Annotated in this window: 104 protein-coding genes, 1 tRNA gene and 1 other RNA gene (1 of these 106 cut by a window edge); 55 read left to right on the plus strand and 51 right to left on the minus strand. The window is 72.6% G+C overall.

Annotation, left to right across the window (positions count from 1 at the left end):
- The 7 genes from ASE15_RS11750 to ASE15_RS11780 form a co-directional block, all read right to left on the minus strand.
- Positions 1–1038, minus strand: the 5' portion of a protein-coding gene (locus ASE15_RS11750) for an HTTM domain-containing protein (protein WP_056763432.1). Its footprint begins 147 nt before the window's first position; the window shows 1038 of its 1185 coding nt (coding positions 1–1038); it begins with the start codon at positions 1036–1038; its stop codon lies off the left edge, out of view.
- On the minus strand, positions 1035–1796 hold the full coding sequence (locus ASE15_RS11755; protein WP_056763434.1) for a DUF5819 family protein: 762 nt from the start codon (positions 1794–1796) through the stop codon (positions 1035–1037). The genes ASE15_RS11750 and ASE15_RS11755 overlap by 4 nt, the downstream gene beginning before the upstream one ends.
- Positions 1797–1988: 192 nt before the next feature.
- Positions 1989–3233 carry a beta-ketoacyl synthase gene (locus tag ASE15_RS11760; protein ID WP_056651039.1) on the minus strand — a complete coding sequence of 415 codons (1245 nt, stop codon included), beginning with the start codon at positions 3231–3233 and terminating at the stop codon, positions 1989–1991.
- 118 nt (positions 3234–3351) lie between these two features.
- Positions 3352–3600: an acyl carrier protein gene (locus tag ASE15_RS11765; protein ID WP_056651042.1), complete on the minus strand. Its 249-nt coding sequence runs from the start codon at positions 3598–3600 to the stop codon at positions 3352–3354.
- A gap of 131 nt (positions 3601–3731) precedes the next feature.
- Positions 3732–4739, minus strand: a complete 1008-nt coding sequence (locus ASE15_RS11770) for a beta-ketoacyl-ACP synthase III (RefSeq protein WP_056651045.1) — start codon at positions 4737–4739, stop codon at positions 3732–3734.
- Positions 4736–5752, minus strand: coding sequence for an ACP S-malonyltransferase (locus tag ASE15_RS11775; RefSeq protein WP_056763435.1), 1017 nt, complete (start codon positions 5750–5752; stop codon positions 4736–4738). The genes ASE15_RS11770 and ASE15_RS11775 overlap by 4 nt, the downstream gene beginning before the upstream one ends.
- A 140-nt stretch (positions 5753–5892) precedes the next feature.
- Positions 5893–7059 carry a CdaR family transcriptional regulator gene (locus tag ASE15_RS11780; RefSeq protein ID WP_056651050.1) on the minus strand — a complete coding sequence of 389 codons (1167 nt, stop codon included), beginning with the start codon at positions 7057–7059 and terminating at the stop codon, positions 5893–5895.
- A 101-nt stretch (positions 7060–7160) separates the two neighbouring features.
- On the opposite strand from ASE15_RS11780, the gene ASE15_RS11785 reads away from it, so the two are divergent.
- Positions 7161–7847: a hypothetical protein gene (locus ASE15_RS11785; RefSeq protein WP_056651053.1), complete on the plus strand. Its 687-nt coding sequence runs from the start codon at positions 7161–7163 to the stop codon at positions 7845–7847.
- A 176-nt stretch (positions 7848–8023) separates the two neighbouring features.
- Here the strand turns inward: ASE15_RS11785 and aceE are convergent, their stop codons facing one another.
- A complete protein-coding gene (gene aceE, locus ASE15_RS11790) occupies positions 8024–10771 on the minus strand; it encodes a pyruvate dehydrogenase (acetyl-transferring), homodimeric type (RefSeq protein WP_056651055.1) in 2748 nt (915 codons plus the stop codon).
- Positions 10772–11276: 505 nt separating this feature from the next.
- On the opposite strand from aceE, the gene ASE15_RS11795 reads away from it, so the two are divergent.
- The 10 genes from ASE15_RS11795 to ASE15_RS11840 all read left to right on the plus strand — a co-directional run bounded on the left by ASE15_RS11795 (position 11277) and on the right by ASE15_RS11840 (position 26323).
- The gene (locus ASE15_RS11795) at positions 11277–11690 is read left to right on the plus strand and encodes a DUF3052 domain-containing protein (protein WP_056651057.1); all 414 of its coding nucleotides are present in this window, start codon (positions 11277–11279) and stop codon (positions 11688–11690) included.
- The gene (locus ASE15_RS11800; RefSeq protein WP_056763783.1) at positions 11680–12156 is read left to right on the plus strand and encodes a peroxiredoxin; all 477 of its coding nucleotides are present in this window, start codon (positions 11680–11682) and stop codon (positions 12154–12156) included. Before ASE15_RS11795 ends, ASE15_RS11800 begins: the two co-directional genes overlap by 11 nt.
- Before the next feature lie 257 nt (positions 12157–12413).
- Positions 12414–12490 (plus strand) — tRNA-Val (locus tag ASE15_RS11805).
- A 78-nt stretch (positions 12491–12568) separates the two neighbouring features.
- Positions 12569–13117: a putative immunity protein gene (locus ASE15_RS11810; RefSeq protein WP_056763437.1), complete on the plus strand. Its 549-nt coding sequence runs from the start codon at positions 12569–12571 to the stop codon at positions 13115–13117.
- Between the two features lie 248 nt (positions 13118–13365).
- Complete coding sequence (locus tag ASE15_RS11815) at positions 13366–17166, plus strand: DUF4132 domain-containing protein (RefSeq protein WP_056763439.1); 3801 nt, start codon at positions 13366–13368, stop codon at positions 17164–17166.
- The gene (locus ASE15_RS11820; protein WP_082618397.1) at positions 17160–18311 is read left to right on the plus strand and encodes an AAA family ATPase; all 1152 of its coding nucleotides are present in this window, start codon (positions 17160–17162) and stop codon (positions 18309–18311) included. The genes ASE15_RS11815 and ASE15_RS11820 overlap by 7 nt, the downstream gene beginning before the upstream one ends.
- A complete protein-coding gene (locus tag ASE15_RS11825; RefSeq protein ID WP_157277208.1) occupies positions 18302–21061 on the plus strand; it encodes a DUF5682 family protein in 2760 nt (919 codons plus the stop codon). The genes ASE15_RS11820 and ASE15_RS11825 overlap by 10 nt, the downstream gene beginning before the upstream one ends.
- A complete protein-coding gene (locus ASE15_RS11830; RefSeq protein WP_200960546.1) occupies positions 21058–22287 on the plus strand; it encodes a VWA domain-containing protein in 1230 nt (409 codons plus the stop codon). The genes ASE15_RS11825 and ASE15_RS11830 overlap by 4 nt, the downstream gene beginning before the upstream one ends.
- Positions 22284–24485 (plus strand): SWIM zinc finger family protein, encoded by a 2202-nt coding sequence (locus tag ASE15_RS11835; protein WP_056763443.1) that lies wholly within the window; start codon positions 22284–22286, stop codon positions 24483–24485. The genes ASE15_RS11830 and ASE15_RS11835 overlap by 4 nt, the downstream gene beginning before the upstream one ends.
- Positions 24486–24583: 98 nt before the next feature.
- Positions 24584–26323 carry a bifunctional 3'-5' exonuclease/DNA polymerase gene (locus ASE15_RS11840; RefSeq protein WP_235534385.1) on the plus strand — a complete coding sequence of 580 codons (1740 nt, stop codon included), beginning with the start codon at positions 24584–24586 and terminating at the stop codon, positions 26321–26323.
- A 44-nt stretch (positions 26324–26367) separates the two neighbouring features.
- Here the strand turns inward: ASE15_RS11840 and ASE15_RS11845 are convergent, their stop codons facing one another.
- The 3 genes from ASE15_RS11845 to ASE15_RS11855 form a co-directional block, all read right to left on the minus strand.
- Positions 26368–26799, minus strand: a complete 432-nt coding sequence (locus ASE15_RS11845; protein ID WP_056763791.1) for a VOC family protein — start codon at positions 26797–26799, stop codon at positions 26368–26370.
- 4 nt (positions 26800–26803) lie between these two features.
- Positions 26804–27658 (minus strand): helix-turn-helix domain-containing protein, encoded by an 855-nt coding sequence (locus ASE15_RS11850; RefSeq protein ID WP_068708740.1) that lies wholly within the window; start codon positions 27656–27658, stop codon positions 26804–26806.
- A gap of 142 nt (positions 27659–27800) precedes the next feature.
- Positions 27801–29111, minus strand: a complete 1311-nt coding sequence (locus tag ASE15_RS11855; protein WP_056763445.1) for a ScyD/ScyE family protein — start codon at positions 29109–29111, stop codon at positions 27801–27803.
- 287 nt (positions 29112–29398) lie between these two features.
- Here ASE15_RS11855 and ASE15_RS11860 point away from each other — a divergent pair, with 287 nt between their 5' ends.
- The 5 genes from ASE15_RS11860 (at position 29399) to ASE15_RS11880 (ending at position 34660) form a co-directional block, all read left to right on the plus strand.
- A complete protein-coding gene (locus tag ASE15_RS11860; RefSeq protein WP_056763794.1) occupies positions 29399–30280 on the plus strand; it encodes a Nif3-like dinuclear metal center hexameric protein in 882 nt (293 codons plus the stop codon).
- A 38-nt stretch (positions 30281–30318) separates the two neighbouring features.
- On the plus strand, positions 30319–31053 hold the full coding sequence (locus ASE15_RS11865) for a zinc ribbon domain-containing protein (RefSeq protein WP_056763448.1): 735 nt from the start codon (positions 30319–30321) through the stop codon (positions 31051–31053).
- Positions 31054–31771: 718 nt separating this feature from the next.
- Entirely contained in the window at positions 31772–32335 is a 564-nt protein-coding gene (locus ASE15_RS11870) for a DUF6318 family protein (RefSeq protein ID WP_157277210.1), read from the plus strand.
- Between the two features lie 194 nt (positions 32336–32529).
- Positions 32530–33207 (plus strand): hypothetical protein, encoded by a 678-nt coding sequence (locus ASE15_RS11875; RefSeq protein ID WP_157277211.1) that lies wholly within the window; start codon positions 32530–32532, stop codon positions 33205–33207.
- A gap of 217 nt (positions 33208–33424) precedes the next feature.
- Positions 33425–34660 (plus strand): bifunctional RNase H/acid phosphatase, encoded by a 1236-nt coding sequence (locus ASE15_RS11880; protein ID WP_056763454.1) that lies wholly within the window; start codon positions 33425–33427, stop codon positions 34658–34660.
- A gap of 264 nt (positions 34661–34924) precedes the next feature.
- On the opposite strand, the gene ASE15_RS11885 is transcribed toward ASE15_RS11880, so the two are convergent.
- A complete protein-coding gene (locus ASE15_RS11885; RefSeq protein ID WP_056763455.1) occupies positions 34925–35698 on the minus strand; it encodes a YaaA family protein in 774 nt (257 codons plus the stop codon).
- Positions 35699–35798: 100 nt separating this feature from the next.
- Here ASE15_RS11885 and ASE15_RS11890 point away from each other — a divergent pair, with 100 nt between their 5' ends.
- From ASE15_RS11890 to ASE15_RS11895, 3 genes are all read left to right on the plus strand, one after another.
- Positions 35799–36185 (plus strand): tautomerase family protein, encoded by a 387-nt coding sequence (locus tag ASE15_RS11890; protein ID WP_056763458.1) that lies wholly within the window; start codon positions 35799–35801, stop codon positions 36183–36185.
- 14 nt (positions 36186–36199) lie between these two features.
- Positions 36200–36585: RNase P RNA component class A (gene rnpB, locus ASE15_RS13850), an RNA gene on the plus strand.
- Positions 36586–36650: 65 nt separating this feature from the next.
- On the plus strand, positions 36651–37112 hold the full coding sequence (locus ASE15_RS11895; protein WP_056763459.1) for a DUF1579 family protein: 462 nt from the start codon (positions 36651–36653) through the stop codon (positions 37110–37112).
- A gap of 18 nt (positions 37113–37130) precedes the next feature.
- Here the strand turns inward: ASE15_RS11895 and ASE15_RS11900 are convergent, their stop codons facing one another.
- Positions 37131–37616 carry a DUF6328 family protein gene (locus tag ASE15_RS11900; protein ID WP_056763461.1) on the minus strand — a complete coding sequence of 162 codons (486 nt, stop codon included), beginning with the start codon at positions 37614–37616 and terminating at the stop codon, positions 37131–37133.
- A gap of 115 nt (positions 37617–37731) precedes the next feature.
- Complete coding sequence (locus ASE15_RS11905; protein WP_056651094.1) at positions 37732–38001, minus strand: Rho termination factor N-terminal domain-containing protein; 270 nt, start codon at positions 37999–38001, stop codon at positions 37732–37734.
- A 272-nt stretch (positions 38002–38273) separates the two neighbouring features.
- Between ASE15_RS11905 and ASE15_RS11910 the strand changes: the two genes are divergently transcribed.
- The gene (locus ASE15_RS11910) at positions 38274–38648 is read left to right on the plus strand and encodes an STAS domain-containing protein (RefSeq protein ID WP_056651097.1); all 375 of its coding nucleotides are present in this window, start codon (positions 38274–38276) and stop codon (positions 38646–38648) included.
- 145 nt (positions 38649–38793) lie between these two features.
- Here the strand turns inward: ASE15_RS11910 and ppgK are convergent, their stop codons facing one another.
- Both ppgK and map read right to left on the minus strand, forming a co-directional pair.
- Positions 38794–39573, minus strand: coding sequence for a polyphosphate--glucose phosphotransferase (ppgK, locus tag ASE15_RS11915; protein WP_056651100.1), 780 nt, complete (start codon positions 39571–39573; stop codon positions 38794–38796).
- Entirely contained in the window at positions 39570–40451 is an 882-nt protein-coding gene (map, locus tag ASE15_RS11920) for a type I methionyl aminopeptidase (RefSeq protein WP_056651102.1), read from the minus strand. The genes ppgK and map overlap by 4 nt, the downstream gene beginning before the upstream one ends.
- A 76-nt stretch (positions 40452–40527) precedes the next feature.
- Between map and ASE15_RS11925 the strand changes: the two genes are divergently transcribed.
- Together ASE15_RS11925 and ASE15_RS11930 are read left to right on the plus strand one after the other, a co-directional pair.
- Entirely contained in the window at positions 40528–40749 is a 222-nt protein-coding gene (locus ASE15_RS11925) for a hypothetical protein (RefSeq protein ID WP_056651104.1), read from the plus strand.
- Entirely contained in the window at positions 40746–41654 is a 909-nt protein-coding gene (locus ASE15_RS11930) for an N-acetylmuramoyl-L-alanine amidase (protein ID WP_082618401.1), read from the plus strand. Before ASE15_RS11925 ends, ASE15_RS11930 begins: the two co-directional genes overlap by 4 nt.
- Positions 41655–41796: 142 nt before the next feature.
- Here ASE15_RS11930 and panB read toward each other — a convergent pair whose 3' ends face one another.
- Together panB and ASE15_RS11940 are read right to left on the minus strand one after the other, a co-directional pair.
- Positions 41797–42639 (minus strand): 3-methyl-2-oxobutanoate hydroxymethyltransferase, encoded by an 843-nt coding sequence (gene panB, locus ASE15_RS11935; protein WP_056763464.1) that lies wholly within the window; start codon positions 42637–42639, stop codon positions 41797–41799.
- Positions 42640–42733: 94 nt separating this feature from the next.
- Positions 42734–44467 (minus strand): NAD+ synthase, encoded by a 1734-nt coding sequence (locus tag ASE15_RS11940; protein WP_056763466.1) that lies wholly within the window; start codon positions 44465–44467, stop codon positions 42734–42736.
- Between the two features lie 138 nt (positions 44468–44605).
- Between ASE15_RS11940 and ASE15_RS11945 the strand changes: the two genes are divergently transcribed.
- Together ASE15_RS11945 and ASE15_RS11950 are read left to right on the plus strand one after the other, a co-directional pair.
- Positions 44606–45943 (plus strand): glutamine synthetase family protein, encoded by a 1338-nt coding sequence (locus ASE15_RS11945; RefSeq protein ID WP_056651115.1) that lies wholly within the window; start codon positions 44606–44608, stop codon positions 45941–45943.
- Between the two features lie 40 nt (positions 45944–45983).
- Positions 45984–49205: a bifunctional [glutamine synthetase] adenylyltransferase/[glutamine synthetase]-adenylyl-L-tyrosine phosphorylase gene (locus ASE15_RS11950; protein ID WP_056763800.1), complete on the plus strand. Its 3222-nt coding sequence runs from the start codon at positions 45984–45986 to the stop codon at positions 49203–49205.
- Positions 49206–49301: 96 nt separating this feature from the next.
- Here the strand turns inward: ASE15_RS11950 and ASE15_RS11955 are convergent, their stop codons facing one another.
- The 5 genes from ASE15_RS11955 to ASE15_RS11975 are packed head-to-tail and all read right to left on the minus strand — an operon-like array spanning position 49302 to position 52100.
- Entirely contained in the window at positions 49302–50126 is an 825-nt protein-coding gene (locus ASE15_RS11955; protein ID WP_056763467.1) for a DUF4239 domain-containing protein, read from the minus strand.
- A 4-nt stretch (positions 50127–50130) separates the two neighbouring features.
- Complete coding sequence (locus ASE15_RS11960; RefSeq protein WP_056651121.1) at positions 50131–50889, minus strand: hypothetical protein; 759 nt, start codon at positions 50887–50889, stop codon at positions 50131–50133.
- Positions 50890–50914: 25 nt separating this feature from the next.
- A complete protein-coding gene (locus ASE15_RS11965) occupies positions 50915–51298 on the minus strand; it encodes an SHOCT domain-containing protein (RefSeq protein WP_056651125.1) in 384 nt (127 codons plus the stop codon).
- Between the two features lie 27 nt (positions 51299–51325).
- Entirely contained in the window at positions 51326–51622 is a 297-nt protein-coding gene (locus ASE15_RS11970; protein ID WP_056763469.1) for an SHOCT domain-containing protein, read from the minus strand.
- A 28-nt stretch (positions 51623–51650) separates the two neighbouring features.
- A complete protein-coding gene (locus ASE15_RS11975; RefSeq protein WP_056651130.1) occupies positions 51651–52100 on the minus strand; it encodes a DUF6325 family protein in 450 nt (149 codons plus the stop codon).
- 240 nt (positions 52101–52340) lie between these two features.
- Between ASE15_RS11975 and ASE15_RS11980 the strand changes: the two genes are divergently transcribed.
- Positions 52341–52661 (plus strand): carboxymuconolactone decarboxylase family protein, encoded by a 321-nt coding sequence (locus ASE15_RS11980; protein ID WP_056651132.1) that lies wholly within the window; start codon positions 52341–52343, stop codon positions 52659–52661.
- A gap of 4 nt (positions 52662–52665) precedes the next feature.
- Here the strand turns inward: ASE15_RS11980 and ASE15_RS11985 are convergent, their stop codons facing one another.
- Positions 52666–54915 (minus strand): LuxR C-terminal-related transcriptional regulator, encoded by a 2250-nt coding sequence (locus tag ASE15_RS11985; RefSeq protein ID WP_056763802.1) that lies wholly within the window; start codon positions 54913–54915, stop codon positions 52666–52668.
- Positions 54916–55122: 207 nt separating this feature from the next.
- On the opposite strand from ASE15_RS11985, the gene ASE15_RS11990 reads away from it, so the two are divergent.
- Positions 55123–57489: an arylsulfatase gene (locus tag ASE15_RS11990; RefSeq protein ID WP_056651135.1), complete on the plus strand. Its 2367-nt coding sequence runs from the start codon at positions 55123–55125 to the stop codon at positions 57487–57489.
- Between the two features lie 75 nt (positions 57490–57564).
- Here ASE15_RS11990 and ASE15_RS11995 read toward each other — a convergent pair whose 3' ends face one another.
- On the minus strand, positions 57565–59955 hold the full coding sequence (locus ASE15_RS11995) for an excinuclease ABC subunit UvrA (RefSeq protein WP_056763471.1): 2391 nt from the start codon (positions 59953–59955) through the stop codon (positions 57565–57567).
- 399 nt (positions 59956–60354) lie between these two features.
- Here ASE15_RS11995 and ASE15_RS12000 point away from each other — a divergent pair, with 399 nt between their 5' ends.
- The 7 genes from ASE15_RS12000 to ASE15_RS12030 all read left to right on the plus strand — a co-directional run bounded on the left by ASE15_RS12000 (position 60355) and on the right by ASE15_RS12030 (position 65738).
- On the plus strand, positions 60355–60690 hold the full coding sequence (locus ASE15_RS12000; protein ID WP_056651141.1) for a carboxymuconolactone decarboxylase family protein: 336 nt from the start codon (positions 60355–60357) through the stop codon (positions 60688–60690).
- A gap of 4 nt (positions 60691–60694) precedes the next feature.
- A complete protein-coding gene (locus ASE15_RS12005) occupies positions 60695–61837 on the plus strand; it encodes an AI-2E family transporter (protein WP_056763473.1) in 1143 nt (380 codons plus the stop codon).
- Between the two features lie 42 nt (positions 61838–61879).
- The gene (locus tag ASE15_RS12010) at positions 61880–62458 is read left to right on the plus strand and encodes a potassium channel family protein (RefSeq protein ID WP_235534387.1); all 579 of its coding nucleotides are present in this window, start codon (positions 61880–61882) and stop codon (positions 62456–62458) included.
- 127 nt (positions 62459–62585) lie between these two features.
- A complete protein-coding gene (locus ASE15_RS12015) occupies positions 62586–63098 on the plus strand; it encodes a ribbon-helix-helix protein, CopG family (RefSeq protein WP_056651146.1) in 513 nt (170 codons plus the stop codon).
- A 72-nt stretch (positions 63099–63170) separates the two neighbouring features.
- Positions 63171–64019: a DUF4097 family beta strand repeat-containing protein gene (locus tag ASE15_RS12020; protein WP_056763476.1), complete on the plus strand. Its 849-nt coding sequence runs from the start codon at positions 63171–63173 to the stop codon at positions 64017–64019.
- 82 nt (positions 64020–64101) lie between these two features.
- A complete protein-coding gene (locus ASE15_RS12025; protein ID WP_056763478.1) occupies positions 64102–64902 on the plus strand; it encodes an ABC transporter ATP-binding protein in 801 nt (266 codons plus the stop codon).
- Positions 64899–65738 carry an ABC transporter permease gene (locus ASE15_RS12030; RefSeq protein ID WP_082618403.1) on the plus strand — a complete coding sequence of 280 codons (840 nt, stop codon included), beginning with the start codon at positions 64899–64901 and terminating at the stop codon, positions 65736–65738. Before ASE15_RS12025 ends, ASE15_RS12030 begins: the two co-directional genes overlap by 4 nt.
- A 120-nt stretch (positions 65739–65858) precedes the next feature.
- Here the strand turns inward: ASE15_RS12030 and ASE15_RS12035 are convergent, their stop codons facing one another.
- From ASE15_RS12035 to glnA, 3 genes are all read right to left on the minus strand, one after another.
- Positions 65859–66629 (minus strand): thioesterase family protein, encoded by a 771-nt coding sequence (locus tag ASE15_RS12035; RefSeq protein ID WP_056763480.1) that lies wholly within the window; start codon positions 66627–66629, stop codon positions 65859–65861.
- A 123-nt stretch (positions 66630–66752) separates the two neighbouring features.
- On the minus strand, positions 66753–67253 hold the full coding sequence (locus tag ASE15_RS12040) for a hypothetical protein (protein ID WP_157277212.1): 501 nt from the start codon (positions 67251–67253) through the stop codon (positions 66753–66755).
- Positions 67254–67647: 394 nt separating this feature from the next.
- Positions 67648–69072, minus strand: coding sequence for a type I glutamate--ammonia ligase (gene glnA, locus ASE15_RS12045; protein ID WP_056651160.1), 1425 nt, complete (start codon positions 69070–69072; stop codon positions 67648–67650).
- A 215-nt stretch (positions 69073–69287) separates the two neighbouring features.
- On the opposite strand from glnA, the gene ASE15_RS12050 reads away from it, so the two are divergent.
- Complete coding sequence (locus ASE15_RS12050) at positions 69288–69728, plus strand: RDD family protein (RefSeq protein WP_056763483.1); 441 nt, start codon at positions 69288–69290, stop codon at positions 69726–69728.
- A 90-nt stretch (positions 69729–69818) separates the two neighbouring features.
- Here ASE15_RS12050 and ASE15_RS12055 read toward each other — a convergent pair whose 3' ends face one another.
- From ASE15_RS12055 to ASE15_RS12080, 6 genes are all read right to left on the minus strand, one after another.
- Positions 69819–70469 (minus strand): bifunctional 2-polyprenyl-6-hydroxyphenol methylase/3-demethylubiquinol 3-O-methyltransferase UbiG, encoded by a 651-nt coding sequence (locus tag ASE15_RS12055; protein WP_056763485.1) that lies wholly within the window; start codon positions 70467–70469, stop codon positions 69819–69821.
- A 111-nt stretch (positions 70470–70580) separates the two neighbouring features.
- Positions 70581–71312 (minus strand): DUF4191 domain-containing protein, encoded by a 732-nt coding sequence (locus ASE15_RS12060; RefSeq protein WP_056763487.1) that lies wholly within the window; start codon positions 71310–71312, stop codon positions 70581–70583.
- Positions 71313–71466: 154 nt separating this feature from the next.
- Positions 71467–72468: a lipoyl synthase gene (gene lipA, locus ASE15_RS12065; protein WP_056651175.1), complete on the minus strand. Its 1002-nt coding sequence runs from the start codon at positions 72466–72468 to the stop codon at positions 71467–71469.
- A gap of 64 nt (positions 72469–72532) precedes the next feature.
- The gene (locus tag ASE15_RS12070) at positions 72533–73900 is read right to left on the minus strand and encodes an MFS transporter (RefSeq protein ID WP_056763490.1); all 1368 of its coding nucleotides are present in this window, start codon (positions 73898–73900) and stop codon (positions 72533–72535) included.
- A gap of 100 nt (positions 73901–74000) precedes the next feature.
- Positions 74001–74663 carry a lipoyl(octanoyl) transferase LipB gene (gene lipB / locus ASE15_RS12075; RefSeq protein ID WP_056763492.1) on the minus strand — a complete coding sequence of 221 codons (663 nt, stop codon included), beginning with the start codon at positions 74661–74663 and terminating at the stop codon, positions 74001–74003.
- Between the two features lie 9 nt (positions 74664–74672).
- The gene (locus tag ASE15_RS12080) at positions 74673–75110 is read right to left on the minus strand and encodes a MarR family winged helix-turn-helix transcriptional regulator (protein WP_231907770.1); all 438 of its coding nucleotides are present in this window, start codon (positions 75108–75110) and stop codon (positions 74673–74675) included.
- 51 nt (positions 75111–75161) lie between these two features.
- Here ASE15_RS12080 and ASE15_RS12085 point away from each other — a divergent pair, with 51 nt between their 5' ends.
- On the plus strand, positions 75162–77459 hold the full coding sequence (locus ASE15_RS12085; protein WP_082608909.1) for an MMPL family transporter: 2298 nt from the start codon (positions 75162–75164) through the stop codon (positions 77457–77459).
- Positions 77460–77628: 169 nt separating this feature from the next.
- Here the strand turns inward: ASE15_RS12085 and ASE15_RS12090 are convergent, their stop codons facing one another.
- Positions 77629–78360 (minus strand): HNH endonuclease family protein, encoded by a 732-nt coding sequence (locus ASE15_RS12090; RefSeq protein ID WP_056651186.1) that lies wholly within the window; start codon positions 78358–78360, stop codon positions 77629–77631.
- Between the two features lie 111 nt (positions 78361–78471).
- On the opposite strand from ASE15_RS12090, the gene ASE15_RS12095 reads away from it, so the two are divergent.
- Positions 78472–79515: a Gfo/Idh/MocA family protein gene (locus ASE15_RS12095; protein ID WP_056763494.1), complete on the plus strand. Its 1044-nt coding sequence runs from the start codon at positions 78472–78474 to the stop codon at positions 79513–79515.
- Between the two features lie 174 nt (positions 79516–79689).
- Positions 79690–81291 (plus strand): hypothetical protein, encoded by a 1602-nt coding sequence (locus tag ASE15_RS12100; protein ID WP_056763496.1) that lies wholly within the window; start codon positions 79690–79692, stop codon positions 81289–81291.
- Between the two features lie 6 nt (positions 81292–81297).
- Here the strand turns inward: ASE15_RS12100 and ASE15_RS12105 are convergent, their stop codons facing one another.
- From ASE15_RS12105 to lpdA, 3 genes are all read right to left on the minus strand, one after another.
- The gene (locus ASE15_RS12105) at positions 81298–82188 is read right to left on the minus strand and encodes a TIGR01777 family oxidoreductase (protein WP_056763499.1); all 891 of its coding nucleotides are present in this window, start codon (positions 82186–82188) and stop codon (positions 81298–81300) included.
- A gap of 155 nt (positions 82189–82343) precedes the next feature.
- The gene (gene sucB / locus ASE15_RS12110) at positions 82344–84140 is read right to left on the minus strand and encodes a 2-oxoglutarate dehydrogenase, E2 component, dihydrolipoamide succinyltransferase (RefSeq protein ID WP_056763501.1); all 1797 of its coding nucleotides are present in this window, start codon (positions 84138–84140) and stop codon (positions 82344–82346) included.
- A gap of 29 nt (positions 84141–84169) precedes the next feature.
- Positions 84170–85552, minus strand: coding sequence for a dihydrolipoyl dehydrogenase (gene lpdA, locus ASE15_RS12115; RefSeq protein WP_056651204.1), 1383 nt, complete (start codon positions 85550–85552; stop codon positions 84170–84172).
- 295 nt (positions 85553–85847) lie between these two features.
- Between lpdA and ASE15_RS12120 the strand changes: the two genes are divergently transcribed.
- Complete coding sequence (locus tag ASE15_RS12120; RefSeq protein WP_056651207.1) at positions 85848–86198, plus strand: hypothetical protein; 351 nt, start codon at positions 85848–85850, stop codon at positions 86196–86198.
- Between the two features lie 64 nt (positions 86199–86262).
- Here ASE15_RS12120 and ASE15_RS12125 read toward each other — a convergent pair whose 3' ends face one another.
- Entirely contained in the window at positions 86263–87765 is a 1503-nt protein-coding gene (locus ASE15_RS12125; RefSeq protein ID WP_056763503.1) for a leucyl aminopeptidase, read from the minus strand.
- A gap of 141 nt (positions 87766–87906) precedes the next feature.
- Between ASE15_RS12125 and ASE15_RS12130 the strand changes: the two genes are divergently transcribed.
- Genes ASE15_RS12130 through ASE15_RS12150 form a run of 5 tightly spaced genes read left to right on the plus strand, consistent with a single transcriptional unit; the run spans position 87907 to position 90937 of the window.
- Positions 87907–88263: a hypothetical protein gene (locus ASE15_RS12130; RefSeq protein ID WP_056651213.1), complete on the plus strand. Its 357-nt coding sequence runs from the start codon at positions 87907–87909 to the stop codon at positions 88261–88263.
- An 11-nt stretch (positions 88264–88274) separates the two neighbouring features.
- The gene (locus tag ASE15_RS12135) at positions 88275–88796 is read left to right on the plus strand and encodes a hypothetical protein (RefSeq protein ID WP_369800593.1); all 522 of its coding nucleotides are present in this window, start codon (positions 88275–88277) and stop codon (positions 88794–88796) included.
- Positions 88793–89878, plus strand: a complete 1086-nt coding sequence (locus tag ASE15_RS12140) for a quinone-dependent dihydroorotate dehydrogenase (RefSeq protein WP_056651216.1) — start codon at positions 88793–88795, stop codon at positions 89876–89878. Before ASE15_RS12135 ends, ASE15_RS12140 begins: the two co-directional genes overlap by 4 nt.
- Complete coding sequence (locus ASE15_RS12145; RefSeq protein ID WP_056651218.1) at positions 89875–90084, plus strand: hypothetical protein; 210 nt, start codon at positions 89875–89877, stop codon at positions 90082–90084. The genes ASE15_RS12140 and ASE15_RS12145 overlap by 4 nt, the downstream gene beginning before the upstream one ends.
- 58 nt (positions 90085–90142) lie before the next feature.
- Positions 90143–90937 carry a 2-phosphosulfolactate phosphatase gene (locus ASE15_RS12150; RefSeq protein ID WP_056763504.1) on the plus strand — a complete coding sequence of 265 codons (795 nt, stop codon included), beginning with the start codon at positions 90143–90145 and terminating at the stop codon, positions 90935–90937.
- Positions 90938–90982: 45 nt separating this feature from the next.
- Here ASE15_RS12150 and ASE15_RS12155 read toward each other — a convergent pair whose 3' ends face one another.
- The gene (locus tag ASE15_RS12155; RefSeq protein WP_056763505.1) at positions 90983–91423 is read right to left on the minus strand and encodes a GNAT family N-acetyltransferase; all 441 of its coding nucleotides are present in this window, start codon (positions 91421–91423) and stop codon (positions 90983–90985) included.
- A gap of 181 nt (positions 91424–91604) precedes the next feature.
- Complete coding sequence (locus tag ASE15_RS12160) at positions 91605–93086, minus strand: PLP-dependent aminotransferase family protein (protein WP_056651224.1); 1482 nt, start codon at positions 93084–93086, stop codon at positions 91605–91607.
- 139 nt (positions 93087–93225) lie between these two features.
- On the opposite strand from ASE15_RS12160, the gene ASE15_RS12165 reads away from it, so the two are divergent.
- Complete coding sequence (locus ASE15_RS12165) at positions 93226–93858, plus strand: YitT family protein (protein WP_082618442.1); 633 nt, start codon at positions 93226–93228, stop codon at positions 93856–93858.
- Positions 93859–94041: 183 nt separating this feature from the next.
- Here ASE15_RS12165 and ASE15_RS12170 read toward each other — a convergent pair whose 3' ends face one another.
- The 3 genes from ASE15_RS12170 to ASE15_RS12180 all read right to left on the minus strand — a co-directional run bounded on the left by ASE15_RS12170 (position 94042) and on the right by ASE15_RS12180 (position 96779).
- Entirely contained in the window at positions 94042–94908 is an 867-nt protein-coding gene (locus ASE15_RS12170) for a siderophore-interacting protein (RefSeq protein WP_235534390.1), read from the minus strand.
- 193 nt (positions 94909–95101) lie between these two features.
- A complete protein-coding gene (locus ASE15_RS12175) occupies positions 95102–96106 on the minus strand; it encodes an aldo/keto reductase family protein (RefSeq protein ID WP_056651229.1) in 1005 nt (334 codons plus the stop codon).
- A gap of 67 nt (positions 96107–96173) precedes the next feature.
- On the minus strand, positions 96174–96779 hold the full coding sequence (locus ASE15_RS12180; protein ID WP_056763508.1) for a DUF3043 domain-containing protein: 606 nt from the start codon (positions 96777–96779) through the stop codon (positions 96174–96176).
- An 84-nt stretch (positions 96780–96863) separates the two neighbouring features.
- On the opposite strand from ASE15_RS12180, the gene ASE15_RS12185 reads away from it, so the two are divergent.
- The 4 genes from ASE15_RS12185 (at position 96864) to ASE15_RS12200 (ending at position 100383) form a co-directional block, all read left to right on the plus strand.
- A complete protein-coding gene (locus ASE15_RS12185; protein ID WP_056651234.1) occupies positions 96864–98267 on the plus strand; it encodes a dipeptidase in 1404 nt (467 codons plus the stop codon).
- A 185-nt stretch (positions 98268–98452) separates the two neighbouring features.
- Positions 98453–98923, plus strand: coding sequence for a helix-turn-helix transcriptional regulator (locus ASE15_RS12190; protein ID WP_056651237.1), 471 nt, complete (start codon positions 98453–98455; stop codon positions 98921–98923).
- 10 nt (positions 98924–98933) lie between these two features.
- A complete protein-coding gene (locus ASE15_RS12195; RefSeq protein WP_056651239.1) occupies positions 98934–99344 on the plus strand; it encodes a VOC family protein in 411 nt (136 codons plus the stop codon).
- A gap of 214 nt (positions 99345–99558) precedes the next feature.
- Positions 99559–100383 carry a hypothetical protein gene (locus tag ASE15_RS12200; protein WP_056651493.1) on the plus strand — a complete coding sequence of 275 codons (825 nt, stop codon included), beginning with the start codon at positions 99559–99561 and terminating at the stop codon, positions 100381–100383.
- A gap of 36 nt (positions 100384–100419) precedes the next feature.
- Here ASE15_RS12200 and ASE15_RS12205 read toward each other — a convergent pair whose 3' ends face one another.
- Entirely contained in the window at positions 100420–101079 is a 660-nt protein-coding gene (locus ASE15_RS12205; RefSeq protein ID WP_056651243.1) for a TetR/AcrR family transcriptional regulator, read from the minus strand.
- A 352-nt stretch (positions 101080–101431) separates the two neighbouring features.
- On the opposite strand from ASE15_RS12205, the gene ASE15_RS12210 reads away from it, so the two are divergent.
- A complete protein-coding gene (locus ASE15_RS12210) occupies positions 101432–103597 on the plus strand; it encodes an ABC transporter permease (protein WP_082618404.1) in 2166 nt (721 codons plus the stop codon).
- A gap of 130 nt (positions 103598–103727) precedes the next feature.
- Here ASE15_RS12210 and ASE15_RS12215 read toward each other — a convergent pair whose 3' ends face one another.
- On the minus strand, positions 103728–104060 hold the full coding sequence (locus tag ASE15_RS12215) for an antibiotic biosynthesis monooxygenase (protein ID WP_056763510.1): 333 nt from the start codon (positions 104058–104060) through the stop codon (positions 103728–103730).
- Positions 104061–104086: 26 nt separating this feature from the next.
- Positions 104087–104611, minus strand: coding sequence for a thioesterase family protein (locus ASE15_RS12220; protein ID WP_056651497.1), 525 nt, complete (start codon positions 104609–104611; stop codon positions 104087–104089).
- Positions 104612–104739: 128 nt separating this feature from the next.
- Here ASE15_RS12220 and ASE15_RS12225 point away from each other — a divergent pair, with 128 nt between their 5' ends.
- A complete protein-coding gene (locus ASE15_RS12225) occupies positions 104740–105126 on the plus strand; it encodes a DUF3817 domain-containing protein (protein WP_235534391.1) in 387 nt (128 codons plus the stop codon).
- 45 nt (positions 105127–105171) lie between these two features.
- Here the strand turns inward: ASE15_RS12225 and ASE15_RS12230 are convergent, their stop codons facing one another.
- Together ASE15_RS12230 and nadA are read right to left on the minus strand one after the other, a co-directional pair.
- Positions 105172–105762, minus strand: coding sequence for a DJ-1/PfpI family protein (locus tag ASE15_RS12230; protein WP_056763511.1), 591 nt, complete (start codon positions 105760–105762; stop codon positions 105172–105174).
- 84 nt (positions 105763–105846) lie between these two features.
- On the minus strand, positions 105847–107046 hold the full coding sequence (gene nadA, locus ASE15_RS12235) for a quinolinate synthase NadA (RefSeq protein ID WP_056763513.1): 1200 nt from the start codon (positions 107044–107046) through the stop codon (positions 105847–105849).
- Positions 107047–107222: 176 nt separating this feature from the next.
- Here nadA and ASE15_RS12240 point away from each other — a divergent pair, with 176 nt between their 5' ends.
- Together ASE15_RS12240 and ASE15_RS12245 are read left to right on the plus strand one after the other, a co-directional pair.
- Entirely contained in the window at positions 107223–108482 is a 1260-nt protein-coding gene (locus ASE15_RS12240; RefSeq protein WP_157277213.1) for a glycerate kinase, read from the plus strand.
- A 203-nt stretch (positions 108483–108685) separates the two neighbouring features.
- Positions 108686–109036 (plus strand): iron-sulfur cluster assembly accessory protein, encoded by a 351-nt coding sequence (locus ASE15_RS12245; RefSeq protein ID WP_056651260.1) that lies wholly within the window; start codon positions 108686–108688, stop codon positions 109034–109036.
- 97 nt (positions 109037–109133) lie between these two features.
- Here ASE15_RS12245 and ASE15_RS21855 read toward each other — a convergent pair whose 3' ends face one another.
- Together ASE15_RS21855 and ASE15_RS12255 are read right to left on the minus strand one after the other, a co-directional pair.
- Entirely contained in the window at positions 109134–109499 is a 366-nt protein-coding gene (locus tag ASE15_RS21855) for a sulfurtransferase TusA family protein (protein ID WP_369800595.1), read from the minus strand.
- A complete protein-coding gene (locus tag ASE15_RS12255) occupies positions 109496–110746 on the minus strand; it encodes a cysteine desulfurase family protein (protein WP_056763517.1) in 1251 nt (416 codons plus the stop codon). The genes ASE15_RS21855 and ASE15_RS12255 overlap by 4 nt, the downstream gene beginning before the upstream one ends.
- Before the next feature lie 341 nt (positions 110747–111087).
- Here ASE15_RS12255 and coxB point away from each other — a divergent pair, with 341 nt between their 5' ends.
- The 3 genes from coxB to ASE15_RS12270 are packed head-to-tail and all read left to right on the plus strand — an operon-like array spanning position 111088 to position 114211.
- Complete coding sequence (coxB, locus tag ASE15_RS12260; RefSeq protein ID WP_056651265.1) at positions 111088–111999, plus strand: cytochrome c oxidase subunit II; 912 nt, start codon at positions 111088–111090, stop codon at positions 111997–111999.
- A complete protein-coding gene (ctaD, locus tag ASE15_RS12265; protein ID WP_056651268.1) occupies positions 111999–113816 on the plus strand; it encodes a cytochrome c oxidase subunit I in 1818 nt (605 codons plus the stop codon). Before coxB ends, ctaD begins: the two co-directional genes overlap by 1 nt.
- Entirely contained in the window at positions 113813–114211 is a 399-nt protein-coding gene (locus ASE15_RS12270; protein WP_056651272.1) for a cytochrome c oxidase subunit 4, read from the plus strand. Before ctaD ends, ASE15_RS12270 begins: the two co-directional genes overlap by 4 nt.
- Positions 114212–114257 lie beyond the last annotated feature (46 nt).

Consider the following 114257-nt stretch of genomic DNA (forward strand, 5'->3'; position numbering starts at 1 on the left):
CTCGGCGTCCAGCTCCTCCGGGGCCGCGGGCGGGACGGTGGGACGTCGTCGGATGCGGTCCCACGTGCGTCGGAGGACCGGGGCCAGACGGCGCTGCACCCCCTCGTAGGTCACGTCACGGATGAAGATCGCGTCGATCGCGATCATGGTCATCGAGAAGTACATGAGCCCCATGAGCACCCCGATCCCCAGGTGCATGCCCGTGATGGCGATCAGGGCCAGGATGCGGGTGGGGCGCCGCAGCAGCAGGAACGGGAAGAAGAGCTGCACGAACACCGCGCTGTAGCTCAGGATCGCGACCAGCACCCCGGAGCGGCCGATCAGCTCGGTGACCTGCGGCCACGTCGAGAACTCGTCGAGCTGGAACACGTAGTAGATCGCCGTGCCGTGCTGCCACATGCCGCCCTGGATCTTGTACATCGCGGAGGCGACGTAGACGACGAAGATCTGGAAGGCGATGAGGAGGACCGCGCCGTTGTGCAGCAGGGTCCCCAGCCAGGCCCACGACGCGAACCGCGAGGGCGTGCCGGACGCCTGGGCCGCGCGGCGCCGTCGGGCATCGAGGGACCACCTGCCCGACGTGTCCGCGAAGAGCATGTACACGAGCACCATCCGCATGAGCTGGATGCCGCCGTCGCCGATGAACGGGTTGGTCCGGAACAGCGCGATGTACAGCACGAGCAGCACCGGGATCACGATCCGCGAGCGCCAGCCCAGGACCAGCAGCACCGAGAGCGCGACGAGCGCCAGGTACTGGAGGTCGAACGCCCACGCCGGCGCGGAACCGTTGAAGAACAGGTCGAGGAAGGCCGGGAACTCGTCGACGTCGACGCGCCCCTGGGCGAAGCTGCGCCCGGCTCCCCACGCCAGGCTCCGGTCGCCCCAGCCCGCCACGAGCTGGACGACCAGGATCAGGCCGAAGCCGATGCGCAGCACGGCCGTCCCGTAGGAGGCCTTGCGCGAGTCGAGCATCCAGGACTCACCGGCCGCGTACGTCGTGCGGAGCCAGGTGGTCGCGCTCGTCACCAGCCCGCTCATGAGACCCACCCTCCGAAGACGCTGCTGAAGCCTGCACGGGCCTCGGGGGTGACGGGCGACGGGTCGCGCCAGCCGAGCCGGGTGAACTGCTCCTCGGGTCGTTGCACACCCGGGACGAGGCGTTGCTCGAACGGGACGACGCCCTGCGTCGAGGTGCTCATCTGGATCGCGACGAGCTCGGTGTCCGGCCACAGGTCGAGTGCAGCCTGCGTGCCGAACAGGTACAGGGCGTCCTCGGCGAGCAGGTACGAGTCGATGCCGCTCACGCTCGCTCCTGTGCCCAAGAGGGCCTTGGTGAGGTCCTGGCGCCCCTGGCCGCCCTCCGTGGAGGCGACGTGGTCCGACTGGACCACGGCCTGCTGCTGCCCCACGAGCGCGCCGTAGGCCGAGGTGTAGAAGCGGTTGACGCTCACGGGGATGCGCCACGTGCGCGTGGGCAGGATCTGGTGCCGCACCTGCTCGTTGAAGACGTCGCCGAGGTTGACCCACTCGGTCACCGACTCGGTGCCCTCGGCGTCGCGGGTCGAGGCACGCACCCAGACGCGCAGGTCGACCGACTGCGGGTCGGGGGCGAAGATCTGCCAGTTCTGCCCGAACAGGGGCCGCATGTGCGCGGTCGTGACGGGCGCGGCCTCCTGGGAGAGGGACGAGCTGGGCGCGGCGTACAGGAACGTCGAGAGCATGTGGAACGAGACCACCGCCAGGACGACGACCATGGTCGCGCGCTGCACGACCGTGCGGGAGCGTGCGGTGCTCACCCGTGTACCTCCACGTCGAGGACGGCCCTGGCGACCGCGTTGCGCAGAATACTAACCAGTCCTAACGATTCAAGGAAGCCCTGCGCGCACGCCCCGGACGCACGGACGCCCGGTGGGGGCGAGGACGAAGGTCCTCGCCCCCACCGGGCGTCGATGCATCGCGGCGCAGGAGGACTGCGCCGACGACGTGGGTCAGGCGTTCGTCACCACGAGGGCGACGTTGTGGCCGCCGAACCCGAACGAGTTGTTGATCGCGGCGATGTCGCCTGCGGGCAGCTCGGCCGGGACGTCGCGCACCAGGGGGACCTGGAGCTCGGGGTCGGGCTGGGCGACGTTGATGGTCGGGGGAGCCAGGCGCTCGTGCACGGCCTTGACCGTGAAGATGGTCTCCAGGGCGCCCGCGCCGCCGAGCAGGTGCCCGGTCATCGACTTGGTGGCCGAGAGCAGGACGTGGTCCGCGTCGTCGCCCAGGACCGTACGGATCGAGCGCGTCTCGGTGAGGTCGCCGACCTTGGTCGAGGTCGCGTGGGCGTTGACGTGCACGACGTCGCGCGCCTGCGCACCGGCCTCCCCGAGGGCACGGGTCATCGCGGCGACCTGCCCGCGACCCTCCGGGTCCGGGGAGGTGATGTGGTACGCGTCCGAGGACAGGCCCACGCCGCCGATGCGGGCGTACACGCGCGCACCGCGGGCCGCTGCGTGCTCGGCGCTCTCGAGGACCACGATGCCCGCGCCCTCGCCGATCACGAACCCGTCGCGGTCGACGTCGTAGGGACGCGAGGCGCCCTGCGGGTCGTCGTTGCGCAGCGACAGGGTGCGCGAGGCCGCGAACGCGGCGATGGGCATGGGGTGGATCGTGGCCTCGGTGCCGCCGGCCACGACGATGTCCGCGCGACCGGCACGGATCATGTCGACGCCGTACCCGATGGCCTCGGCGCCCGAGGCGCAGGCCGAGACGAGCGCGTGCGCACCGGCACGGGCGCCGATCTCGAGCGAGACGTAGGCCACGGCCGAGTTCGGCATGAGCATGGGCACGGTCATGGGCAGCATGCGCCGCGCGCCGCGCTCCTTGAGCGTGTCCCAGCCGTCGAGCGTGGTCCAGATGCCGCCGATGCCCGACGAGACGACCGCGCCGAGGCGGTCGCCGTCGATCTCCGGGCTGCCGGCGTCGGCCCAGGCCTCGCGCGTCGCGATCATCGCGTACTGCGTGGACGGGTCCATGCGCTTGATCTCGGGTCGCGCGAGGACGTCCTCGGGCTTGACCTTGATCTGCGCGGCGAACGTGACGGGAATCTCGTAGCGCTCGGCCCAGTCGTTCTCGAGGGTGCGTGCGCCGGACTGCCCGGCGAGCGCCGCGGCCCAGGTGGAGGCCACGTCCCCGCCGAGCGGCGTGGTGGCACCGAGACCGGTGACGACGACTTCACGGACGGAGGTCATGGCAGCTCCAGGTGAGTGAGGGGGGAGGAAGGGGGCGGGCAGGCCGGCGGTCGTCGACCGCCGGCCCGCACCGGCTGGGCCGCGAGGGCCCGGCGCCGATCAGCTGTCGAGCAGCTGGTCAGGCCTGTGCGCCCGTGATGAAGGACACTGCGTCGCCGACGGTCGAGAGGTTCTTGACCTCCTCGTCGGGGATGCGGACGCCGAACTTGTCCTCGGCGTGCGTCACGATCGTCATCATCGACAGCGAGTCGATGTCGAGGTCGTCCGTGAAGGACTTCTCGGCGAGGACGGCGTCCGTGGGGAGGCCGGTCTCTTCGCTGACGATCTCCGCGAGACCAGCGAGGACTTCCTGCTCGGTGTAAGCCATGGGTTTCTCCTTGTGATGGGTGCCGGGGCCGTCCGGCACCGGGAACCTGCAGTGGAACAGTGGAAAGGTCGTACGTGCCCGTCCCGCGCCCCGCGCGGACGCGGACCGGGGACAGACAGGATGATTCTCCCCTACGGGAGGACGATCACCTGCGCCGCGTAGACGAGGCCCGCGCCGAAGCCGATCTGCAGCGCGAGGTCGCCCGACGTCGCCAGGCCCTCGGACAGGAGCCGGTCGGTCGCGAGCGGGATCGAGGCGGCCGACGTGTTGCCGGTCTCCGCGATGTCGCGCGCGACGGCCACCGACTCCGGCAGGCCGAGCTGCTTGATCATCTGGTCGATGATGCGCATGTTGGCCTGGTGAGGGATGAACGCCTGGACGTCCTGCGCGGTGACGCCTGCGGCGGCGAGCGCCTTCTCGGCGACCGGGGCCATCTGGAAGGCGGCCCACTTGAAGACCGTCTGCCCGTCCTGGCGCAGCGTCGGCCAGCCGAGCTCGGGGTTCTCGCGCAGGTCCGACCATGCGTGCGTCTGCCGGATCGCCGGGGCCTTGCCGCCGTCCGACCCCCAGATCGTGGGGCCGATGCCGGGGGTGTCGGACGGGCCGACCACCGCGGCGCCCGCGCCGTCACCGAGCAGGAACGAGATGGTGCGGTCGGTCGGGTCGACGAAGTCGCTCATCTTCTCCGCGCCGACCACGAGCACGTGCTGCGCCGCGCCCGACCGCACCAGGGCGTCCGCCTGGGCGATCCCGTACGTGTACCCGGCGCAGGCCGCCGAGAGGTCGTACGCGGCCGCCGGGGTGGCGCCGAGCCGGTCCGCGAGCACCGCGGCGGCCGAGGGCGTCTGGTGGAAGTAGGTCGTGGTCGCGAACAGCACCGCGTCGACGTCGCCGCCGGTCAGGCCCGCCGCGGCGAGCGCCTTGCGCGCAGCGCCCTCCGCGAGGTCGACGACGTCGACGTCGGCACCCGCACGTCGGCGCGTGACGATGCCCGTGCGCTGGCGGATCCACTCGTCCGAGGAGTCGATCGGTCCCGCGAGGTCGTCGTTCGTGACGACGTTCTCGCCGCGGACCCCGCCGATGCCCAGGACGCGCGAGTACTCGGCGCCCGCAGCCTGGCGGATCGTCAGCGCGCTCACGCGGTGGCCCCGCCGACGACCGGCGTGCCGCCGGAGGCCGAGGAGCCGGCCGCGTCGCTGTGGCGCGCGATCAGGTCGCGAGCCTTGTCGATGTCGGCGGTCGACTTGACCGCGACCGTCTCGACTCCCGGGAGCGTGCGGCGCGCGAGGCCCGTCAGGACACCGCCCGGCGCGAGCTCGAGGATCGCGGTGACGCCGAGCGACGCGAGCGTCTCCTGGCAGAGGTCCCAGCGGACCGGGGCGGCGATCTGCGCGGTCAGTCGTGCCAGCACGTCCTGCTCGAGGCCGAACAAGCCACCGGACTCCGCACCCGAGACGCTCGCGTACGAGGCGCCGTCGGCGTTCGAGAGGAAGGGCAGGCGCGGGTCCGTGGCGTCCCAGCCTGCGGCGACCGGGGCGAACGCGTCGAGCGCGGACTGCATGAAGGGCGTGTGGAACGCGCCCGCGACCTGGAGCGGGATGACCCGGGCCTTGACCGGCGGGTTGGCCCCGAGCGTCGTGATGCCCTCGAGCGAGCCCGCGGCCACGACCTGCCCGCCGCCGTTGACGTTCGCGGGCCACAGGCCCGCGGCCTCGATCGCGGCGAGGACCTCCTCGGCGTCGCCGCCCACGACCGCGGCCATGCCGGTGGGCGTCGCGGCGGCTGCCTCGGCCATGAAGCGGGCGCGGGCCGTCACGAGGCCCACCGCGGCGGCGTCCTCGAACACGCCCGCGACGGCTGCGGCCGCGAACTCGCCGACCGAGTGGCCCGCGGTCACGTCGACGACCTCGCACGTGTCGCGGCCGTCGAGGATCGCGCGCAGCGCGATCAGCGAGGCCGACACGATGAGCGGCTGGGCCACCGCGGTGTCGCGGATGGTGTCGGCGTCCGACTCGGTGCCGTGGGCACGCAGGTCGAGGCCGGACGCGGCGGAGAACGCGTCGAGCTGCGCGGGGACCCCGGGCAGCTCGAGCCAGGGGGCGAGCATTCCGGGGGACTGGGAGCCCTGTCCAGGGCACAAGACGGCTAGCACTCGTCAACTGTGCCAACCCGGCACGCCGCCGGGACGTCACGACCCGCACCAACCTTGTCCAGGCCGTTTGTGCCGAACCTACAAGAGGCGCGGGATGGCGGCGTCGCCGACGGCGCCGTCCCGCGCCAGAGGTGCGCGGTTCAGCGCCCCGCTGGGTCGCCCGAGAGCTGGCCGAGCGCGAGCGCGATCTGCAGCACGAACGACTCGCGCGCGTCGAGCGGGTCCCAGCCCGTGATCTCGGCGACCTTGCGCAGGCGGTAGCGGACGGTGTTGGGGTGCACGTACAGGCTGCGCGAGGCGGCCTCGAGCGAGCGTCCGGTGCCCAGGTAGGCGGACAGCGTCTCGAGGATCGCGCCCGTGCTCTCGAGCAGGGGGCGGTACGCCTGGACCACCAGGGTGCGGCGGGCCGTGGTGTCGCCCGTCAGGACGCGTTCGGGCAGCAGGTCGTCGGCGAGCACGGGCCGCGGGGCCTGGGGCCATGCGGGGGCCGCGGCCAGGCCCGCGAGCGCGGCCTGCGCCGAGCGCGCGGCGTCGTCGAGCGAGGGGACCGTGGGGCCGATCACCACGGGGCCCGGGCCGAAGCGGGGGAGCAGGGAGGCCGCCGCGGCCTGCAGGTCGCCCTCACCGCCCAGGACGAGGACCAGGCGGTCGCCGTGGATGCCCACGAGCGCGTCGCCCGCGGCACGGCGCGTCGCGCGCCGCAGCTCGGCCGTGCGCAGCTCGTCGAGCGGCGCGGTCGCGGTGCCCACCATGACCAGGACCGACCCGTGGCCGCCCCAGCCGAGCGCCGAGACGCGCGAGCGCAGCGAGTCGTCGCCGTCGCCGCGGATGAGCGCGTCGACGATGAGCGCCTCGAGGCGCGCGTCCCACGCGCCGCGCACCTCGGCGGCGCGCGCGTAGACCTCCGCGGCCGAGAACGCGACCTCGCGCGAGTAGCGCAGCACGGCCTCGCGCAGGTCACGCTCGCCGCCGGGGATCGCGAGCTGGTCGGAGTACGCCTCGACGACCTCGACCACGATCCGCACGAGCTGCAGCGTGTGCTGGAGCGAGATGGACCGGGTGAGCTCGGACGGGGCGGCCGCGAAGATCTCGCTCACGCCGTGCGGGGGAGAGGCCGGGTTGGCGTACCAGGTCACGAACGCCGTGATGCCCGACTGCGCGACCAGCCCCACGTACGAGCGGTCGTCGGCAGGCAGCGCGCGGTACCAGGGGAGGTCCTCGTCGAGTCGTCGGAGGGCGGCCGCGGCGAGCAGCCCGCTGCCGTCGCGAAGTCGCTGCAGGTTGTCGGAGTTCCCCGTGATCGGCACGCCCCGAGCATACGGCGTGGTTGTGGGGAGTCCACAAAACGGGGAACCATGACATGCGGTCCTCACGCGGCGAGGCGGACGGGAGCCGCTAGGGTCGATCCATGGCACTGATGCCCCGACTACGACAGCTCATGCGACGCCAGTCCTCGGCGTCGACCGTGGGTGCTCGTCGCCCCACCAGCGCCGACAGGCGAGGAGACACCGTGCACGAGGACGCGCTGCGCGCCATGCTCGTCGACGACCCCAACGACGAGCGGGCCTTCCAGGCGCTCGCCGAGATCGTCCGGCGGCGGGCGGCCGAGTCCCACGTGTCCGCGGACCCGCTCGCGGCCCCCGCGGACGAGAGCGAGAAGCAGCAGGCCGCGGACCTGGCGGTCTGGGCCCTCGCGGAGGAGCTCGCGGGGCACCCGCGCGGCTGGTACCCGCTCGTGGAGCTGGGCCGGCTCTCGCTCGAGGACGACCAGGAGGCGGCGCTGCGGCGGTTCGCGACCGCGGCCGAGCGCGACCCGTCGGGGCTCGCGCTCGCCGAGAGCATGCAGATCCTGCGCGAGGCGCACCTGCCGGTCGAGGCCCTGGGCCTGGGGGTGGGGCACTGGCGAGCGCGCGAGCACACGCCCGAGGCCGGGCGCCAGCTCGTCCTGGCCGCGATCGACGCGGACCGCATCTTCGAGGCCAAGCACCACCTCGAGGCCCTCGCGCTGTACCCGGACGCGGCGGTCGTCGCCCCGATCCGGCACGAGCTCACGCTCGCGATCGCGCACGCCGAGCAGCACCGCTCGGGCACCTAGGCCCGACGACGTCGCGTCGGCCGGGCCCCCCTGCGCCCCCGGCGTGAGGCGCGCCCAGGCGTCTCCCACCTCCGGACGCACCGACGGCGCCGCCACCTCTCGCGAGGTGAGCGGCGCCGTCGGGCACTGCGGTCCTGGTGCCGGTCAGACCGGCGCCGGGCGCGGGGCAGGAGCGATCAGGAGTCGCCGCCCGCGTTGCCGGACGTACCGGCCGTGACGTCCATCAGACGGTACTTCTCGATCGCCTGGGCCGAGGCCTCGGCCGGGACCTTGCCCTGCTTCGCGAGCTGCTGGAGCACGCGGACCACGACCGAGGGACCGTCGATCTTGAAGTGACGACGGGCCGCGGCGCGGGTGTCGGAGAAGCCGAAGCCGTCCGCACCGAGCACCGCGTAGTCGCCCGGGACCCACTGGCGCACCTGGTCGGGGACCAGGTGGTCGTAGTCGCTCGTCGCGACGAACGGGCCCTCGGCGCCCTGCAGCTTGGCCGTCAGGTACGGCACGCGCGGGGTGGCGGCCGGGTTGAGGAACGCGTCCTGCTCGGCGGCCAGGCCGTCGCGGCGGAGCTCGTTCCAGCTCGTGACGCTCCAGACGTCCGCGGAGACGCCCCAGTCCTGCTCGAGGAGCTCCTGCGCCTCCAGGGCCCACGGCACGCCCACGCCCGAGGCGAGGATCTGCGCCTTGGGTCCCGACGCCTCGGAGACCTTGATGCGGTGGATGCCGCGCAGGATGCCCTCGACGTCGACGTCCTCCGGCTCGACCGGCTGCTGCATGGGCTCGTTGTAGACCGTCACGTAGTACATGACGTTCTGGTCGCGCCCGTCCGAGCCGTCCCCGTACATGCGCTCGATGCCGTCGCGCACGATGTGGCGGATCTCGTAGCCGTAGACCGGGTCGTACTGGACGATCGCCGAGTTGGTGCCGGCCAGCAGCGGCGAGTGACCGTCCGCGTGCTGGAGGCCCTCACCGGTGAGCGTCGTGCGCCCGGCCGTCGCGCCGATGATGAACCCGCGGGTCAGCTGGTCGCCGGCGGCCCAGAACTGGTCGCCCGTGCGCTGGAACCCGAACATCGAGTAGAAGATGTAGAACGGGATCATCACCTCGCCCTGCGTGGCGTACGAGGTGCCGACCGACTGGAACGCGGCCGCGGAACCGGCCTCGTTGATGCCGGTGTGCATGATCTGCCCGGCCTCGGACTCCTTGTAGCTCAGCATGAGCTCGCGGTCCACGGCGAGGTAGTTCTGGCCCTGCGTGTTGAAGATCTTCGCGGACGGGAAGATCGAGTCCAGACCGAAGGTCCGGGCCTCGTCCGGGATGATCGGCACGATGCGCTTGCCGATCTCCTTGTCCTTGATGAGGTCCTTGAGCAGACGGACGAACGCCATGGTGGAGGCGATCTCCTGGTTGCCCGAGCCCTTCTTGAGGATCTCGTACGTCTTGTCGCCCGGCAGCGTGACGGGGGCCGGCGCGGAGCGACGCTCCGGGACGTAGCCACCGAGCTGACGGCGACGCTCCTGCATGTACTGGATCTCCGGCGCGTCGGCACCCGGGTGGTAGTACGGGGGCTCGTACGGGTTGGCGTCGAGCTCCTCGTCCGTGATCGGGATGCGCAGCGAGTCGCGCAGCGTCTTGAGGTCCGCCAGGCCGACCTTCTTCATCTGGTGCGTCGAGTTGCGCCCCGCGAAGCCCGAGCCCAGGCCGTAGCCCTTGACCGTGTGGGCCAGGATGACCGTGGGCTGGCCCGTGTGGGCCGTGGCCGCCGCGTACGCCGCGTAGAGCTTGCGGTAGTCGTGGCCGCCACGCTTGAGGGCCCAGATGTCGTCGTCCGACATGTTCTCGACGAGCTGCTTGGTGCGCGGGTCGCGCCCGAAGAAGTGCTCGCGGATGAACGCGCCGCTCTCCGCACGGTAGGTCTGGTAGTCGCCGTCGGGCGTGACGTTCATCAGGTTGACGAGCGCACGGTCCTTGTCGGCGTTGAGCAGGGTGTCCCACTCGCGGCCCCAGATGACCTTGATGACGTTCCAGCCGGCGCCGCGGAACTGCGCCTCGAGCTCCTGGATGATCTTGCCGTTGCCGCGGACCGGGCCGTCGAGGCGCTGCAGGTTGCAGTTGACCACGAAGTTCAGGTTGTCCAGGCCCTGCTGCGCGGCGAGCTGCAGCATGCCGCGGCTCTCCGGCTCGTCCATCTCGCCGTCACCGAGGAACGCCCAGACGTTCTGCTGGCTCGTGTCCTTGATGCCGCGGTTGTGCAGGTAGCGGTTGGTCCACGCCTGGTAGATGGCCGAGGCCGGGCCGAGGCCCATCGAGACCGTGGGGAACTCCCAGAAGTCCGGCATGAGGCGCGGGTGCGGGTAGGACGGCAGGCCGCCGCCCGCGTGCGACTTCTCCTGGCGGAACCCGTCGAGCTGGTCCGCCGAGAGGCGACCCTCGAGGAACGCGCGGGCGTAGACGCCGGGGCTCGCGTGACCCTGGAAGTAGACCTGGTCACCGCCGCCCGGGTGGTCCTTGCCGCGGAAGAAGTGGTTCAGGCCCACCTCGTACAGCGTCGCGACCGACGCGTAGGACGAGATGTGTCCACCGACCCCGATCCCGGGGCGCTGGGCGCGCGTGACCATGACGGCGGCATTCCAGCGGTTCCAGCTGCGGTAACGACGCTCCATGGCCTCGTCGCCGGGGAAGTACGGCTCCTCGTGCACACCGATGGTGTTGACGTAGGGCGTGTTGATGGACGTGGGGATCGCGACGTTGCGCTCGCGTGCTCGCTTGAGCATGTTGAGCAGGACGTAGCGCGCGCGAGGGCCGCCACGGTCGTCGATCAGTCCGTCCAGGGACTCGACCCACTCGCTCGTCTCAGCGGGGTCGATGTCCGGTACTTGGCTGAGCAGACCGTTGATCAGCGGTCCTGTCTCGTCAAACGAAGCCACCAGCAACCTCATATCTCGTTCGGAGCGGTATTCGGATTGAATCACGGCGCGGTACACCGTGCCCGCTCTCCTCCAGCCACTCCTGCGTAGCGAGAGCAGTCGCTGGTGGCGACTGTGCCCTCCACACTCTCGGGTGGTCGAACCATTCTGTTACCCCGCAGCCAGGAAGTCACACCACAAGGGGGTCAAGGGAGCGTGATCCTCACGACACAGGAGGGTGTGGGTCGGGTGCAGACGGTGCGGAGGAGGGGATCGTGCGGGGTGCGGCGGTGCTCCGGGAGCCCCTCGTGGGCCCGACGGCGGAGCCCGGCCCGGTCGGTCGAGGCACGTTCGCGCGCGCTCTGACGTTGTGCCGAGTGCGGTTCCCCGCAACACTGGGCTTCTGCGCTGGTGGACACGCCGCACGAAACGCCCGTCCTGCTGAGGCATGCGGGAGTGCCGTGGGCTACCTTTGCCAAGCAGGGCACTGATCATCAAGCAGTACGAAGAAGGGAAAGAGACACAAGTGGGAGCGACGACGGACCCCCAGGGTGCAGGACGCCTGGGGTTCCTCTCTGGCCATGTGGTGCAGGAGTTCGGTTGGGGCGAGGACGTCGACGACGACCTGCGCGCCGAGATCGAGGAGCTCGTCGGCTCCGAGCTGGTGGACGAGGACTACGGCGACGTGACCGACGGTGTCGTCGTCTGGTGGCGCGAGGACGACGGCGACCTGGCCGACATGCTCGTGGACGTCCAGACCGTGCTCGACGACGGTGGTCTCATCTGGATCTTCACGCCCAAGGCGGGCCGCGACGGCCACGTGGGCCACAACGACCTCCAGGAGGCCGCGACGACGGCCGGCCTGCACGCGACCAGCACGTTCGCGATCGCGCCGGACTGGTCCGCGACGAAGCTCGGGACGCGTGGCCGTGGGCGCTGAGGCGCCCGAGCTCACGGTCCGGACCGGCGACGTCGCCCCGGACTTCACGCTGACCGACACGCACGGCACCCCGGTCCGTCTCTCGGACCTGCGCGGCGGCCCCGTCCTGCTCGTGTTCGTGCCGTTCGCCTTCTCGGGGACGTGCACGAGCGAGCTGTGCGAGCTCCGCGACAACATCGAGGACTTCGAGACCGCGGGCGTCACGCTCTTCGCGATCTCGTGCGACCCCGTGTTCTCGCTCAAGGCCTGGGCCGCGCAGGAGGGCTACACGTTCGGGCTCCTGTCCGACTTCTGGCCGCACGGCGAGGTCTCGCGCCAGTACGGGGTGTTCGACGACGAACGCGGCCTCGCGATCCGCGGCAGCTTCCTGATCGACGCGGACGGCGTCGTCCGGTGGTCCGTCGTGAACCCGCGCGGGCAGCGCCGGGACCTCGCGGGGTACCAGGCGGCGCTCGCGGAGCTCTGACGCGCACCCCCTCGACGGGCGTGCCGCGGCCCTGAGCCGCGGTGCGCCCGTTCGCGCGTCGGTCGACCGGTGAGCCGCGTGACCGGTGGGTCGAACGACCAGGTGCGACGGGCGACCGGTCCCACGGACCGGGTTCGACGGGTACGCCGGCGTCACCGGCCTGCGGTGGCCGTGCGTCGTCGGGCGGGCGATGCCCGATCTGCGGCTGATGTGCGAGGCACGGCCGGCGACCCGGTAGGCTGTGCACCGCTGTTCTGGGGCCTGTAGCTCAGTTGGTTAGAGCGCCACGCTTACACCGTGGATGTCGGGGGTTCGAGTCCCTCCGGGCCCACCACCGATGGAATGGTCGGACCCTGGTGCGGGAGCGACGTCGTGCCGTCGAGGCCCGCCTCGCCTGTGCAAGAGTTGATGCATGGCATCCCCGCAGGCGCTCAGCGAGGCCGATCGTCGCCTGGTCGCCCTGTGGGCGGCCGACTGCGCGGAGCGGGTCCTTCCCCTGTTCGAGGCCGAGGCCTCGGGAGACGACCGTGCGCGGGACGGGGTCGAGCGTGCCCGGGCCTTCGGACGCGGTGAGCTCGGGACTGCCGACGAGATTCGCCGCCGGTTCGTCGCGGGGCGGGCGGCTCACTCGGTGAAGGCTCCAGCCGCCGTCGCGGCCGCGCGGGCGGCCGGCCAGGCCTCGGGGGTCGCGCACATGGGCGCACATGCTCTCGGAGCGGCCGCCTATGCGGCGAAGGCCGCTGCCCTCGCCGCGCCCGACCAGGAAGCCGGCCGCCGTAAAGAGGTCCGCTGGCAGCTGGCTCACCTGACCCCGGACGTCCGCGCCGCCCTGGCGAGCCTGCCCGCGCTCGGGGAGGACGCGTCCGGACCGCTGGGTTCCGGGTTGCTGGCGTCAGGAGTGCTCGCCACGACCATCCGCGAGATCCAGGCCGATCTGTCGCGGCCCCCTTCCTCGGCCTGACGCGCCCTCCCGCGCCGTGCGCCCTCGACCCGCAGTGCCGTGGGAGCTCCCGCGGTCGAGCGGCGAGCGTGCCGCCGACGGGTACCGCCGGTCCCGGGACACCGGCGAGCCGGCTGCCGCGACCGTTCTCCACTGACAGCAACGGTGCGTGTCGGTGGCTTCTCCTACTGTGACGTCCGACGCCGCGCCGACGGAGCGCGGCGGCCTCCGGACCCGGTCCGGCGGCCTGGACGAGACGGCGGGGACACGTGTTCGAGAAGATCAAGGGTTGGCTCCAGGGAGACCACGACGGTGCGGTCGAGGGCGGCGGGACGTCGCTCGGGGTCGACCGAGCACAAGATGCGCGGCACACGAAGCCTTCCGCTCGGCTGATCGACGGACTGAAGATCCTGGACGCGGACACCCCGGGTCTCGCGGCCCGTGCCGTCGCCTACGTCCACACCGGTGAGGGACCGGAGCTCGTGACCGAGCTCTCGCAGCGTGGCGACGACTCGACGGACCGTCTGCTCAACCGGCCCGCGACGCTGGGCGTGTGGACCTACACGAGCCAGGCCCAGGACAAGGCCATCAAGGAGCACGTGCCCGGCTGGAACGTGGACAAGAGCACGACGGCTCGCGGCAACCTCTACACGCTCACCGAACCCGTCGCGATCGACGCGCTCGTCCGGCTCGGACGGCTCCTCGCGGCCGTCTCGCCCGACGTCTCGCGTGCCTCGGACCGGCTTCCTGCCTGGTTCGCGGCCCTGCTGACCGACGTCGCCAAGACGTGCGGCGACCGCCGCACCCGGGGCAAGGGGGGCAAGCCCGGCATCCGCAGCGCATGGACCCCCGAGCTGCTGGTCGCGATCCTGCGCGACGGCGGCGTCGCCGAGGCGAGCATCCCGGCCGCCGTCGTGGCGGCGATCTTCGACCGTCCTGTCACGGCCGACTACTACGGCGACCCCCTCGCGGTGTTCGCGGCGCAGCCCGGCGTCGAGGACTACCTGGTCGCCCATCACGCCGAGGTCGTCGCTCTCGCTCCGCTGCTGCGCGCGACCGGCAAGGTCGAGCTCCTCCAGTTCCTGCGCGCCCAGCCCGCGGCGCGTGACGAGTTCGTCGGGCTCGTCGCCCAGCTCGCGACGGACAGCGCGAAGTCGGTGCGCGAGGAGGCCGCAGGCAACCTCGCGGCCCTGCCCGCCGCGCGTCAGGTCGAGCTCCTCGAGCCGCTGCTCACCACGATGCCCGCGGGCCGCCTCGGGGGCCTCGTGACCCACCTCGTGGGCGTCGAGGGCGGCGTCGACGCGCTGCGCCGCGCGCACGCCGCCGACGGCCGCGGGGCACGGGGGACGCTGCTCTCGAACGCGCTCGAGCGGGCCACGGCCCTCGACGTCGAGACCGTGGCCGCCGACGAGCCCCTCGTCCTCCCTCCCTTCACGCCCCTGCCCGACGCCGAGCTCGGGGAGCCGTTCGTGCGCTCGGCGCGCGACGCGGTCGACCGTCGCCTCGCCGCGGCCCGCAAGGAGCTCGAGGACCTCGAGGCCCTGCCCAAGGCGGAGGCCCAGGGCTGGCGCCTCACGCACGCCCGGGGCGCGGTCAAGGACCTGTCGGCCATCACCGACGACCACCTCCGTCAGGTCGCGCAGTACCTCTCCGGCGCCCTGACCAAGGTGCCCCCGCGCACGGTGCTCGTCGAGCTCCAGGCCCCCGCGATCCGCAACCGCCTCGAGGGCCTGACCATGCTCCACGACATCCGCTTCGCACGCTCGCACGGCGGGGGCCGGCAGCGGTACCCCTGGTACCAGCTCAACGCCACGGCCGACCTCGCGATGGACGTGCGGATCCTGGCCGACGGCGTCGAGCGCGCGGGCGTCCAGGACTCCGAGGTGGCCGTCGCGGAGCTCGTGTTCGACTCCTGGTTCGCCCGGGAGACCTTCGCGCCCGAGCACCTGTGGCCCTACTACGCCGAGCACCCGGCTGCGCTCGAGACCCACCTCGGCCTGCGTCCCCCGACCAAGGTCGACAGCTACAGCCGCTCCGAGCGGCTCGAGGTCGCGCTCACGATCCTCGGCGGCTTCCCCACGCTCCCGAACCGCTACCTCCCACGCCTGGCCGAGCTGGCGCTCGGAGACGGCAAGACGCACCGCGTCGCCGCGCAGAAGGTGCTCGAGTCGCACGCCGGTGCGCGAGACCTCGCCGAGCAGGGGCTGCGTGACGGCAAGACAGAGATCCGAGTTACGGCCGCCGTCTGGCTCCAGCGCCTGGGCGACCCGGCCGCGATCCCGGCGCTGCGTGCCGCGCTCGCCAAGGAACGCCGCGAGGTGGCCCGAGCGGCGCTCCTCGGTGCGCTCGAGGCGCTCGGCGACGACATCTCCACGGAGATCGCTCCCGCGACCCTGCTCGCCGAGGCCACCAAGGGGCTCAAGGGCAAGGCTCCTGCGAGCATGGCCTGGTTCCCCGTGGACGGGCTGCCGCAGCTGCGGTGGGCCGCGGACGCCCAACCGGTGCCGGCCGAGGTCGTGCGGTGGTGGGTCGTGCTCGCGGTCAAGCTCAAGGACCCCAGCGGGCTCGGCCTGATCGCCCGCTACGTCTCGCTGCTCGACGAACAGAGCCGCGCGGCGCTCGGCCGGTTCGTGCTCGACGCGTGGATCGGTCAGGACACACGGGGCCCCTCCGCGGAGGAGAGCCGCGCCTATGCCGACCGAGAGGCCCAGCAGCGCTACGACCGCTACCAGCACTGGTACAAGCAGCACCCGCAGTACTACGAGGCCGAGGCGTCCAGGACGGTCGACCAGCACCACCAGGACGCGTTCCGCGAGCACCAGGCCAACTACCTGGGGTCGGCCATCAGCGACAAGGGGCTGCTCGCCCTGACCGTCGGCATGCCGGGTACGGACCTGTCCCGTGCCGCCCAGCAGTACCTCAAGGCGCACATCACCCGACGCGCGCAGATCGAGGCGCTCGTCCGGGCGCTCGCGGCCAACGGAGACCCGGCGGCCATCCAGCTCCTGCTGTCGGTCGCGCGCCGCCACCGGCAGGCGACCGTGCAGGCGACCGCCCAGGCGCTCGCCCAGGACCTGGCCGAGCGGCGGGGCTGGTCCGCCGAGGAGCTCGCGGACCGCACGGTGCAGACCGCGGGCTTCGAGGACGACGGGATCCTGCACCTGCACCTCGGGGCGCGCGAGTACACGGGACGCATCACGCCCACGTTCACGCTCGAGCTCACCAACGAGGCGGGCAAGGTCGTCAAGGCCCTGCCCGCGGCACGGGTGGACGACGACGCCGAGCAGGTCAAGGCCGCCAAGTCGCAGCTCTCCGCGAGCCGCAAGGAGCTCAAGGCCGTCGTCGCGCTGCAGACCCAGCGACTGTACGAGGCCATGTGCACCGGACGTGAGTGGCCCGCCGCCGACTGGCAGGAGTTCGTGCTGGGGCACCCGATCATGTCGCGGCTCGCGGCCGGTCTCGTCTGGCTCGAGAACCCCGGCCCCGACCAGCGGGCGTTCCGCCCGGGCGACGGGGGAGTGCTGATCGACGGCGACGACGAGGACGTGACCCTCGCCGACGGCGCGACGGTGTCGGTCGCGCACGGCGTGCTCCTCGGCGAGGACCAGGCCGGTCGCTGGCGTGAGCACCTCGCCGACTACGAGATCAAGCCGCTGTTCGACCAGCTCGCGGTCGCGGTCCCCGTCACCGACCAGAAGGCGACGTCGATCGCGGACCGCAAGGGCTGGCTCACCGACAGCTTCACGGTGCGCGGCCGGGCGACCAAGCTCGGGTACTCGCGCAGCCAAGCGGAGGACGGCGGATGGTTCTCGGGCTACGAGAAGGCGTACCCGAGCGTCGGGATCACCGCGATCATCGAGTTCACGGGCGCGTTCCTGCCCGAGGAGAACATCCCCGCGGCCCTCACCCAGCTGGTCTTCCGGCGCACGACGCGGGCCTACGGGCAGAGCGCCGAGGCGCGCCTCGCGGACCTGCCGCCCGTCCTGGTCGCGGAGTCCTACCGCGACTACCTGACCGTCGCTGCCGCCGGCAGCTTCGACGCCGAGTGGGAGAAGAAGAGCGCATGGTGACCACACCGACCGCCGCACCGAGCGGCACGCCCCCGGTCCTCGACCGCGAGGCGGCGCAGGAGATCCGCCCGCCCGCCGAGGTGCGGTTCGCGCACGAGCTCGCGGCCCTCGAAGCGGCCGACCGGGCGCGTGGCGCAGAGCTGCCGCCCGGCTGGCGGCTCAGCCCGCGGGCGGTGCGCGCCTTCGTCGTGGGCGACGCCGAGCTCGGGGTGCGCCGGAAGTTCTACGGCGACGACCCGCTCGTGGACCGTGCCGTCGTGTCCCTGCTGGGACGCCAGGGCCTCATGCTCGTGGGCGAGCCCGGCACCGCGAAGTCGATGCTGTCCGAGCTGCTCGCCGCCGCGGTGAGCGGCACGTCGAACCTCACGGTCCAGGGCACGGCCGGCACCACGGAGGACCACATCCGGTACTCGTGGAACTACGCGCTGCTCATCGCCGAGGGGCCCAGCGAGCGCTCGCTCGTGCCGTCGGCCGTCCAGCAGGCCATGAGCGCCGGGAAGATCGTCCGGTTCGAGGAGATCACGCGCTGCGCCCCGGAGATCCAGGACACCCTGGTCTCGATCCTCTCCGAGAAGCAGCTCATGATCCCCGAGCTCGGGAGCGAGGCGAGGGTCTCGGCCCGGCCGGGGTTCAACGTGCTCGCGACCGCGAACCTCAAGGACCGGGGCGTCCACGAGATGTCGGCCGCGCTCAAGCGACGGTTCAACTTCGAGACCATCAAGCCGCTGACGGACCGCCAGTTCGAGATCGACCTCATCGAGGCGCAGCTGACCGCCGAGCTCGGGGCGCCCGCCGACCGCCCTCCGCTCTCGCGTGACGTCCTGGACGTGCTGGTCACGGCGTTCCAGGACCTGCGGACCGGCGCCACGAGCAACGGAGCACCCGTCAAGCGGCCCGAGACCGTGATGTCGACGGCCGAGGCCGTCAACGTCGCGGTCGCGGCCTCGCTCGAGGCCCGGTACCTCGGCGACGGCACCGTGACCCCTGCCGAGGTCGCACGCCAGCTCGCGGGCGTGGCCTCGAAGGGCGACGAGGAGGACGCCCGTCGGCTGCGGCACTACGTCGACAACGTCGTGCGCGAGCGGGCGCGGCGCGACCCGCGCTGGAAGTCGTTCCTCTCGGCGGCGGAGTCCCTGTGGCAGTAGCACCCGGGCCGGTGCGGGCGGCCTGGGGGCTCGCACCCGAGCGGATGCAGCGTGCGGTCGCCGGCGTCGAGCAGCTGCGTGTCGATGGCATCTACCTCGCCCCGGTGCGGCACCACAGCCCGGCCTGCGCGCTCGCGGTCGAGGCGCTCCTCGACGAGGTCCGCCCCGCCGTCGTGCTCGTCGAAGGGCCCGAGGAGTACGGCCGGCTCCTGCCCGTGCTGCTCGACCCCCGCACGCGCCCGCCCGTCGCCGTGCTGAGCCTCGGGACCGACGGCAAGGGGGCGGGGTTCTACCCCCTCGCCGAGTTCTCGCCCGAGTGGGTCGCGCTGCGCACGGCCGACCGGCTGGGAGCCGAGGTCGCGTTCGTCGACCGGTCCTGGGCCGCGCGCGAGGCGGCCATCGCGCCGGGCACGTCGGACGCGCCCGACGCACCTGACGCACCTGACGCACCAGGCGATGCCGAGGACGACGCGTTCGCCCGGACCCTGCAGTCCGAGCGGAACCTCGCGCACTCGCGGACGGTCGCGGCCATCGCGGAGCGGCTCGGGTGCCGCGACCACGACGAGGTGTGGGACCACCTGTTCGAGGCGCGCACGCGCGAGCAGCTCACGGACTGGCGCGAGCTCTTCGACGACGTCTTCGCGTGGGCCGCGCTCGCGCGCCTGGACTACGAGGAGGAGGTGCTCGACGCCGACGGGTCGCTCGCGCGCGAGGCCCTCATGTCCGCCCGCGTCGCCGAGCACCGGGCGCGGGTCGAGGGGCCCGTGGTCGTCGTGACCGGCGCGTTCCACACGCTCGCGCTCGTCGAGGCCCTCACCGGGGCGCCCGAGGGCGGGGCGGTCGTGGACCGGCGGCCGGCGGGCGGCTACGGCGACCCCGCTGCGGCCGACGCCTGGCTGATCCGCTACGACCACGAACGGCTCGACGGCCTGCGAGGGTACGGGGCCGGCATGCCCTCGCCCGGCTACTACGAGCGCCTCTGGGCCGCCCATCGCGACCCCGCCGGGCCTGCGGCGCTCAGCACCGCGCTGCTCGTCGACGTCGCGGCCGCCGCCACGACCCGTGGCGCGCAGGTGAGCTTCGCCGAGGTCGCGTCGGCAGCCGAGCAGGCGCGTCGTCTCGCGGACCTGCGCGAGCGACCGTGGCCGGGGCGCACCGACCTGCTCGATGCCCTCACCTCGTGCTTCGTCAAGGACGACGGCGGGCTCGACCTGGGCCTCGGGCGTCCCCTGGGGCAGGCGGTCGCCGAGGTGTTCGGAGGCCGGGCACTGGGTGAGGTCCCGCCGGGTCTCGCGTCGCCCCCGCTCGTCCAGCGCGCCCGGGAGCGGGCCGAGGCGCTGCGGCTCGTCGTGACCGACTCGACGCCGCGCCGCACGAGGCTCGACGCGCGGCGCACGCCCCGGCACCGCGAACGCCGGGCGTTCCTGGCCCTCATGGACTTCGTGGGGAGCGGTTTCGCGCACCGGGTCTCGGGTCCCGACCACGTCTCGGGTCGCGGTCTCGGCCTGCTGGTCGAGGAGTGGGAGTACGCCTGGACGCCGCTCGTCGAGGCCTCCCTGGTCGAGCTCTCGCACCACGGCGCGACGCTCGAGGCCGTCGCGGTGCACCGCCTGCACCGGCTCGAGCACGAGCTCGCGACGACCGGCCGCTCGGCCCTCGGGGTCGCGCGACTCGTGGCGCAGGCCGTCGTCCTGGGCCTCACCGACCATCTCGACCGGCTCGTCGCGCTGCTGCGGTCGACGCTCGACGTCGACCCGTCGCTCGAGTCGGTCGTGGGCGGGCTGCACCGCCTCGTCGACCTGTGGGACGCGCGCGTCGAGCTCGGCCTGGACGGGCACGCGCCCGAGCTGCTCGACCTGGTGGACCACGGTCTGGCGACGGCCGCCTACCTGGTCCCCGGCCTCGGGAAGGTCGACGCGGACGCGGAGCCTGCGGCCGTCGGGACGCTCGTCTCGCTGCGCGACCTCCTGCGCGAGGTGCACCGTGCGGGTGCGCTCAGCACCGTGCCCGACGGCGTCGCGCGGCCTCTCGCGGACGCGCCCGAGGCGGGCGGCGCACCGGCCTCGTCCGCGGCAGGCGGTGCGCCGACCCGTCCCGGGGCAGGCGGCCCCGTGCCCGTGCGCCGCGAGCTGACCCGCCTGCGCGAGGATCGCGCGACGGCGCCCGGGGTGCGGGGAGCGCTCGTCGCGCTCGCGTCGGTCGACGACTCGCTCGGCGACGACGTCCTGGTCGCCGAGGTGCGCGCCCAGCTCAGTCCCGGCGCGGACCCGGTCGCCGCGGTCCGCTTCCTCGGCGGGCTGCTGCGCGCGGCCCCCGACCTCCTGCTGCACACCCCCGAGCTGTTCGACGCGGTCCACGCCGGGCTGCGCGACCTCGACGAGCCGGCGTTCCTGGCCGTCCTGCCGGACCTGCGCCGCGCCTTCACGTGGCTCAAGCCCGCCGAGACGCACCACCTCGCCCAGCAGGTGGCCGATCGCACCGGTACGCGCGCCGAGCGGATCGACGTGCACCTGACGGCGACCGAGCGGGACCTCGAGGTGGGCCTCGCGCTCGAGCGGGAGCTCACCGCGATGCTCGACCGCGACGGCCTCGGTGCCTGGGGCGGCGGGACGCGCCGCGAGCCCGTCGGAGCACCGGCCGCGGCCGGTGCAGCAGGCCTCGACGGCCCTGTCGGCCCCACCGGCTCGCCCGCCGACCAGGTGCTCGACGACCAGGGCGACCACCACGACCTCCAGGAGAACCACCCGTGACCGACCCGCACACCGGGCGTGCCGACCCCCACCTGGGCCGAGGCGCCCTCGCACCCGTGACCGATCGTGCGGGAGGGGCAGCGACCAGCCAGGTGACCGACCAGGAGGCCGCTCGTCGCTGGCGGCTCGTCCTGGGCCGCTACGCCGCCCAGGAGCTCCAGCAGGGGCCGGGCGACGCAGGGATCGAGCGCGCACTGCAGTACCTCTACGACCGTGAGTACGTCGAGCGTGGTCACCGTCTGGGCAAGCAGCCGGGCGCTCGCGGCGGCGGAGGGAGCCTCGACCCCTCGGCGCTCAAGGCGCTCGACTGGCTCGGCCAGGCACGCACGCTCTTCCCGCGCGAGACGTTCGAGCGCATGCAGGTCGACGCGGTGAGCCGCTACCGGCTCACGGAGCTGCTCGCCGACCCGACCGCCGCCGAGGCCCTCGAGCCCAGCCGTGAGCTCGCGACCGCGCTGCTGCAGGTCCGCGGCCGGCTCGACGATCGCGCCGCGGCCGGGCTCCGCACCGTGATCGCGCGCGTGGTCGAGGACATCGTGCGACGCCTGCGCCCCCAGTTCGCGACCGCCCTGAGCGGCCGCAAGGACCGGTCGCGCCGCTCGATGCACAAGGTCAGCCAGAACTTCGACGGCAAGCGCACGCTGCAGGCCAACCTCTCGCGCTACGACCCCGAGTCCGGCCGGTTGATCGTCCAGGACGTGCGGTTCGTGTCGAGGGCGCGACGGACCCTGACGTGGGAGGTCGTGCTGCTCGTCGACCAGTCGGGCTCCATGGCGGCCTCGCTGCTCTACAGCGCGGTCTGCGCGGGGATCATGTCGGCCCTGCCCGGGATCTCGGTGCGGCTCGCGGTGTTCGACACCAGCGTCGTCGACCTGTCGCACCTCGCGCACGACCCGGTCGCGGTCCTGCTCACGGCCCAGCTCGGAGGGGGCACCGACATCGCCAAGGCCATGCGCTACGCCGAGCAGCGGGTGACGAACCCGAGCCGCACGGTCGTGGTGCTCGTGAGCGACTTCGAGGAGGGCGGGTCGGTGGCTCAGCTCCTCGCGTCGGTCCGGCGGCTCGCGGAGTCGGGCGTCCGGCTGCTCGGCCTCGCGGCGCTCGACGAGTCCGCCGAGCCGGTCTACGACCAGGGCACGGCCCGTCGTCTGGCCGAGAGCGGCATGCACGTCGCCGCGCTCACGCCCGAGCGGTTCGCCGAGTGGCTCGGGGAGGTGCTCGTATGACGCCCGCGTGGTTGGCCGTGTTCGCGGGGTACGACGACGCAGCGCTCGTCGCGCTCGGCAACGCGGGCCTCCTGCGGCGCGCCCGCAAGGACCTCGTCGGGGGTGAGGTGTCGCTCGCGTCCGAGTCCCCGGACGAGGTCGTGGTCGCCTGCGGGTCCGCGGTGGTCCGGCTCGGGCCGAAGGGTCCGGTCGCGGCGTCGTGCTCGTGCCCGACAGCGGGCGTGTGCCAGCACGTCGTGGCCGCGTGCCTCTGGGCTCGCGAGCACCCGGCGGGCTCGACACCTGAACCCGGCGTGGACGACGCCGATACTGGGGCTGCGGCGACGGACGGTGGAACGGACGGCGGTGGTGGCGACCCCGCGGGCCCCGGCCCTGCCACGACTGACGAGCCTGCCAGCCCTCTGGCCGCTCTCCTCTCCCTGAGCCCGGCCGAGGTGTGCCGGGCGGCGGGCAAGGTGGCCGTGCGCCGGGTCGTCGAGCGTCTGCCGAGCGCGCTCCTCGCCGGAGTCGCGGCGGAGGGGAACGGCATCACCGAGGCGTGCGACCTCGCGGTCGACGGCGCACGGCTCACGATCTCGTGGCCGATCGCCGGCCTGGCCCGCCCGGCCACCGGTGACCCCGCGCCCGAGGGCCGTGCCACGGTACCGGCCGGGCCGTCGAACGTCGTCGTGTTCGTCGCCCCCGCGGGGTACGGCGGCATGGTCGTCGCAGGGAAGTCGACCGCCGCCGACCAGGCCGCCGCCCGGCTCGAGGCGGTCGTCCGGGCCTTCGCCCGCGAGGGACGCTCGTGGTCGTGGCCCCACGAGATCGAGGTCGAGCGCTCGGGTGAGCTGACCACCGCCCAGCGGGCGGGGATCGAGGAGGCGAGCGCCGTCGTCGGGCACGTGGTCGATGCCGGACTGTCCCACCTCGGGGCTGATGCCGCCGACACGCTGCGTGGCGCGGCCGGACGTGCCCGGCTCGTGGGCCTGCTGCTCCTCCACCGGCTCCTGCTCGTCGCCGCAGGGCTCGTCGACGGCCTCGCATCGCGCGACGACGACGTGACCGAGGCCGACGCGCTGGGCGCGCTCGCCGAGGCCTGGGCGCTCGCGGCCGCGCTCCGCGACGCCCCTGCCGGGACCCTGCCGGACCTGGTCGGCGCTCCGGCCCGGCGCGCCCGCGGCGCGGCGGACGACGAGGGCGAGGAACGCCCCGGACGCCTCGTGCCGCTCGGGGTGCGGTGGTGGCGGGCAGCGAGCGGGGCGCGCGGCATGACCCTCACGGCCTGGGACCAGGAGCACGGCGTGGTGCGCACGGCGACGGCCGCACGCCCCTCGGGGGCAGACCCGGCCTTCCGCCGGGACGTGGACCTGCCGATGCTGTGGGGGTCCTCGGTCGCGAGCGTCTGCGCGGGACCGTTCACGCTCGACGCCCCTGAGACCCGCCCCGACGGGACCCTCGGCGTCACCTCGCGCACGCGTCGCGTGGGCGACGGGAGGTTCGACGTCGAGGAGCTGCGCACCGTCGCCGACCGGCTCCGGGACTCGGCGACGACCGGGACGGTGGGCTTCGGCCGCGCGGCCCGCCGGGTGCGCCTGGTCATGGTGCGCGAGACGGGAGCGATCGGGGTCGAGGAGGTGCGGCGCGAGGTCACCTGGCCCGTCACGGCGGCCGACGGCGGCACGCAGGTCCTGCGCGTCGCGGTCGACCAGGAACGGAGCGTCGAGGCGCTGCTGTCGGTCGTGGCGTCGCGCCGACCGGTGGTCGCGGTCCTCGTCGAGCGCGAGCCGGGCGGGGGAGCGGACGAGCCGGTAGGCATCTTCCTGCGCGACGGCACCGGGGGGATCGAGCTCTTCTCACCCTCGATGTCGCCCGTGTACCGCACCGCGCCGGGCTGGACCGCGATGCGTCGCCTCACGGCGCGGATCGCCGCGCTGCGCAAGGGGTCGACCACGCACGTCGCGGAGCCGGTCGACCGGGGGCCCGTGGTGCGCGTCTGCCAACCCGCGCTCGAGGTCGTCGACTCGCTCGGGGCGACGGGCCGTCGCCGCCTCACGGGATGGCAGCACGAGGCGCTCACCGCACGTCAGCGCCTCGCGGGGGACCTCGGGATGGCGACCGTCGGACGGTCCCTCGCGGACCTGCTCGCCGACCCCACGACGGAGAACGTGCTGCGGGCGCGGTTCGTGCTCGGGCGGGCGCTCGCGCTCACGGGATGACGGACCCGGGTCAGGGGTGCGCTCGTCGGCCCGGGAGAGCGACGGGGCCCGCGGAGGTGCGACGAAGAGTGTCAGACCCGCACGGCAGACTCTGCGTCGTGTACTCGGTCCCGCTCCGCACGTCGCCCGCCGACCCGGGCCTCGTCGACGTCCAGGACCTCGACGCCCGCGGCGAGCCGCTCGGCCCGCCGCGCACCCACGCGCCCTGGCCGGGGCTGCTCGCGCGCGAGCAGAACGGTCGGAGCGGCGAGCCTTCCCCGGCCCCGGTGACCCGCTGGGTCTGGGACGACACCAACCTCTGGTACCCGGCAGCCCTCGCAGCGGGCCGACGGATCGAGCGCGCCCACGACCTGCGGCTGTCCCGCGCGATCCTGCGCCGCTCGACGCTCACGGTCGGCACGCCGCTCGCACGGGCGCCGCGCGACGCGTGGGACCAGATGCACCCCGTGCCCACCGCCCCCGTCCCGGGGCTCGACCGCCCCGACGCGCTCTTCGACCTCGGCGACCGGCGCGCCGTCTCCCCACCCGACCCGGTCGGGGAGCTGCACAGGCAGCTCGAGGCCGTCGCGACGTCGTCGGGCGCGGGGCGGCTGCGGCTGCTGCTCGCCGCGGAGTCCGCGGGCGCCCTGGTCGCCGCCGAGATGAGCCATGCCGGGCTGCCGTGGCGTGAGGACCTCCACGACGCGATGCTCACGGGAGTCCTGGGGACACGCCCGCCGCTGGGCCTGCGCCCGGCCCGCCTCGAGGCGCTGGCCGAGCAGGTCCGGACCGCGCTCGACGCGCCGGCCCTCAACCCCGACTCGGGACCCGAGCTCCTCAAGGCCCTCGAGTACGCCGGGGTGGGCGTGAAGTCGACCCGCAAGTGGGACCTCGAACGGGTGGACCACCCGGTCGTGGCTCCGTTGCTCGAGTACAAGAAGCTCAGCCGCCTGCTCACGGCCAACGGCTGGAACTGGCTCGACACCTGGGTGCGCGGCGGGAGGTTCCGGCCCGAGTACGTCGTCGGGGGAGTCGTCACGGGGCGCTGGGCCGCGAACGGCGGGGGAGCGCTCCAGCTCCCGCACCAGGTCAGGTCGGCCGTGGTCGCGGACCCGGGCTGGAAGCTCGTCGTGGCCGACGCGGCTCAGCTCGAGCCCCGCGTCCTCGCGGGGCTCTCGGGAGACCTCGTCATGGCAGAGGCCGGGCGCGGCGGCGACATGTACCAGGGCATCGTCGACGCGGGCGCGGTGGAGACGCGCGCGCAGGCCAAGATCGGGATGCTCGGTGCCATGTACGGAGGCACCACGGGGGAGAGCGGACTCATGCTGCCGCGCCTGGCCAAGGCGTTCCCCCGGGCCCTGGAGCTCGTCGAGCAGGCCGCGCGCGCGGGCGAGCGCGGCGAGATCGTGACCACGCGCCTGGGGCGGAGCTCGCCCCCGCCGGGGTCGGGCTGGGAGGAGACGCAGGGCAGCGCGTACGACGAGTCCGCGTCGAGCGACGCCCAGTCCCGCGCCCGCAGCCAGACCCGCGCCTGGGGCCGCTTCACCCGGAACTTCGTCGTGCAGGGAACCGCCGCGGAGTGGGCGCTGTGCTGGATGGCCTCGCTGCGGGGACGGCTCGCCGCGATGCCGCAAGCCCGGACCCCGGGCCGGGCTCCGGCTCCCTTCACCGAGCAGCCGCACATGGTCTTCTTCCTGCACGACGAGATCATCGTGCATGCCCCTGCCGAGCTCGCCGAGCAGGTCGCGGACGAGATCCGGGCCGCGGGCACCGAGGCCGGGAAGCTGCTCTTCGGCGACTTCCCGGTCGACTTCCCGCTGACGGTCGCGATCGTCGACGACTACTCGCAGGCCAAGTAGGCGGCGGGCGCTCACGGACGTCCCAGGACCTGGCGGACGACCGGTCAGAGGTCGGCGCGCGGTTCGCCGCGGTACGTCCCGATGGACCAGAGGTTGCCCTCGGGGTCGGCGAGGACCAGCTCGCGGCTGCCGTAGTCGGTCTCACGGAGCGGGGCGACGATCGTGGCCCCGGCGCGCGTCGCCCGGTCCTCGATCTCCTCGACCCCGACGCCGCTCCCGGAGTCCCCGGCGACCACGTACCCCCCGAACGTGCCGGGCTGACGGGACCACTCGCCGTCGGGCTTGTGAGAGCCCAGCATGATCCCCCCGCCGGGTGGCCAGTCGAGCTGCGCGTGCGCGACCCGCCCGTCCTCGTCGGTCATGACGGTGTTGCGCCGGAAGCCCACGACGTCGACGAGGAAGTCGATCAGCGCGGGCGCGTCGTGCGCCTGGAGCGTGGGCCAGACCTGTGCCTGAGGTGTTCTGTCGGTGTCCATGCCTTCAGCCTGCGCGCGGGGCACCGCCCCCGGCTTGGATGTTTGCGCGTTCCTCGACCAACCATGCCGTGGGGCTCAGGCCCGCGAACGCGTGGAAGTCCCGCACCAGGTGGGAGTGGTCGGCGTAGCCGGTGCGCACGGCGATCGCCGTGAGGTTCGGGCCCGACGGCGCCAGGGACCTCGCGCGGACGGCGTCCCGGGCAGCGTCGAAGCGGACCAGGCGGCAGGCGGCTCCCGGGCTCAGGCCGAGCTCTGCCGTGAACAGCGACGAGAGCTGGCGGGTGCTGAGCCATACGTGCGCGGCGACCTCGGGCACCCGGACCCGCCCGCCCCGACGCACCATGAGCTGCCAGGCCTCGGCGATCTCGGCCCGCACCGGGCCGAGCGCAGGACGCCGGGAGGCTGCCGCGCGCCGCAGGGCGTCCTCCACGAGGGCCAGCCGCTCGGCCCACGAGCCGGCCTCGCCGAGCCGTTCCCGGAGCGCGCGCGAGGCGCGCCCGAGCACGTCGTCGGCGTCCGTGACGATGCCGAGCTCTCCGGCGGGCACCCCGAGCAGCGTGCGGGCGGCGAGCGGGTCGAGCGCGAGCTGGACGCCGGCCTGGTGCGCAGGCTGATGGATGTAGGCGGGAGTGGTGTGCAGGCCGCCGACGAGCGACTCGAAGCGGTGCAGCGGTGCGTCCGCGCCGGGGCCGGTCGCCGTCGGGACCGGCCCGTCGAGGCTGATGACGAGCGTCAGCCAGGGGGAGGGCAGCCCGCGGTGGACCGACGGGGCGTCGTCGGCGATCTCGTAGCCCAGCATCGAACCGACCGCGGACGCCAGGGGACCGGTCGGCGAGGAGCGCACGTAGTGCTGGCTCATCCCTCCACCGTAGGACGTCCCGGAAGGCGGCGCCGCGGTCCGTGCCCCGGCCGGTGGCTGACCGGCCCGGGGTAGGTGACATGGCGGTGGGCGCCGGCCGCAGGAGGATCCCTGCGACCGGCGCCCGTCGTGACGGATCGCGCTACCGCCCGCCCTTGAGCGGGATCTTGACGAGCGTCCCGCCCGGGACCGGCTCGGGGGTCGGCGTGGGCGTGGGGCGGTGCCTCGCGGAGTCGGTCGGCGAGAGCATGCTCGTCCCGCCCGGTTCGCCGGGCTCCTCGGGTCCGGTCGGCAGGCCGGCGAGCACGTCCGAGGTCACGTACAGCGCGGACGAGGTCCACTCGAGCGCGCCGGGCATGACGACCTCGGCGAACGGCACGGGGGTCGTGGTGCCCTTGCGGATCACCGAGATGCGGCTCGCGAAGAGCTCGGCCACGTACACGTCGCCGCGCGGCGAGACCGCGAGGTTGGTCGCCGTGAGCAGACCACCGGCGTAGAAGGAGACCTTCCCGCGCTGGCTCACGGTGTAGACCGCTCCGCGGGCTCCGAGCGAGGGGTCCTCGGGCCCGCCGGGCAGGAGCGAGACGAACAGGCGTCCGTCGGGGCCGCGCTCGACGTCGGTCGGGACCGGCTCGTTGTAGTACGTGTGGCCGATCGTGCACTCGGGCATCCCGGTCGCCGCGGCGACCTCGGCGGTCACGGCGAGCGGCTGGGCGGGCAGGACCGCGACGGTGCGGACCGTCCCGCGCCGGTCGACCGACCAGATGGCGTTCGCCCCGGCGTCGGCGACGTAGGTCGTGCCGTCGATCGTCGTGGAGGCGTACGGGTGCGAGTAGACCTCGCCGGGGTGGCTCGCGCCGCCGACCTCGGGCGGCACCTGGGCCGCGCAGTCGGGCGCGAGGTCGCGGAAGCCGTAGATCACGCCGCCGTCGGGGTTGGTGGCCTGCTCGTGCGCGCCGATGTCGGCGACCGTGCGGATCTTCCCACGCTTGTCGCGCTCCTGGAGGAGCACGCTCGACCCGTCGGGGGTGCCCTCGGTGAACAGGACGCGGCGCCCGTCGGTCGAGACAGCGCTGATCTCCGAGCCGGGGACGGCGGCCGCGTAGACGTTCTGCTGCCCACGGCGGTTCACCTCGGTGACGGAGCCGCCGAAGTTCTGCGAGGCGTACAACGAGCCGTCGTCGCCCACACCCAGCGAGAGCGGGCCGAGGAGCCCGGTCGCGAGGGTCTGCGGGCTGCCGGGGGTCGGCAGGCCGCCTCCGCCTCCGCCTCCGCCTCCGCCTCCGCCTCCGCCTCCGCCTCCGCCGTGGCCGTACCGGTCGTCGTGCGCCTGGGCGGGGGTCGCGCCCAGCGCGAGCGCCCCGACGAGGGCGAGCGCGACCCCGATCGTGCCGGTCCGCTGCGGTCCGCGCGTGGTGCGCGGCCGTCTGATGCTCTTGGTCTTCCTGATCATCGGTTCTCTCCTCGGGCGCGGGACGTCGACGTCGGGCGCCCGTGGTCTGGGCGGCGCTGCGGGCAGGACCGTCGTCGTGGACGGCCTGGTGAACCCGGCGCTCGCCGGTACGGGAGGTGCGGGTGACATGCGGTGCGGTGCGCACCGTGGGCACGGGTCTGTCCGGTGCCGGTGGACGCCGGGGCGTCGTCGCGAGGTCCGGCTCCCCTGCCGGACACACCTAGGGAGCGCTCCCAGGAGGATTCGTGACAGCCGTCCGACGGCGTGCGGCCGATAGCCTGGTGCCCGTGACCGCACATCCCACGCTCGCCCACGTCGTCCGGACCCTCGAGGCGCTCTACCCGCCGTCGACCGCCGAGGGGTGGGACGCCGTCGGGCTCGTGACGGGCGACCCTGCCCAGCCGGTCCGCAAGATCCTCTTCGCGGTGGACCCCGTCGCGACGGTCGCCGACGAGGCGATCGAGTGGGGCGCCGACCTGATCGTGACCCACCACCCGCTCTTCCTGCGGCCCGTGCACTCGATCGCGGCGACCACGTTCAAGGGCTCGCTCGTGCACCGGCTGGTGCGGGCCGGGGTCGGGCTGTACGTCGCGCACACCAACGCCGACGCCGCGCCGCGCGGGGTCGCGGACGCGCTCGCGGACGCGATCGGCCTGGTGGACCGGTCGCCGCTCGTCCCGGCGCCCTCTGCGCCCGACGGCGGCGCGTACCCCGTCGAGACCGGCATCGGTCGCGTGGGACGCCTCGAGGAGCCGACGACGTTGCGCGCCTTCGCACAGCGCGTCGCCGCCGCACTGCCCGCGACCGAGCAGGGGGTGCGCGTCGCAGGCGACCTGGACGCGGCCGTGAGCACCGTGGCCGTCGTCGGGGGCTCGGGCGACTCGCTGTTCGACGCCGTCCGCAGCGCGGGGGCCGACGTGTACGTCACCGCGGACCTGCGCCACCACCCGGCGTCCGAGCTGCGCGAGCGCGCCGAGTTCGAGGGCGGCGCGGCGGGTGGTCCGTTCCTCGTGGACGTCGCGCACTTCGCGAGCGAGTGGCCCTGGCTGCGCTACGCCGCCGCCGACCTGACGGAACGGCTTGCAGATGCGGGTACGGTGGAGACCCGCGTGAGCGTCCGACGGACCGACCCCTGGACCGCCCGGATCGGCTCCGCGCCCCGCGCCTGAGACGGCGCCCCACAACTGCATCGAAAGGAACGCACCCTGTGACCACTGCACCCCCCGAGGACCAGCGACGACTGCTGGAGGTCCAGGCGCTCGACACCCGCCTGCAGCAGCTCGCGCACAAGCGCACCTCGCTGCCCTCGATCGCCCGCATCGCGGAGCTCGACGCGCAGATCTCCGACCTGAGCACCTCGCTCGTCGCCTCCCGCACGGCCGTGAGCGACCTCAAGCGCGAGCTCACCAAGGCCGAGGGTGACGTGGAGCAGGTCCGCACGCGTGCCGCCCGCGACCAGACCCGCCTCGACTCGGGCCAGGTCGGCGCCAAGGACGCCCAGGCGCTCGTGGGGGAGCTCGCCTCGCTCGCCCGTCGCCAGGAGGTCCTCGAGGAGGTTGAGCTCGGTGTCATGGAGCGCCTCGAGGCGCACGAGGACGCGCTCGCCAAGCTCGACGCCGCGAACGACGAGCTGCTCGCCGCGAAGGCCGCCGTCGTGGTCGAGCGCGACGCCGAGCTCGCGCAGATCGACGCCGAGGTCGCGACCGTGACCGCCGCGCGCGCCCAGGCCGTCGAGGGGCTCGACGCCGGGCTCGTCACGCTCTACGACCGGCTCCGCGCACAGCTCGGTGGCCTGGGGGCTGCCGTGCTCAGCGGTCGCCGCTGCGAGGGGTGCCGCCTCGAGCTCAACCCGTCCGACGTCGAGATCATCAAGGCCAAGAGCCCCGACCAGGTCGCGCGCTGCGAGGAGTGCTCGCGCATCCTGGTGCGTCTCGACGCCTGAGGGGCTGCTGATACTGCTGGGACTGTCCGCTAGCTGGAGCTGACGGGACCTGCCGGTGCTGCTGGTTCTGCTCATGGGACCTGCCGGTGCTGCTGGTTCTGCTGACCGGACCTGCTGGCCGGTCTTGCGGTCGCAACGGTCGACACGACCCCGTCCCTCGTGGGGCGGGGTCGTGCTGTGTCCGGGGGGTTCCGGTGCCGAGCACGAGGTTGCGGTCGTTCTGACGGATTCCACGACCGCAACCTCGTGCTCGCATGCGCGCAACGTCGTGTTCGGTGGGTTGACGTCGCTCGTGGTGCCGAACATGCGGTTGGCGTCGTGATTCGGGCTGAGAGCGACGGCAACCGCATGCTCGTGGGACGTCAACCGCATGGTCGCGGTGGTGGGTGTCGTGCGGGATGCGCGGGCGGTGGCCTGGGACAGTGGCGGCCGGCCCGCGGTGGCAGCGGTCGTCGGCTCCGGTGCTGCCCGAGGCCCGTGGAGCCTGGTTGTCCACAGCCTGGGACGGGGGGTGGTGGTGCGGCGGTTTGACCCGTTAGGTTCCTGGGGAGGTAGGGGGCGGTGTGGCCCTGTGCCGGTACCTACCGAGGGGGCAGGGATGGGTTCGCAGGGGTTGCACAGGGCTGCCGCGCATGCGCGCAGAGGCGTGTCGGGCGCTGGGCGTCGACACGAGCGCGGCGACTGGGGGCGGTCGTGGTCGTTGGGCGCGGTGGCGCTGGTGGTCGGGATCGGCGTGGTCCTGGGCGGCTGCTCGACGCCTGCGCCGGAGGTGGAGAAGACACCGTCGGTCGTGAGCGAGGCTCCGAGCCCCACGTCCACGCCGACGCCTGTTCCGACCGGCCCGGTCAAGCCCGAGCGACCGGCGGACATGGACCGCACCGACGAGGTGGGGGCGGCGGCTGCGGCGACCTACTTCTTGGAGCTCTACCCGTACGTGATGGCGACGGGGGACCTCGAGGAGTGGGAGCGGATCTCCCTCGTTGACCTTTGTGAGTTCTGTGTCAAGGTCTCTGCGGACGTGGCGTCCCAGCAGGCGGCCAGGACGACGTACAGCGGTGGGGATGTCGAAGTCGACGTGACGAAGACCTATCCCCTCGACACTCTGCTAGGAGCATTCCCAGTTGATGTCGTGCTCAGCCAAGATGCATCCGTCCTTGCTGACGAAGGTGGAACTGTGGTCGAGAGCAGCGAATCAGCATCGGGTCCACTCCGTGTCGAGGTCATGAACGACGGTGTTGCATGGCTCTTGCTGGAGGTCTCGACCAACATGCCAACATCATGAAGACAGCGGCCTTTGCATTGATGATCGGGGTAACTTCGCTCGCCTTTGGGACGGCATTACCGGCTGGCAAAGACATCTTCGGGAACGCCGAGGGTAATGCTGTCGATGTCGTCGCCACCGACGTCTCCGCAGACGGCTCCGCCCATCGTCCGAAGAACTCCGACGGAACCCCCGCGTCCTCCGAGTACCGGCGGATGCCCGCCGCTTTGTGCCACAACGCGGACTTCACCACGACCAAGGGGCAGATCGGGTCCTGTGCCGACGGTGAGGTCGAGGGAGAGTTCCAGGTCTCGTGTCCCGAGGGTGAGATCGCCCTGGAACCCGTCTTCGTGCAGACCTGGACCAACAACCCGGACGGAACCATCAGTGGTCTGACCGGCTGGACCCTGCTCAACGACGGCGATTGCCTGACCGCGATCGACCTCGCACCGTTGGCCGAGGTCGAGTTCCAACGCCTGACGATCGCCCCGTCGCCGCTCACGGTCCAGCCGCCGGACGGCTGGACGCTGGTCAACATCGAGACCATCACCTACACCACCCCCACCCCGCAGACCTTCGCCACGACCCTGCTCGGCATCCCGGTCACGATCCAGGCCACGCCCGCGACGTACACCTGGGACTACGACGACGGCACCACCCCGACCCAGACCACCGACCCCGGCGCCCCCTATCCCCACCAGAGCGTCTTCCACACCTACACGGACGAGGGCACCGCCACCATCACCCTCGGCACCACCTGGGAAGGACGCTTCCAGATCACCGGTACCTCGAGCTGGACCCCCATCACGGGTACCGCGCACACGACCGCCACCGCCCCACCCCTGACCATCTACGAGGCACGCTCGCGCCTGGTCACCGACCCCCTCGACTGACCTCGACGAGACACGCCCGCATCGCCCCTGTTCGACGCCACGACCAGCACCAGGAACACTGAGGTGGCCGGGCGGCGCACCTTGGCATGGGTACATGATCGGGCTGCGGCGTCCGGGCGCGTGAAGCCCGGGCCATCGCCGACAGAGGCACCCGAGCACGCAGAGGCGGCCGAGCAAGCAGGCGCCGGATGGACGAGGCGAGACGTGGAGGAACAGCATGGGTAGGTCGTTGATCGTCGAGGCCGACGGCGGGTCGCGCGGGAACCCCGGACCCGCGGGCTACGGCGCGCTCGTGCGCGATGCCGCGACGGGAGCGGTGCTGGCCGAGCGAGCGCGCTACCTCGGCGTCGTCTCGAACAATGTCGCCGAGTACTCGGGACTCGTCGCGGGTCTCGAGGCAGCGCGGGGCATCGACCCCGATGCCCGCGTGCTCGTGCGGATGGACTCCAAGCTCGTCGTCGAGCAGATGTCGGGCCGCTGGAAGATCAAGCACGACGACATGCGACGCCTCGCTGCCGAGGCCGCGCTCGTCCTCCCGCCGTCCCAGGTCTCGTACGAGTGGGTGCCGCGCGCCGACAACTCCGCAGCCGACAAGCTTGCCAACGAGGCCATGGACACGGGCGGCCAGATCGCGCGCGACTACCCGGACCCCACCGTCGGCGAAGCGCACGACGACCAGAGCAGCGAGGACCAGGGAGGACGCGCCGAGACCTCGGGTGCGGTCGACAGCGCCGACCGTCCGGCCACCGACGACGACGCGGCGTTCGACACGCCGTCGCGCCCCTCCGGCGCCCGCGCACGGTTCGACGGCGCCGAGCCGCTCACCGTCGTCCTGGTCCGCCACGGTCAGACCCCGCTCACGGTCGCCGGCGCCTACTCGGGCTCCTCGGTCCCGGGCCCGTCGCTGACCGCGCGGGGACGGGTGCAGGCCGCGCAGGCGGCCGACCTGGTCTACCGCATCGGTCGCGACCGCTGGACCGACCTGCCCCGACCGACGGCGATCGTCGCCTCGCCCATGGTGCGTGCGCAGGAGACCGCGCGGGCCGTCGGTCGCCGTCTCGGGTTGCACGTCGGGTCCGACGACCGCTTCGCCGAGGTCCACTTCGGTGAGTGGGAGGGACTGACCGCCCCGCAGATCGCCGAGCGGTGGGACGGGCATCCGGAGAGGTGGCTCACGTCGGGCACCGAGGTCGCGCCGGGCGGGGAGTCCATGGCGGACGTCGGCGACCGGGTCTGGGCCGGGCTGCAGGACCTGCTGGCTCGCGGCACGGGCCGGACCGTGGTCGTGGTGGGGCATGCGGTGCAGGTGCGTGCCGCGGTCGGCCGCGCGATCGAGGCGCCGCCCTCGCGGTGGGCCGGCTTCCGGGTGCCGCCGGGATCGGTCAGCATCCTGCGGCTGTGGGCCGACGGCGCGACCGAGCTGACCGTGGTCGGGTGCCCGAGCGAGCCCTAGACCGTCCCGCAGCGCCCCGCCCCCGCACGGTGCCGAGCACGAGGTTGCGGTCGTTCTGAGGTCCTCAGCGTTCTCAACCTCGTGCTCGACCGCGCGGAACCTCGTTCTCGGCACCCGCACGCCTCGAACACCCGGACTCGGCAAACAGTCGGTGAGGGAAGCGGCGACCAGATGGTTCGTGTCCGCCGATCCACGTCGACCACACGTCGACCCCGCGTCGGCGACCGTTCGCGTGCCGCAGGGCAGCTCGCGCCGCAGAACGGCTCAGGAGACCACGAGCTCCAGCGTCGAGGCGCCGCGCGCCCCAGGAAGCATGGTCGCGTCGAGCAGCTCCGTCCCGACCAGCTCGTACGCGGCCTTGAGCAGCTCCTCGCCCGAGTGCACGGGCTCGGCACGGGTCAGCAGGTGCCCCGTGAGGACGCCGCGCGTGTGCTTGGCGTTGTGCGAGACGACGCTGCGCCGGCCGTCGAGCTCGCGCAGCACCCGGACGGCGACGTGCTCGGCGTCCGCGGGCACCTTCCACGCAGCCGCGTACGGCGCCGACCGGCAGTCGATCACGACGTCTCCCGCAGCCCGCGCGTCGAGCGCCCCGGCGAGGTGCGGGCGCCACGACGGGGCCAGCGCGCCGAGGGGCGGAAGCCTGGTCCCCATCGACAACCGGTAGGCGGGGATGCGGTCGGCGGGGGAGACCGCACCCCACAGGGCTGACACGATCCGGACCGACTCCTCGGCCCGGGCAGCCGCGGCAGGCGGCAGGTCGGCCAGCCCGGCCGCGGCGTACAGGACGCCGCTGTACACCTGTGCGGCCGGAGCCGCGGGCGCGGTGGGCAGCGACACGTTGCGCGCGACCTCGTCGGCCAGCCCGCTGCTCACGCCCAGCACGTCGAGCGCGTCGCGCCGCCTGCTCGCGGCGACGAGCGCGCGGAGCACGGCCTTGCGGTGCCGGGTGAGCGACGGCGAGCTGAGGGCCGAGAGATCGACGGGAGCTCCGTCGTCGGGCACGGACTTTCCCTCGGACGGCGGCAGGAGCAGAAGCACACCGCCACTCTAGGGCGGTCGCACACGGCCACGGACCGCGGCGGGGCGTGGCGATGGTCACCCGTGGCGGACCGCTCGCCCCGGCACTAGGTTGTGCCGCATGGTTCAGGTCAAGGTCTACGGCACCCGCACGGTCTGGGAGATGAAGCGCGAGGACATCTCCGACGCGATCCACCGCGCGGTCGTCGGTGCCTGGGGGCTGCCCGAGGAGAAGCGGTTCCACCGCTTCCTCCTCATGGAGGACGGCGACTTGATCGCGCCGCAGCGCAGCGACGCGTACCTCGTCGTCGAGGTCGTGTGCTTCACGGGCCGCTCGCGAGAGGCCAAGCGGGCGCTCATCGCCGCGATGTTCGACGACGTCGCGCCCTTCCTGGGGCTGGCGGCGGACGACCTCGAGGTCGTCATCCTCGAGAGCCCGCCCGAGAGCTGGGGGATCCGCGGCAGGAGCGGCGACGAGCTCGCACTGGGCTACCGCGTGGACGTGTAGGCTGCGGGAGCGGATGAGTCGGTCAGACGGCCGCGTCGGTGCCCTCGTGGCACCGCCGAGGAACGTCCGGGCTCCACAGGGCAAGGTGGTGGGTAACGCCCACCCGGGGTGACCCGCGGGACAGTGCCACAGAGAACAGACCGCCTCCCACGGCCTCGGCCGTGGGCGGTAAGGGTGAAACGGTGGTGTAAGAGACCACCAGCGGGCCAGGTGACTGGTCCGGCTAGGTAAACCCCACCTGGAGCAAGGTCAGACAGGAAGCGTTCGAGGGCTGCTCGCCCGAGCTTCCGGGTAGACCGCTGGAGGCGTGCGGCAACGTACGTCGTAGATGGATGGCCGTCACCCGTGCGAGGGCAACCGCGCGCGGGGACAGAACCCGGCGTACCGACCGACTCATCCGCCCTCATTCGTCCGGCGACGCCGCCTCCTCTGTCGCCCGTACCTCGCCCTGCGTACGCTGGCTGGATGAGGATCGTCGAGTGCTTGGCCCCGGTGCTGGGGCAGTGGCAGGGCGTCCACCGTCAGCGGCTCCTGCCCACCGACGAGTTCGTCGCGTCGGACGCCACGGCGTCGGTGACGGTCACGGCCCGCGAGTTCGTCTCGCTCGCCTACACGTGGTCCGACGGCGACGCTCCCCAGGAGGGGCTGCTCCTCCTGAGCGGCGGCTCCGGACCGGAGGGGGTCTCCGCGGTCTGGCTCGACTCGTGGCACTCGTCGCCCGCCTGGATGCTGTTCGACGGGACGGTCGGTGAGGACGGCGTCGTCCGGCTGACCGGGAGCTATGCCGCACCGGAAGGGCCGGACTGGGGTTGGCAGATCTTCGTCGCTCCGGTCGAGGGCGGTGGCGGGCGCATGACCATGCTCAACCTGGTGCCCGGCGAGGCGCCCTACGAGGCGGTCGAGGCGGTCTACGACCACCGCGTCTGAGCCGTCACCGGTCACCCGTCACCCGTCGGCTGACCCCGCTCGCCGCATGAGCTCGAGCGGCAGCGCCACCCAGAGCAGCGCGAACAGCACGAGCGCTCCCACGGCCGCGATCACCGCGGCGGCCGGCCCCACGACCACGTCGAAGATGAGCAGCACCGTCCCGGCCACGACGAGCGCGAGCACCACGAGCCCCACGCGCGCCAACCGGTCGGCCGACGTCACGAGCCGCATCTTGAGGTGCTTGCGGAACAGCAGGCGGTGCAACGACACGGGAGCCACGAGCAGGCCCGTCGCGAGCACCGAGAGCACCACGAGGCACAGGTAGATGATGCGCTGGGTGTCGTCGAGCTCGCCGAACCGCTGCTGGAACGGCAGGGTCAGCAGGAAGCCCGTGAGGATCTGCACGCCCATCTGCGTGACGCGCAGCTCCTGCAGGAGCTCGGCCCAGTTGCGGTCGGCGCGCTCCTCGGCCGACTCGTGGCGCGAGTCGGCAGCGCCGGCCACGTCGTCCCCGGACGACCGCGAGTGCCGGGGATCTGGGCCGCCGGCCCCGGAGCCGCCGGCCCGATCGCCCACGGGCTCCCGGCCACCCCCACCGCCCGTGTCCACGGCGGCCTCGTCAGTGGTTCCGGAGAGCCGACACGAGCTCGCTCTTGCGCATGGTCGAGCGGCCCTCGATCCCGATCTCGCGAGCTCTCTTGCGCAGCTCGGTCACGGTCCACTCCTCGTAGGCGGGCGACGACCCGCCCTTCTTCCCGACCGTGCTGCGGGACGATGCCGCCGCGGCGTTGGCGATACGCGCGGACTTCTCCTTGGAGTTCCCCTCGTCGCGCAGGGTCTCGTACAGCTCCTTGTCCTTGACCGAAGGACCGGGGTCTCGCCTGGGCACAGGATCACCTCTCGAGGTCTCGATGAACAGGTCTCTCGACCGTACGACGACCCCGCAGCACTTGCTCGGCACGTGGCACCGGGCCAGAGCAGGTCAAGAGCGGCGAAGACGACCAGGAGGAGGATTCGCCCAAAAACGCACGCCGAGGGCATCCCAGGTAAAGCGCTCCCCAGAATGCTGTCATGCCGGTGCCACTTGGGGGTACCCTGGCTCTGTTGACGGCGCTCTAGACGTCGGGTGCCGAGAACACGACGAGCGGGGGCTCTGGACTCATGACTCCGAGCAAGACGACGACCACCGGCGGTATCACTCTCCTCGAGCAGCCGGATTCGAGTGTCGTGGACATGTGGGGCGAGATCGACGTGGCGCTGCGCAGCGAGGCGAGTGCCGCACTGGCGAACGCACTGGACCGGGACGTGCCTGTCGTGATCGACACCTCGAAGGTGACGTTCATGGACTCCACGGGCATCGCGTTCCTCGTGCAGTTCTACACGATCGGCAGCGAGGAGGGCCTGCAGGTCAGCCTGCGCAACCCTCCGACGGTCGTCACGGACGTCCTGGAGATGCTGGGCGTGATCGACATCTTCCCGGGGCTGCCGACGCACCACGTCGAGCACGACGAACCACAGCACCAGAGCGCGGTCTGACCCGCCTCGCGGCGGGCCGGACCACGCCCGGCGGAGCGGTACGGACCACGCCCGGCGGCGACGGACCCGACCAAGCGCCGGGCGCACCCGTCCGAGCGCGGCCGGACAGTCGGCCGGGTCGGCCTGCCGTCAGGCCGACCGCCGATCAGGCCAGCCCGGCTCCCTCGGCTGCCAGCGCGGCCGCGCCCACGATGCCCGCGGCGTTGCGCAGCTCGGCCGGGATGATGGGCGCCTTGAGGTGCAGCAGCGGCAGGAAGTTCTCGTGGTGCTTGGAGATCCCGCCGCCGACCACGATCAGGTCGGGCGAGAAGAGCATCTCGACGACCTCGAAGTAGCGCTGGAGCCGAGCGGCCCACTCCTCCCACGAGAGGTCCTCCCGGCCGCGCGCCGACTCCGCGGCCCGTGACTCGGCGTCGAACCCGTCGATCTCGAGGTGGCCCAGCTCGGTGTTGGGCACGAGGATCCCGTCGACGACCAGGGCGCTGCCGATGCCCGTGCCCAGGGTCGCGAGCAGGACCACGCCCTTGGTGTCCTTGGCCGCGCCGTAGCGGACCTCGCCGATCCCCGCGGCGTCCGCGTCGTTGACCGCGACGACGTGCCGCCCGGTCTCCTTCTTGATCAGCGCAGGCAGGTCGACGCCCTTCCAGGACTTGTCGAGGTTCGCGATGAACCCGATCACGCCGTGGTGGATGGGGCCGGGGAAGGCCACGCCGATCGGGACGTCGTGCGGCAGGTCGTACTCGTCGACGAGCTCGGCGATGACCTTGGCGACGGCCTCGGGCGTGGAGGGCTGCGGCGTCGGGATGCGGTGACGCTCCTGGGCGAACTCGCCCGTGGCGAGGTCGACCGGTGCGCCCTTGATGCCGCTGCCGCCGACGTCGATCCCGAAGGCCAGCCCGTGGTGGTGGTGTGAGTGCTTGCTCATGGCAGGGTCAGGATCTCCGCTCCGTCTTCGGTGACGACCAGGGTGTGCTCGAACTGCGCGGTCAGCGACCTGTCCGCGGTGACAACGGTCCACCCGTCGTCCCACATGCGCCACTCGGGGCCGCCGAGCGTCAGCATGGGCTCGATCGTGAAGACCATGCCCGGTTCCATGACGGTGTCGTGGTCGGGGGCCGCGTCGTAGTGGGGGATCACGAGCCCCGAGTGGAACGACTCGCCGACGCCGTGGCCCGTGTACTCGCGCACCACGCCGTAGCCGAACCGGTGCGCGTACTTCTCGATCACGCGGCCCAGGACGTTGACCTCGCGCCCGGGTCGCACGGCCTTGATGGCCCGGTCGAGCGACTCGCGCGTGCGCTGCACGAGCAGCGCGGCCTCCTCGCTGATCTCACCGACCGCGAACGTCGCGTTGTTGTCGCCGTGCACGCCGCCGATGAACGCGGTGATGTCGACGTTGACGATGTCGCCCTCGACCATCTCTGTCGAGTCCGGGATCCCGTGGCACACGACCTCGTTGAGCGAGGTGCACAGCGACTTGGGGAAGCCGCGGTAGCCGAGCGTCGACGGGTAGGCGCCGTGGTCCAGGAGGAACTCGTGCCCGATCCGGTCGAGCTCGTCGGTGCTCACACCGGGGGCGACGTGCATCCCGACCTCGGCGAGCGCCTGGGCCGCGATGCGGCTCGCGACCCGGATCCGGTCGAGCGTCTCGGGGTCCACGACGTCGTCGCCCGTGAAGGGCTGCGGGCCGGGCTGCCCCACGTACTCGGGCCGTGCGATCGAGCGTGGCACGACGCGCAGGGGAGAGACCGACCCCGGGACCAACGGTCCGCGTGGGGCGGTCAGGACGGAGGAATCGGGCATGCCGCCAGTCTACGGAGTGCCCGTGGCCCGGTGCGTACGGCCGACGCCGTGCGCGCGGGTGAGGCAGGATCGTCCTATGACGAAGGAACGATTCTCCGACGACGGCGACCCGGTCTCCGAGGACCAGTACTACTTCGACACGCGCACGGGGGAGGTCTCGAAGGGCCCGCAGTCGACGTGGTCCTCGCGCATGGGCCCGTACCCGACGCGTGAGGCCGCGGCCCAGGCGCTCGAGCTGGCCCGTGCCCGCTCCGAGGCCTGGGACGAGGAGGAACGGGAGCGCGAGCGCGACAAGTGACGGATCCGTCCGGTCGGGCCGGCCGCTGGACCGTGGCGCTCGCGGTGCTGCTCGCGGGCCTCGCGGTGGGATGGGTGTCCTGGCTCGCGTTCGGCAGCGGCGCGGGCGACGAGCGCCCGGCGCCCTCCCCGAGCCCGACGACGGAGCTCACCTCGGGTGCGTCCGCGACCGACGTCCCCGGCGTCGCAGGCGTCGCCGGCTCCGGCAAGTCGTCCCCACCGGACCCTGCGTCGCTCCCGCTGACCGGGCTGACGGTCGCGCTCGACCCGGGGCACAACGGCGCGAACGCCCAGCACCCGGACCAGGCCGGTGCGCTCGTGCCGGACGGTCGCGGGGGCTCCAAGGCGTGCAACACGGTCGGCACGTCGACCGACGCGGGCTACCCCGAGCACGCGTTCACGTGGGACGTCGCCTCGCGGGCCACCACGGCGCTCGAGGACCTCGGCGCACGGGTCGTCGTGACGCGCGTGGACGACGAAGGGGTCGGGCCGTGCGTCGACGTCCGGGGAGGCTTCGCCCAGGCGGTGGGGGCGGACGTGCTCGTCTCGGTCCACGCCAACGGCAGCGACGACCGCGCGGCGAAGGGGTTCTTCGTCATCGTGGCGGACCCGCCGCCGGTCGTCGACGGCCCGCCGCGGGCCGACGACGCGGCGTCGAGCGAGCGTCTCGCGACGGCCATGGTCGGAGCCCTGGCATCCGCGGGCTTCACGCCGTCGGGCAGCGTCGCCGGCGCGATCTCGCGGCGCGGCGATCTCGCGACGCTCAACCTCGCCGCGCGCCCCGCGGTGCTGCTCGAGCTCGCCGAGATGCGCAACCCGGACGAGGCCGCGCTGGCGTCCTCCGAGGAGGGACGCCAGCGCTACGCCGACGCGATCGCCGCGGGCGTGGTCGCCTGGGCGGGGTAGCCCCCTTCCCCGGAGCAACCGCAGGCCGGCGAGCCTCCTCGCCCCGAGGCAAGAGGCCCGGGCACGGCGACGCCCGACGGCGCCACGCACCCCGGGCGCACCGGTGCACCCTGGGGAGCGACGCCGTCGGGCGGGGAGGGGCTTACTTCTCGAAGCTGTGCGCCGCGTCCGGGAACGTGCCGCCCTTGACCTCTTCCGCGTAGTCCTGCGCGGCCCGGCCCAGGGCCGCACCGATCTCCGCGAACCGCTTGGCGAAGCGCGGCGACCACTCGGTCATCCCGGCGAGGTCCGTCCAGACGAGGACCTGGCCGTCGCACTCGGGACCCGCGCCGATCCCGATGGTCGGGATGCGCACGATCTCCGTCACGCGGGCCGCGACCTCGACCGGGACCATCTCGAGGACCACGGCGACCGCGCCCGCGTCGGTCACGGCGACGGCGTCCTCGCACAGGCGCTCGGCGGCGTCGTCCCCGCGGCCCTGCACGCGCGGCCCGCCCAGGATGTTCTCCGACTGCGGCGTGAATCCCAGGTGCGCGACGACGGGGATGCCCGCGTCGGTCAGCGCCCGGATCTGCGCGGCCGAGCGACGCCCGCCCTCGAGCTTGACCGCGTGCGCGCCGGTCTCCTTCATGATGCGCACGCTCGTCGCGAGGGCCTGCTCCGGCCCGGCCTCGTACGAGCCGAACGGCAGGTCCACGATCACGAGCGCACGCTGCGCGGCCCGTGCGACGCCGCGCGCGGCGGGGATCATGTCGTCGACCGTGACGGGCAGCGTGGTCCGGTGCCCGTGCATGGTGTTCCCGATCGAGTCGCCGACGAGGAGCATGTCGATGCCCGCCTCGTCGAAGATGCGGGCGGTCACCGCGTCGTACGCGGTGAGCATCGTGAGCTTCTCGTGCCGCGCCTTGGCCTCCGCGAGGTGGTGGACGCGGAAGCGCTTGACGGGCGTGGCCGGGGTCTGGCCGGGCTGGGTGTGTGCGGACATGCTCTCGTCTCTCCAGGTCGTGCGGCCCGCCGGTGGTCGGTGGGCCGGTCGTTCGGGAAGCAGGTGGGGCGTGCGGCCCGGGCGGTGAGCCCGACTACTCGGCCGGCTCGCGCCAGCGGGACGTGACGGGCAGGCGGCGGTCGCGGCCGAACGCGAGCGAGGTGACCTTGGGACCGAGCGGGTACTGGCGCCGCTTCCACTCGGCGCGGTCCACGAGGGTCACGACCTTGTCCACGACCTCGGGGTCGAACCCGCGTGCGAGCAGCTCGGCGCGCCCCTCGGCGTGCTCGATGTACGCGTCGAGGACCTCGTCGAGCAGGTCGTAGGGCGGCAGCGAGTCCTGGTCGGTCTGGCCGGGTCGCAGCTCGGCCGACGGCGGCTTGGTGATCGAGGACTCGGGGATCGGGGGGATCTCGCCCGCGTCGAGCGCGGCGTCGTTGCGCCAGCGCGCGAGGGCCCACACGCGCGACTTGTCGACGTCCTTGAGCGGCGCGTAGCCGCCGATGCTGCCCGCGTCGTAGATGGTCGCGTAGCCCACCGCGAGCTCGGACTTGTTGCCCGGCGCGATGACGAGGTGGCCCTCGCGGTTCGAGATCGCCATGAGGACCACGCCGCGCACGCGCGCCTGGAGGTTCTCCTCGGCGACGCCCTCGAGCGCGAGCTCGCCCTGGAACGCCTCGACCATGGGCGCGATGGGCTGCACGCGGTAGTCGGCGCCGAGGCGCTTGGCGAGGTCGGCGGCGTCGTCCTTGCTGTGCTCGGACGAGTACGACGAGGGCATCGAGACGCCCACGACGTTCTGGCCGCCGATCGCGTCGGCCGCGAGGGTCGCGGTGAGCGCCGAGTCGATCCCGCCCGACAGCCCCAGGACGATCGACCGGAAGCCGTTCTTGCGCACGTACCCGGCCAGCCCCGTGACGCAGGCCCGGTAGACCTCCTCGTCGGGGTGCAGCGGGGGAGCGATGCGCCCCGTGGGGTAGACGGTCGCCGGCGCGGTGCCCGTCAGGTCGGTGGAGGACGTCCGCGCGGGCAGGTCCCAGACCAGCAGGTCCTCGACGAACTGCGGCGAGGACGTGAGCACCGAGCCGTCGGGGCCCACGACGAACGACCCGCCGTCGAACACCAGGTCGTCCTGCCCGCCGACCATGTTGACGTACGCGACGGGGGCGTCGACCTCCGCGGCGCGGCGCGCGGCAAGGTCCGTGCGGACGTGCCCCTTGCCCTCCTCGTACGGAGAGCCGTTGAGCACGAGCAGCAGGTCGATCCCGTGGCCGGCCTCGTCGAGACCGCCCAGCGTGGTGATCGGCCCGCCGTCCTGCCAGATGTCCTCGCAGATGACGATGCCGACCGCGCGGCCCTCGATCTCGACGACGAGCGGCTCGGTCCCGGGCGCGAAGATGCGGAACTCGTCGAACACGCCGTAGTTCGGCAGGTGGTGCTTGTCGTAGGCGGCGAGGACCTCGCCGTGCTGGATGACGACCGCGCGGTTGGTCGGCAGGTCGGCCGGCGCCCCCGAGGCCGCGCGCTCGGGCGTGTCCGGCGTCCCGGCGGTCCCCACGGTGCCCAGGACGACCGTGACGCCGCCCAGGCCCTCGCGCTCGAGCTGCGCGGCGACGTCGGCCGCTGCGGCCCACGCGGCGCGACGGAACGAGGCGCGCAGCGCCAGGTCCTCGATCGGGTAGCCCGTGAGCGTCATCTCGGGGAACGCGACGACGTGGGCGCCCTCGCCCGCCGCGCGCCGGGTCCACTCGAGGATCTTCGCCGTGTTCTGGTCGATCGCTCCGACGCACGTGTCGATCTGTGCGAGGGCGATGCGCAGTTCTGCCATGCTCGCCAGCCTATGCGAACCCGCCGGTCAGGTGCCCATCGGTACCGTTCGGCGCGCGGCCGTGGCACGCTGGCGACACGTCGCGCCGTCAGGACGCGTCGTAACCCGCTCGACACACTCATCAGGCAGGATGTAGCCATGGACAGGCAGCAGGAGTTCGTGCTCCGCACGGTCGAGGAGCGCGACATCCGCTTCATCCGTCTCTGGTTCACCGACGTGCTGGGGATGCTCAAGTCGGTCGCGATCGCGCCCGCCGAGCTCGAGTCGGCCTTCTCGGAGGGCATCGGCTTCGACGGCAGCTCGATCGAGGGCCTCACGCGCGTGTACGAGGCGGACATGATCGCGCGCCCCGACCCGACCACGTTCCAGGTGCTGCCGTGGCGCGGCGACCGCCACGGGACGGCCAGGATGTTCTGCGACATCCTCACGCCCGACGGCGAGCCCTCGCTCGCGGACTCGCGCAACGTGCTCAAGCGCGCGCTGGCCAAGGCGAGCGACAAGGGCTTCACGTTCTACACGCACCCCGAGGTCGAGTTCTACCTCTTCAACCACCCGGCCGACGCCTCGTCGCCGCTCGTCCCGGTGGACCAGGGCGGGTACTTCGACCACCTGGCCCGCGGATCGACGCACGACTTCCGTCGCGCGGCGATCACGATGCTCGAGTCGATGGGCATCTCGGTGGAGTTCTCCCACCACGAGGCCGGCCCCGGCCAGAACGAGATCGACCTGCGCTACGCCGACGCCCTGACCACGGCCGACAACCTCATGACGTTCCGCACGGTCGTCAAGGAGGTCGCGCTCGAGCAGGGGGTCTTCGCGTCGTTCATGCCCAAGCCCATGGCCGACCAGCCGGGTTCGGGCATGCACACGCACCTGTCGCTGTTCGAGGGCGACCGCAACGCGTTCCACGAGCCCGGTGCGCAGTTCGAGCTGTCCAAGACGGCGCGCTCGTTCATCGCGGGCCTGCTGGTCCACGCCGCGGAGATCACCGCGATCACCAACCAGTACGTCAACTCGTACAAGCGCCTGTGGGGCGGGTCGGAGGCCCCGAGCTACGTCTGCTGGGGCCACAACAACCGCTCGGCGCTCGTGCGCGTGCCCATGTACAAGCCGGGCAAGGGAAACTCGAGCCGCATCGAGTACCGCGCCCTGGACTCCGCGACCAACCCGTACCTCGCGTACGCGGTCATCCTCGCGGCGGGCCTCAAGGGCATCGAGGAGGGCTACGAGCTCCCCGAGGAGACCGAGGACGACGTGTGGGAGCTGACGGACTCCGAGCGCCGTGCGCTCGGGATCAAGCCGCTGCCGCAGTCGCTCGACGCCGCGATCCAGATCATGGAGACGTCCGAGCTCGTCGCCGAGACCCTGGGCGAGCACGTGTTCGACTTCGTGCTGCGCAACAAGCGCCAGGAGTGGGACGCGTACCGCTCGCAGGTCACGCCGTTCGAGCTGAAGCGGTTCCTGCAGGTCCTGTGAGCCCGTCCTCGCGCGGGCCCGTCGGGCCTTGGTGGTCGCGATGACCCCGGGGCCCGACGGCGGCGCTCACCTCAGCAGCTTCGGCGCGCCCGCGGGGTCGCGGCGCACCACCCCGACCTCGCGCCTGCGCAGGCTCGGGTTCGCCGACGTCACCCGCTCGTTGTCGCTGCTCGACGACAAGGACCTCGTGGGGGTCCTCGGGCCTCTGTCCGAGGAGCTGCTCGCCGCGGTCGGCGCGACCGCGGACCCTGACCTCGCGCTGCTCCAGCTCGCCCGGCTGTCGTCCGCGGTGGCCGGGGACGAGGCGTCGTGCACGCTGCTCAGGGACGTGCTCTCGGGCACGGCGGCGGGCGAGGCAGCCGCCGACGAGCGGTCGGCGGACGCGGGGGATGCGGCCGGCGAGGGTGCCGGCGACCTCGGTCCCGGTCCCGCGGGCTCCACGGAGGGTGCGACGGCACCGCACGGCCCCGTCCCGACCGGTCGTGACCGCCTCCTGGCGGTGCTCGGCGCCTCGGTCGCGCTCGGCGACGACCTGGTCTCCCACCCCGAGCTGCTGCACGTCGTCGCCGACCCGACGCCGGGGACCGGGGTGCCGGCGGAGGCCGTGCGCGCCGAGCTGCTGCGCGCCGTGGATGCAGACCCCGACGCGGGGCAGCCGGTCGCGGCCGTCCCCGTCGGCGCGGCCACCGACGCGATGCGCCGGGCCTACCGTGCGCGCATCCTGCGGATCGCGGCGACCGACCTCACCGCGCCCGACCCCCTGACCGCGATGCCCGCCGTGGCCGCGGCGCTCGCGGACCTGGCTGCGGCCGCGCTCGAGGCCGCGCTCGCGGTCGCCCGCTCCGAGCTCGACGACCACGGCGCGGGCGTCCGGCTCGCTGTGATGGGCATGGGCAAGTGCGGGGGGCGCGAGCTCAACTACGTGTCCGACGTCGACGTGATCTACGTCGCCGAGCCCGCCGACGGGTACGACGAGGCCTACGCCACGAGCGTCGGGGCACGCCTCGCGACGGGGCTCGCCCGGGTCTGCTCGGGCACGTCCTCGGAACCGCCCTTGTGGCCCGTCGACGCCGCACTGCGCCCCGAGGGCAAGAACGGGCCGCTCGTGCGGAGCCTCGCGAGCCACCTCGCGTACTACGAGCGCTGGGCCAAGACCTGGGAGTTCCAGGCGCTGCTCAAGGCGCGGCTGGTCGCGGGGGACGCCGAGCTCGCGGCGGCCTACCACGACGCGATCAACCCGTTCGTGTGGACGGCCGTGGCTCGGGAGAACTTCGTCGAGGACTCCCAGGCCATGCGCCGCCGGGTCGAGGACCACGTGCCGGCCGCCGAGGCGGACCGCCAGCTCAAGCTCGGCAAGGGGGGACTGCGCGACGTCGAGTTCACGGTCCAGCTCCTGCAGCTCGTGCACGGCCGGGCCGACGACTCGATCCGCAGCCCCAGCACCCTCACGGCGCTCGCCGCGCTGGCGGCGGGTGGCTACGTCGGCCGCGAGCACGCCGCCCGCCTGGCCGCCTGCTACCGGTTCCTGCGCTCGCTCGAGCACCGCATCCAGCTCTTCCGCCTGCGCCGCACCCACCTCATCCCGACCGGGGAGGACGACCTGCGCCGTCTGGCCCGGTCGGTGGGCATGCGCTCCGAGGGCGCCGAAGGGCTCATGGAACGGTGGCGCGCGACGCGCCGGGAGGTGCGCGCGCTGCACGAGGAGCTGTTCTACCGGCCGCTGCTCCCGGCGACCGCGCAGCTCTCGACCGAGGAGGCGAGCCTCGCACCGGAGGCGGCCAAGGCGCGCTTTCAGGCGATCGGCTACCGCGACCCCGCGGGTGCCATGCGCCACGTCGTCGCGCTGACCGAGGGCGTGAGCCGCCGCGCGGCGATCCAGCGTCAGCTCCTGCCCGTAATGCTCGGCTGGTTCGCCGAGGGCGCGGACCCCGACGCGGGGCTCCTGAACTTCCGCACGCTGTCCGAGGAGCTCGGCTCGACCCACTGGTACCTCAAGCTGCTGCGCGACTCGGGGTCGGCCGCGCACCGTCTCGCGACGCTCCTGTCGAGCTCGCGCTACATGGCCGACGCCCTCTCGCGCTCGCCCGAGTCCGTCGCCTGGCTCGCGGACGACGCCGAGCTGGCCCCGCGCGGAGCGGCCCGGCTGGCGGTCGAGGCCGACGCGATCCTGACCCGTGCCGACGTGGCCGGTCCTGCGGCCAAGGCCCTGCGGGCGGTGCGCCGTCGCGAGCTCGCACGCACGGGGGCCGCGGAGATCCTGGGCGTCGTGGACGCGGTCGACGCGGCGCGCGCGATCTCCGACGCCGCCGACCTGCTGCTCGTGGGCGGACTGCGGGTCGCGCAGTTCGTGGCGCGCCAGGAGCTCGGGATCGCGGGCCCCGCCGACGATCCCGCCCGCCTGCAGGTCGTCGCGATGGGACGCCTGGGTGGCCGGGAGATGGGCTACGGCTCGGACGCCGACGTGCTCTTCGTGTACGAGCCCGTCGAGGGGGCCGCCGACCGCGACGCCCAGGCGTTCGCGCTCCTCGTCGCGACCCGTCTGCGCTCGCTGCTCGGGGACATGGGACCCGAGCCGGGGCTGCCCGTGGACGCTGACCTGCGCCCCGAGGGCCGCAACGGCCCGCTCGTGCGCTCGTTCGAGTCCTACGCCGAGTACTACGACCGCTGGTCGGCCGCGTGGGAGAGCCAGGCCCTGCTGCGCGCGCGGCCCGTCGCAGGAGACCCGGGGCTCGGCGAGCGCTTCGTCGAGCTGGTCGACCCCGTGCGCTACCCGGCGGGCGGGATCGAGCCCGCGACCGAGCGCGAGGTCCGGCGCATCAAGGCGCGCGTCGAGGCCGAGCGGCTGCCCCGCGGCGTCGATCCCTCGCGCCACCTCAAGCTGGGCCGCGGCGGGGTCTCCGACGTCGAGTGGACCGTCCAGCTTCTCCAGCTCCAGCACGCGCACGAGGTCCCGGGTCTGCGGACGACGTCGACGGTCGACGCCCTCGAGGCGGCCGCGGACGCGGGCATCGTCACGCCCGACGACGCCGCGACCCTGGGGGAGTCGTGGCACCTCGCGTCGCGGTTGCGCAGCGCGCTCGTGCTCTGGTCCGGTCGCACCGGGGGCCCCTCGGCCGACGTCCTGCCGCACGAGGTCCGGGCGCTCGCGGGCCTGGCGCGCGTGATCGGTGAGGAGTCGGGGGCCGAGCTCGAGGATCGCTACCTGCGCACGGCCCGGCGGGCGCGTGCCGTCATGGAGCGCGTGTTCTACGGCGAGGACTGAGCGTCCCGCTCCTCGTCGAGCCGGTGGCCCGGTCGACGTGGTCCGTGGCGTCGGCGTGGGCTCGTCGCACGCTCCCACACCCGGCCACCCTCGCGCCTACTGCGCGCGGCCGTCCTCGTCGCACGGCGGGGTCACGGAGATGCCGACCTCGTCGAGCTGGGTCTCGACGAGGACGAGCGTGCGCTCCATCGCGACGGGTTGCAGCTTGCCGACCTGGTGCCCGTGCGGATGGTCGAAGAAGACGAGCAGGCAGAGCATGAGCGAGATGACGAGCGTGACGCTGCCCATGAGCACCGACTGCGTGACGGCGCCCTCGGCCGAGTCGGCGAAGAAGAGCATGAACACGAAGATCGTCGCGGAGATGGCGAACAGGACGAGCCACAGGGGGAGCGGGATCAGTCCCTCGGCGCCGTGCACGCGGGCCTGGCGCGCCTGCTCCCGGTCGGCGGTCTGGTCCATCCACCGGTCGTAGGCCGACTGCTCGGTGTCCGAGGCGGGCTCGACCCCGCGGATGGTGCGGAACATCTCGACGCCCCAGGGGTTGACGGCGTCGCCGAGCCGCGCGTCGGCCATGGCCTCCCACTCGGTCGTCGCGACCGAGCGCGCGTAGCAGACGAGCTGGCCCGACAGCTCGGCCCCGGCGTCAGCGGGAAGGAACTGCGCCGTCTGGATCTGCTGCGCGACGACCTGCGCCTCCTCCTCGGCGCCGCTGCGCGCCTCGTCGTAGGACTCGAAGGCCAGGAAGATGATGAAGCCCAGGAGCACCGAGAAGCCCGTGGCGAGGACCCCGAACACGCCCGAGGCGCGGTCCCCGTCGCGGAAGCGGCTGCCCTCGGGTGCCCGCGCGCGCACGAGCAGCATGGCCGTGACCGTCACGGCCGTGGCGCCGAACGTGACGAGAGCCGCGATCAGGATGTTCACGGCCTCACACCTGCACCGGGTAGGAGATCAGGACGCCCAGCGTCGCGAGGAGCGCGACACCGCCGATCCCGACCATCGCGAGGCGCAGCCGCGGTGACGAGAGCTTCGCCCCGATGCCGCCGAAGAACAGCACCGACGCGCACAGCACCGTGGCGAGCACGTAGTTGTCCTTGACCCCGTTGGCGTGGTGCGCCCGCGCGGCGGCAGCGTCGGCCTTCTTCTCGAGCCGCTGCGACTCCTGGGTCGCGGAGAGCACGTACTCGTCCATCGCGAACGGGCTGGGCGGTGCGTCGGCGTTGGTCGACGGGTCCAGCGCGACCCACGCCTGGACCGCGGGCTCGAACTCCTCGCGGAACCGTGCGTAGAGGAACCCCGAGTAGGTCGCGGGGTCGGGGACGTAGCCGGGAGCCGGGCCAACCCGTCCCTGCTCCTCGTCGAGCGCGCTCAGCCAGTCGGTGAAGAGCTGGACGTCGATGATGGTCTGCTGCCCCGCGAGCGTCGAGGCGCGGTTGCTCTCGGTGCGTGCGGCACCGGCCGCGCTGTACGACGTCGCCATCTCCCCACCCCACTGCGCGCTCTGGAACGCGGACCAGGCCGTCATGACGGTCGCGATCGCGAGCAGGACGGCCGCGACGAGCTCGAGGTGCCGGTGGACCGCAGCGACGGGGCCGCCCGGTGCGGCCGGGCTGCCCGGACCGGTCGACGGGTTGGTGGCCCCAGGCGTGGACCGACCACGGGGGCTGGGGCTCCCGTGGTCGGTCACGTCGGTCCTGTGCGCGCTCGTCCGACTAGGCGAGTGCCTTGGCCTTGAGCGTGGCGAACTCGTTCTCGTCGATCACGCCGGCGTCGAGCAGGGCCTTGGCGTCGCTGATCTGGGTCGCCGCGGAGGACTCGGACTTCGCGACCCCCCGGATGTACGCGTCGGTCTGGGCCTTGGCCTGCGAGACGTCCTGCATCTGCCGTTCGGCCATGCCGCGCCCTCTGGCGATGACGTAGATCAGCGCCGTGAGGAACGGGACGAGGACCAGCGCGACGATCCACAGCGCCTTCCACCAGCCGCTGAGCTCGTGGTCCCGGAAGAGGTCGGCCAGGATCCTGAACAGGATCATGAGGTACATGAAGAAGAAGAACCACCAGATCATCAACCAGAACCAGTCCATGAAGCTGTCCATGCGACGTCCTCCTCGTACGGGTGCCGGTCAACCGGCAAGGATCTGAGACTTCTGGGCCTCGAACTCTGCGGGGCTCAGGATGCCCTGGTCGCGCAGAGCGGCGAGCTGGGTGAGCTGCGCGATCCGGGCGTCCATGTCGACCGGCGCCGGTGCGGGGGCCGGCGGCGCGGGGGCGTAGGTCGGCTGGGGCGCCGGCTGCTGCGGTGGCGGGGCTTCCTGGGACGCCCAGCGCCCCGCCTGTCGTCGCGAGACGCGGTTGGAGACGGCCGTCGCCGTCCCAGCCACGACGGCGGTGCGTGCGACTCCTCGGATGAGTCCGGGCATGGTGTGGGCCTCCTAGGTCGGTCCGGGATCAGTCGGTGGATTCGTCGGCCTCGAGCGCGGCGAGCACGGCCTGCACAGGGATGCGCCCCCCGGCCACGAGCTGGGCGCCGCCTCGCCGTAGTGCGGTCGCGAAAGGGGCGGCCCAGACGTTCTCGTAGACGAGCACGGCCGCCGTCCTGCCCGGTTCGACGGCCTCCGCCGCCTCGGCCAGGTCCTCGTGGCCCAGGAGACCGGACACGGCCCCTGCGAAGATCTCGAGCCCGGTCGTGCCGTCGGCGAGCTCGTCGAGCTCGAGGCCGGTCACGGTCCCGTCGTCCTCCTTGCGGAGCACGAGCAGGTCGAGCACCCTGACGATCCCTCGGTCGACCAGGTCGACGAGCAGGGGGAACGCCTCGCCGGTCATGGCCTCCGACGGGAACTCGACGATCAGGTAGTCGATGGGTCCCGACTCCTGCAGGTCGGTCGGCTCCTGTGTCATGGGTCGGTCGTCCTTTCCTTCGGGGGCTGGGCCCGGTTGCACGGGGCGCGCACACCGCCCTGCCTGGGACCAGACTGCTCCGCAGGAGCGTGGTCGTCGTCATGCAGACCGCATGAAGTTCGGGTCAGGGACCGCACACCCGACGTCCCGGCGAATCATGTGATCGTGGTGATGCGCGGCGGTCTGCCGGCGTGCGGCAATGGGGGGACAGGACCCGGCGACAGGATCGAAGGGCACGACGTGGACTACACCGACCGACTACGGCGCTTCGCCGCCAACGACGCACGGCTCGAGGAAGACCTGGAGGCCGAGGAGGTGATGCTCGACCCCAAGACCCTCGCCCTCGTCCGCCTGGCGGCACTCGTCGCGGTCGGCGGAGCCGAGCCGACCTACGGCAGCGAGGTCGACGACGCCGTGAACGCAGGGGCGACCACCGCCGAGATCGTCGACGTCCTGTCGGCGACCATCCCGATCGTCGGGCTGCCGAGCGTCGTGGCGGCGGCCCCCAAGCTCGCCCTCGCGCTCGGGTTCGACCCGTTCGACGTGAGAGAACCCGGGTGAGCGGTCAGGCGCCCAGCAGTCCCATACCGATCGCCGTGCGCACGGCGTCGCTCCGGCTCGAGACCCCGAGCTTGCGATAGATCGACCCGATCTCCGAGCTGGCCGTGTTCCGGGACACGAAGAGCCGCTCTCCGATCTCGCGGATCGTCAGGTGGGTCTGCAGGTACGGCAGGAGGCGCAGCTCGGCAGGGGTGAGGGGAGTGCTCGACGTCGGCAGGGCCGCCGTACGCGAGGCGGCGTCGAACGCCGTGCGCAGCTCGACCGCCTCCTCGGCGAGCACGCCGAGCGCTGGGCGACGCAGCAGCACGTCGTCGATCTCCCGCAGGAGGTGGTTGACGGTCGAGGCGTCCGACGTCGCCCAGCTCGTCCGGGCGAGCTGGAGGCGGGTGCGGACCGCGAGCGTCGGGAACGCGTACGTGCTGAACGTGCGAGCACGCATCGCCCGGGTGAGCAGCGCGCGCGTGCCCGCGAGGTCGCCGGCATGGTGGCGGTTGCGTGCGGCCAGCGCGAACCCGAGGCCGCTCGTCGGGTAGTCGTGCATGCGGCGTGCGTCGATCGCGTCGAGGAGCCTGCGGACCCGGTCGCCTGCGCGCGCCCACCGGTCGTGATCCATGTCGAGCTGCGCGAGCTGCGCCTCGGCGAGCACGAGCGTGCTCGCATGATCGAGCTCTCCGGCCGCCTCGGTGGCGCGCTCCAGGTACTCGGTCGCCGCGTCGTCGTCACCGACCAGGCGCAGGGCGTCGCCGCGCAGCACGAACACCGTGTCCCGCCACGTGCTCCACGCCGGTTCGGAGTCGAGGGCGGTCCCGACGTCGTCGAGCATCTGCTCGGGGCCGTCCGGGCAGCGCAGCGCCCGGAACATGGCGCGGGCCGACTCGAACGAGGCCGTCCCGTCGACCGGCTCGTCGTCGGACGAGGAGGTGTCTGCCACGGCCCCCCACCGCTCGGCTGTGGCCGCGTGCCCCTCGTGCACGGCGACGAGGCCCGCGAGCACCGCGAGCGGCGGGTACTTCGTGATCGACTCGTCGCCGAGCGCGGCAAGCCACCGGTCGATCGTCGTGACCCGTCCGGCCTGGACGTGGGGCATCACGACGCGTGCGACGAGCCGGGAGGTCCGCTCGATCTCGGGAGTCACGAGCAGCATCTCGATCGCGCGCTCGGGCGAGCCGTTCTCCTCGTACCAGTCGGCTGCCCGCGTCCGGAGGTGGTCGGCGAGCTCGGGCTCGGTCGCGAGGAGCTCGTCGAGGAGGAACTCGCGGAACAGCGCGTGGTAGCGGAACCACTGCCTGTGCCGGTCGACCGGGACGAGGAAGAGGTGCGAGGCCTCGATCGCACGCAGGATCCGGGTCGAGGAGCGGACGCCGAGCACCGCGTCGCACAGCGGTGCGCTGAGCTCGTCGAGCACCGCGGTCCGTCGCAGGAACAGCTGGGTCTCGGCGGACAGCCGGCGGAACGACTCGCGCTGGAGGTAGTCCGCGACGTAGCGGTCCGTGCCGGTCACGGTCTCGGGGCCGGAGCCGTCTCCGGCGGCTACGAGCGAGGCGAGGTACACGCCGACGGGCCAGCCCTCGGTCCGCTCGGTCACGGTGGTCGCGATCTCGTGCGTGACCCGGACCTGCGAGGCGGCGAAGACCTGCTCGGTGCCGGAGACGTCGAGGGCCAGGTCCTGCGCGTCGATCTCGACCGACTCGCCGGCCGCGCGCAGGCGCGCGAGGTGGGGTTGCTCGTCCCGGCTCGCCGCGACCAGCTGGGACCCCTCGGGGATCCCCGCGAGCACGATGCCCAGCACGTCGTGGCAGGCCGCCGACCGCACCTCGTGCAGGTCGTCGAGCGCCAGGACGAACGGCTCGGGGCTCGAGCGCAGGGCCGACGCCAGGCGCGGGGCGGCTCGGCCCAGGAGCGAGGTGTCGGCTCCGACCATGTCCGCCACGAGGTCGGGGCGCCCCGCACCCAGGCGCGCGAAGGCCGAGGCGAGCACGACGAGCAGTCTCGCCGGGTCGTCGTCGAGCCGGTCGAGCGTGACCCACGCGACGGGACGAGGGTCACGCTCGGCCCACTCGGCCAGCAGGGTCGACTTCCCGTAGCCGGGGGGCGCCGTGACCCCGACCACGCGCCGTCCGCTCGCGCGGGTCGCGTCGATCAGGTCGGCCCGGCTCACGACCGGCGCGTGCCGCCGGGGCACGCTGAACTTGGCCTCGAGGAGCAGCCCGTCGAGCTCCTCGTCCGCACGCGCCGTCCCCTGCTCGTCGCTCACCTTCACACCATAGGGCGCGGGTCGTCGCAGCGCCGGACGTCTGCTGCGTGTCCTCCGGACTGGATCTCCGACGGAACCGACCCGTGGGGGGTGGGCGGGCAGCACCCGTGGCGCCGGTGATCACGCGGTCTGGGGGATGCGCGTGCGAGCGCCGGTTCCTACCGTGGGACGCATCCGTGTCCTCGTGCCCGACCGAGCGGAGCTCTCATGCGTCCCGACCAGCACGCCCGCACCATGCTGCCCATCCCGGACCGCCCCCGGCCGGGATTGACGACGTACGACGCGAAGGACCCCGACACGTCCTACCCGCCGATCGAGCCGCTGCGCCCGCCCGAGGGCGCACCGAACGTCCTGATCGTCCTGCTCGACGACGTGGGCTTCGGTGCGTCGAGCGCGTTCGGGGGGCCGTGTCACACCCCGACCGCGGAGCGGCTGGCGGCCGGCGGGCTGACGTTCAACCGCTTCCACACCACGGCGCTGTGCGCCCCCACCCGGGCCGCGATGCTCAGCGGGAGAAACCACCACTCGGTCGGCATGGGCAGCATCACCGAGACCGCGACGTCGGCGCCCGGGAACAGCTCGCTCAAGCCCAACACCAAGGCGCCGCTCGCGATGACGCTCAAGCTCAACGGCTACTCGACGGCGCAGTTCGGCAAGTGCCACGAGGTCCCGGTCTGGCAGTCCTCGCCCATGGGGCCGTTCGATGCCTGGCCGTCCGTCGGCGGAGGGTTCGAGACGTTCTACGGCTTCATCGGCGGCGAGAACAACCAGTGGGAGCCAGCGCTCTACGAGGGCACGACGCCCGTCGAACCCCCGAGGACCGCCGAGGAGGGGTACCACCTGACCGAGGACCTCGCCGACCGGGCGATCAGCTGGATCCGGACGCAGAAGGCGCTCATGCCGGACAAGCCCTTCTTCGCCTACTTCGCTCCGGGCGCGACGCACGCCCCGCACCACGTCCCGCAGGAGTGGGCCGACCGGTACGCGGGCCGGTTCGCGGACGGCTGGGACGTACAGCGCGAGCGCACGTTCGCGCGTCAGAAGGAGCTCGGTGTGATCCCTCCCGAGGCCGAGCTCACGCCGCGCCACGCCGAGATCCCGGCGTGGGACGACATGCCGGACGACCTCAGGCCCGTGCTCGAGCGGGAGATGGAGGTCTACGCGGGCTTCCTCGAGCACGCCGACCACCACGTGGGCCGGGTCGTCGACGCGATCGAGGACCTGGGGGTGCTCGACGACACCCTCATCTACTACGTGATCGGGGACAACGGCGCCTCGGCCGAGGGCACGATCAACGGCGCGTTCAACGAGATGGCCAACTTCAACGGCATGGCGGCGCTCGAGACACCCGAGTTCATGGCGTCCAAGCTGGCCGAGCTCGGCTCGCCGTCGTCGTACAACCACTACGCCGTGGGTTGGGCCTGGGCCATGGACACCCCCTTCCAGTGGACCAAGCAGGTCGCCTCGCACTGGGGAGGGACGCGCAACGGGACCGTCGTGCACTGGCCCCGGCGCATCACGGACTCCGGCGGGCTGCGCTCGCAGTTCACGCACTGCATCGACGTGGCCCCCACGATCCTCGAGGCCGCGGGCCTGCCCGAGCCCACCCAGGTCAACGGCGTGCTCCAGTCACCCATGGAGGGTACGAGCATGCTCTACGCGTTCGACGACGCAGACGCGCCCGAGCGCCACGACCTCCAGTACTTCGAGATGTTCGGCAACCGGGGGATCTACCACAAGGGGTGGAGCGCGGTCACCAAGCACCGCACGCCGTGGGACATGGTCGGCGGGTCGGCCATCGCGTTCGACGACGACGTCTGGGAGCTCTACGACGGCAGCACCGACTACAGCCAGGCGCACGACCTGTCCGCCGAGCAGCCCGAACGGCTGCACTCCCTCCAGCGCCTGTGGCTCATCGAGGCGGTCAAGTACGACGTGCTCCCGCTCGACGACCGGACCGCGGACCGGTTGAACCCCGAGACCGCCGGGCGCCCGACCCTCGTCCACGGGAACAGCCAGCTGCTGTTCGCCGGGATGGGGCGGCTCTCGGAGAACAGTGTCGTGAACATCAAGAACAAGTCGTTCTCCGTGACCGCGGAGATCGAGGTCCCGGCCTCCGGTGCGGACGGTGTGATCATCGCGCAGGGTGGGAGGTTCGGCGGCTGGAGCCTGTACGCCAAGGAGGGCAGGCTGAAGTTCGTCTACAACGTCCTGGGCATCCAGGAGTTCGCGACCGAGGCACAGGCCACGGTCCCGGAGGGCACGCACCAGGTCCGCATGGAGTTCGCGTACGACGGCGGAGGGCTCGCCAAGGGAGGCGACGTGACGCTCTTCCACGACGGCACCCCCGTGGGCACCGGCCGGGTCGGCGCGACCCAGGCCATGGTCTTCTCCGCCGACGAGACGACGGACGTCGGGTACGAGTCGGGGACACCGGTCAGCCCGGACTACTCGCCGCGGTCGAGCCGGTTCTCGGGCAGGATCCACTGGGTGCAGATCGACGTGGGGACCGACGACCACGACCACTTCATCGACCCCGACGAGCGCCTGCGCATCGCCATGGCAAGGCAGTGAGGGGAGCACCGGGGGAGTGGTGAGGCCGCGTCGCCCGGGGGCGCGGTGCGCGCGGGGACCGGGCAGTGCTCCCCGTCAGGGGGCGACGTACGCCGCGAGGTGCTGGCCCGTGAGCGTCGAGCGGTCGGCCACCAGGTCGGCCGGCGTGCCCTCGAAGACGACCTGGCCGCCGTCGTGCCCGGCGCCCGGGCCGAGGTCGATGATCCAGTCGGCGTGCGCCATGACCGCCTGGTGGTGCTCGATCACGACGACCGACTTGCCCGACTCGACGAGCCGGTCGAGCAGGCCGAGCAGCTGTTCGACGTCGGCCAGGTGCAGGCCCGTCGTGGGCTCGTCGAGCACGTAGACGCCGCCCTTGGCACCCATCTGCGTCGCGAGCTTGATCCGCTGGCGCTCGCCTCCCGACAGCGTCGTGAGGGGCTGGCCGAGGCTCAGGTAGCCCAGGCCCACGTCGACGAGGCGCGTGAGGATCGAGTGGGCGGCCGCGATGCGCGACTCGCCCGCCGCGAAGAACTCCTCGGCCTCGGTGACGGACATCGCGAGCACCTCGGCGATGTTCTTCCCACCCAGCGTGTACTCGAGCACCGAGGCCTGGAACCGCTTGCCCCCGCACTCCTCGCACGGCGTCTCGACCGTGGCCATGACGCCGAGGTCGGTGTAGATGACGCCCGCACCGTTGCACACGGGGCAGGCGCCCTCGGAGTTGGCGCTGAACAGCGCGGGCTTGACTCCGTTGGCCTTCGCGAAGGCCTTGCGGATCGGGTCCAGCAGGCCCGTGTAGGTCGCCGGGTTGCTCCGGCGCGATCCGCGGATCGCGCTCTGGTCGATCACGACGACCCCCTCGCGGCCCGCGACCGAGCCGTGGATCAAGGAGCTCTTGCCCGACCCGGCGACCCCCGTCACGACGCACAGGACCCCGAGGGGGACGTCGACGTCGACTCCCTGCAGGTTGTGCTCGGTCGCGCCACGGATCTCGAGCGCGCCCCGGGGGGCGCGCACGCTCGCCTTGACCGTCGAGCGGTCGTCGAGGTGGCGGCCGGTCGTGGTGTCGCTCGCGCGCAGCCCCTCGACCGTGCCCTCGAAGCAGATGGTGCCCCCGTGCCGCCCGGCTCCCGGGCCGATGTCGACGACGTGGTCCGCGATCGTGATCGCCTCGGGCTTGTGCTCCACGACGAGGACCGTGTTGCCCTTGTCCCGCAGCTGGAGCAGCAGCGTGTTCATGCGCTGGATGTCGTGCGGGTGGAGCCCGATGGTCGGCTCGTCGAACACATAGGTGACGTCGGTGAGCGAGGAACCCAGGTGGCGGATCATCTTGGTGCGCTGCGCCTCGCCACCGGACAGCGTCCCCGAGGGACGGTCGAGCGAGAGGTAGCCCAGGCCGATCTCCGCGAACGAGTCGAGCAGGTGCTGGAGGCCCTTGAGGAGCGGTGCCATCGAGGGCTCGTCGAGACCGCGGACCCACTCGGCGAGGTCGCTGATCTGCATCGCGCAGACGTCCGCGATGCTCTTGTCGCCGATCTTCGACGAGCGTGCCTCGGGGCTCAGGCGCGTGCCGTCGCACTCCGGGCAGGTCTGGAACGTCACGGCCTTCTCGACGAACGCCCGGATGTGCGGCTGCATCGCGTCGACGTCCTTGGACAGGAAGGACTTCTGGATCTTGGGGATCAGGCCCTCGTACGTCAGGTTGATGCCCTCGACCTTGATCTTGGTCGGCTCCTTGTAGAGGAGGTCGTGCAGCTCGCGCTGGGTGAACCTGCTGATCGGCTTGGCCGCGTCGAAGAAGCCGCTGCCCCGGTAGATGCGCCCGTACCAGCCGTCCATCGAGTAGCCCGGGATCGTCAGCGCGCCCTCGTCGAGCGACTTGCTGTCGTCGTACAGCGCCGTGAGGTCGAAGTCGGTCACGCTGCCCTTGCCCTCGCAGCGCGGGCACATGCCGCCGAGCTGGTGGAACGAGGCCTTCTCCGCCTGCGTCTTGCCGCCGCGCTCGATCGTGATCGCGCCGCTGCCCGAGACCGAGGGGACGTTGAACGAGTACGCCTGCGGTGAGCCGATGTGCGGCTGCCCGAGGCGGCTGAAGAGGATGCGCAGCATGGCGTTCGCGTCGGTCACGGTGCCCACCGTGGAGCGCGGGTTGGCCCCCATGCGTTCCTGGTCGACGATGATCGCGGTCGTCAGCCCGTCCAGCAGGTCGACGTCGGGGCGCGCGAGCGAGGGCATGAAGCCCTGGAGGAACGCGCTGTACGTCTCGTTGATCATGCGCTGGGACTCGGCAGCGATGGTGCTGAAGACGAGCGAGCTCTTGCCCGAGCCGGAGACCCCGGTGAACACCGTGAGGCGACGCTTGGGGATCTCGACGCTGATGTCCTGGAGGTTGTTCTCCCGGGCGCCCTGCACGCGGATCATGTCGTGGGTGTCGGCGACGTGGGGTGCGGGCACGGCAGTGCCCGTGCTCGTGGCGGTGCTCATCTGTCTCCTCCTGGTGGGCGGGGTGCGGTCCCCGCCGTGGTCGCCGGACGCTTCCGTCCATCGTCGGACGCTCGGCCCCGCTGCGCACGCAGGGCGAGGTGTGCGGCAGGTGCCTGCGGGACACGCTAGCGGGGTCCACCGACGCCGGGCTTCTCGATTCCTGCTCGACCGGCCGGTCGGCTCAAGGGTGCGACAAGGCGCAGGTTCACACGAACTGCATGACGCGCGGCCGCGCGCCCGGGGCGCTCAATGGGAGAGGCGCGCAACCGCGCCCTGCGCGAGAGCCGACGTCGACCTCGCCGTGCCGAGGGGCGACCTCAGGACGGGCCGACGTCACGCACGACCCGAGCAGACCTGGCACGCCGGACCCTGACCGGTCCGGGACGGAGAGGATCCATCATGAGCGAACAGACCGAGGGCACCCCCGTGCTCGACCTGCTGGTGGAGATGACGGCGGACTCGGTCGAGGCGTCGAGCCTCGACATCCAGACGGTGATGCTGGTGCGGCTCGCGGCGCTCGTGGCGGTCGACGCGCCCCCGGTGTCGTACCTGATGAACCTGGAGGCCGGGATGGAGGCCGGGATCGACGCGGACATGGTCGCAGGCGTCCTCGCGGCGGTCGCGCCCATCGTCGGCACTCCTCGCGTGGTCGCGGCGTCTGCAGGCATCGCGGAGTCGCTCGCGTTCGAGATCGCTGTCGCGGTCGCCGACATCGCGGAGCAGAACGAGGCGTAGGCGTGTGACCCCCGAGTCAGCCGAACCCCCTCCCGGTGTCACGGACGGGCGTCCAGGCGAGCGTGCCGGCCCCGTCGCCACGCTCTCCTGGGGCCCGAAGGTCGGCCTCTGGGCGTGGAGCTTCGTCGGCACGGTCGTGGCCGTCGTCCTCGTCGTGCTGGCGCTCGCGGCCGTGAGCGAGATCGTCCTGCCGTTGACCTTCGCGGCCGTGCTCGCGGTGTGCTTCAAGCCGATCGCGGACCGGCTGCGACGACGGGGCGTTCCGAGCAGCCTGGCCGCGGGCGTGGTCGTCCTCGGGCTCATCGCCCTCGCGACCGTGGTCGCGGTCGCGGCTGTGCGCGGCATCGTCCAGCAGACCGACGAGATCGGGGCCTCGGTCGACGCGGCGACGGACCAGCTCGTGGCGCAGCTCGACGTCGACGAGCAGTCGCTCGAGGCCGTACGGGAGACCCTGGTGGACTTGGCTCCGGGCGTGACCGGTGGCTTCCTGACCGGGCTCGTGAGCGGGATCGGCGCGCTCGTGGGCATCGCGAGCGGGCTGATCCTCGGCGCGCTGATCATGTACTACCTCGTCAAGGACGGTGCCCGGCTGAGGGGCTCGGTCGTCGCTCAGCTCAGGGCGGGAGCACAGCCCGAGATCGACGGCTTCATCGGTGACTCGTGCCGGACGCTGCGCGACTACGGCCGCGGCCGGACGACCATGTCGGTCGTCGTCGCCGTGGTCATCGGGGTCGCCGCGCTCCTCCTGGGCCTTCCTCTGATCTTCACGATCGTGGTGGTGAACTTCATCGGCGGGTACATCCCGTACATCGGTGCGTTCCTGGGGGGCGGTCTGGCCGTGGCCGTGGCGCTGGGCGACGGGGGGATCGCCCCGGCCGTGATCATGCTCGTCGTCGTGGTCGCGTCGAACCTGCTGCTCGAGAACTTCGTCGAGCCGCGGGTCATGGGCCGCACGCTCGACATCCATCCGCTGGTCGTGCTGGTCGTGACGGCGCTCGGTGGGGTCGTGGGCGGGATCGTCGGTCTGATCCTCGCCGTCCCGGCCTGGGCGGTAGCCACCGAGGGCGTCTCCCGCCTGCGTCGTCACGGCTTCTTCGACCACGTCGTCACGACGGCCGAGCCCGTCGTGCGACGGATGCTCCAGTAGACGAGACGCCCAGGGGGCGTCCGAGATGGCAAGGAGGACGTCGTGACAGCGCACGCACCCGTCGAGGGCATGCCCGACGACGACGGCGGCGAGGCGGGTCAGGGGCCGATGAGCGGCCTCTCGACCCGGCGACGATGGACGTTGATCGCGCTCGGACTGCTCCGGGCGAGCGGGATCGCGATCCTGCTGGTCGCGCTCTACTACCTGGTGCCGCTCGACCGCCCGTCGCCGTCGTCGTTGGTCGTCGCCCTCGTCCTCTGCCTCCTGGTGCTCGTGACCACGATGTACTGGGAGGTCCGCGCGATCGTCCGCGCCAGGTTCCCCGGGATCCGGGCGACCCAGGCCTTGGCGACGACCGTGCCGTTGTTCCTGCTCGTCTTCGCAGCGACGTACTTCATGATCGCGTTCCAGGACCCGACCACGTTCAGCGAGCCGCTCACCCGGTCCGACGCGCTCTACTTCACGATCACGACGTTCGCGACCGTGGGATTCGGTGACATCTCCCCTCGCTCGGAACCGGTCAGGGTGCTCGTGGCAGCACAGGTGCTGCTCGACCTCGTGATCCTCGGCCTGGGCATCCAGGTCATCTTCGGGGCGGTGAAGAAGGCGCGCACGTCGTGAAGCGCATCGCGACGGCAGCGCTCTGACCTGCAAAGACGCTGACGTGACGTCTCGATGACACCACCATTTCGAAGAAGTGACGCCATATCTCTTGCGGTGACACCATCAGTGGTGTCATAGTGGCGTCATGGAACTGACGAGATATGTCGACGAGCTGCAGCACCAGCTCGCCACCGCGGCCGCCGCAGGCGGGGACGAGGCACGTGAGCTGGCCGGTCGCCTGACGGCCCCGCTCGACGCAGCCGTCCGCCTCGTCCTGCTCGAGGCGCTCTCGACCGCGGCCAACGAGATCACGGCCGAGCTTGCCCCGGGGGCGGTGGACGTCCGGCTCCGTGGTCGTGACCCGGAGTTCGTCGTGACCCCGGCCCCGAGCCCGGCCTTCGACGGAGCTGCCGCCCCGGCGGCGGAGCCCGCCCGCCCGGCGGTCCTGGACCCCGACGACGTGAGCACGTCCCGCACGACGCTCCGACTGCCCGACCAGCTCAAGGCGCAGGTCGAGGAGGCGGCAGCCCGCGAGGGCATGTCCGTCAACACGTGGCTCGTGCGCGCGGTCGCCGCGGCGCTCGCACCCACCGCCACGTCCCGCCCGGCCGCACGGGCCACGAGCACCTCCGGTCGTGTGACCGGCTGGGTGCGCTGACCACCACTCGACACCACATCCGGCGCCCCGCCGTCACGGGGCGGACACGTACACCCCTCTGGAGGATCCGTCATGCCCACTTTCGCTGCTCCCACGCCCGTCCCGGTCGTCATCGACGTCCCGTTCGGCAACCTGTACGTCGTCGCCGGAGAGCGGGACGACGTCGTCGTGACCGTCCTGCCGGCCGACCCGAGCAAGTCCGGCTCGGTCCGCGCCGCCGAGGAGACGCGCGTCGAACGCGACGGCGACGCGATCTCCGTCGTCTACCCCAGCTCCTGGAAGCAGTACGTCCTGCCGTTCGCGTCCGGTGGCGCCAAGGTCACCATCGAGCTCCCGGCCGGGTCGGACCTGCGTGGCAAGGCAGGGTCCTTGTACGCGGAGGGCAGGCTCGGGTCCGTCGACCTGAACCTCAACGGCGGCAACGCCCGGCTCGACGACGTCGACCGCCTCGACATCAAGGTCTCGGCAGGCTCGCTCAGCGTCGGCCGGGTCTCCGGCCCTGTCGACGCGGTGGTCACGGCGGGCGGGCTGCGGGTCCGCGAGCTCGACGGCGACGCCGTCGTCAAGGTCCCCAACGGCACGACCGAGATCGGCCGGACCACGGGGAGCCTGCGCGTCAACGGTGCGCACGGAGACATCGCGATCGACCGGTCGCACGGCGACACGGTGGTCCGGTGCGCGCACGGCGGTATCCGCGTCGAGCAGGCCGTGAACGGTCGTGTCCAGCTCGAGAGCTCGTACGGCTCGATCGAGGTCGGCGTGCCCGAGGGCACGGCTGCCTGGCTCGACGCGACGTCGCAGCACGGCCAGGTCCGCAACCTCCTCCAGGACGCAGCAGGACCCGACGAGAGCGACCTGACCGTCGAGGTCCGTGCCGGCACCAGCTACGGCGACGTCGTCGTCCGTCGGCCGCACGCCTGATCGTCTCGTCGACCTCCTGCACTCCGTGCCCCACCTGATCGTCGCTCCACCCGCACGTCCACCACCATCGAAGGAGAAGCACATGACAACCCCAACCCGCGGACCCGCGATCGAGGTCGCCGGCCTGCGCAAGTCCTACGCATCGAAGTCCGGCAAGCAGCTCGTGCTCGACGGGGTCGACCTCGTGGTCCCCGCCGGGACCGTGACCGCGCTCCTCGGCCCCAACGGGTCGGGCAAGACCACCACGGTCGGCGTCCTGTCCACCCTCCTGGCGGCCGATGCCGGCACGGTGCGGGTCGCCGGTCACGACGTGGGCCGCGAGCCCGACGCGGTGCGCGCCTCGATCGGGGTGACCGGCCAGATCACCGCGGTCGACGAGCTCCTCACGGGCACCGAGAACCTGCGCCTCATGGCCGACCTGAACCACCTGGGCCGGACGGCCGGGCGGCGCCGGACGGCCGAGCTGCTCGAGCAGTTCGGTCTCGCCGAGGCCGCGGGAAAGCCCGTGGCGACCTACTCGGGCGGCATGAAGCGCAAGCTCGATCTCGCGATGACGCTCGTCGGGACGCCGTCGGTCGTGTTCCTCGACGAACCGACCACGGGCCTCGACCCACGCAGCCGCATCACCCTGTGGGACGAGGTGCGCACGCTCGTCGCGGGCGGCACCACGATCCTGCTCACCACGCAGTACCTCGAGGAGGCCGACCGGCTCGCCGACTCGGTGGCCGTCCTGCACGACGGGCGCGTCGTGGCCGAGGGCACGCCCGACGAGCTCAAGGCCGTGCACGACGCCGGATCGCTCGACGAGGTGTTCCTCGCGCTGACCGAACCGACCACCGACGAAGAGACCGGAACGACACAGGACAAGGAGAACGTCCGATGACCGCCATCGCCACCACCGCCCCCACCACCGTCGCGCGACCTCGACCGCTCGCCGACGTCCTGACGATGCTGCGCCGCAGCCTGCTGCGCGCGGTGCGCTACCCGGGACTGACGGTCTTCATCGTCGCCGGCCCCCTGGTCATGCTCCTGCTGTTCGTGTACGTGTTCGGCGGGGCGTTCGGCGCGGGCGTCGCCCCCGGGGTCACGCCCGGAGCCGACGGACGTGCCGCGTACCTGGACTACATCACGCCCACGCTCCTGGTCATCACCGTGGTCGGGGGAGCGACGTCGGTCGCCGTGAGCGCCGCCATGGACGCCGCGAGCGGCATCATGGCCCGGTTCAAGACCATGGCGATCTCGCCCGGGTCGGTGCTGTCGGGCCACGTGCTCGGGTTCGTCGTCCAGGCCCTGATCGCGCTCGTGCTCGTGCTGGGCGCTGCGGTCGCGATGGGCTACCGCCCCGAGGCCGACGCGCTCGACTGGCTCGCGCTGCTGGGCCTGTTCGTCCTGCTCGGGATCGCCCTCAACTGGCTGTGCGTCGCCATGGGGCTCAACGCGCGCAGCGTCGAGACCGCGAGCAACACACCCATGATCCTGCTGCTCCTGCCGTTCCTCGGCAGCGGGTTCGTGCCCGTCGAGACCATGCCGACCGCCGTGCGCTGGTTCGCCGAGCACCAGCCGTTCACGCCCATCATCGACACCGTGCGCGGCCTGCGCGCGGGCGGTGCGGGGCTCGAGGGCTCGACCGCGGTGCAGGCCGTGGCGTGGTGCGTGGTGATCGGCGTCGCCGGGTACGTGTGGGCGCGCTCGCTGTTCCGTCGGGAGCGTCGCCTCTGAGCGGCGCCCTCGTCCGACGGCCGGGGTGGCAGGTGAGCCTGCCACCCCGGCCGCGCGCCGTCGTCGGGCCTCCCGACGGCGGCGCTCACTCCGTCGTTGCGCCCGCGGCGGGGGCTCGCATCAGATCGGGCGCACGACGAGCGACTGCGCGAGCGCCCCGACAGCTCCGTGCTCGTCATGCACCACTGCGTGCGTGAGTCCGGCCCCGGTCGGGCCGAACGTCACGGCCGTGTCGAGGCCCACCCAGTCCCCGCGAGGCGAGCGATGCAGGTGGACGGTCAGGTCCAGGTTCGGGAAGGCGACCTCGCGCGGGTGCGCGCGCACCGACATGCCGTTGGCCGCGTCGAGCAGGCCCGCTGCGCGGGCGAGCGGGCTCACGTCCTCGTCCGCGACGAGCGGGTGGTCGGTCCGGACCCACACGGTCCCGCGCCCGGGCTCGACCAGGGAGCGACGCACGTCGATCGACTCGATGAAGCCGCCCGGCCACACGGTCGAGGGATCCCAGGCGGGCGTCTCCTGCGGGCCGGTCACGGGCGGGGGAGCGCCGCCCGCCAAGGCTGTGGTGTCGGAGGTCCGGGCGAGCCACGCGCGCACCGTGATCGCGCGGCGGTCGCCGCACGTGAGCTCTGCCTCGACGAGCTCGACCGTGCGCCCGGTGCGTAGCACTGTGAGCCGGGTGTCGACCTCGAGGAGCGGGTACGTCCCCCAGATGTCGTACGACAGCCGGGTCACGGCGAGGTCGCTGCGTCCGCGCTCGTCGCGGTCCGTCTCGACGAGGTGGGCCAGCAGGCCGAGCGAGGGCGCGACGTGCTGCTCGTCGGTGCGCCACGCGCCCCCCACGTGCTCGGTCGGGTCGAAGGTCGTCGCGCCGGTGCGACGGAAGTAGGCCATGGGTCTCCTCAGGACGGACCCGCTCGTGGCGGGTGGGCGCGTCCTTCCTACCACCCCGGGGGCCTGCGAGGCGCAGGCGGACGCACCCTCCGCGCGCCGGGCCTCGGATCCCCGGGGCAGGGGTTAGGCATCGACGCAGCACGCGGGCGTTCGTCCAGGGGGAGGGACGGGCAGTCCTGCGGCACCGCGGTCGTCCACGGTGACCGACGAAGGCTGGCGCGCAGTGTCGGCACGGGCATCGCCATGTTCGCGAGGGTGGAGCTCGAACACCGGGCGGTCCGGGTCGCCGGTCGCGAGCAGGAGGGCGAAGAGCCCAAAGGCGGCCAGGGTGACTACGGTCACGTAGATCCGCACACCCCGTGGGCGCGCGATGAGAAGCCCGATCAGGAGCGGCGCGGCGAGCAGGGCGGCGACCCAGACGAACCTCTCCGGAGCCAGGTCGCAGACGCTCCTGACGAACACCTCCGAGTTGCAATACCTGCTCTGCGACTCCCTGCCCAGGATGTAGAAGTACATGGCTGGTAGCGCTCCAACCAGGAGCAGCACCCCACCGGCACACCACCCGGCGACGTTCCGGCGCGTGCGGACTCGTAGTTCGGTCTTCGTCGGAGCGTTGGGCGTCATGTGGAGGAGCGTCCCACAAGCCACCCGTCACGAGACTGGTGTCGGCGTGCCGTGGCGAGGCAGGTGCGCTAACGGAGCGCGTCACAGACGTGGCCGTTGTCGATCCGGCGGCCGGTGCCGTGGGCTCGGGTGGTGCTCACCGCTGGTGTCCTGCGGCGATCTCGGCGCGTGCGGCTTCACGGTCATCGGCGCGCGCGACCTGTAGGCGCGTCGTCTGATGGGCGCCGGGCGCGCCAACTTCGCGGGGCGGCGCAGTCGGCGCCCCGGACCGCTGGTGAGAGGGCGTCCCCGGGCGCCGTGCGGCAAAAGTGTGGCACCCCGACCGCCACGAGGGCGGCCGGGGTGCCGGCGCATCGGTTCAGCAGCTCAGCGCGGGTGCGGTGAGCGGGACCGATCAGAGGTCGTAGTAGAGCTCGAACTCGTGCGGGTGCGGGCGCAGACGGATCGGGTCCACCTCGTGCTCGCGCTTGTAGGCGATCCACGTCTCGATGAGGTCGGGCGTGAAGACATCCCCGACGGTCAGGAAGTCGTGGTCGGCCTCGAGGGCGTCGAGAGCCTCCTCGAGCGACGCGGGCACCTGCTGGATCGCGGCGTGCTCCTCGGGGGGCAGCTCGTACAGGTCCTTGTCGACCGGCTCCGGCGGCTCGATACGGTTCTTGATGCCGTCGATGCCCGCGAGCAGCTGCGCCGCGAACGCCAGGTAGGGGTTGGCCGTCGGGTCCGGGACGCGGAACTCGACGCGCTTCGCCTTGGGGTTGTTGCCCGTCACGGGGATACGGATGCACGCGGAGCGGTTGCGCGCCGAGTAGACCAGGTTGACGGGGGCCTCGTAGCCGGGCACCAGGCGACGGTAGGAGTTGACCGACGGGTTGGTGAACGCGAGCAGCGCGGGCGCGTGCTTGAGGAGGCCGCCGATGTACCAGCGAGCGAGGTCGGACAGGCCGCCGTAGCCCTTCTCGTCGTAGAAGAGGGGCTCGCCGTCCTTCCAGAGCGACTGGTGCGAGTGCATGCCCGAGCCGTTGTCACCGAAGATCGGCTTCGGCATGAAGGTCGCGGACTTGCCGGCCTCCCAGGCGACGTTCTTGATGACGTACTTGAACTTCATCAGGTCGTCGGCCGCTGCGGTGAGCGTCGAGAAGCGGTAGTTGATCTCCTGCTGGCCGGCGGTGCCCACCTCGTGGTGCGCGCGCTCGACGTCCAGGCCGACCTGGTCGAGGACTGCGCACATCTCGTCGCGCAGGTCGGCCATCTGGTCGTTGGGGGAGACGGGGAAGTAGCCACCCTTGTAGCGGGTCTTGTAGCCGAGGTTGCCACCCTCCTCGACGCGGCCGGTGTTCCAGGCCGCTTCCTTGGAGTCGAGGTGGTAGTACGACTCGTTCTGGCTCGTCTTGAACCTGACGTCGTCGAAGATGTAGAACTCGGCCTCGGGGGCGAAGAAGGCGGTGTCGGCGATGCCGGTGCTGCGCAGGTACGCCTCGGCCTTGAAGGCCACGTTGCGCGGGTCGCGGGAGTACGCCTCGTCGGTGAAGGGGTCCACGATCGAGAAGTTCACGATGAGCGTCTTGCGCTTGCGGAACGGGTCGATGTAGGCGGTCGTGACGTCAGGGATGAGCTTCATGTCCGACTCGTGGATCGCCTGGAAGCCGCGGATCGAGGACCCGTCGAACATCATGCCGTCCGTGAAGGCGGACTCGGCGAACTGCGAGATCGGGATGTTGAAGTGCTGCATGACGCCCGGCAGGTCGCAGAACCGGACGTCGACGAACTCGACGCCCTCGTTCCGGGTGAAGGCGATTGCCTCCTCCGCGTTCTTGAACATCCGTAACTCCTTGGTAGTGGGTCCTCTGGCCGTACCTCCAGTGGCGCCTCGAACCTAGGCCCCGGGAGTTTCCCCACCGTGTACCGAATGTTTCGTCCGTGTTACACAGCGTCCTGCCGTGTGACATCGGCGCGACGATGCGTGGTGGGGGACCCCGAACCAGGACAAGCCGGTCAGGCGCCGGAACCTCGCTCGCCGACACGTAGGCTGGGGCCGTGGTGTCGCGTGAAGATGTGGGTTCCTGGCTCGAGGGTACGCCGACCGGTGGGGAGGACGGCCGAGGCGGCCGCCTCGGCCTGCCGCCCGACGGTCCCGGCTCGATGGCGACGGTCGGGCGCAGGGTCGTCGCGCTGTGCATCGACTGGCTGCTGAGCATGCTCATCAGCTACCTGGTGTTCGACGCGAACTCGATGGCGACGCTCGGTGTGTTCGCGGTCGAGAACCTGCTCCTGGTGAGCACGCTCGGCTACACGGTCGGGCACCGGGTCCTGGGCCTGCAGGTGAGGGTCCTGGGCGGCGAGGGGCGCATGGTCGGTCTGTGGCGCGGGTTCGTCCGCACGGTCCTGCTGTGCCTGGTCGTCCCGGCCGTGGTGTGGGACGGCGACGGGCGCGGCATGCACGACAAGGCAGCGGGCACGGTCATCGTCCGGGCCTGACCAGGCCCGTCTCCCGGCCTCCAGGGCGCCACGTGCGCCGCCGGTGACGCCCGCGAAGCTCCCGGTCCACGGCTCCGTGGCCCGACGCCGTCACGACCCCTGGCGTACCCGCTCGCCCTGGTCCCCGCTCGTCGCGGGCGCACGCCACACGAGCGTGTACCGCCAGTAGAGGCGCCGTCGCAGGCGTGCCCCCGGCAGGATCTCGCGAGCCGCCGCGCGCAGCTCGGCGTGGCTCGTGGTGACCTCGGCGATCGGTGACCCGTGCTCCCACTCGCCGCGGCGCCGTCGGGCCCAGACGGCCGCAGGGATCGCGGCCGCGCTGACCGCGTGGTCCCACGCCGTGCGGGGCCGGGTGAGACCCACGACCGCGAGCGTGCCCCCCGGTGCGACCAGCCCGCGCAGCCTCCGCAGCCCGAGGTCGAGCGGGAGGTGGTGCAGGGTCGCGACCGTCGTGACGAGGTCGAACGGCTCGGCGAGGCCGGGCAGCGGGGCGAGGACGTCGCCCGCGACGTAGTCGAGCCCGGTCGCCTGGGGCGGACCGCCCGATGCTGCCCGCGCACGCTCGACCTGGTCCTGGTCGAGGTCGATCCCCAGGACACGCCCCGCACCGGCCGCCCGCAGGCGACGGGTCAGGAGCCCCTCACCGCACCCGACGTCCAGGGCCGTGCGCGTCCCGGGGCCGACGAGCCGCGTGAGGTCGGGGTGGTAGTGGGTGTTGTGGTTCCAGCACGGGTCGCTCACGGGTCTCCTCCGGCGTCGTCGGCGCAGGGTGTCGGTGATGCCGGTCCCGGAACGCGGACAGCCCGCCGACAGACGGGCTGTCGACGGGCTGCCGGTGCGTTGCACGCAGGCTCAGCGCCCGCGCATGCCCTTGCGGTCGGGGCGTGCACGCGTGGGGTCGATCCCCTTGGGGATGGGGAGCTTGGTGCCACCCAGCGCCCGCAGGCGCTTGCTGACCTCGGCCACCTCCGGCTTGGTGAGCGTCGGGCGCAGCTTCTGGACCTGGCGTGCGAGCTTCTTGAGCGGCACCTGGTCCTCGCCGTTGCCGCACTGGATCGTGGTGACCGGGACGTTCGGCAGGACGCGGGTGATGCGACGCTTCTCGCCCTCGAGCAGCTTGGTCACGCGGTGCGTGGGGCCCTCGCCGACGAGGACCACACCGGCACGGCCGACCCCGCGGAACACGAGGTCCTGCTGGGGGGTCAGGGCGACGGGCTCGTCGTCGAACGTCCAGCCGCGGCGGATCGTGCCGAGCGCGGCACGGGCAGCACCGGGCTGGCCGTCGATGCGGCTGTAGGCAGCCGTCTCGGCGCGACGGGTCAGGACGAACAGCGAGCCGAGGAACGCGAACGGCAGACCCACGATGAGCGTGTAGACCCAGGGGCCCCACGCCAGCCCGATCCCGATCGCGACGGCGAGGATGCCGACGAACACGGCGAGCATGATCCACGTGACCGCCGGGTCCTCGGTGCGCGTCATCTTGTACGCGTCCCAGACCTGGTGATACCAGCGCTGCTTCTTCTGCTTCTTCGGCTTGGTGCCGTCGACCCCGGTCGAGGGGTCGGTGCTCTTGTTGCGGGCCATGGTGCCTCAGTCTAGTGGTGGCGGAGAGTGCTCCGGTGAAGGGGCGAGGACGGCGGCGAGCCGGACCCCGCCCCACGATTCTCTCGCACGACGGCGGGAGGACGGGAGCGGGGACCGGCCCGGCGACGAGCGGTGTCGAACGTTCCTGCGGGGATCAGCGGGCCAGCAGGCTCGCTGCCTCCTGACGGGAGGTGCGCGGCTCGGCCAGGTGGGCGAGCGCGGCGGGGATCTCCATGCCGCGACGCTTCATCGCCTGGCCCCACAACCGGCCCGCGCGGTACGACGACCGCACGAGCGGACCGGACATGACGCCGAGGAAGCCGATGCGCTCGGCCTCGTCGGAGAGCTCGACGAACTCCTCGGGCTTGACCCAGCGTGCGACCGGGTGGTGGCGCAGCGACGGGCGCAGGTACTGCGTGATGGTGATGAGGTCGCAGCCCGCGTCGTGGAGGTCCTGCAGGGCCTCCTTGGCCTCGTCGATCGTCTCGCCCATGCCGAGGATGATGTTCGACTTGGTCACGAGGCCGGCCTCGCGGGCCCGCGTGATGACGGACAGCGAGCGGTCGTACCGGAAGCCCGGGCGGATCTCCTTGAAGATGCGCGGCACGGTCTCCACGTTGTGCGCGAGCACCTCGGGGCGGGACTCGTTGACCGCGTCGAGCAGCTCGGGGATCGCGTTGAAGTCCGGGATGAGCAGCTCGACGCCCGTGCCGGGGTTGAGCGCGTGGATCTGGCGGACGGTCTCCGCGTAGAGCCACGCGCCGCCGTCGGCCAGGTCGTCGCGGGCCACGCCCGTGATGGTCGAGTAGCGCAGACCCATGGCCTGGACCGACTCGGCGACGCGGCGCGGCTCGTCCGCGTCGAAGTCGGCGGGCTTGCCCGTGTCGATCTGGCAGAAGTCGCAGCGACGCGTGCACTGGTCACCGCCGATGAGGAACGTGGCCTCGCGGTCCTCCCAGCACTCGAAGATGTTGGGACAGCCCGCCTCCTCGCAGACCGTGTGCAGGCCCTCCTTGCGCACGAGGCCCTTGAGCTCGGTGTACTCGGGTCCCATGGTCGCCCGGGTCTTGATCCACTCGGGCTTCTTCTCGATGGGTGTCGCAGCGTTGCGGGCCTCGACCCGCAGCATGCGCCGCCCTTCAGGTGCGATCGTCACGCGGTCTCTCCCAGTCCGTGGTGGGCGGTGGCCCCCTGGAGTCGTGCCCGGTATCGGGTGAAAGTCAGCGTACGCCAGGAGCCGCGGAGGGTGCCGGAGCGTCCACCGGTGCCGGACGTGACCTGAGCGACAGTCCTGTGACCACGAGCAGCGCGGCGGCGATCGCGGGCAGCGCGAACGCGGCCGCGGTCCCGACCCCCTCGGCGACCTGGCCGCCGACGCTCGCGCCGACGGCCACACCGACGACGTTCGCGCTCGCGAGCATCGTCATGGCGGCCCCGCTGCGGCTCGTGGGGCTCAGGTCTCCGCCGACCGTGAAGATCGTGACCATGACGGGGCCCACGAACAGGCCGAGGAGCGCGAGCGCGCCGATGAGGGTGCCGAGGGACCCGCTGCCGCCTGCGACGAACGTCAGGACGGCCGCGACCGTCAGGCCCGACGCGAAGGCCACCCAGCGCGAGCGTGCACCGAAGCGGGCCGGCAGCGCCACGACGGCCAGGGCCGTGATCGCCGAACCGAAGCCCAGCACGGCGTAGACGAGGCCCGCCTGCGACTCGGACCCCGCGTCGCGCATGAACGACGTGACGGCCGTCTGGGTGCTGCCGAAGAGCATGCCCATGGCGAGCATGCCGAGCACGGGGACCAGGACCCGGCGCAGGAGCCCCACGAACGAGCCGTGGGCGTCCTGCCCGGCGGCGGCCGAGGCCTCCGGGGACGGCTTGGGGGCGCCGGGGGTCGCGGTGGGGTGCAGCGCGAACGCCAGGCCGAACACCGCGCACACGCCCGCGGCGAAGAGCATCGCCGCCTGGGGCGACCAGACGCTCGCGAGGATGCCCACGAGCGCCGGGCCGAGCACGAACCCGATCTCGTCGGCCGTGGACTCGTAGCCCATCGCGGCGAGCAGGGTCCGGGGGCGGTGCTGGGTCATGGCGATCCAGCGCACGCGCGCGAGCGGTCCGACCTGCGGGGCGAACGCTCCCACGAGCGCGGCGGTTCCGAGGATGACGGCCGAGGAGGCCCCGGCGCTCGCGGCCTGGACGAGCCCCAGGACGGCCAGGACATTGAGGGGCACGACGACGAGCAGCACCGTGCGCTGCCCGATGCGGTCCGCGAGGGTCCCCTGGGTGGGGCCACCGAGCGCCGTCCCGACGGCGGCGGCCGCGCTCGCGAGCCCGCCGAGCGCGAGCGACCCCGTGGTCGTGCTGACCAGCAGCAGCGTGCCGATCGTGATCATCGAGAACGGGAGCCGCGCCAGGAAGGCGATGGGGAGGAAGGCCTTGCCGGCCAGGCGAGGCAGCTCGCCGTACGTGGCGAGGGTCCCGCGCCGGGGCTCGACGTCGTCAGGAGCCGGAGCAGGGGAGCCGAGGGTGCCGGTCGCGGCAGGCTCGACGTCGCGCCGAGCGGGCGCGAGGGGGCTGGGAGTGCGGGTCATGAGGGTCCTTCAGGGGTCAACCGATCCGCGCACCGACCCACCCGTACTCCGGTTGCGCAAGGATTCCCTTGAGGTGAGGCCCATTCTAGCGGCGAACGCCTCAGAAGGGGAGAGGAGCCGCCTCGTGCTCCGCGAGCAGCGGTGCCAGGTGCGTGCGCAGTGCCGCGACGAGCAGCGGGGAGACCTCGTCGAGCGTGACCTGGCGGCCGGTCTCGAGCGAGAGCGAGGTGACGTCGGCGTCGGCGATGCCGCACGGCACGATCCGGGAGAACTCGCCGAGGTCCGGGCAGCAGTTGAGCGCGAGCCCGTGCATGGTCACGCCGCGTGCGACGCGTACCCCGATCGCGCACACCTTGCGCTCTCGCCGGGTCGGGGTCGCGGCGAGCCACACGCCGCTGCGCCCCTCGACCCGGAAGGTCTCGACGCCCAGGCTCGTGCACACGTCCATGACCGCGCCCTCGAGGGCGCGCACGTAGGCGACCACGTCGACGGGCTCGGCGAGACGGACGATCGGGTAGGCCACGAGCTGGCCCGGACCGTGCCAGGTGATCTTCCCGCCGCGGTCGACGTCGACCACGGGCGTGCCGTCGTCGGGCCGCTCCGCCCTGTTGGTGCGCCGGCCCGCGGTGTAGACGCTCGGGTGCTCCACGAGGATCACGGTGTCCGGCGCGATGCCGTCCACGACCTCCTGGTGGACCTGGCGCTGCAGGTCCCAGGCGTCCTGGTAGTCGGTCAGACCGGGCCCCTCGGTGCGGAAGTGCATGCGGTCAGGCTAGTCCTCGCCCGGGCGCGGGTGGGCCTCGACCATGGTGATGAGGATCTCACGCAGCGTGGCGATCTGGTCGTCGCTCAGGCCGCGGGTGCTGAGCTCCTCGGCAGGCCGGGGGCTCGCGGCCGCGAGCGCGGCCTGCCGTCCCGGCGGGGTGATGGCCACGGCGCGTCGTCGGCGGTCGGACGGGTCGTCCTCGCGCGTGATGTACCCGGACCGCTCGAGGCGTGCCAGGACGCGGCTCATGGTCTGCTCGGTGATGTGCGACTCGGCCGCGAGCTGGCGCTGGGTCCGCGGGCCGGCGAGGAGGTGCAGCAGGACGGGCATCGAGGCGTGGTTGAGGTCCCAGCCGTCGAGGTGATGGTTCCACTCACGCTCGATCCGCCGGGTCACCGCCGACAGGAGCCGGCCGGTCGGCCAGTCCTTCGGTTCCCTGCTCACGGGGTTGGCGTCCACTTGCTTCTGAGACCTCCGTCGTCAATAGTACTCAGCATGCTGAGTAATCGCTGGAGTGGTGTGCTCCGAGGCCTGGTCATTGTCGCAGTACTCGGTGTCTGGCTGGCCATCGGCGCGATCGGGGGGCAGGCGCAGGGCAAGCTCAGCACGGTCCAGACCAACGACTCCGCGGCCTTCCTGCCCTCGAGCGCCGAGTCGACCCGAGCCGCCGAGAAGGCGCAGGCGTTCGTGTCCGACGAGAGCCTGCCCGCGCTCGTCGTCGCGGTGCCGACCGCCGGGGGAGCGGTCACGCCCGAGCAGCTCCAGCTCCTCCAGGACGTCGCTGCGGACCTGCCCGGCCTGCCCCTGCCCGGCGCCGGACCCGACGACCCCCAGACCGTCGGGGACGCGCTCACGGGGGACCCCGTCGTCGTGCCCTCGCAGGACGGGGAGGCGGCCATGATCGTCGCCTCGCTCGACGCGTCGCAGGCCTCGAACCTCATGGCCGACGACGAGCGCGTCAACAACGTCGTGGTGGCCGAGGTGCGCGCCGAGCTCGAGACCGCCCTCGCCGACTCGGGCCTGCAGACCTGGGTCACCGGGCCCGCCGGGTTCGTCGCCGACCTGGTCAACGCGTTCGGCGGGATCGACACGGTCCTGCTGCTCGTCGCGCTCGGTGCCGTGCTCATCATCCTCGCGATCGTCTACCGCTCGCCGATCCTGCCCTTCATCGTGATCCTCACCGCGGTCTTCGCGCTGTGCCTCGCCGGCCTGGTCGTCTACCTCCTGGCCGACAACGGCACGCTCACGCTCAACGGCCAGGCGCAGGGCATCCTGTCGATCCTGGTCGTGGGCGCCGCGGTCGACTACTCGCTGCTCGTCGTGGCCCGCTACCGCGAGGAGCTGCGCGTCGTGGAGAGCCCGTACACCGCGGTCCGCCGGGCCCTGCGCGCCTCGATCGAGCCCGTCGCGGCCTCGGCCGGGACCGTCATCGCGGGCCTGCTGTGCCTCCTGCTGTCCGACCTCGGGTCCAACCGGAGCCTCGGCCCCGTCGGGGCGATCGGCATCGCGGCGGCCTTCCTGGCCGCACTGACGCTCCTGCCTGCGCTGCTCGTGCTCGGTGGCAGGCGTTCGCGCGGGATCTTCTGGCCGCAGAAGCCCACCTACGACCCCGCCGCAGCGGACGAGGGTGCGGCCCCCGCGCCGGTGGCCGTGGACCCGAGCACGCCGGCTTCCGGTGAGGGCGCGCGCGACCTCGCGCTCGCCGCGAGCCACGACGTCGAGGTGCACGTCGCGGGGCACGGGATCTGGTCCCGCGTCGCGAGCTTCGTGGGGCGCCGCGACCGGGCGGTGTGGATCGTCACGGCACTCGTGCTCGCGGGGTGCGCGGCGTTCGTCCCCACGTTCCAGGCCGAGGGCACGAGCGACTCCGACGTCTTCCTCACCCAGGTCGACTCGGTCGACGGGGAGCAGGCGCTCGAGGAGCACTTCGGGGGAGTGGGCGTCCAGCCCGCGATCGTGATCGCCCCCCAGGAGGACCTCGACGCCGTGCTGCAGGCCGCGACCGCGACGGACGGCGTCGCGTCGGCCGCCGCGGTGACCGAGGCCGGCACGGGCGGGGCGCCGGGAGCCCCCGCGCAGGGCCCGCCCCTCGTGGTCGACGGTGACGTCCGCGTCGACGTCGTGACCGAGGACCCGAGCGACACCAACGCCGCGACCCAGACCGTCGCCGCGCTGCGCGACGCGGTGCACGAGGTCTCGCCCGAGGCCCTCGTGGGCGGGGCGAGCGCCGAGCGGCTCGACACCCAGATCGCGGGCGACCACGACCTGCGGGTCATCGTCCCGGTCGTGCTCGTCGTGATCCTCCTGATCCTGATGCTGCTCCTGCGCTCGATCCTCGCGCCCGTCCTGCTCATGGCGGCCAACGTGCTCTCGTTCGGAGCGGCCCTGGGCGTCGCGGCCCTGGTGTTCAACCACGTGCTCGACTTCCCCGGCGCCGACCCCACCGTCCCGCTCTACGCGTTCTGCTTCCTCGTCGCGCTGGGCGTCGACTACTCGATCTTCCTCATGACGAGAGTCCGGGAGGAGTCCGGGATCATCGGCACGCGTCGCGGAACTCTGCGGGCGCTCGCCGTCACGGGCTCGGTCATCACGTCGGCGGGAGTCGTCCTGGCCGCGACCTTCGCTGCGCTCGGGGTGATCCCGCTGCTCTTCCTGGCCCAGCTCGCGTTCATCGTCGCGTTCGGTGTCCTGGTGGACACCCTGATCGTCAGGAGCCTGCTCGTCCCGGCCCTCGTGCACGACGTCGGACGCGTCGTGTGGTGGCCGGGCTCGCTCCGCCGCGCCGCGCCCTGAGCCGCGGGCCCGGACGGGCCGCCTCGCGTCAGGCGGCTCGCCCGGGACCCGCTCGGGAGACGTGGGCGGTGCCTGGGACGTCGAGCGGGACGTGGCTCGGGCGCCCGGTGACAGCGCGCCCAGCGGCGGCGCGTCCAGAGGAGCACGACGGGCCGCGCGATCTGAGGGCTCAGGAGGCGACGGGCAGGGGCTCCGACGGACAGCCGTCCAGGACCGTGGCCATGGCGTCGTGCTCGGCGGGGGTCACCCACAGGTCGTAGGTCACCTTGACCGCGATCTGGCGGGCGACGTACGTGCAGCGGAACGCGTTGTTGGGCGGCAGCCAGGCCGATGCGTCGCGTGCCCCCTTCGACTGGTTCGCCGAGCCGTCCGACGCGAGCAGGTTGAGCGGGTCGTTCGCGAAGCGCAGGCGCGTCTGCGCGTCCCACGACTGTGCGCCCTTGCGCCAGGCGTCCATGAGCGGGATCACGTGGTCGATCTGGACCGCCGCACTGGTCTTGTTGCCGCGCACGAAGCTGATCACCTCGCCCGTGTACGGGTCGTCGAACGTGCCCGTCCGGATCTCGCACGCCTTGTCGCGCGTCGAGTACGTGAGATCGGTGAGGTCGCGCGCGAGGATGTCGTTGCGCGTGTCGCACCCGTTGCCGTCCACGTCCGCCCATGCCGAGCCGAAGTTCTCGCGCTCGTACCCGGTCGAGGCCGCGGGCCCCTTGACGTCGAGCGTCGCGAGGGCCGCGAGCGCGGTCCCCGAGGCGGGCGCCTCGTGGGCCTCGATCGTCTGCTGGTTCACGGCGTTGGCGATGACGACGCCCAGCGCCAGGGCGATGAGGGTGATGCGTACGGCGCGGCGCAGGCGCGCACTCTTGTGACTCTTCTGGCTCTTCGAGCTCTTGGTGCTCAACGGACGACCTTCCCGAACTCGGGCACATGCCGAGAACGACAGTTCCAGGAGGATTCGGTACATTCTGCCAGTCTTCGGGAGTGCTCCGGGACGGCCGCTAGATTGGTCGCCATGAGCGGAAGCAGCACGCAGGAACAGGTCGCGCGCGTCGGGCTGGTCGGGTACGGCGGCGCGGGCCGAGGCATCCACGCCCGCCTCGCGCGCGAGGCGGGGCTCCAGGTCACCGCGGTGGTCGCGCGCGACCCGGGACGTCGCGCCGAGGCCGAGCAGGACTGGCCGGGGGTGCACCTGCACGACGACCTCGCCGGTCTGCTGGCGGACCGGGGCACCTACGACGTGGTGGTCGTCGCGAGCCCGTCGGCGCTCCATGCCGAGCACGCCGCGCAGGTCTCCGCGGCCGGCGTCCCGTTCGTGCTCGACAAGCCCATCGCGCTCGACGGCACGCAGGCGGCCGAGGTGGTCGCGGTCGCGGCTGCTGCGGGGACCCCCTTCACGGTCTTCCAGAACCGGCGGTGGGACCCCGAGCAGCTCACGCTCGAGTCCGTCCTGGCGTCGGGCGAGCTCGGCGAGGTGCACACGTTCGAGCGCCGGTGGGAGCGGTGGCGACCCGTGCCGCAGCAGCGCTGGAAGGAGAACGACCCCGTCGGGGGCGGGCTCCTGCTCGACCTCGGCCCGCACCTCGTGGACTCCGCGACCCAGCTCTTCGGACCCGTCCGCTCGGTCTACGCCGAGCTGCGCGCCCTGACGACCCCGACCGAGGACGACGTCTTCCTGACCCTCCACCACGAGGGCCACCAGGGGCGGGAGGTCGTCAGCCGGCTCTGGGCGGCCTCGGTCGTGGGGGCGCCCGGCCCGCGCACGCGCGTCCTCGGCACCGCGGGCGCGTACGTCGTGACCACGTTCGAGAACGACGCCTCCCCGTTCGAGGTCTTCGACGACGCGGCTCCCGAGGGCACGGAGGGGTGGATCACCCGCGGACGCGAGCGGACGCCTGTGCCGCGCGCCCCCGGGGGGCACGCCGACTTCTACCGCGCGGTGGCCGCGTGGCTCGCGGGCGGGCCGGCACCCGTCGACCCGGCCGACTCCGTGCGGACGGCACACGTGCTGGACGTCGCGCGCGAGAGCGCGCGCAGCGGGCGCCGTCTCGACGTCTGAGCCCGAGGCCGGCGCACACGCCCGGCCTGTGGACAAGCCGGGACGCCCGCTCCGCCCTGGTGGGATGGGGGCATGTCGAGTGCACGCCCCGTCCGCGAGTCACGGCCACGGCGACCGGGGAGGCGGAGCGAACCGGACGGCCCGGTGATCCCTCCTACCCTTGCTGAACAGCTCGTGAGCCGCGGCTGGAGGATCGCCGACCGAGCGACGTCGCGGGACGCGCCGGGCGACGGCGCCGACGGTCAGGCGTGGGTCGTCGTCGACCGTGCCGGGTGCCAGGACGACCTGACGCTCGTGCCCGTGCCCGCCGAGCACCGCGAGCGCGCCCTGGTCGTCGAACGCCTCGGCGTGCTGCGCACGCTCGACCACGAGCACCTCGCCGCGATCGACGAGATCGTCGAGGGGGACCCGGGGCACCTCGGGGTCCTGACCCGACGTCCCCACGGGACCGGGCTGGACCTTCTCCTGAGGTGCCGTGGACCCTTGAGCGCCGGCGAGGCGGCGACGCTCGTGGTCCCGCTCGCGCAGGCGCTCGCCGCGCTCCACCACGCCGGCCAGACGTACGGCGCGCTCGGCCGGAGGGACGTGACGGTCGGGCCCGACGGCCGTGCGGTGCTGCGCGCACCGCTCGTCGCCTCGACGGCGAGCCCCGCGGAGGACGTCCGGGCGCTCGCCGCGCTCGTCACGGGGCTCGTGCCGCCCCCCGCGACGCTGCACGCGGGCGTTCGCGGCGCCGTCGGGCCGGGGGAAGGGAACGACGAGGCGGCGCTCGCCGCACTGCACGCCGAGCTCGCCGCCGCCCAGCGCGCCGACCCCCGCGGGCGCCCCGAGGCCGGGACCTTCGCGGCGCTCTGCTACGAGGCCGCCCCGCCTCTTCCCCTCGTCCTCCCGGACCCCGCGCGCCTCGCGGCCGCGGCCATCGCGGAACGTTCGAGCCCCCGAGGACCGGCTGCGGGCCGAGCGGTCGGCGGGGACGCTTCCGGCCTTCCGTCGCGGAACGAGGCCGGGGCCGGCGGTGCCGTCGTCCGTCCGGCGCGTGTCCGCGACGGCGGAGCGCTCGTGCCGGCCACCCGTGCCGAGACGCGAGCGAGAGCCCCCGAGCGGCCCCGTAGCGGTGGTAAAACTGCCGGTCGGGCCGTTCCGACCGCGCGTCGACCCGACGGCCGCAGCGGCCGCCGGGGAGGCGGTGGCCGGTCGCGCGGGCAACACCATCCCGCCCTCGTCGTCGTGCTCGTGCTCACGGTCTGCGCGGCACTCGCGGGAGGGGGCCTGGCTCTGCGGTCCTGGGCCGGGGACACGTCCGGCGCCCGGGACCCTGTGCTCGCCGGACCCCGCACGGACGGCCAGGACGCCACGGGCGCCGACCCGACGCGTCACCACGACGACCCGCTCGCCGCGGCGGTCGAGCTCACCGAGCGCAGGGTCGAGCTGCTGGTGGGAGACCGGGCCATGGCCGAGGTCGTGGTGCCGGGCTCACCCGCGGAGCAGGCTGACGCCGAGATGCTCGAGCGCATCGCCGACACGGGTGTCGTCGTCGAGGGCGCCCGAGCGGAGGTCCTGGACGCCCGGAACATCGCCACCGGCGGGCTGGACGCGGTGAGCGCGGACGCTGGCAGCCCGGACCAGGCGAGCGTCGAGGTGACCTACGTCGTCGGCGCCCACACCCAGCGCGCCGCGGACGGCACGGTGATCGAGGTCCCTGCTGAGGAGCCCGAGGTCGCGGTGCTCACGCTGCGCTGGACGGACGGCGCGTGGCGCGTCGGGGAGGTCGGGTGAGGGCGCTCAGCCGCTCGTGACCCATCGGGCGGCCGACTCCAGGTCGTCGTGCTCGAACGTGAAGCCGCTCGCCTCCAGGACGCGCGGCAGGGCGCGCTGCGACCCCAGGACGTCGGACGCGAACTCGCCCAGGACCACCTTGAGCGCCACGGACGGCACGGGCAGCGCCGCGGGTCGGTGCAGCGCCTGGGCGAGCGCGCGCGTGACCTCGGCGTTCGTCGCCGGAGCGGGACCCGTGAGGTTCACGGGGCCGCGCACGTCGGCGTCGAGCAGGTGCAGCACGGCCGACACGTGGTCGCGCAGCGTGATCCAGCTCCAGTACTGGGTGCCGCTCCCGAGCCTCCCCCCGACGCCGAGCCGCAGCAGGGGCAGCATGCGCGCGAGGGCGCCGCCGTCGGGGGACAGGACGATCCCCGTGCGCAGGTGCGCCACACGCACCCCCGCGTCCTGCGCGGGGGCCGTGGCGGCCTCCCACTCGGTGACGACGCGCGCGAGGAACGTCGTGCCCGGGCCCGAGGTCTCGGTCAGGACCTCCGCACCCCGGTCCCCGTAGTAGCCCACCGCGGTGCCCTGCAGGAGCACGGGCGGGGGAGCGTCGAGGTGCGCGAGCGTACGCGCGAGCAGTCCTGCGGTCCGGGTCCGGGACTCGAGGATGGTGCGCTTGTACTCGGTCGTCCACCGGTGGTCGCCGACCCCCGCGCCCGCGAAGTTGACCACGGCGTCCGCGCCCTCGAGCGCGTGCGGGTCCAGCGCGTCCTCGTCGGGGTCCCAGAAGACCTCGTGCGCGGCCTGGGGAGGACGGCGCACCAGGCGGCGCACGGTGTCCCCGCGCTCGCGCAGACGTTCGAGCAGCTCGGTCCCGATCAGACCGTGCGAGCCGGCCACGACGATGTCCATGCGACCACGGTACGGCCCGTGCGGCCTGCCTGCGCTGCTCGGGCCACGCGCCGTCCGGCGTGTCCGGTGCCTGAGGTCCCCGAGCACGACGACGGCCCCCCGACCCGTGAGGGTCGAGGGGCCGCCGTCGTGGTGGTCTCAGCGAGCTCCGAGGGTCAGAGACCGACCTCGGACTCGAAGGCGCCCTCCTCGATGCGGTTCTTGATCGCACCCAGGAAGCGGGCTGCATCCGCGCCGTCGACCAGGCGGTGGTCGTAGGACAGGAAGATGTAGCTCATCGAACGGATCGCGATCGACTCGTTGCCGTCTGCGTCGGTCACGACGACCGGACGCTTGACGATCGTGCCCGTGCCCAGGATCGCGACCTGGCCGCCGGGGACGATGGGCGTGTCGATCAGGGCGCCACCGGAACCGGTGTTCGTGATCGTGAACGTCGCGCCGCCCAGCTCGTCCGGCCCGATCTTGTTGATGCGGGTGCGGCCGGCGAGGTCGGCGATCTTGCGGGCGATCCCGGCGAGGTTGAGGTCACCGGCGTCCTTGATGACCGGCACGACCAGACCGCGCTCGGTGTCGACCGCGATGCCGACGTTCTCCTGCGGGTGGTAGACGACCGAGTCGCCGTCGATGCTCGCGTTGATCTTCGGGTAGGCCTTGAGGGCCTCGACCGCGGCGAGCGTGAAGAACGGCAGGAACGTGAGGTTGGCGCCCTCGCGAGCCTTGAAGTCGTTCTTGGCCTTGGCGCGCAGCTTGGCGACCTTGGTCACGTCGACCTCGACCACCGTGGTGAGCTGGGCCTGGGTCTGCAGGGCCTCGACCATGCGCGTCGCGACGAGCTTGCGCAGGCGCGACATCTTCTCGGTGGTCCCGCGCAGCGGCGAGACGGCCGGGACGCTGGGGGCCTTGGGCGCGGTGCCCGACGGCGCAGCAGCGGCAGGTGCAGGAGTCGCCTTGGCAGCCTCCGCCTTGGCGGCCGCCTCGAGGACGTCCTCCTTGCGGATGCGGCCACCGACGCCCGTGCCCGTGAGGGACGCGACGTCGACACCCTTCTCCGCGGCGAGCTTGCGCACGAGCGGGGTCAGGTAGGAGCCACCGGTCGCGCCCGAGGTGGCACGCGAGGCCGGGGCCGCCGGAGCAGCCGGGGCTGCAGCGGCGGGAGCCGGGGCTGCGGCGGGAGCCGGAGCCGGGGCGGGGGTAGCGGCCGGTGCCGGAGCAGGGGCAGGAGCCGGTGCCGGCGCTGCAGGTGCCGCGGGGGCGGGAGCCGGAGCGGGCGCAGCGGCGGGTGCCGGTGCTGCTGCGGCCGGTGCGGGAGCCGCGGCGCCCGAGCCGACGATCGCGAGCACGGTGCCGACCTCGACCGTCTCGTCCTCCTGGACGAGGATCTGCTGGACGGTACCGGCCACGGGGGACGGGACCTCGGTGTCGACCTTGTCGGTCGAGACCTCGAGCAGGGGCTCGTCGATCTCGACGGTCTCGCCGACGGCCTTGAGCCAGCGGGTCACGGTGCCCTCGGTCACGGACTCGCCGAGCGCGGGGAGCTTGATCTCCTCGCCGCCCGAGGCGGCGGGCGCCTCGGTGGCAGGCGCCTCTGCGGCGGGGGCTGCCGGGGCCGGAGCCTCGGCGGCGGGCGCCTCAGGAGCTGCGGGAGCAGCGGCCGGTGCCGGGGCCTCAGCGGCGGGAGCGGCCGGCGCCTCGGGGGCAGCGGGGGCTGCGTCCGCGCCGGTACCGATCACGGCGAGGTCGGTACCGACCTCGACCGTCTCGTCCTCCTGGACGAGGATCTGCTCGAGCACGCCGGCGAACGGCGAGGGGATCTCGGTGTCGACCTTGTCGGTCGAGACCTCGAGCAGGGGCTCGTCGATCTCGACGCTCTCGCCGACGGCCTTGAGCCAGCGGGTGACGGTTCCCTCGGTGACGGACTCGCCCAGTGCGGGCATCTGCACGTTGTCAGACATGACCTCTCGGGTCTCCTTCGATCGTTGGGTCAGTTGTGGGCGTGCAGCGGCTTGCCGGCGAGGGCCAGGTGGGCCTCTCCGAGAGCCTCGTTCTGCGTGGGGTGCGCGTGGACCAGGGCGGCGACGTCCTCGGGGTACGCCTCCCAGTTCACGATGAGCTGGCCTTCGCCGATGAGCTCGCCGACGCGGGCGCCGACCATGTGCACGCCGACGACGGGGCCGTCCTTCTGGCGGACGAGCTTGACGAAGCCCGTGGTCCCGAGGATCTTGCTCTTGCCGTTGCCGGCAAGGTTGTACTCGAGCGTCTCGACGCCGTCGGCGCCGTGCAGCTCCTTGGCCTTGGCCTCGGTCAGGCCGACCGAGGCGACCTCGGGCTCGCAGTACGTCACGCGGGGGATGCCCGACTCGACGATCGGCGTCGGGTTCAGGCCCGCGATCTGCTCGGCCACGAAGATGCCCTGGGCGAACCCGCGGTGCGCGAGCTGGAGCCCGGGGACGATGTCGCCGGCCGCGTAGATGTTGCCGACGCCCGTGTGGAGGCGCTCGTCGACGATCACGAAGCCGCGGTCCATGGTGATGCCCTGCGCCTCGTAGCCCAGGTCCGCGGTGCGGGGACCGCGGCCGACGGCGACCAGGAGGAGGTCCGCGTCGAACGTCTTGCCGGACTCGAGGGTCACGTGCACGCCCGAGTCGTCCTGGGTCACGCCCGAGAACCGGTCGCCCAGCGTGAAGCCGATGCTGCGCTTGCGGAACGCGCGCTCGAGGGCCTTCGACAGCGACTCGTCCTCGTTGGGGACGAGGTGCGGGAGCGCCTCGATGATCTGCACGTCGGCGCCGAACGACTTCCAGACGCTCGCGAACTCGACGCCGATCACGCCGCCGCCCAGGACGATCGCGCTCTTGGGCACGTAGTCCAGGTTCAGTGCCTGGTCGGACGTGATGACCCGGCCGCCGATCTCGAGGCCCGGGAGCGAGCGGGCGTAGGAGCCCGTGGCGAGCACGACGTTCTTGCCCGTGTAGCGCTGGCCCGCGACCTCGACCGTGTCCGCGGCGACGAGCGTGCCGTGGCCCTCGATCACCGTGATCTTGCGCGACTTGATCAGGCCCTGCAGGCCCTTGTACAGCCCGGCGATGACGCCGTCCTTGTACGAGTTCACGCCGTTCATGTCGATGCCCTGCAGCTGGCTCAGGACGCCGTACGCGCTGCCCTCGCGGGCGTTGTCGGCGAGCTCGGCCGCGTGCAGCAGGGCCTTCGTGGGGATGCAGCCGTTGTGCAGGCAGGTCCCGCCGAGCTTGTGCGCCTCGACGAGGGCGACGTTGAGGCCGAGCTCGGCGGCGCGCAGCGCCGTGGCGTAACCGCCGCTGCCTCCGCCCAGGACGACGACGTCGAAAGGTGTGCCGGTCTCGGCCACGTGCAGCTCCTTAGGGGCATACGAAAAGAGGGAGAGCAAAGTTCTTGTGACATCTTGGCACTTTGGGCACCCGTACCCCAATCGGAACGCACGGTCGGCGGTGTGATGCTCAAGACAGGTGAGGCAGGGAACAGCCAGGGCCCGGGCACGCCGTCGGGTGCCCGGTCTCTCGATGGTTCGCCGCGCGAGCCGGCTGAGCGCACCGGCCGGCGCGGGCGACCCCGCCCGACCACGACACGGACCGGAGGGCGGGCGATCTCAGGCCCGCTCCAGGCGGAGCAAGTACTCTGCCTCCATGTCCAGGCTGTCCCAGCTCTTCTCCCGCAAGCCCGCGAACGGTCCCGCGTCGTCGGGCGGCGCCGGCTCGCCGTCCGCCGCCGACCAGCGACGGGCGACGGTCGAGCACCTGGCCGAGTTCGCGCGCACCCGGGTCGGGGTCGAGGCGTACATCGAGCCGCCCACGAACGACACGCCCACGACCCTGATGCTGATCGCGACCACGGGGGAGTGGACGCGGCGCCGGGTCCCCGACGCCAGGACCGCGCGCAAGCTCGCCGAGCAGCTCGAGCTGCCGGTCTACGACGTGAACTTCACGGGCTACCCGCAGCGCATGCGCGACTGGAACTCCAAGCAACGACGGCGCTGAGCGCTCCGAGCGGGCCTCTTGCCCAACCGGCCCCCGGTGCCCGCCCTGTCGTGCACCGGAAGGCCTACTTCGCGGCGCGGGCCTCGAGCAGCTCGACGAGGGTGCGCACCGCGACCCCCGTGCCGCCGACCGGCGTGTAGCCGAACGCCGAGCCCTCGTTGAACGAGGGGCCCGCGATGTCCAGGTGTGCCCACGGCGTGGACCCGACGAACTCCTGCAGGAACAGGCCGGCCACGAGCATGCCGCCGAAACGGTCGCCGATGTTCGCGATGTCCGCGACCTTCGACTTCATGGAGGCGGCGAGCTCCTCGGGCAGGGGCATGGGCCAGAACTGCTCGCCTGCGGACTCTGCCGCGGCGACGACCTCGCTGCGGACGGACTCGGTGCCCATGACGGCCGAGACGCGGGTACCGAGCGCGACCATCTGAGCCCCGGTGAGCGTCGCGACGTCGAGCACGACGTCCGGGTTCTCCTCGATCGCGGCGACCAGGCCGTCGGCCATGACCAGGCGGCCCTCGGCGTCGGTGTTGAGGACCTCCACGGTCTTGCCGCCACGGATCGTGATGACGTCCGAGGGGCGCTGGGCCGTGCCGGACGGCATGTTCTCCGCGAGGCAGAGCCACCCCGTCACGGCGACCGGCAGGCCGAGCCTCGAGGCCGCGAGCACGGTGTGCAGGACGGCGGCTGCACCGGCCATGTCCGACTTCATGGCCTCCATGCCCTTGGCGGGCTTGATCGAGATGCCGCCCGAGTCGAACGTGATGCCCTTGCCCACGAGCGCGACCTTGGCGTGCGGGCGCGAGGGGGAGTAGGAGACCTTCACGAGGCGCGGGCCGCGCGAGGACCCCTGTCCGACGGCGAGGATGCCGCCGTAGCCGCCGGCTGCGAGGGCCTTCTCGTCGAGCACGGTCACCTTGACGCCCGTGCCCTTGGCCGCGGCCTTGGCGATGTCGGCGAAGGCCGCGGGGAACAGGTCGTTCGGGGCGGTGTTGACCAGGTCGCGCGTCGCGTGGACCGCCGCGGCGATCGTCGCGGCACGCTCGACCGCGGCCTTGGCCTTGGCCCCGCGGGCGAGCGAGGTGAGGACCTCGATCGTCGAGACGCCGCCGGCAGGCTTGGTCGAGGCGGCGGCGCCCGCCGTGTCCCGGTAGCGCGTGAACGAGTACGCCCCGAGGAGCGCGCCCTCGGCGATCGCCGCGACCTCGGCCTCGTCGGCCGCGGGCAGCGCGACCGCGACGGACGACGCCCCGGTCAGCTCGCGGACGGCCGCGCCGGCCGCGCGACGCAGGGTCTCGGCCGGGAACGAGCCCGAGCCGTCCCGGGCGCCGAGGCCGGTCAGGACGAGCACGCCCGCCTTGAGGTGGGCGCCCGCGGGCACCGTGCGGACCTCGTCGCGCGCGCCCGTGATGCCCAGCGCCGGAGCGAGGGCCTCGAGCTCGGCGACGACGTCGCGGGGGAGGTCGTCCCCCACGACGGCCACGCCGTCTGACGTCGTCTGGGTCCCGACGACGAGCGCGTCGACCTTCACGCCGGTCGGGTTCTTGCTGGAGAGAGTGAGTTCAGCCACGCCTCGATGCTAGCCGCTGCCAGGCCGCGGGCCACCGGCGGGACGAGCGCGCCCCGACGAGCCGGGCGGGGCGAGCACGGACGGGGCGAGGGCGGACGGGCGATTCCTGCCCGTGGGCCCCTCGCCGGTAGGCTCGGCGTCGTGGTCCTCCCCCTCGTCCTCCTCGCCGTCGCGCTGTGCGCGGCCCTCACCGGTTGGGCAGGGTGGTTCGTCGCCCGCGACCGCGCCGTGATCCTCAAGCAGCTGTGGGGCGGTGCCGTCATCGAGGGCGTGATCGTCGTGCAGATGATCGTCGCGGGCGTCCTCGCCGCGACCGGGAGCACGGCGAGCGACCCCGTGAAGCTCTGGGGCTACCTGATCACCGCCCTGTTCATCCTGCCCGTCGCCGCCGTGTGGGCGTTCGCAGAACGCACCCGCTGGAGCTCGGTCGTGCTCGCGGTCGCCGCGATCACGGTCGCGTTCCTCGAGTGGCGCTTGTGGCAGATCTGGACCGCCTGAGGAGAGATGGCGTGACGCACCCCGAGAACCCCGAGACCGCACCCGACCCCGCGACCCCGGCGACGTCGTCGGGCCCGGGGCCGTCCCGGACCACCCGCTCCCCGGACACGCCGCGCACCACGGGCAGCGGCTTCGGCCGCGTCCTGGTCCTCGTCTACGGGATCTTCGCGGTCGCCGCGACCGCGCGCGCCTCCGTCCAGCTCCTGCGCGACTGGCACGAGGCGCCTGTCGCGTACGTCCTGTCGGCGCTCGCGGCCGTGGTGTACATCGTCGCGACCGTCGCGCTCGCGCGCGGGTCGCGCACCTCGCGGACCGTCGCCTGGACCGCGGTGAGCGTCGAGCTCGTGGGCGTGCTCGCCGTCGGCGCGTGGTCCCTGCTGGACCCGGCCGCGTTCCCCGAGCCCACGGTGTGGTCCGACTTCGGGATCGGGTACGGGTTCGTACCGCTGGTCCTGCCGGTCGTGGGCCTCACCTGGCTGTGGCGCACGCGCCCGCCCCAGAACTCCACCACCGAACCGAAGGATCCCGCATGAGCCGGCTGTACTCCCTCCTCTTCAACGGCGTCTTCAGGCACATGGACCCCGAGAAGGCGCACGAGGTGGTGTTCCCGGTCATCTCCCTCGCGGGACGCACGCCCGTCGTGGGCGACGTGATCCAGGGGGCCGCGGCCCCCTACCTGGGTCGCGGCACGAACGGCCCCGGCAGCGTCCAGGCGCTCGGCCGCTCGTTCCCCGCGCCGTTCGGTCTCGCGGGCGGGTTCGACAAGAACGCCAAGGCGATCCGCGGCCTGACCATGCTGGGCTTCGCGTTCATCGAGATCGGTACCGTGACCGCGCACGCGCAGCCCGGCAACGAGAAGCCGCGCATGTGGCGCGAGCTGTCGCTGCGCGGCATCCGCAACCGGATGGGATTCAACAACGAGGGCGCGGCGGCCGCGGCCCAGCGCCTCGAGTCCCTGCGGCGCTCGGCGTCCGGGCGGGCCGTCATGATCGGCGCGAACATCGGCAAGACCAAGGTCACCCCGGCCGAGGACGCCGCGGGCGACTACGCGACGAGCGCCGCGCTCCTCGCGCCCCACGCCGACTACCTGGTCGTCAACGTGTCCTCGCCCAACACCCCGGGCCTGCGCGACCTGCAGTCGACCGAGGCGCTGCGACCCATCCTCCAGGCCGTCCGCGAGGCGGCCGACGACGCGACGCGTGCCGCCGGGGCGCGCCGCATCCCGCTGCTCGTCAAGATCGCCCCGGACCTCGCGGACGAGGACGTCGACGCGGTCGCCGACCTCGCGCTCGAGCTGGGCCTCGACGGCGTCATCGCGGTCAACACGACGATCGGGCACGACCTGGGCCCCGGTGGGCTCTCGGGGCCCCCGCTGCTCGAGCGCGGGCTCGACGTCGTCGCTCGCCTCCGCGGCCGGCTCGGCCCGGACGTCGCGATCGTCGGCGTGGGCGGCATCTCGACGGCCGACGACGCGCGCGCCTACCTGGCGGCCGGTGCCGACCTCGTGCAGGGTTACACCGGCATGATCTACAACGGCCCGTTCTGGGCCGCGAGCATCAACCGGTCCCTGGTCCGCGACGCGGTCCGAGGAACCCGAGGTGGAGGCGCACGATGATCCGACCCCAGTGGGTGTGGGAGCTCGACGATGCGGACGGGCGCGCGCTCACGACACCCGTCAGCCCGGCGTTCACCAACCAGTTCGACGCCGAGCAGTGGCTCGGCGAGAGCTGGCGCGACCTCGCGGCACAGGGAGCGGCCGCGGCGCGCCTCCTGAACGACGGCGCCCAGGCGACGGCCACCGTGGAGCTGCGCACGGCGTGAGCCGGTCAGGCGTCGAACGCGACGCCCGGTCGTCTTCGGTTCCCTAGACTCGCGGACCATGGACGACGACGTGTTCGGGCAGCACTCCTCGCGACTCCGCCTCGACTGGGGGCTGGCGGGAGCGCGGGCCATGGCGAGCCCCGGTGCAGACCAGGGACGCGTCCTGTTCGTCGTGGTCGACGTGCTCTCCTTCTCGACCGCGGTCAGCGTCGCGGCCGAGCGAGGGATCGAGGTCCTCCCGTTCCCCTGGCGCGACGATCGGGCAGCCGAGCACGCTCGACGGCACCAGGCGGTCCTCGCGCGTGCGCGGTCGGAGCGTGACGTGAGCCTGTCCCCGACGTCGTTGCAGAACGCGCCCGGCCTCGAACGCGTCGTCCTCCCCTCGCCCAACGGCTCGACGATCGCCCTCTCGCTCGCGGAGTCGGGCGGGACGGTGGTCACGGCCTGCCTGCGCAACGCGCGGGCCGTCGGTGAGTTCGCCAGGCGTTTCCTCGACCGCGCACCAGGGCGTGCCGTGGCGATCGTCGCGGGCGGTGAGCGTCGTCCCGACGGGTCGCTCCGTCCGGCGGTCGAGGACCTCTGGGGAGCGGGAGCGGTCGCCGACGCGATCGTGGGGCACGACGACGAGGCGTCCCCGGAGGCGGAGATGGCGGCAGCGGCCTATCGGTCGGCGCGCGACCGGGGACCCGGCACGCTGCACGAGCGGCTCAGCCGATGCGTGAGCGGGCGCGAGCTCATCACCCAGGGATTCGGATCGGACGTCGAGATCGCGGCAGAGGTCGACGTCTCGCACCTGATCCCGGTGCTCGAGGGCGGGCGATTCGTGGGGCAAGGCCTCGATCGACCGGGCTGAGCATGGCCGGGCTGCCATCCTGCCCAGCCGCCGCCCCAGAGCGGGTCAGCGCCCGCCCGCAGCGAGAAGGCACCTGTATCGCTGGACGTCGGGCCGGCGCGGATCGCGCGGCAACGCCGTGACGGCGAAGCCGGTCCGACGGTAGAAGCCGACGGCGTCGTCGTCCGTCTCGGCGACCACCGGCGCATCCGGCGCGGCGGCCTGCACCGCCGACACGAGCGCGCGACCGAGCCCGTCCTCCCGGCGGGTGCCCTCGACCGCGAGGTAGCGCAGGACCGTGCTCGTGCGGCCCGTCTCGTACGCCGCGAGGCCCACCAGTCGGCCGTCGACGAGCGCGACGACCGTCGTCAGGTGGTCCTGCACCTCGGCCGCGAGGCTCTGCAACGCGGCGCCGGTATGGCCGCTGGCCGACTCGACGAGCCCGAGGTACTCGGCAGACCCGCGGTCGAGGTCGGTCGGGGCGCGGAAGGTCGCGGCGGTCGGCATCGGGTCACCCTAGCGGCCGCGCACGAGGCGGCGCCCGAGCCTTCCCCGGTCCCGCCGAGCATGCGGTTGCCGCTGGTCGAGCATGCGGTTGTCGTCGCGCAGGAGGCGACTCGCGACGACAACCGCATGCTCGGCACCGAGACCCGGGCACCGAGACCCCGTCCTGCCGGCTCCACCCCGCCTACCCCGCGACGTGCTCCCACGCGGCCGCCAGCCGGGGCACGGCCCGTCCGATCGCCTCGGCGTCCGGCGCGAAGGTGAGACGGACACGCGAGGAGGCTCCGCCGTCGGGCGTGAGGGACGGACCTGGGTTGATCACCACGCCGCGCACGGCCGCCGCCGCGGTCAGGGCGTGCGCGAGCGGGCGCCCCAGGTCGATCCACAGCGACAGGCCGCCCGCGGGTGACGCCACGCGCCACGACGGCACCGCGGCCGTGACGGCCGAGCGCAGCAGGTCCCGCTGGGACCGCAGCAGGGGAAGCCGCTCGGCGAGGACCTCCTCGCGCCGGGCGAGCAGCTCGGTCACCGCGAGCTGCTCGAGGACGGAGGTCGCGATGTCGCTCGCCGCGCGGGTCCGGGCGAGGTGCGCGACGACGTCGGGGTGCGCCCTGACCCACCCCACGCGCAGGCCGCCCCAGAAGGTCTTGGACGCCGAGCCCACGGTGAGCAGGTGGCTCGTCGCCGACCCGTCGCCCGCGAGCGGCTCGGGCGCGGGCCCGTCGAGCACGATGTCGGTGAGCGTCTCGTCGCCGATCACGGTCACGCGGTGGCGCAGCGCGATGCGGCGGACCTCGGCGCGCTCGTCGGGCGTGAGGCTGTACCCCGTGGGGTTGTGGAAGTCCGGGATCAGGTAGGCGAGCCGTGGCGTGGCCGCGCGGACCGTCGACTCGAACAGTGCGACGTCGAAGCCCGGACCGTCGCCCGGCAGCCCCGCGCCCACCGGGAAGCCGACGACGCGCGCCCCGCGCCCGACCATGGCCTCGATGCCGTGCGCGTAGGTGGGCGACTGGACCACGACCCGGTCGCGCGGGCCGAGCACCGACTGCGCGATGGTCGAGATCGCGTGCTGGGCTCCCGTGGTGACGAGGACCTGGTCGGGGGTCGTGGGGGTGCCGCGCTCGGTGAGCCGGTGCGCGATCGCCTCGCGCAGAGGCTGCAGGCCCAGCGGCTCGTACCCGCGGCCGGACAGGTAGTCGGGCAGGGCCTCGAGAGCCCGCCCGTAGGCCGCGTGGAGCTGGGGCGGGGCGGCGGGGGCGGCCTGGCCCAGGTCGACGAGGTCGTCGGGCGGCTCGACGCCCACGGGGACCGGGGCGTCGCCGCCGCACCAGCGGGGCTGGGCGCGGCGCGTGGGGCGCGGCAGGACCGCGACGGTCCCGACGCCCGTGCGGCTCGTGACGAACCCTCGTTCGCGCAGCGCCGCGTACGCCGCGGCCGTGGTGGTCCGCGAGACGCCCAGGGCCCCGGCCAGGTCGCGCTCGCTCGGCAGGCGCGTGTGCGGGGCGACCGTGCCGGACAGGACGGCGCCACGGACCGCGTCGGCGAGCGCGACGTACGCGGGCCCCTCGGTCTGCCACCCGGCGATGAGCGCGCCGAGCGCGGGTGCCGAGAGTCGGCGGTGCACCGGGGGGAGTGTGGGGGCGGGCGCGGCGAGCGAGGTGGGCATGAGGCCACTCTCGCCGAATTGGCTATGGATTACCAGTCCATTCGTGCCTCACAGTGGGGGAGTGTCGATCAACCAGGGCTTCGGCCCCCTCCGCCGCACCGTCCAGCTCGTGCTCGGGCTCTTCGGCTTCTCGCTGACCATGGCCCTGCTCCTCCACTCGGGCATGGGCGCCATGCCGTGGGACGTCTTCCACCAGGGGGTCGCGCTGCGCACGGGGCTCCCGCTCGGTGTGGTCGTCGTGGCCGCGAGCGTCGTGGTCATGCTGCTGTGGATCCCGCTGCGCCAGCGCCCAGGGATCGGCACGATCGCCAACATCGTCGTGATCGGCGCGACCCTCGACCCGTTCCTGCTGCTGCTCGAGCGCATCGACCCCGAGCCCACGACGGCCGGACGGGTGGCGCTCGCGGTCGCGGGCGTGGTGCTCAACGGGATCGCGACCGCCGCCTACCTCGGTGCGCGACTCGGCCCCGGCCCGCGCGACGGCCTCATGACGGGCCTGGTCGCCCGCACGGGCTGGCCCGTGCGCCGCGTCAAGACCGCGATCGAGGTCTTCGTGGTCGCGATCGGGTTCGCGCTGGGCGGGACGCTCGGGTGGGCGACGGTCCTCTACGCGCTGGGCGTGGGCCCCGTCGTCCAGGTCGCGGCGAGGTGGCTCGCGCCGCACCTGCGTCCGGCGGTCGTGCCGGTCGAGGTGCTCGACGGCGTCGCGCACCTCCCGGGGGACGTCGCCCTGGGGGACGTGCCGGGAGAGCCCGAGCCCCACGCGGCCTAGGTCCGGCTCGCCGCGGCTTCGCGATCAGTTGTCAGAAGTGCACCGGGGGATACCCCGGTGCACTTCTGACAACGGGTCCCCCCACGCGGGGAAGCCCGACGACGGAGCGCACCCGGGCGCGCGGGCGCGCTCCGTCGTCGGGCAGTCAGGTGGCCGGAACGCCGTCAGGGCGCCCGACGGGGCCTAGTGCTGGTGGGCGGGCTCGGGGTGGCCGTGGTCGTGGTCGTGGTCGTGGTCGTGGTCGTGCGGCGGCGCGTCCTCGTTGTCCCGGTCGGCCCGCACGTTGACCGCTCCCGCGGTCCAGTACCCGACGACCTGGTGCCGGTCGCGCGGCATGCCCCACGCGGTGCGCAGGGTGCGGCGGATGTCGCGGCTCGCGGCGCTCTCGCACGCGACCCACGCGTAGCCCGGGGTCTCCAGGACGGGCAGGTCGCGCACGGCCTCGACGAGTGCGGCGCCCGTGCGGGCGCCCTGGGCCGTGACGAGCCAGGTATAGGTCACGTCGCCCCGGGTCTCGAGCTCCTGGCGGTCCTCGAGCGTGGGCACCTCGACGACCGCGTGCGCGACGGCACCCGGCGCGAGCTCCTCGACGATCCGCCCCAGCCCCGGCAGCCCCGTCGGGTCGGCGACGAGCAGGCGCCAGCCGGCGTCGGCCGGGGCGTCGTAGTAGCTGCGCGAGTCGCCCCCCGCGAACACGCCGAGCACGTGGCCCGGCTCGGCGCGGACGGCCCAGTCGGACGCGAGGCCGCCGTCGTGCACCGCGAGGTCGACCACGATCGTCCGGCCCTCGTCGTGCACGCGGCGGGCTGTGTAGTGGCGCCACGGGGGCTCGGTGCCCTCGACGGGCACGACGCCGTAGTCGTCCTGGTTGAAGAAGTCGATCTCGGCGACGGTCTCGCCGGGGACGGGGAAGGCGAGGTCGATGCGCTCGTCGCCCTGCCCGTCGGTCGTCCACCGCCAGTCGCCGACGGCCTCGAGATGGACACGGACCATGTGCGGCGTGATGCGCGTCGCCGTGACGACGCGGGCCGGGAAGCAAGGTGAGGACACCCTCACACCGTAGGTCGGGGGAGGGGGTGCTGTGGGGCCAGGGTGTACCGCGCACCGGCCAACCGGCGCGCTCCGGTCGGCGGGTCCGGCGGGAGTGCGAGCGGAGGTCCCCCCTCAGTTGTCAGAAGTGCACCGGGGTATTCCCCGGTGCACTTCTGACAACTCGCTCAGGTCCTGCGAACAGCGAACAGCGTCAGCGCGGTCCGGGGGCTCCGGCGGCGGTCTTGCCCGCGTCGCGCTCGACGACGTCGCCGAGGATCTCGTCGATCTTCGTCATGAGCTCGGCGGGGATGACCACGCCCGAGGCCTTGACGTTCTCGGCGACCTGCTCGGGGCGCGAGGCGCCGATCAGTGCGGCAGCGACGTTGTCGTTCTGCAGGACCCACGCGACCGCGAGCTGTGCCTGGGTCAGGCTCAGCTCGTCGGCGACGGCCTTGAGCTGCTGGACGCGCGTGAGCACGTCCTCGGTCATGAACTGCTGGATGAAGCGCGAGCCGTTGGCGTCCGTGGCACGCGAACCCGCCGGGGCGGGCTGGCCGGGCAGGTACTTGCCGGACAGGACGCCCTGGGCGACGGGGGACCAGACGATCTGGGACAGGCCCAGCTCGCGCGAGGTCGGGACGACCTCGTCCTCGATGACGCGCCACAGCATCGAGTACTGCGGCTGGGACGAGATGAGCTGGAAGCCGAGCTCCTTCGACAGGGCGTGGCCCGCACGGATCTGGTCCGCGGTCCACTCGCTCACGCCGATGTAGAGGGCCTTGCCCTGGCGGACGATGTCGGCGAACGCCTGCATCGTCTCCTCGAGCGGGGTCGACTGGTCGAACCGGTGCGCCTGGTAGAGGTCGACGTAGTCGGTGCCGAGGCGCTGGAGCGAGCCGTTGATGGACTCCATGACGTGCTTGCGCGACAGGCCCGAGTCGTTGGCCCCACCGGGGCCCGTGGGCCAGTAGACCTTGGTGAAGATCTCGAGCGACTCGCGGCGCTGGCCCTTGAGGGCGTCGCCGAGGACCTGCTCGGCCTTGGTGTTCGCGTAGACGTCCGCGGTGTCGAACGTGGTGATGCCGGCGTCGAGGGCGGCGTGGACGCACTGGGTGGCGACGTCGTTCTCGACCTGCGAGCCGTGGGTGAGCCAGTTGCCGTAGGTGATCTCGGAGATCTTGAGACCGGAGTTGCCGAGGAAGCGGTAGTTGGGCATGGGACAACACTAGGTTGCCCGGGGCACCTCGGTGCAACTCCGGCCCGTCCGGCGGACCGGCGGGCGGCTACTCGGGGAAGGTGCCGTGCTTCTTGTGCATGGGCTTGGGCAGGCGCGCGCGGCGCAGCTGGAACGCGCGCATCACGGCGTACATGGCGTTGCCCTTGGGGGCGGACGGCCCGAACTTGGCGATCAGGCGCTTCTTGAGCGAACGCCACATGATGAACGCGTCGATGATCGTGATGAGCACGATCCCGTAGAGCACGAAGATGATGATCGTCGCCATGTTCAGGTTCTGGTTGAACACGAACGTCAGGACGATGAACACCAGAGCCACGGGCAGGAAGAACTCGCCCAGGTTCCAGCGGGCGTCCACGTACTCGCGCACGTAGCGCTTGACCGGGCCCTTGTCGCGGGCAGGCATGTAGCGCTCGTCGCCCGTCTGCATGGCCTGGAACTGGCGGTCGCGTGCGTCACGCTGCTGCTGGCGCGCCGTCTTGGCCGCGGACTTGCGGTCCGAGGGCACGAGCGGGCGCTTGTTGGCGGCCTCGGCGACCTTGCGCTTGGGCGTCGGCCTGCCCTTGCCGCCGGCCTTCTCGATCTCGGCTGCAGCGGCAACGGGATCGGGGGCGTCGTTCGACGAGGGCGCGGAGGACTTGTTGCGTGAGAACACAGGTCCAGCGTAGTCGAGGACGGGGGCTGCCTCGTCACGCGCGTGGGCCGGAGCGAGAACGTACCGACGGGTAGCGTTGGCCGGGTGAACAGCACACCTGGAACCAGTACTCCTTCCGAGCCCGACGACGTCGCTCACCTGCGCGCCCGGGTCGCCGAGCTCTTCCCCGCCCTGCGCGAGGACCTCGAGGCGCTCGTGCGCATCCCGTCCGTGTCCAACTCGGCGTTCGACCAGGCCCACGTCGCGGCGAGCGCCGAGGCCGTGGCCGAGCTCCTGCGGGGGGCCGGTCTGCCCGAGGTGCAGATCCTGCAGGCGACCGGGGTCGCGGGCCCGCTCGGCGCGCCCGCGGTCGTCGCGCGCCGCCCGGCCCCCGAGGGCGCGCCCACGGTCCTGCTCTACGCGCACCACGACGTCCAGCCCCCGGGCGACGCCGCCGCGTGGGACACCGACCCGTTCGTCCCGACCGAGGTCGACGGTCGCCTGTTCGGTCGTGGTGCGGCCGACGACAAGGCCGGGATCGTCGCGCACGTCGGTGCGCTGCGGGCCCTCGCCGCGCTCGGGGAGGACCTGCCGATCGGCGTCACGGTCTTCGTCGAGGGCGAGGAGGAGGTCGGCTCGCCGAGCTTCCTGCCCTTCCTGCACCAGTACCAGGACCTGCTCGCGGCCGACGTGATCGTCGTCGCGGACTCCTCGAACTGGAAGGTCGGGGTCCCGGGGCTCACGACGAGCCTGCGCGGGCTGGTCGACTGCGAGGTCGAGGTCGCCGTGCTGGGCCATGCGGTGCACTCGGGCATGTTCGGCGGCCCGGTGCTCGACGCGCTCACGCTGCTCGCGCGCCTGATCACGACGCTCCACGACGACCAGGGCAACGTCGCGGTCGACGGGCTGGTGTCCGCGCCGGACCCGAGCGTCGACTACGAGGAGGCGGACTTCCGCGCCGACTCCTCGGTCCTCGACGGGGTCCGTCTCGCGGGGGAGGGTGCCCTGTCCGGCCGGTTGTGGACCAAGCCCGCGCTGTCGGTCATCGGGATCGACGCCCCGAGCGTCGCGCACGCGTCCAACACGCTGACCCCGCGCGCGACCGCCAAGCTCTCGCTGCGCATCGCGCCCGGCCAGGACCCCGCCGCCGCGCTCGCCGCGCTGCGGACGCACCTCGAGGCGAACGCTCCCTTCGGAGCGCAGGTCACGGTCCGTGACGGCGAGCTCGGCAAGCCGTTCCAGGCGCCGACCGACTCCGTGGCGATGCAGGCCGCGCGCTGGGCCTTCGAGACGTCGTGGGGCACGGCTCCGGTCGACATCGGCATCGGCGGGTCGATCCCCTTCATCGCCGACCTGCTCGACGTCTTCCCGGACGCGTCGATCCTCGTCACGGGCGTCGAGGACCCGGACTCGCGGGCGCACGGAGCCAACGAGTCCGTCCACCTGGGCGAGCTCGAGAAGGTCGTCCTGGCCGAGGCGCTGCTGCTCACGAGGCTCGCGCAGGGCTGACGCCCCCGCGCTCCTGACACCCGAGGCCGGGTCCGGGGTCGCCGTCGGTCTGACGGCGGACCAGGACCCGGCCTCGGGTCGTCAGGACCTGGGCCGGGGGAGGCGAGGCGTGGCCGACGGGCGGCCCGTACCGCTCCCCGACGCCCGCCCTGTCTGGCGGGGGAGCCCGGTGCTACGTTCGGAGCATGACCCCGCAGGATCTCGAGGAGCTCGTCCTGCTGCGCCGCGCCCGGGACCTGATGGACCGGGAGTACGCGGCGCCGCTCGACGTCCCGACCATGGCGCGCAAGGCACTCATGTCTCCGGCGCACTTCTCGCGCCGGTTCCGCGCTGCCTACGGCGAGACGCCCTACTGCTACCTCATGACGCGCCGGATCGAGCGCGCCATGGCCCTGCTGCGCGGCGGCGCGAGCGTCACGGACGCGTGCATGGCCGTGGGGTGTACGTCGCTCGGTTCGTTCAGCGCGAAGTTCGCGGAGATCGTGGGCGAGCCCCCGTCGGTGTACCGGAGCCGCGAGCACGCTGCCGTGAAGGCGATGCCGCCGTGCGTCGCGCAGGTCCTCACGCGCCCGGCCCGCGGAGCGACGGGCGCGTCCGCAGGTGCGGCCGGAGCATCGAGCAGGATCGGAGAAGCGAGCGCACGGGCCTCGTCCTAGAGTCGCCGACATGACCATCTCGCTGAAGTTCTGCAACATCACCGTCAACGACGTCGACGAGTCGATCACCTTCTACGGCGACGCGCTCGGCCTCAAGGTGCACAACGACGTGGGCGCCGGCGGGTTCCGCTGGGTCACGCTCGGGTCCGACGTGCAGCCGGGGCTCGGGATCGTGCTCTCGGCCCCGCACGCGGGCCGGTCGCAGGCCGACGGGGACGCGCTCCAGGAGCTCATGATCAAGGGCGTCCTGCCGATCCTCGTGTTCGAGACCGACGACGTCGACGCGCTCTTCGAGACCGTCCGGGCCTCGGGTGCCGAGGTCCTCCAGGAGCCCATGGACCAGGACTGGGGTCCGCGCGACTGCGCGTTCAGGGACCCGTCGGGCAACATGGTGCGGGTGGCTCAGGCGGTCGCGGCCTGAAGAGGGGGAGCGGCTGCGGCCTGAACAGGGGCAGCGGCTGCGGCCTGAGCAGCGGGGAAGCCTCCGCGCCCTGAGCTGCGGGAGTCCCCGCCCCCCAGGGCAGACTCTGCCCGACGACGTCCGCTCCGCACGCAGCCGTGTCACCGCGCGCGGAGGTCGCGTCGTCCGGCGCCGGGCGGTGGTCGTCTCCTGCGACCGGTGGTGGGATGGGGACATGGCGAACGAGTCGATGGTCCCCTTGCTGCCGTGTGCTTCGATCGACGAGATCGGTGACTTCGCTGCGGCCCTCGGGTTCGAGGTCACCTTCCGGCAGACCCGACCGAACCCGTACCTCGCGCTCCGGCGGGAGGGGATCGACCTGCACTACTTCGGGATCGACGGCTTCCGTCCGGAGGACTCGTACGGCTCGTGCCTGGTCGTGGTCGACGACACCGAGCCGTTGTACGAGGCGTGGGCTGCGGGCCTGCGCGCGGTCCACGGGAGGCTCCCGCTGAGCGGGTTCCCCCGGATCACCCGGCCTCGCCGTCGGGCGAACGCGGACGGTCTGAGCGGCTTCAGCCTGGTGGACCCCGCGGGCAACTGGATCCGCGTCGTGCGGAGGGCCGCGAGCGAGCCGGCGGGGGTCGCGGCCGACAGGGCGGCCGGCCCGGTGCCCGAGGTGCCGGCCGGCGACGTCGATGCGGCAGGGATCGGCGAGGCCTTGGCAGGTGAGTCCCGCCTGCTGCGAGCCGTCTCGAACGCGGTGGTCCAGGCGGACTCGCGCGGCGACGTCGAGCAGGCCGCGAAGATCCTCGACGGCGCACTGCGGCGTGACGAGGCCCTCGGGGACGCCGGCGCGTCGGCGCGTGACCGGGTCGAGGCCCAGGCCTACCGGGCCGAGCTCGCCGTGCGGCTCGACGACGCCGGGACGGCGCGGCGCATGCTCGACGAGGTCGACCGGTGCGTCGCCGTGGCGCGAGGCCAGCACCTCACGCAGGACCTGACCACGATCCTGACGCAGCTCGAGGACGTCCGGGCGTGGCTGGACGCGCAGGGGTGAGAGAGCGCGTCGGGACGGTCGGGGCGACCTGCCGCCTCACAGGAGGAACGGCGTGCTGGGGACCGTGAGGTAGTCGTCGGGGTGCGTGACGGGCGCCGCGAGCATGCCCGCGCTCGCGTCGATCAGGAAGTAGCCGACCCCGGTCCAGGCCGGCGGGGTCCCCTCGTGGACGCGCGCCTCGTGCTCGGCGCAGACGCCCAGGGTCATGGGGCCGAGGATCTCGAAACGTCCCCGGACCACGCGTGGGGGGAGGTCGCTCAGTGCGGCCTGCAGCCGGCGGACGAGGTCCTCGACGACGGGGTTGGCCGTGGTCAGTCCGGCGAGCGCCTCGGCGACCGAGGGGACCGTGCGGACCTGGAAGACGAACCGCGCACGCCAGCTGGGGACGGGCAACGATGCCAGGTGCTCGATCCAGGGCAGGAGCAGGCAGGCGAGCAGGTCGCGCACGTCGGAGTCGTCGTTCAAGGATGCGACGAGCGCCGTCCGGCGCCTGTTCATCTCCTCGAGGTGCCGGCCCAGCAGCGCGCGCAGCAGCTCGTCGCGGCCGCCGAAGTGGTAGGCGATGGCCGAGTGGTTGGCGGTGCCCGCGTGCTCGGTGATCCGCCGGTTGGACACCGCGTCGATGCCGTCGCGCGCGAAGAGCTCCTCGGCCGAGTTCAGCAGCGTCTCGCGCGCCCGGTCGCTGTGCTGTCCCATGCGGTGGGGCCTCGTCTCGTGGTGGTTCGGTCGTGTGCTGGGGGCGCCTCGTCGAGGACCGGTCAGGGGCTCCGACCTGCGCGGGCACGAGCCGGCTCCCGTCAGGCTCCGTGGACAGCCGGCAGCCACGGCTCGTGCGGCGGTCCCGACTGCGGCGATCATGCCATCCGGACGGCCGGGGTGCTCGCCGCGTCGCTGGGCGGGACCCTCGCGTCCAGCACGTGACATTTTTACGCCACGTGGCGTAATCTCGTCCGGTTGGTTCATCCCAGCCGCACATCGAGGCGGCGCCCTTGCAACGGCGCACGGGGTAGCACGTCGCCCTCTCGCCACGCCGTACAGGAGCACACACTTGAGCAACAAGACACCCGCGCGCAGCTCGGACCAGGTGCTACCGGACCCCGACTCCCCGGCCGTCACGACGACGGACGGCGCTGAGGCCGACGCCGAGGCGGCCGCCCTCAAGCGCGCCAAGGCCGAGACCATCGGGCGCTACGTGGCCATGTTCTTCATGCCGCTCGTCATGGTGTCGATGATGATCAGCGGCTACCTGGGCACCATGCACGCCCCGGCGCCGCACGACATGCCCGTCGCCGTCTCGGGCAGCGCGCCGCAGGCCCAGGCCTTCGCCGACGCGCTGGAGGCTGCCGACCCCGACGCCGTCGACGTCCTCCTCGTCGGCTCCGACGAGGAGGCGCGCGGCCTGGTGCTCGACCGGGAGGTGTCCGGAGCCGTGCACGTCGCCGACGGCGCTGCGACGGTGTACACCGCAAGCTCGGCCGGGGCGTCGCAGTCCTCGACCGTCACGGGCATGCTCGCCCCGCAGGTCCTGGCCCAGGGGCTGACCCTGGAGACCGAGGACCTCGCCCCGCTCCCCACGTCCGACCCGGCGGGCCTGGGCGCGATGTTCCTGGCCACGGCCCTGGTGATGGCCGGCTACCTGCCCTTCAGCGTGACCCTCTCCAACTCGCCCGAGCTCCTGCGCTTCCGGCGAGCGATACCGCTCCTGGCCGGCTGGGCCGCCCTGGTCGCGGCCCTCGTCTGGACGGTCACCGGTCCGCTGCTCGGCGTGGTCCAGGGGCACACCCCGGAGGTGCTGGGCATCGCCTGGCTGGGGGTCTTCTCGGTCGGCGCGGTCCAGCTCCTGCTGACGCGCTTTCTGGGGCCCATGGCCGTGATCGCGGCCATGCTCCTCCTGACCGTGCTGGGCATGCCGGCCTCGAACATGAGCATGAGCGTCTACACCATGCCGGAGTTCTTCACGGTCCTGCACGGGTTCCTTCCCCTGCCGGCGGTCGGTGAGGCGCTGCGCTCGGTCCTGTACTTCGACGGGTCGGGCGTGGGCTCGCACCTGCTGGTCCTGGTCGTGGGTGCGGTCGTCGCTCTGGTGCTGACGCTCGTGTTCGACGCCCGCAAGCGCCGCCGCAACCCGGACGCGGGGCCGCCCCCCGTGACCGTGCCCTCGCTGCACGGCGGTCCGCGGCCTGCGACCCGCCGGTGGCGCTATGCCGCCCTGCTCTTCTTCCCGCTCGCGATGGTCACCATGATGATCTCGGTCATGCTCGGCGCCATGTCGTCCCCGATGCCGCGGGACATGCCCGTCGCGGTCGTCGGCGCCACGGTGGACCAGGCCCAGGACGCGGTCGACGGGCTCGACCGGAGCATGCCGGGCCTGTTCGACCTGCGGGCCGTGGGCTCGGCCGACGAGGCGCGCACCCAGGTGCGGGACCGCACGGTCAGCGCGGCGTTCGTCCTGCCGTCGGCCGAGCGCCCGAGCGCGACCCTGGTGACCAACCAGGCCGCCGGCGCCAGCGCGAAGCAGGTCGTCACGGCGGTGTTCGGTCAGGTCGCCGCGGGGCAGCAGCTCGACCTCGAGACCGACGACGTCGCCCCGTTGTCGACCACCGACACCATGGGCTCGGTGAGCATGTACCTGGCCATGGGCTGGGTCCTGTCGGGATTCATGATCATCATCGTCGGCGCCAACGCGGCACCGAGCTCCCGACCGCTGCGCCGGCTCGTGCCCATCGTGGCGGGGTGGGCGGTGTTCATGTCGGCGGTCCTGTGGCTCATCGCCGGTCCGATCACCGGGAGCGTGTCCGGGCACTTCTGGCCGCTGTGGGGCACAGGGATCGTCGCGATCTTCTGCGTGGCCATGTTCAGCGCGGTGCTCGAACGGCTGTTCGGGATGCTCGCGGTGGTCCCCGCGGTCGGCATCCTGATGCTCGTCGGCGTCCCCGCCTCGGGGGGCGGGCTGTCGATCTACATGGAGCCGGAGGTCTTCCGGGTCCTGCACGAGATCCTGCCCATGCCCGCGGCCGTGGAGGCGATCCGCTCGATCCTCTACTTCGGCGGCGACACGGTCGGTGCGCACCTGACCACGTTCGGGATCTGGGGAGCCGTGTCCCTCGCGCTGGTCGTGGTCATCGACAGGTTCAAGCCGCTGCGCACCGGGTCGGTGCCGCACGAGCCGGACGCCGACGAGCCCGAGCCGGTCAAGGAGCTCGCCCTCGTCTAGCGTCGGCGGCTCCCCGCAGAGCCCACCGGCCCCTCCAGGTGGTGCCCGCCAGGCTCGTGACGATCCTGGCGGGCACCACCCGCGCCACGTCGCGCGGGGGCTTCCTGGTGACCGGAGCCCAGGCCGCGCGTCAGGCGGGACGGGTGGTCGGGACTGCCTCGTCCCACGACACCTCGCAGAAGTGCTCGACGACCGGGAACGGCTCGTAGAAGTGGTGGAGAAGCGCCTTCCACTCCTGGTACCCGGCCGATCCGCGGAAACCCACGGTGTGCGCCTCGAGGCTGTCCCAGCGCACGAGCAGGAGGTACGTCGCAGGCCGCTCGAGGCAGCGGCCGAGCGAGAGGTCGCGGAAGCCCGGCACGGACGCGATGATCCCGCGCGCCGTGCCGAATGCCTCCTCGAAGGCCTCTTCGCGCCCGGGAACCACGTGCAGCAGGGCGTGCTCGAGCACCTCGTCGGTCATGGCCACGACCCTAGGGCGACCGGAGGTCAGCGGGCCGCGACGTCCACGGCCTGGGCCCAGTCGCGCACGTCCGCGGGGAGCTCGGGGCTCGTGACGTCCGCGCCCAGCAGCCCGACGACGTCGGGCCCGGGGATGCGGTCGCCCGCCTTCGAGAGGAACCGGCCCGCGATCAGCCCGCGGGCGCACAGGTCGCCGCCCCGGGAGAAGACCTGCTCGAGGTAGACCACGCGCTCGTCCCACCCGAGCACCCGGGTCGTGATCTCGAAGCGGTCCCACAGCTGGAGAGAGCGGCGGTACTTCATGGTCGAGGAGGCCACGACGGGGTACCAGCCCTTGTCGCGGAGCAGGCCGAACGCGCCGAGGTCGGCGAGGAAGTTGCTGCGGGCCACGTCCATCATCTGCAGGTACACGCCGTTGTTCACGTGCAGGTAGAAGTCGAGGTCGCCCGGGCGCACGCGCATGCGTGTCACGGAGGGGTCGAGGACCCCGCGGCCCGGGACGGCCTTGCGCGGCAGGGTGCTGGCGATCGTGAGCTGGATCTGTCGGGTCACCGTCGCAGGGTACAACCCGGAACGTGCGGTATCAGGTATCCCGGGCGACGTCACGCCAGGCCGAGGCCGTCGCGGAGACGCGCCACAGGGTTTCGGACCGTCCAGGGCGACGTGTGAGGATGGCCCCCGTGACCTCCCGGACCGCCGCCCCCCTGCCCGACAGCGCCACGCACGCCGCCCAGGCAGTGCAGCCCACGACCTCGCACCACTGGACCGTCCGCGCCTTCCGCGCGGTCGCGATCGCCGAGGCGTTCTCCTGGGCGGGCCTGCTCGTCGGGATGTACGTCAAGTGGATCGCCGAGGCTTCCGAGATCGGGGTGAAGATCTTCGGCCCGGTCCACGGCGCGCTCGTGATCGCGTACGTCCTCCTCGCGATCCTCGTCGCGGTCCGCCAGCGCTGGACGCTCCTGACCGTGTTCTTCGCCCTCGCGGCGACGCTGCCGCCGTTCCTCACGGTCGTGTTCGACCGGTGGGCACACCGCTCGGGCCGGTACGAGGAGCGCACGAGCGCCTGACGGACGCGCCGGTCCGCCAGACCGGCGACGCGCCCACCCTCGGGCTCAGGCACCCTCGTACTGCAGGTCGTGGCGCACCTGGTCCGCGACCTCCGCGTTCTCGAACCGCTCGACCAGGTGGAGCGCCATGTCGATCCCGGCCGAGACTCCTGCCGAGGTGACGACGTCGCCGTCGTCCACGAAGCGGGTCTCGGTGTCGACCATGATGCTGGGGTCGATCCCGGCCAGCTCGTCGTAGTGGTCCCAGTGGGTCGTCGCGGGGCGACCGGCGAGCAGCCCGGCCGCTGCCAGGACGAGCGAGCCCGTGCACACGCTCGCGAGCAGCGGGGTCTGGACGCGCATGGCGTGGAGCCACTCGAGATGGATCCGGTCGCCCACGAGCGGCTGCACCCCGGGACCGCCCGGATAGACGAGAAGCTGGAGGGGGCCGACGTCGTCGGCCGAGCGGTCGGGCACCATGTGCAGGCCCTGCGCCAGCCGGACCCCGCGCCCGTCCCACGAGAACGTGGCGACCCGCGGCTTGAGTGCAGAGCGCTCGCGCCACGCGGTGAACACCTCGAAGGGGCCGGCGACGTTGAGCTCCTCGGCCCCGTCGAACACGTAGATGCCGATGCTCAGACCGTTTCCGGTGGTCATCACTCACCCCTCGGTTCTTCTGCGGCAGTGCAGTCGTGCGGTCGGCGGGTCCGCCGGCGCGCGCCGACGGACCCGCCGGGGGTCCTACAGCCCGGGCAGGGCGAGCATCTGGTCGAGCGCGACGCGAGCCCAGTGGGCGTCGTCGGCGTCGACCACGATGCGGTTGACGGTGCGGCCCGCGACGAGCGACTCCATGGCCCACACGAGGTGGGGCAGGTCGATGCGGTTCATGGTCGAGCAGAAGCAGACCGTCGAGTCGAGGTAGTGCACCTGCTTGTCCGGGTGCGCGCGCGCGACGCGGCGCACCAGGTTGAGCTCGGTGCCGATCGCCCAGGACGAGCCGGGCTCGGCCGCGTCGAGCATCTTGATGATGTACTCGGTCGAGCCGACGTAGTCCGCGGCCTCCACGACCTCGTTCTTGCACTCGGGGTGGACCAGGACGTTGACGCCTGGGACGGCGGCACGGATGTCGGTCACGTTGCGCTCGGAGAAGCGCCCGTGCACCGAGCAGTGCCCGCGCCACAGGATCATGCGGGCGTCGCGCAGCTCGGCGTCGGTCAGGCCGCCGTTCGGCTTGCGCGGGTCGAACACGACGCAGTCCGTGGGGGACATGCCGAGCTTGAGGAGTGCAGTGTTGCGTCCGAGGTGCTGGTCGGGCATGAACAGGACCTTGCCCGTGCCGTCGACCCCACCCACCTGATCGAACGCCCACCGCAGCGCGACCTCCGCGTTCGAGGACGTGCAGATGGTCCCGCCGTGCCGACCCGTGAAGGCCTTGATCGCGGCGGTCGAGTTCATGTAGGTGACGGGGAGCGTGACGTCGGCGATCCCGGCGTCCTGGAGGACCTCCCACGCGTCCTCGACCTGGTTGATCGCGGCCATGTCGGCCATCGAGCAGCCCGCCGCGAGGTCCGGCAGGACGACCTGCTGGGCGTCCGAGGTGAGGATGTCCGCGCTCTCGGCCATGAAGTGCACGCCGCAGAAGAGGATGAACTCGGCCTCGGGGCGGGCCGCGGCCTCGCGCGCGAGCTTGAACGAGTCGCCCGTGACGTCCGCGAAGTCGATGACCTCGTCGCGCTGGTAGTGGTGGCCCAGGACGAAGGCTCGCGAGCCGAGCGCGGCGCGGGCCGCGCGGGCACGTTCGACGAGGTCGGGGTCGCTCGCCGCCGGCAGCTCGCCGGTGCACTCGACCCCCCGCTCGGAGGCCAGGTCCCGGCCCTGCCCGAGCAGCAGGAGGGGGGACGGGGCAGGTTCCGCAAAGGTGTTGTCCAGCAGGGTGCTCACGGGAACATCGTCGCACAACGAGGCCGGGACGAGGGGGTTCGTCCGGCTCCTCCGGGCCGCCCGACGGCGCCGCGCACGTCTCGTGAGCAGGTCCGTCTCGCGAGGTGGTCGCCTCGCGAGAGCGACCCGGTGTGACCCGCGCCACCGACGGCACGCGGACCTGGCACAATCGCGCCATGCGCCTTCTCCTCGCCGTCGCGGAACCGCTCGCACTGACCGACGGCACGCTCTCCGCGAGCGAGGCGCGGGACCTGGTCGCCACGGTCTGGGGGGCGGCGTCGGGCGCGCTGGTCGACGCGTGCGTGCTGGACCCGGGCGCCGACGGTTTCCTGCGCGCGCTGGCCGAGCACGTCACGGACGAGGTCGTGACCGTCGCCCGTGACACCCGCGGGCGTGACGTGCCCGTGACGTTCCGCCTCGGACCGGCCTCGCCGGGCGGCGCGCGCACCGCGTACATCGAGGCCGCGGCTCTCCGGGCGACGGTCGGCTCGGCACTCGCCGACCCCCCGGGCGCCTCTGCGCACCCTGACCAGGGCGACCTGGGCGCGCGGACGAGCTACGGCGTCGGGCAGGTCGTCGCGCAGGCCGCACGGCTCGCGTCGCGCGTCGTCGTGGCGACCGGCGGCCTGGGCGCGCACGACGCGGGCGCGGGCCTGGTCGCGGCGCTCGCGGGAGCAGGGGACGGGCCCCTGACCCGGGGAGGCACGGCTCTCGGCGAGGCGGGCCGGGCCGACGCGGCCCAGGTGCTCGCGGCGCGCGAGCACCTCGCGGGGACCGAGCTGGTCGGCGCCGTGGACTCCGACCTGCCCCTGCTGGGCCTGCACGGGACGAACGGCGCGCTCGCGGACGCGGACCCCGCCCTGGCTGCGCTCGCCCAGGAGCTCGAGCGGGCGCACGGGCACTGGGCCCACGAGGTCTCGCGAGCCCTCGCGCACGTGCCGACCGGTCCGGCGTCGCGCTCGCTGCTCGCAGGCCCGACGGCGCCGCCCGGCCCGGGCGCTCGGGCCGCGGCCGGCGCGGCGCAGTCCGTCCGGGAGACGAGCCGTGCCCTCACGGCGCTGCCCGGTGCTGGGGCCGGTGGTGGGCTGGGGTTCGGCCTCGCGGCGCTCGGAGCACGGCTGCTGCCGGGCATCGCGGTCGTCGCGGACGTGGTGGGGCTCGACGCCCGGGTCGCCGCGGCCGACCTGGCGGTCGTGGTCGTCGATGCGCTCGACGCCTCGGCCGTGCACGACGGCGCCCTGCCCGAGGTCGCCCGCCGGGCCGCCGCGCTCGGCCTCCCCGTCGTCGTCCTCGCCCGGGAGGTCCTCGCCGGCCGGCGCGAGCAGGCTGCCGCGGGGATCAGCGGGGCCTACGAGCTGGGCCGCGACCTGTCGGCGGCGAGGGCACGCGTCGGGCGCGTGGCGCGGACGTGGAGCGGCAGCGTGCCGGGAGCCTGAGGCCCAGTACCCGCGGACCGCCTCGTGGGCCCCACGACGAGCCGCGGGCGCCGCCGTCGTAGACTCGGGAACAGAACCACGACCCGTCGTGTTGACGGGTATGCGACAAGCCTGAGGACCGATCGGCCTGCCCGGGAGCGGGAGCCGCAGGCCGACGGCACACCACGGGGCGAGAGCCCACCGAAGACTGTGCGGAGAACACGATGAGCGAGACCACCGAGACCGCCACCCACGGCGTCCTGCTGACGGACTTCGCGGCCGGCAAGATCCGCAGCCTCCTCGAGCAGGAGGGCCGCGACGACCTGCGTCTGCGCGTCGCCGTCCAGCCCGGCGGATGCTCGGGCCTGATCTACCAGCTCTACTTCGACGAGCGCGTCCTGGACGGCGACGTCCTCAAGGACTACGACGGCGTCGAGGTCGTCGTCGACAAGATGAGCGTCCCCTACCTGGACGGCGCGACCATCGACTTCGCCGACACGATCGAGAAGCAGGGCTTCACGATCGACAACCCCAACGCGGGCAGCGCCTGCGCGTGCGGCGGTTCGTTCGGCTGATCCGCGGCGCCCGGCCCTGCGGACCTCGCAGCGGTCGAGCCACGACGGCCCGGTCACCTCACGGTGGCCGGGCCGTCGGCGTCCTCGGACCTTCCGCTCACCCGCCCAGACGGATCGTGATCGCCCAGGTCGTGCCGCCGTCGGGCACGCTCGGGGTGCTCTCCTGGGCCGCCGCCTGCGCGCCCGGTGGGGCGGCGTCGGCGGGCGCGGGACGCGCGTCGCCCGCGGTCTCGACCACGGCGTCGTCCAGCACGGCGTTCTCGACCACGGCATGCCCGCGCATGCGCGCCCACGCGGGCACGTCGTGGCGGGCCGCGGGGTCGGTCGACCAGACCGTCAGCACGTCGCCCGGCGACCGGTCGCGCGCGACCGCGGCGAGCCGGATGACCGGCAGGGGGCAGCGCAGCCCGCGCGCGTCGACGACCTCCGGGACCGGCGGCTGCGTGGTCGGCTCGATGCTCACAGCCCGCTCACCCCGAGGGAGGCGCGCACGCGCGCCACGGCGCCGGGCAGGACGGCGAGGAAGCGGTCGACGTCCTCCTCGGTCGTGCTCCGGTCGAGCGCGATGCGGACGTTGCCGTGCGTGAGGACGCCCATGGCGGCCAGGACGTGGCTGGGCTCGAGCGAGCTCGACGTGCACGCCGAGCCGGACCCGACCGCGAAGCCCGCACGGTCGAGCTCGCTCACGAGGGCCTCGCCGTCGACGAACAGGAACGAGAAGGTCACGACGTGGGGGAGCCGGTCGTCGGGGTCGCCCACGACCTCGACGTCGGGGATCTGCCCGACGACGGCCCGGACCTTGGCGACGATCGCGCGCCGGCGCGCGTCCTGGGCCGCGCGGTCGGCCAGGACGGACTGGAGCGCGACGGCCGCGGCGAACGCCGCGGGGACGCTCACCCCGCCCGGGAACCAGGGGTCGGCGTCCTCGGGCCACGTGCGGCGCCAGCGGACGCGGTTGCGCACCGCGAGGACACCGACCCCGGCGGGGCCGCCCCAGTCGCCCGGGTCGGCGGCGAGCAGGTCCCAGGCGCCGGGTACCTCCGCGTGCCCGACGACGGCGCCCGCGTCCACGAGGAGCGGGACGCCCGCGCGGCGGGCGGCGTCGTGGACGGCTCCGACGGGCTGGAGGGTCCCGACCTCGCCGTTGGCAGCCTGGAGCGCGGCGAGCGCGACGCCCGGGGACGAGACGGCCGCGATCATCGCGGCCTCGTCGACCCGTCCGAGCAGGTCGACCGGGACGGTCACGAGGGGGCGCGCCGTCGACGGCGTCTCGAGAACCACGCTGGTCTCCGGGCGGAGGTCCGTCCGGGGGGTGTCCGTCGTGGAGAGGTCGGGGGCGGTGGGGGTGACCGACGACGTCGCGAGCTCGGCCGCGTGCAGGACGGCCGCGCGCTCGACCGCCGAGACGACGATGCCCGGTCCAGCCCGCCGACGCCCGAGCGCGACCGCACCGACCGCCGCGTGCAGCGACGCGGTGTGCGAGGACGAGAAGCGGATCTCCTCGGTGCGGGCGCCCAGGCCCGCCGCGACGGCCTCGCGTGCGCCGTCGAGGAGCACGGCCGCGCGACGTGCCTCGGCGTGCAGTCGACGTGGATCTGCCCAGCCGTCGTCGAGCGCCTGGTCGAACGCGGTGCGGGCGAGGGGGTGCAGGAGCGCCCTGCCCCCGTTGTCGAGGTAGACCCGACGCGGGGGAGTGGTGGTATCCGTCACATGTGCTCCTGAGTGGCGTGGAATACGGTGGGGAGGGCTCCGCGGGCCCGTCGATCGGCGGACTTTCATTGGAGATGCGCCGAATGTGCCGAGGCTGCTTCTCACAGTCTGCACGGTAGCGCGAGGCTCGGGCGAAGCGACGATCTGACAGAACGGTCAGAGGTGTGCCGAACCCCGTGTTTTCGGGGAAAGTTGGCGGATTCGTCACGTTCACAAGGCGCGTTGACGGCGCGCGGGAGGGCATTCAAGCGCTAGGCTCTGTGGGTCGAGGACGAAGGTTCTGCGGGGACCTCGTGGAGAGATCGAGCCCCCCTGTCGGACGTTGAAGTGAAAGGCCCCCCTTGCACTCGCAATCCCCTAGCCGCACACGGCGAACCATCCTGCGAGCGACGGCAACCGCTGTCGCTGTCGCTGCGGTGGCGTCCGGTTGTGCCAGTGAGACCGTTCAGCGCGGATTTCTCCCCGGATATTCCGACGGTGAGGTGACCGACCAGACCGCCCGCATCACATCGCTGTGGAACGGGTCCTGGATCGCGGCACTGATCGTCGGCGTCATCACGTGGGGACTGATCCTGTGGTGCGTCGCTGCCTACCGCAAGCGCAAGGACGACCACGTCCTGCCCGTGCAGACGCGCTACCACCTGCCCCTCGAGATCATGTACACGGCTGTGCCGATCGTCATGGTGCTCGTGCTCTTCTACTACACCGACCGTGACATGACGGCGATCAAGGATCTCTCCGAGACCCCTGACGTCGAGATCCAGGTCATCGGCAAGCAGTGGAGCTGGGACTTCAACTACCTGACGGACGACGTCTACGAGTCCGGCCAGCACGAGGCCAACGTCGGCGACCTCCGTTCCGAGGACGAGATCGAGGGTGCCCCGGGCACCGCGACCTCGCTGCCGACGCTCTACCTGCCCGTCAACGAGGTCGTCCGCTTCAAGCTGGACTCCCGCGACGTCATCCACTCGTTCTGGATCCCCGCGTTCCTCTACAAGATGGACATGATCCCGGAGCGCACCAACGAGTTCCAGGTCACCCCCACGCGTGAGGGTGTCTACGCCGGCAAGTGCGCCGAGCTCTGCGGTGAGCACCACTCGGGCATGCTCTTCAACGTGGCCGTGGTCTCCCGTGCGGAGTACGACGCCCAGATGCAGAAGCTCGAGGACAAGGGACAGATCGGCGAGCTCGGGCTGGACCTGAACCGCCTCCAGGACCCGAACCAGCCCGTCGTCACGGAAGGTGAGAACTGATGGTCGCGCAGGCCGAAGTCATTCCCGGTCTCGCCCCGAAGCGCCAGACGCTCGGACGAACCGTCATCAAGTGGGTCACCTCGACCGACCACAAGACGATCGGGTACATGTACCTGATCACGTCGTTCATCTTCTTCTGCATCGGTGGCCTCATGGCCCTCGTGATCCGTGCCGAGCTCTTCGAGCCAGGCATCCAGATCGTGCAGAGCAAGGAGCAGTACAACCAGCTCTTCACGATGCACGGCACGATCATGCTGCTGCTGTTCGCGACCCCGCTGTTCGCGGGCTTCGCGAACGTCATCATGCCGCTGCAGATCGGCGCGCCTGACGTCGCGTTCCCGCGACTGAACATGTTCGCGTACTGGCTGTACCTGTTCGGTGGGCTCATCGCCTCCGCCGGCTTCTTCACCCCGCAGGGGGCCGCGTCGTTCGGGTGGTTCGCGTACGCGCCGCTGTCGAACACGACGTTCAGTCCAGGAGCTGGTGGAGACCTCTGGGTCTTCGGCCTGGCGCTGGCCGGGTTCGGAACCATCCTCGGTGCCGTCAACTTCATCACGACGATCATCACGATGCGCGCCCCGGGCATGACCATGTTCCGCATGCCGATCTTCACCTGGAACACGCTCGTCACGAGCCTCCTGGTCCTGATGGCCTTCCCCCCGCTGGCCGCAGCGCTGTTCGCGCTCGGCGCGGACCGTCGCCTGGGTGCGCAGATCTTCAACCCGGAGAACGGTGGCGCCATCCTCTGGCAGCACCTCTTCTGGTTCTTCGGGCACCCCGAGGTCTACATCATTGCGCTGCCGTTCTTCGGCATCGTCTCCGAGATCCTGCCGGTCTTCAGCCGCAAGCCGATCTTCGGCTACAAGGGTCTGGTCTACGCGACGATCGCGATCGCTGCCCTCTCCGTCACGGTGTGGGCGCACCACATGTACGTCACCGGTGCGGTCCTGCTGCCGTTCTTCGCGTTCATGACCATGCTCATCGCAGTTCCGACCGGTGTGAAGTTCTTCAACTGGATCGGCACCATGTGGCGGGGCAAGCTCACGTTCGAGACGCCCATGCTCTGGTCGATCGGCTTCCTCGTGACCTTCCTCTTCGGTGGTCTCACGGGAGTCATCCTCTCGAGCCCCGCGCTGGACTTCAGCCTCTCCGACTCCTACTTCGTCGTGGCGCACTTCCACTACGTGGTCTTCGGCACCGTGGTGTTCGCGATGTTCGCGGGCTTCTACTTCTGGTGGCCCAAGTTCACGGGTCGCATGCTCAACGAGAAGCTCGGCAAGCTGCACTTCTGGCTGCTGTTCATCGGCTTCCACGCGACCTTCCTCGTCCAGCACTGGCTGGGTGTGGCTGGCATGCCGCGTCGTTACGCGGACTACATGCCGGAGGAGGGCTTCACGTGGATGAACCAGGTCTCGACGGTCGGCGCCTTCATCCTCGCCGCCTCGACCCTGCCGTTCCTCTGGAACGTCTACACGACCTGGCGCAACGCGCCCAAGGTCACCGTGGACGACCCGTGGGGCTACGGGGCCTCGCTCGAGTGGGCGACGTCCTGCCCGCCGCCGCGGCACAACTTCACCTCGCTGCCCCGGATCCGTTCGGAGCGCCCCGCGTTCGACCTGCACCACCCTGAGGTCGCGGCCATGGACCACGCGGAGCCCAACCCGAGCGTCCTGCAGCAGGTCTACGGCGATGCCGACCGCCGCGGCGAGACCGCAGCCGCCGTGGACCGTGTCGAGGGCACCGAGCGTTCCAGCTCGTCGACCTCGACCATGATCATCGACGAGCCGCACGCCGGCGAGAAGGAGGACGGCAAGTGAAGGTCGAATCGAGGCTCCACCTCTTCCTCGCACCGTTCTTCCTCCTGGTGGCGCTCGTCTACGGGTTCTGGAGCCACTGGGAGCCCGTCGGCTCCGCAGCGCTGTTCCTGACCTTCGGCCTCGCGGCCATGATCGGTGGCTACCTGGCGCTGACGGCCAAGCGCATCGACGCCCGGCCCGAGGACGACCCGGACGGTCTCATCGAGCAGGGCGCCGGCGACCAGGGCGTGTACGCGCCCTGGAGCTGGTGGCCGCTGGCCATCGCCGGTGCAGCGGCGATCGCCTTCCTGGGCCTCGCCCTGGGCTGGTGGATCTTCGGCATCGGCGCCGTCCTCGGCGCCGTCGCGCTGGTGGGCTGGGTCTTCGAGTTCTCTCGCGGACAGCACGCGCACTGATCGCCTGAACGTCACGACGGGCCCCGTCTCCCTCTGGGAGGCGGGG

The organism is Oerskovia sp. Root22 (assembly GCF_001429135.1).
Taxonomy (GTDB): domain Bacteria; phylum Actinomycetota; class Actinomycetes; order Actinomycetales; family Cellulomonadaceae; genus Oerskovia; species Oerskovia enterophila.

Excerpts from the sequence above, each read along its gene's own strand:
- ASE15_RS11760 (WP_056651039.1), bottom strand. The coding sequence starts at position 3,233 with ATGACCTCCGTCCGTGAAGTCGTCGTCACCGGTCTCGGTGCCACCACG.
- ASE15_RS11765 (WP_056651042.1), bottom strand. The coding sequence starts at position 3,600 with ATGGCTTACACCGAGCAGGAAGTCCTCGCTGGTCTCGCGGAGATCGTC.
- ASE15_RS11785 (WP_056651053.1), top strand. The coding sequence starts at position 7,161 with ATGGCACTGATGCCCCGACTACGACAGCTCATGCGACGCCAGTCCTCG.
- ASE15_RS11810 (WP_056763437.1), top strand. The coding sequence starts at position 12,569 with ATGGCATCCCCGCAGGCGCTCAGCGAGGCCGATCGTCGCCTGGTCGCC.
- ASE15_RS11820 (WP_082618397.1), top strand. The coding sequence starts at position 17,160 with ATGGTGACCACACCGACCGCCGCACCGAGCGGCACGCCCCCGGTCCTC.
- ASE15_RS11835 (WP_056763443.1), top strand. The coding sequence starts at position 22,284 with ATGACGCCCGCGTGGTTGGCCGTGTTCGCGGGGTACGACGACGCAGCG.
- ASE15_RS11845 (WP_056763791.1), bottom strand. The coding sequence starts at position 26,799 with ATGGACACCGACAGAACACCTCAGGCACAGGTCTGGCCCACGCTCCAG.
- ASE15_RS11850 (WP_068708740.1), bottom strand. The coding sequence starts at position 27,658 with ATGAGCCAGCACTACGTGCGCTCCTCGCCGACCGGTCCCCTGGCGTCC.
- ASE15_RS11855 (WP_056763445.1), bottom strand. The coding sequence starts at position 29,111 with ATGATCAGGAAGACCAAGAGCATCAGACGGCCGCGCACCACGCGCGGA.
- ASE15_RS11875 (WP_157277211.1), top strand. The coding sequence starts at position 32,530 with ATGCCCGCCGCTTTGTGCCACAACGCGGACTTCACCACGACCAAGGGG.
- ASE15_RS11880 (WP_056763454.1), top strand. The coding sequence starts at position 33,425 with ATGGGTAGGTCGTTGATCGTCGAGGCCGACGGCGGGTCGCGCGGGAAC.
- ASE15_RS11890 (WP_056763458.1), top strand. The coding sequence starts at position 35,799 with ATGGTTCAGGTCAAGGTCTACGGCACCCGCACGGTCTGGGAGATGAAG.
- ASE15_RS11895 (WP_056763459.1), top strand. The coding sequence starts at position 36,651 with ATGAGGATCGTCGAGTGCTTGGCCCCGGTGCTGGGGCAGTGGCAGGGC.
- ASE15_RS11910 (WP_056651097.1), top strand. The coding sequence starts at position 38,274 with ATGACTCCGAGCAAGACGACGACCACCGGCGGTATCACTCTCCTCGAG.
- ppgK (WP_056651100.1), bottom strand. The coding sequence starts at position 39,573 with ATGAGCAAGCACTCACACCACCACCACGGGCTGGCCTTCGGGATCGAC.
- map (WP_056651102.1), bottom strand. The coding sequence starts at position 40,451 with ATGCCCGATTCCTCCGTCCTGACCGCCCCACGCGGACCGTTGGTCCCG.
- ASE15_RS11925 (WP_056651104.1), top strand. The coding sequence starts at position 40,528 with ATGACGAAGGAACGATTCTCCGACGACGGCGACCCGGTCTCCGAGGAC.
- panB (WP_056763464.1), bottom strand. The coding sequence starts at position 42,639 with ATGTCCGCACACACCCAGCCCGGCCAGACCCCGGCCACGCCCGTCAAG.
- ASE15_RS11940 (WP_056763466.1), bottom strand. The coding sequence starts at position 44,467 with ATGGCAGAACTGCGCATCGCCCTCGCACAGATCGACACGTGCGTCGGA.
- ASE15_RS11945 (WP_056651115.1), top strand. The coding sequence starts at position 44,606 with ATGGACAGGCAGCAGGAGTTCGTGCTCCGCACGGTCGAGGAGCGCGAC.
- ASE15_RS11950 (WP_056763800.1), top strand. The coding sequence starts at position 45,984 with ATGACCCCGGGGCCCGACGGCGGCGCTCACCTCAGCAGCTTCGGCGCG.
- ASE15_RS11965 (WP_056651125.1), bottom strand. The coding sequence starts at position 51,298 with ATGGACAGCTTCATGGACTGGTTCTGGTTGATGATCTGGTGGTTCTTC.
- ASE15_RS11970 (WP_056763469.1), bottom strand. The coding sequence starts at position 51,622 with ATGCCCGGACTCATCCGAGGAGTCGCACGCACCGCCGTCGTGGCTGGG.
- ASE15_RS11975 (WP_056651130.1), bottom strand. The coding sequence starts at position 52,100 with ATGACACAGGAGCCGACCGACCTGCAGGAGTCGGGACCCATCGACTAC.
- ASE15_RS11990 (WP_056651135.1), top strand. The coding sequence starts at position 55,123 with ATGCGTCCCGACCAGCACGCCCGCACCATGCTGCCCATCCCGGACCGC.
- ASE15_RS11995 (WP_056763471.1), bottom strand. The coding sequence starts at position 59,955 with ATGAGCACCGCCACGAGCACGGGCACTGCCGTGCCCGCACCCCACGTC.
- ASE15_RS12000 (WP_056651141.1), top strand. The coding sequence starts at position 60,355 with ATGAGCGAACAGACCGAGGGCACCCCCGTGCTCGACCTGCTGGTGGAG.
- ASE15_RS12015 (WP_056651146.1), top strand. The coding sequence starts at position 62,586 with ATGGAACTGACGAGATATGTCGACGAGCTGCAGCACCAGCTCGCCACC.
- ASE15_RS12020 (WP_056763476.1), top strand. The coding sequence starts at position 63,171 with ATGCCCACTTTCGCTGCTCCCACGCCCGTCCCGGTCGTCATCGACGTC.
- ASE15_RS12025 (WP_056763478.1), top strand. The coding sequence starts at position 64,102 with ATGACAACCCCAACCCGCGGACCCGCGATCGAGGTCGCCGGCCTGCGC.
- ASE15_RS12030 (WP_082618403.1), top strand. The coding sequence starts at position 64,899 with ATGACCGCCATCGCCACCACCGCCCCCACCACCGTCGCGCGACCTCGA.
- ASE15_RS12035 (WP_056763480.1), bottom strand. The coding sequence starts at position 66,629 with ATGGCCTACTTCCGTCGCACCGGCGCGACGACCTTCGACCCGACCGAG.
- ASE15_RS12040 (WP_157277212.1), bottom strand. The coding sequence starts at position 67,253 with ATGACGCCCAACGCTCCGACGAAGACCGAACTACGAGTCCGCACGCGC.
- glnA (WP_056651160.1), bottom strand. The coding sequence starts at position 69,072 with ATGTTCAAGAACGCGGAGGAGGCAATCGCCTTCACCCGGAACGAGGGC.
- ASE15_RS12060 (WP_056763487.1), bottom strand. The coding sequence starts at position 71,312 with ATGGCCCGCAACAAGAGCACCGACCCCTCGACCGGGGTCGACGGCACC.
- ASE15_RS12070 (WP_056763490.1), bottom strand. The coding sequence starts at position 73,900 with ATGACCCGCACTCCCAGCCCCCTCGCGCCCGCTCGGCGCGACGTCGAG.
- lipB (WP_056763492.1), bottom strand. The coding sequence starts at position 74,663 with ATGCACTTCCGCACCGAGGGGCCCGGTCTGACCGACTACCAGGACGCC.
- ASE15_RS12085 (WP_082608909.1), top strand. The coding sequence starts at position 75,162 with ATGCTGAGTAATCGCTGGAGTGGTGTGCTCCGAGGCCTGGTCATTGTC.
- ASE15_RS12095 (WP_056763494.1), top strand. The coding sequence starts at position 78,472 with ATGAGCGGAAGCAGCACGCAGGAACAGGTCGCGCGCGTCGGGCTGGTC.
- ASE15_RS12105 (WP_056763499.1), bottom strand. The coding sequence starts at position 82,188 with ATGGACATCGTCGTGGCCGGCTCGCACGGTCTGATCGGGACCGAGCTG.
- sucB (WP_056763501.1), bottom strand. The coding sequence starts at position 84,140 with ATGTCTGACAACGTGCAGATGCCCGCACTGGGCGAGTCCGTCACCGAG.
- ASE15_RS12120 (WP_056651207.1), top strand. The coding sequence starts at position 85,848 with ATGTCCAGGCTGTCCCAGCTCTTCTCCCGCAAGCCCGCGAACGGTCCC.
- ASE15_RS12140 (WP_056651216.1), top strand. The coding sequence starts at position 88,793 with ATGAGCCGGCTGTACTCCCTCCTCTTCAACGGCGTCTTCAGGCACATG.
- ASE15_RS12145 (WP_056651218.1), top strand. The coding sequence starts at position 89,875 with ATGATCCGACCCCAGTGGGTGTGGGAGCTCGACGATGCGGACGGGCGC.
- ASE15_RS12150 (WP_056763504.1), top strand. The coding sequence starts at position 90,143 with ATGGACGACGACGTGTTCGGGCAGCACTCCTCGCGACTCCGCCTCGAC.
- ASE15_RS12155 (WP_056763505.1), bottom strand. The coding sequence starts at position 91,423 with ATGCCGACCGCCGCGACCTTCCGCGCCCCGACCGACCTCGACCGCGGG.
- ASE15_RS12160 (WP_056651224.1), bottom strand. The coding sequence starts at position 93,086 with ATGCCCACCTCGCTCGCCGCGCCCGCCCCCACACTCCCCCCGGTGCAC.
- ASE15_RS12165 (WP_082618442.1), top strand. The coding sequence starts at position 93,226 with ATGGCCCTGCTCCTCCACTCGGGCATGGGCGCCATGCCGTGGGACGTC.
- ASE15_RS12175 (WP_056651229.1), bottom strand. The coding sequence starts at position 96,106 with ATGCCCAACTACCGCTTCCTCGGCAACTCCGGTCTCAAGATCTCCGAG.
- ASE15_RS12190 (WP_056651237.1), top strand. The coding sequence starts at position 98,453 with ATGACCCCGCAGGATCTCGAGGAGCTCGTCCTGCTGCGCCGCGCCCGG.
- ASE15_RS12195 (WP_056651239.1), top strand. The coding sequence starts at position 98,934 with ATGACCATCTCGCTGAAGTTCTGCAACATCACCGTCAACGACGTCGAC.
- ASE15_RS12200 (WP_056651493.1), top strand. The coding sequence starts at position 99,559 with ATGGCGAACGAGTCGATGGTCCCCTTGCTGCCGTGTGCTTCGATCGAC.
- ASE15_RS12205 (WP_056651243.1), bottom strand. The coding sequence starts at position 101,079 with ATGGGACAGCACAGCGACCGGGCGCGCGAGACGCTGCTGAACTCGGCC.
- ASE15_RS12215 (WP_056763510.1), bottom strand. The coding sequence starts at position 104,060 with ATGACCGACGAGGTGCTCGAGCACGCCCTGCTGCACGTGGTTCCCGGG.
- ASE15_RS12230 (WP_056763511.1), bottom strand. The coding sequence starts at position 105,762 with ATGACCACCGGAAACGGTCTGAGCATCGGCATCTACGTGTTCGACGGG.
- ASE15_RS12240 (WP_157277213.1), top strand. The coding sequence starts at position 107,223 with ATGCGCCTTCTCCTCGCCGTCGCGGAACCGCTCGCACTGACCGACGGC.
- ASE15_RS12245 (WP_056651260.1), top strand. The coding sequence starts at position 108,686 with ATGAGCGAGACCACCGAGACCGCCACCCACGGCGTCCTGCTGACGGAC.
- ctaD (WP_056651268.1), top strand. The coding sequence starts at position 111,999 with ATGGTCGCGCAGGCCGAAGTCATTCCCGGTCTCGCCCCGAAGCGCCAG.